The sequence below is a fragment of the Geodermatophilus sp. SYSU D00697 genome (assembly GCF_054050175.1).
This window is the reverse complement of record NZ_JBJGYV010000013.1, coordinates 57,672-150,085: the sequence shown is the minus strand read 5'-3', so window position 1 is coordinate 150,085 and position 92,414 is coordinate 57,672. Positions and strand designations below refer to the sequence as shown.

At 73.6% G+C, this 92,414-nt stretch carries 83 protein-coding genes, 1 tRNA gene, 1 pseudogene and 1 riboswitch (1 of these 86 only partly in view); of the genes and pseudogenes, 48 read left to right on the top strand and 37 right to left on the bottom strand.

Features of this window, described 5'->3' with window-relative positions; translation table 11 throughout:
- Positions 1-116: 116 nt before the first annotated feature.
- Positions 117-938 carry an HAD hydrolase family protein gene (locus ACI79C_RS13500; RefSeq protein WP_456946170.1) on the bottom strand — a complete coding sequence of 274 codons (822 nt, stop codon included), beginning with the start codon at positions 936-938 and terminating at the stop codon, positions 117-119.
- Positions 939-997: 59 nt separating this feature from the next.
- Positions 998-1,126, top strand: a riboswitch (SAM riboswitch).
- A 12-nt stretch (positions 1,127-1,138) separates the two neighbouring features.
- On the opposite strand from ACI79C_RS13500, the gene thrC reads away from it, so the two are divergent.
- From thrC to groL, 3 genes are all read left to right on the top strand, one after another.
- A complete protein-coding gene (gene thrC, locus ACI79C_RS13495; protein ID WP_456946169.1) occupies positions 1,139-2,440 on the top strand; it encodes a threonine synthase in 1,302 nt (433 codons plus the stop codon).
- A 206-nt stretch (positions 2,441-2,646) separates the two neighbouring features.
- Entirely contained in the window at positions 2,647-2,847 is a 201-nt protein-coding gene (locus ACI79C_RS13490) for a cold-shock protein (RefSeq protein WP_091218572.1), read from the top strand.
- 420 nt (positions 2,848-3,267) lie between these two features.
- On the top strand, positions 3,268-4,896 hold the full coding sequence (groL, locus tag ACI79C_RS13485) for a chaperonin GroEL (protein ID WP_456946168.1): 1,629 nt from the start codon (positions 3,268-3,270) through the stop codon (positions 4,894-4,896).
- Between the two features lie 312 nt (positions 4,897-5,208).
- Here groL and ACI79C_RS13480 read toward each other — a convergent pair whose 3' ends face one another.
- Positions 5,209-7,221, bottom strand: a complete 2,013-nt coding sequence (locus ACI79C_RS13480; RefSeq protein ID WP_456946167.1) for a fibronectin type III domain-containing protein — start codon at positions 7,219-7,221, stop codon at positions 5,209-5,211.
- Between the two features lie 339 nt (positions 7,222-7,560).
- Positions 7,561-8,982: a glucose-6-phosphate dehydrogenase gene (locus ACI79C_RS13475; RefSeq protein ID WP_456946166.1), complete on the bottom strand. Its 1,422-nt coding sequence runs from the start codon at positions 8,980-8,982 to the stop codon at positions 7,561-7,563.
- Positions 8,983-9,061: 79 nt separating this feature from the next.
- On the opposite strand from ACI79C_RS13475, the gene ACI79C_RS13470 reads away from it, so the two are divergent.
- Positions 9,062-9,904 carry a DUF72 domain-containing protein gene (locus ACI79C_RS13470; RefSeq protein ID WP_456946165.1) on the top strand — a complete coding sequence of 281 codons (843 nt, stop codon included), beginning with the start codon at positions 9,062-9,064 and terminating at the stop codon, positions 9,902-9,904.
- A 9-nt stretch (positions 9,905-9,913) separates the two neighbouring features.
- On the opposite strand, the gene ACI79C_RS13465 is transcribed toward ACI79C_RS13470, so the two are convergent.
- Complete coding sequence (locus ACI79C_RS13465) at positions 9,914-10,912, bottom strand: Gfo/Idh/MocA family protein (RefSeq protein WP_456946164.1); 999 nt, start codon at positions 10,910-10,912, stop codon at positions 9,914-9,916.
- 36 nt (positions 10,913-10,948) lie between these two features.
- Here ACI79C_RS13465 and ACI79C_RS13460 point away from each other — a divergent pair, with 36 nt between their 5' ends.
- Positions 10,949-11,230 carry a DUF4031 domain-containing protein gene (locus tag ACI79C_RS13460; RefSeq protein WP_456946163.1) on the top strand — a complete coding sequence of 94 codons (282 nt, stop codon included), beginning with the start codon at positions 10,949-10,951 and terminating at the stop codon, positions 11,228-11,230.
- Here ACI79C_RS13460 and ACI79C_RS13455 read toward each other — a convergent pair.
- Both ACI79C_RS13455 and ACI79C_RS13450 read right to left on the bottom strand, forming a co-directional pair.
- On the bottom strand, positions 11,196-11,828 hold the full coding sequence (locus ACI79C_RS13455; RefSeq protein WP_456946162.1) for an HD domain-containing protein: 633 nt from the start codon (positions 11,826-11,828) through the stop codon (positions 11,196-11,198). The genes ACI79C_RS13460 and ACI79C_RS13455 overlap by 35 nt on opposite strands.
- The gene (locus tag ACI79C_RS13450) at positions 11,825-13,099 is read right to left on the bottom strand and encodes an ArgE/DapE family deacylase (protein WP_456946161.1); all 1,275 of its coding nucleotides are present in this window, start codon (positions 13,097-13,099) and stop codon (positions 11,825-11,827) included. The genes ACI79C_RS13455 and ACI79C_RS13450 overlap by 4 nt, the downstream gene beginning before the upstream one ends.
- A 62-nt stretch (positions 13,100-13,161) precedes the next feature.
- On the opposite strand from ACI79C_RS13450, the gene ACI79C_RS13445 reads away from it, so the two are divergent.
- The 4 genes from ACI79C_RS13445 to ACI79C_RS13430 all read left to right on the top strand — a co-directional run bounded on the left by ACI79C_RS13445 (position 13,162) and on the right by ACI79C_RS13430 (position 18,854).
- The gene (locus ACI79C_RS13445; protein ID WP_456946160.1) at positions 13,162-13,974 is read left to right on the top strand and encodes an LURP-one-related/scramblase family protein; all 813 of its coding nucleotides are present in this window, start codon (positions 13,162-13,164) and stop codon (positions 13,972-13,974) included.
- Between the two features lie 262 nt (positions 13,975-14,236).
- Positions 14,237-15,541 carry an MFS transporter gene (locus ACI79C_RS13440; protein WP_456946159.1) on the top strand — a complete coding sequence of 435 codons (1,305 nt, stop codon included), beginning with the start codon at positions 14,237-14,239 and terminating at the stop codon, positions 15,539-15,541.
- Between the two features lie 134 nt (positions 15,542-15,675).
- Positions 15,676-15,807 carry a hypothetical protein gene (locus tag ACI79C_RS13435; protein ID WP_456946158.1) on the top strand — a complete coding sequence of 44 codons (132 nt, stop codon included), beginning with the start codon at positions 15,676-15,678 and terminating at the stop codon, positions 15,805-15,807.
- 59 nt (positions 15,808-15,866) lie between these two features.
- On the top strand, positions 15,867-18,854 hold the full coding sequence (locus ACI79C_RS13430; protein WP_456946157.1) for an ATP-binding protein: 2,988 nt from the start codon (positions 15,867-15,869) through the stop codon (positions 18,852-18,854).
- A 123-nt stretch (positions 18,855-18,977) separates the two neighbouring features.
- On the opposite strand, the gene ACI79C_RS13425 is transcribed toward ACI79C_RS13430, so the two are convergent.
- From ACI79C_RS13425 to ACI79C_RS13410, 4 genes are all read right to left on the bottom strand, one after another.
- Positions 18,978-20,780: a DEAD/DEAH box helicase gene (locus ACI79C_RS13425; RefSeq protein WP_456946156.1), complete on the bottom strand. Its 1,803-nt coding sequence runs from the start codon at positions 20,778-20,780 to the stop codon at positions 18,978-18,980.
- A 278-nt stretch (positions 20,781-21,058) separates the two neighbouring features.
- The gene (locus ACI79C_RS13420) at positions 21,059-22,744 is read right to left on the bottom strand and encodes a DNA repair helicase XPB (RefSeq protein ID WP_456946155.1); all 1,686 of its coding nucleotides are present in this window, start codon (positions 22,742-22,744) and stop codon (positions 21,059-21,061) included.
- A gap of 124 nt (positions 22,745-22,868) precedes the next feature.
- On the bottom strand, positions 22,869-24,149 hold the full coding sequence (locus ACI79C_RS13415) for a class I SAM-dependent methyltransferase (RefSeq protein WP_456946154.1): 1,281 nt from the start codon (positions 24,147-24,149) through the stop codon (positions 22,869-22,871).
- A gap of 53 nt (positions 24,150-24,202) precedes the next feature.
- On the bottom strand, positions 24,203-26,461 hold the full coding sequence (locus ACI79C_RS13410; protein WP_456946153.1) for a helicase-associated domain-containing protein: 2,259 nt from the start codon (positions 26,459-26,461) through the stop codon (positions 24,203-24,205).
- 76 nt (positions 26,462-26,537) lie between these two features.
- On the opposite strand from ACI79C_RS13410, the gene ACI79C_RS13405 reads away from it, so the two are divergent.
- The 3 genes from ACI79C_RS13405 to ACI79C_RS13395 all read left to right on the top strand — a co-directional run bounded on the left by ACI79C_RS13405 (position 26,538) and on the right by ACI79C_RS13395 (position 29,071).
- Positions 26,538-27,110: a hypothetical protein gene (locus ACI79C_RS13405; RefSeq protein ID WP_456946152.1), complete on the top strand. Its 573-nt coding sequence runs from the start codon at positions 26,538-26,540 to the stop codon at positions 27,108-27,110.
- A gap of 90 nt (positions 27,111-27,200) precedes the next feature.
- Entirely contained in the window at positions 27,201-27,419 is a 219-nt protein-coding gene (locus ACI79C_RS13400) for a hypothetical protein (RefSeq protein WP_456946151.1), read from the top strand.
- Entirely contained in the window at positions 27,416-29,071 is a 1,656-nt protein-coding gene (locus tag ACI79C_RS13395) for an AMP-binding protein (RefSeq protein WP_456946150.1), read from the top strand. Before ACI79C_RS13400 ends, ACI79C_RS13395 begins: the two co-directional genes overlap by 4 nt.
- A gap of 41 nt (positions 29,072-29,112) precedes the next feature.
- Here ACI79C_RS13395 and ACI79C_RS13390 read toward each other — a convergent pair whose 3' ends face one another.
- Positions 29,113-29,880 carry an endonuclease/exonuclease/phosphatase family protein gene (locus ACI79C_RS13390; RefSeq protein WP_456946149.1) on the bottom strand — a complete coding sequence of 256 codons (768 nt, stop codon included), beginning with the start codon at positions 29,878-29,880 and terminating at the stop codon, positions 29,113-29,115.
- A 76-nt stretch (positions 29,881-29,956) separates the two neighbouring features.
- Between ACI79C_RS13390 and ACI79C_RS13385 the strand changes: the two genes are divergently transcribed.
- On the top strand, positions 29,957-30,526 hold the full coding sequence (locus tag ACI79C_RS13385; RefSeq protein WP_456946148.1) for a nucleotidyltransferase family protein: 570 nt from the start codon (positions 29,957-29,959) through the stop codon (positions 30,524-30,526).
- 154 nt (positions 30,527-30,680) lie between these two features.
- The gene (locus ACI79C_RS13380) at positions 30,681-31,076 is read left to right on the top strand and encodes a cold-shock protein (RefSeq protein WP_456946147.1); all 396 of its coding nucleotides are present in this window, start codon (positions 30,681-30,683) and stop codon (positions 31,074-31,076) included.
- A gap of 185 nt (positions 31,077-31,261) precedes the next feature.
- On the opposite strand, the gene ACI79C_RS13375 is transcribed toward ACI79C_RS13380, so the two are convergent.
- Both ACI79C_RS13375 and ACI79C_RS13370 read right to left on the bottom strand, forming a co-directional pair.
- Entirely contained in the window at positions 31,262-31,762 is a 501-nt protein-coding gene (locus tag ACI79C_RS13375; protein ID WP_456946146.1) for a DUF2771 family protein, read from the bottom strand.
- Positions 31,759-33,363: an MFS transporter gene (locus tag ACI79C_RS13370; protein ID WP_456946145.1), complete on the bottom strand. Its 1,605-nt coding sequence runs from the start codon at positions 33,361-33,363 to the stop codon at positions 31,759-31,761. The genes ACI79C_RS13375 and ACI79C_RS13370 overlap by 4 nt, the downstream gene beginning before the upstream one ends.
- 90 nt (positions 33,364-33,453) lie before the next feature.
- Between ACI79C_RS13370 and ACI79C_RS13365 the strand changes: the two genes are divergently transcribed.
- The gene (locus ACI79C_RS13365; protein WP_456946144.1) at positions 33,454-34,263 is read left to right on the top strand and encodes a DUF3027 domain-containing protein; all 810 of its coding nucleotides are present in this window, start codon (positions 33,454-33,456) and stop codon (positions 34,261-34,263) included.
- Between the two features lie 75 nt (positions 34,264-34,338).
- Here the strand turns inward: ACI79C_RS13365 and ACI79C_RS13360 are convergent, their stop codons facing one another.
- Positions 34,339-34,560: a DUF2530 domain-containing protein gene (locus ACI79C_RS13360; protein ID WP_456946143.1), complete on the bottom strand. Its 222-nt coding sequence runs from the start codon at positions 34,558-34,560 to the stop codon at positions 34,339-34,341.
- A 153-nt stretch (positions 34,561-34,713) separates the two neighbouring features.
- Between ACI79C_RS13360 and ACI79C_RS13355 the strand changes: the two genes are divergently transcribed.
- From ACI79C_RS13355 to ACI79C_RS13325, 7 genes are all read left to right on the top strand, one after another.
- The gene (locus ACI79C_RS13355) at positions 34,714-36,240 is read left to right on the top strand and encodes an NCS2 family permease (protein WP_456946142.1); all 1,527 of its coding nucleotides are present in this window, start codon (positions 34,714-34,716) and stop codon (positions 36,238-36,240) included.
- Positions 36,241-36,277: 37 nt separating this feature from the next.
- Positions 36,278-36,712, top strand: coding sequence for a MarR family winged helix-turn-helix transcriptional regulator (locus ACI79C_RS13350; RefSeq protein ID WP_456946141.1), 435 nt, complete (start codon positions 36,278-36,280; stop codon positions 36,710-36,712).
- Positions 36,713-36,735: 23 nt separating this feature from the next.
- Entirely contained in the window at positions 36,736-38,073 is a 1,338-nt protein-coding gene (locus ACI79C_RS13345) for an MFS transporter (protein ID WP_456946140.1), read from the top strand.
- A gap of 70 nt (positions 38,074-38,143) precedes the next feature.
- The gene (locus ACI79C_RS13340; protein ID WP_456946139.1) at positions 38,144-38,536 is read left to right on the top strand and encodes a hypothetical protein; all 393 of its coding nucleotides are present in this window, start codon (positions 38,144-38,146) and stop codon (positions 38,534-38,536) included.
- On the top strand, positions 38,533-39,111 hold the full coding sequence (thpR, locus tag ACI79C_RS13335) for an RNA 2',3'-cyclic phosphodiesterase (RefSeq protein ID WP_456946174.1): 579 nt from the start codon (positions 38,533-38,535) through the stop codon (positions 39,109-39,111). Before ACI79C_RS13340 ends, thpR begins: the two co-directional genes overlap by 4 nt.
- A gap of 54 nt (positions 39,112-39,165) precedes the next feature.
- A complete protein-coding gene (locus ACI79C_RS13330; protein WP_456946138.1) occupies positions 39,166-39,990 on the top strand; it encodes a thioesterase family protein in 825 nt (274 codons plus the stop codon).
- Positions 39,991-40,066: 76 nt separating this feature from the next.
- The gene (locus tag ACI79C_RS13325) at positions 40,067-40,876 is read left to right on the top strand and encodes a TrmH family RNA methyltransferase (RefSeq protein ID WP_456946137.1); all 810 of its coding nucleotides are present in this window, start codon (positions 40,067-40,069) and stop codon (positions 40,874-40,876) included.
- A gap of 24 nt (positions 40,877-40,900) precedes the next feature.
- On the opposite strand, the gene ACI79C_RS13320 is transcribed toward ACI79C_RS13325, so the two are convergent.
- The 4 genes from ACI79C_RS13320 to ACI79C_RS13305 form a co-directional block, all read right to left on the bottom strand.
- Positions 40,901-41,374: a general stress protein gene (locus ACI79C_RS13320; RefSeq protein ID WP_456946136.1), complete on the bottom strand. Its 474-nt coding sequence runs from the start codon at positions 41,372-41,374 to the stop codon at positions 40,901-40,903.
- Positions 41,375-41,431: 57 nt separating this feature from the next.
- Entirely contained in the window at positions 41,432-42,352 is a 921-nt protein-coding gene (gene sepH, locus ACI79C_RS13315; protein ID WP_456946135.1) for a septation protein SepH, read from the bottom strand.
- A gap of 195 nt (positions 42,353-42,547) precedes the next feature.
- The gene (gene serC / locus ACI79C_RS13310) at positions 42,548-43,660 is read right to left on the bottom strand and encodes a phosphoserine transaminase (protein ID WP_456946134.1); all 1,113 of its coding nucleotides are present in this window, start codon (positions 43,658-43,660) and stop codon (positions 42,548-42,550) included.
- 35 nt (positions 43,661-43,695) lie between these two features.
- Positions 43,696-44,826: a citrate synthase 2 gene (locus ACI79C_RS13305; RefSeq protein WP_456946133.1), complete on the bottom strand. Its 1,131-nt coding sequence runs from the start codon at positions 44,824-44,826 to the stop codon at positions 43,696-43,698.
- 155 nt (positions 44,827-44,981) lie between these two features.
- Between ACI79C_RS13305 and pdxH the strand changes: the two genes are divergently transcribed.
- Positions 44,982-45,629 (top strand): pyridoxamine 5'-phosphate oxidase, encoded by a 648-nt coding sequence (pdxH, locus tag ACI79C_RS13300; RefSeq protein ID WP_456946132.1) that lies wholly within the window; start codon positions 44,982-44,984, stop codon positions 45,627-45,629.
- The gene (locus ACI79C_RS13295) at positions 45,626-47,041 is read left to right on the top strand and encodes an MFS transporter (protein WP_456946131.1); all 1,416 of its coding nucleotides are present in this window, start codon (positions 45,626-45,628) and stop codon (positions 47,039-47,041) included. Before pdxH ends, ACI79C_RS13295 begins: the two co-directional genes overlap by 4 nt.
- 30 nt (positions 47,042-47,071) lie before the next feature.
- Here the strand turns inward: ACI79C_RS13295 and ACI79C_RS13290 are convergent, their stop codons facing one another.
- On the bottom strand, positions 47,072-47,749 hold the full coding sequence (locus tag ACI79C_RS13290; protein WP_456946130.1) for a UdgX family uracil-DNA binding protein: 678 nt from the start codon (positions 47,747-47,749) through the stop codon (positions 47,072-47,074).
- Between the two features lie 127 nt (positions 47,750-47,876).
- Between ACI79C_RS13290 and ACI79C_RS13285 the strand changes: the two genes are divergently transcribed.
- The 4 genes from ACI79C_RS13285 (at position 47,877) to ACI79C_RS13270 (ending at position 51,299) form a co-directional block, all read left to right on the top strand.
- A complete protein-coding gene (locus ACI79C_RS13285) occupies positions 47,877-48,059 on the top strand; it encodes a hypothetical protein (protein WP_456946129.1) in 183 nt (60 codons plus the stop codon).
- 73 nt (positions 48,060-48,132) lie between these two features.
- Positions 48,133-49,053, top strand: coding sequence for an ABC transporter ATP-binding protein (locus ACI79C_RS13280; RefSeq protein WP_456946128.1), 921 nt, complete (start codon positions 48,133-48,135; stop codon positions 49,051-49,053).
- Positions 49,050-50,234 carry an ABC transporter permease gene (locus ACI79C_RS13275; protein WP_456946127.1) on the top strand — a complete coding sequence of 395 codons (1,185 nt, stop codon included), beginning with the start codon at positions 49,050-49,052 and terminating at the stop codon, positions 50,232-50,234. Before ACI79C_RS13280 ends, ACI79C_RS13275 begins: the two co-directional genes overlap by 4 nt.
- A gap of 150 nt (positions 50,235-50,384) precedes the next feature.
- Entirely contained in the window at positions 50,385-51,299 is a 915-nt protein-coding gene (locus tag ACI79C_RS13270) for a tetratricopeptide repeat protein (protein WP_456946126.1), read from the top strand.
- Positions 51,300-51,396: 97 nt separating this feature from the next.
- On the opposite strand, the gene ACI79C_RS13265 is transcribed toward ACI79C_RS13270, so the two are convergent.
- Complete coding sequence (locus tag ACI79C_RS13265) at positions 51,397-52,326, bottom strand: SMP-30/gluconolactonase/LRE family protein (protein ID WP_456946125.1); 930 nt, start codon at positions 52,324-52,326, stop codon at positions 51,397-51,399.
- A gap of 55 nt (positions 52,327-52,381) precedes the next feature.
- Here ACI79C_RS13265 and ppc point away from each other — a divergent pair, with 55 nt between their 5' ends.
- On the top strand, positions 52,382-55,180 hold the full coding sequence (gene ppc / locus ACI79C_RS13260; protein ID WP_456946124.1) for a phosphoenolpyruvate carboxylase: 2,799 nt from the start codon (positions 52,382-52,384) through the stop codon (positions 55,178-55,180).
- Positions 55,173-56,285: an inositol monophosphatase family protein gene (locus tag ACI79C_RS13255; RefSeq protein WP_456946123.1), complete on the top strand. Its 1,113-nt coding sequence runs from the start codon at positions 55,173-55,175 to the stop codon at positions 56,283-56,285. The genes ppc and ACI79C_RS13255 overlap by 8 nt, the downstream gene beginning before the upstream one ends.
- Before the next feature lie 44 nt (positions 56,286-56,329).
- Here ACI79C_RS13255 and ACI79C_RS13250 read toward each other — a convergent pair whose 3' ends face one another.
- Entirely contained in the window at positions 56,330-57,739 is a 1,410-nt protein-coding gene (locus ACI79C_RS13250; protein ID WP_456946122.1) for an FAD-dependent oxidoreductase, read from the bottom strand.
- Between the two features lie 73 nt (positions 57,740-57,812).
- Here ACI79C_RS13250 and ACI79C_RS13245 point away from each other — a divergent pair, with 73 nt between their 5' ends.
- Positions 57,813-58,124, top strand: coding sequence for a putative quinol monooxygenase (locus ACI79C_RS13245; protein ID WP_456946121.1), 312 nt, complete (start codon positions 57,813-57,815; stop codon positions 58,122-58,124).
- A gap of 3 nt (positions 58,125-58,127) precedes the next feature.
- Here ACI79C_RS13245 and ACI79C_RS13240 read toward each other — a convergent pair whose 3' ends face one another.
- The 4 genes from ACI79C_RS13240 to ACI79C_RS13225 all read right to left on the bottom strand — a co-directional run bounded on the left by ACI79C_RS13240 (position 58,128) and on the right by ACI79C_RS13225 (position 61,756).
- Positions 58,128-58,949, bottom strand: coding sequence for a hypothetical protein (locus ACI79C_RS13240; protein WP_456946120.1), 822 nt, complete (start codon positions 58,947-58,949; stop codon positions 58,128-58,130).
- 61 nt (positions 58,950-59,010) lie between these two features.
- Positions 59,011-59,820, bottom strand: a complete 810-nt coding sequence (locus ACI79C_RS13235) for an Fpg/Nei family DNA glycosylase (protein ID WP_456946119.1) — start codon at positions 59,818-59,820, stop codon at positions 59,011-59,013.
- Between the two features lie 84 nt (positions 59,821-59,904).
- A complete protein-coding gene (locus tag ACI79C_RS13230) occupies positions 59,905-61,269 on the bottom strand; it encodes a cryptochrome/photolyase family protein (protein WP_456946118.1) in 1,365 nt (454 codons plus the stop codon).
- A gap of 37 nt (positions 61,270-61,306) precedes the next feature.
- Entirely contained in the window at positions 61,307-61,756 is a 450-nt protein-coding gene (locus ACI79C_RS13225; protein WP_456946173.1) for a GNAT family N-acetyltransferase, read from the bottom strand.
- Between the two features lie 88 nt (positions 61,757-61,844).
- On the opposite strand from ACI79C_RS13225, the gene ACI79C_RS13220 reads away from it, so the two are divergent.
- Positions 61,845-61,917 (top strand) — tRNA-Arg (locus ACI79C_RS13220).
- A 31-nt stretch (positions 61,918-61,948) separates the two neighbouring features.
- Here ACI79C_RS13220 and ACI79C_RS13215 read toward each other — a convergent pair.
- Together ACI79C_RS13215 and ACI79C_RS13210 are read right to left on the bottom strand one after the other, a co-directional pair.
- Entirely contained in the window at positions 61,949-63,079 is a 1,131-nt protein-coding gene (locus ACI79C_RS13215; protein WP_456946117.1) for a tyrosine-type recombinase/integrase, read from the bottom strand.
- Positions 63,072-63,647 (bottom strand): helix-turn-helix domain-containing protein, encoded by a 576-nt coding sequence (locus ACI79C_RS13210; protein ID WP_456946116.1) that lies wholly within the window; start codon positions 63,645-63,647, stop codon positions 63,072-63,074. Before ACI79C_RS13210 ends, ACI79C_RS13215 begins: the two co-directional genes overlap by 8 nt.
- Positions 63,648-63,806: 159 nt before the next feature.
- On the opposite strand from ACI79C_RS13210, the gene ACI79C_RS13205 reads away from it, so the two are divergent.
- The 8 genes from ACI79C_RS13205 to ACI79C_RS13170 all read left to right on the top strand — a co-directional run bounded on the left by ACI79C_RS13205 (position 63,807) and on the right by ACI79C_RS13170 (position 77,069).
- Positions 63,807-63,986, top strand: a complete 180-nt coding sequence (locus ACI79C_RS13205) for a helix-turn-helix transcriptional regulator (RefSeq protein ID WP_456946115.1) — start codon at positions 63,807-63,809, stop codon at positions 63,984-63,986.
- Between the two features lie 4 nt (positions 63,987-63,990).
- Positions 63,991-65,046 (top strand): AAA family ATPase, encoded by a 1,056-nt coding sequence (locus tag ACI79C_RS13200; RefSeq protein WP_456946114.1) that lies wholly within the window; start codon positions 63,991-63,993, stop codon positions 65,044-65,046.
- A gap of 381 nt (positions 65,047-65,427) precedes the next feature.
- A complete protein-coding gene (locus ACI79C_RS13195) occupies positions 65,428-66,795 on the top strand; it encodes a helicase-related protein (protein WP_456946113.1) in 1,368 nt (455 codons plus the stop codon).
- Between the two features lie 376 nt (positions 66,796-67,171).
- The gene (locus ACI79C_RS13190) at positions 67,172-67,465 is read left to right on the top strand and encodes a hypothetical protein (RefSeq protein ID WP_456946112.1); all 294 of its coding nucleotides are present in this window, start codon (positions 67,172-67,174) and stop codon (positions 67,463-67,465) included.
- Between the two features lie 160 nt (positions 67,466-67,625).
- Positions 67,626-69,464: a Druantia anti-phage system protein DruA gene (locus ACI79C_RS13185; protein WP_456946111.1), complete on the top strand. Its 1,839-nt coding sequence runs from the start codon at positions 67,626-67,628 to the stop codon at positions 69,462-69,464.
- A gap of 71 nt (positions 69,465-69,535) precedes the next feature.
- Positions 69,536-71,134, top strand: a complete 1,599-nt coding sequence (locus ACI79C_RS13180) for a hypothetical protein (RefSeq protein WP_456946110.1) — start codon at positions 69,536-69,538, stop codon at positions 71,132-71,134.
- Positions 71,131-72,585, top strand: a complete 1,455-nt coding sequence (locus ACI79C_RS13175; RefSeq protein WP_456946109.1) for a hypothetical protein — start codon at positions 71,131-71,133, stop codon at positions 72,583-72,585. The genes ACI79C_RS13180 and ACI79C_RS13175 overlap by 4 nt, the downstream gene beginning before the upstream one ends.
- Positions 72,582-77,069, top strand: coding sequence for a DNA translocase FtsK (locus tag ACI79C_RS13170; protein ID WP_456946108.1), 4,488 nt, complete (start codon positions 72,582-72,584; stop codon positions 77,067-77,069). The genes ACI79C_RS13175 and ACI79C_RS13170 overlap by 4 nt, the downstream gene beginning before the upstream one ends.
- Positions 77,070-77,702: 633 nt before the next feature.
- Here the strand turns inward: ACI79C_RS13170 and ACI79C_RS13165 are convergent.
- A complete protein-coding gene (locus tag ACI79C_RS13165; RefSeq protein WP_456946107.1) occupies positions 77,703-78,329 on the bottom strand; it encodes a hypothetical protein in 627 nt (208 codons plus the stop codon).
- A 581-nt stretch (positions 78,330-78,910) separates the two neighbouring features.
- Between ACI79C_RS13165 and ACI79C_RS13160 the strand changes: the two genes are divergently transcribed.
- The 3 genes from ACI79C_RS13160 (at position 78,911) to ACI79C_RS13150 (ending at position 80,838) form a co-directional block, all read left to right on the top strand.
- A complete protein-coding gene (locus ACI79C_RS13160; protein WP_456946106.1) occupies positions 78,911-79,189 on the top strand; it encodes a hypothetical protein in 279 nt (92 codons plus the stop codon).
- 971 nt (positions 79,190-80,160) lie between these two features.
- The gene (locus tag ACI79C_RS13155) at positions 80,161-80,331 is read left to right on the top strand and encodes a hypothetical protein (protein WP_456946105.1); all 171 of its coding nucleotides are present in this window, start codon (positions 80,161-80,163) and stop codon (positions 80,329-80,331) included.
- A gap of 66 nt (positions 80,332-80,397) precedes the next feature.
- Positions 80,398-80,838: a hypothetical protein gene (locus ACI79C_RS13150; protein WP_456946104.1), complete on the top strand. Its 441-nt coding sequence runs from the start codon at positions 80,398-80,400 to the stop codon at positions 80,836-80,838.
- A 108-nt stretch (positions 80,839-80,946) separates the two neighbouring features.
- Here ACI79C_RS13150 and ACI79C_RS13145 read toward each other — a convergent pair whose 3' ends face one another.
- Positions 80,947-81,903, bottom strand: a complete 957-nt coding sequence (locus ACI79C_RS13145; RefSeq protein WP_456946103.1) for a phospholipase D-like domain-containing protein — start codon at positions 81,901-81,903, stop codon at positions 80,947-80,949.
- 128 nt (positions 81,904-82,031) lie between these two features.
- On the opposite strand from ACI79C_RS13145, the gene ACI79C_RS13140 reads away from it, so the two are divergent.
- The 3 genes from ACI79C_RS13140 to ACI79C_RS13130 all read left to right on the top strand — a co-directional run bounded on the left by ACI79C_RS13140 (position 82,032) and on the right by ACI79C_RS13130 (position 84,624).
- A complete protein-coding gene (locus ACI79C_RS13140; RefSeq protein ID WP_456946102.1) occupies positions 82,032-82,358 on the top strand; it encodes a hypothetical protein in 327 nt (108 codons plus the stop codon).
- 86 nt (positions 82,359-82,444) lie between these two features.
- Positions 82,445-82,909, top strand: a complete 465-nt coding sequence (locus ACI79C_RS13135) for a hypothetical protein (protein ID WP_456946101.1) — start codon at positions 82,445-82,447, stop codon at positions 82,907-82,909.
- An 812-nt stretch (positions 82,910-83,721) separates the two neighbouring features.
- Positions 83,722-84,624: an anti-sigma factor RsbA family regulatory protein gene (locus ACI79C_RS13130; RefSeq protein WP_456946100.1), complete on the top strand. Its 903-nt coding sequence runs from the start codon at positions 83,722-83,724 to the stop codon at positions 84,622-84,624.
- Between the two features lie 22 nt (positions 84,625-84,646).
- On the opposite strand, the gene ACI79C_RS13125 is transcribed toward ACI79C_RS13130, so the two are convergent.
- The 5 genes from ACI79C_RS13125 to ACI79C_RS13105 all read right to left on the bottom strand — a co-directional run bounded on the left by ACI79C_RS13125 (position 84,647) and on the right by ACI79C_RS13105 (position 88,697).
- Entirely contained in the window at positions 84,647-85,486 is an 840-nt protein-coding gene (locus ACI79C_RS13125) for an ABC transporter permease (protein WP_456946099.1), read from the bottom strand.
- A complete protein-coding gene (locus tag ACI79C_RS13120) occupies positions 85,483-86,454 on the bottom strand; it encodes an ABC transporter ATP-binding protein (protein ID WP_456946098.1) in 972 nt (323 codons plus the stop codon). The genes ACI79C_RS13125 and ACI79C_RS13120 overlap by 4 nt, the downstream gene beginning before the upstream one ends.
- Positions 86,455-86,456: 2 nt before the next feature.
- Positions 86,457-87,533, bottom strand: a complete 1,077-nt coding sequence (locus tag ACI79C_RS13115) for a hypothetical protein (RefSeq protein ID WP_456946097.1) — start codon at positions 87,531-87,533, stop codon at positions 86,457-86,459.
- Positions 87,517-88,095: a sigma-70 family RNA polymerase sigma factor gene (locus ACI79C_RS13110; RefSeq protein WP_456946096.1), complete on the bottom strand. Its 579-nt coding sequence runs from the start codon at positions 88,093-88,095 to the stop codon at positions 87,517-87,519. The genes ACI79C_RS13115 and ACI79C_RS13110 overlap by 17 nt, the downstream gene beginning before the upstream one ends.
- Before the next feature lie 137 nt (positions 88,096-88,232).
- Positions 88,233-88,697, bottom strand: a complete 465-nt coding sequence (locus ACI79C_RS13105) for a hypothetical protein (RefSeq protein WP_456946095.1) — start codon at positions 88,695-88,697, stop codon at positions 88,233-88,235.
- Between the two features lie 192 nt (positions 88,698-88,889).
- Here ACI79C_RS13105 and ACI79C_RS13100 point away from each other — a divergent pair, with 192 nt between their 5' ends.
- Positions 88,890-89,279 (top strand): hypothetical protein, encoded by a 390-nt coding sequence (locus tag ACI79C_RS13100; RefSeq protein ID WP_456946094.1) that lies wholly within the window; start codon positions 88,890-88,892, stop codon positions 89,277-89,279.
- Here the strand turns inward: ACI79C_RS13100 and ACI79C_RS13095 are convergent.
- From ACI79C_RS13095 to ACI79C_RS13085, 3 genes are all read right to left on the bottom strand, one after another.
- On the bottom strand, positions 89,276-90,094 hold the full coding sequence (locus tag ACI79C_RS13095; protein ID WP_456946093.1) for an alpha/beta fold hydrolase: 819 nt from the start codon (positions 90,092-90,094) through the stop codon (positions 89,276-89,278). The two genes, ACI79C_RS13100 and ACI79C_RS13095, sit on opposite strands and share 4 nt — an antisense overlap.
- Before the next feature lie 92 nt (positions 90,095-90,186).
- Positions 90,187-91,500, bottom strand: coding sequence for a cytosine permease (gene codB, locus ACI79C_RS13090; RefSeq protein WP_456946092.1), 1,314 nt, complete (start codon positions 91,498-91,500; stop codon positions 90,187-90,189).
- The gene (locus ACI79C_RS13085) at positions 91,497-91,994 is read right to left on the bottom strand and encodes a nucleoside deaminase (RefSeq protein ID WP_456946091.1); all 498 of its coding nucleotides are present in this window, start codon (positions 91,992-91,994) and stop codon (positions 91,497-91,499) included. Before ACI79C_RS13085 ends, codB begins: the two co-directional genes overlap by 4 nt.
- A gap of 141 nt (positions 91,995-92,135) precedes the next feature.
- On the opposite strand from ACI79C_RS13085, the pseudogene ACI79C_RS13080 reads away from it, so the two are divergent.
- Positions 92,136-92,414: pseudogene (locus ACI79C_RS13080) on the top strand (PucR family transcriptional regulator ligand-binding domain-containing protein) (its annotated part continues 87 nt past the right edge of the window); the annotation flags it as partial.

Genomic DNA, 92,414 nt, shown 5'->3' with positions numbered 1-92,414 from the left:
TGGGGTGGTGTTGGGTGTTTTTTTCGGGGGGGGGGGTAACCCCCCATGCCCCGCCGGGGGGGTACGGGGGGGGGGGGGGGGGGGGGGGGGCGCCCCCCCCCCCCCCCCCCCTCCGCTCACAGGCTCGCGCGGACGGCCTGGGCCCAGCCCTCGCCCATGGGGGCGTCGGTGACGGTCGCGTTGGGGACGGCGTCGAGCAGGTCGGCCATGCCGTCGACGGTGGCCCCGTTCGCGGTCACCCAGAGCCGTCCGACGGCGGGGGCCATCTCCAGGTCGCTCACGCTGTCGCCGATGGCCACCGCGTCGTCGGGCGTGAGGCCGCGGCGCTCGAGGTCCCAGGCGATCGCCGCGCCCTTGGAGATCCCGCGCGGCATGAGGTGGTAGACCCGCGGCGGCAGCGCCTCCGGGGCCAGCGTCATGCGCGAGGTCGTCGGGATGGCGCCGTTGTCCTTCAGCGTCAGCCAGCCGGTGCCGCGGTCGGCCAGGTCGGCGTCCACGGCGAGCGGGTCGACGCGGCCGCGCAGCAGCGCGTCGGTCTCGTGCGTGGCGTGCCAGGGCGCGTGCCACTCCAGGCGGCCGGGGTGGCGCGCCAGCAGGTCCTCGACGATGCCGAGCTCGGCCATCACCTCCATCGGCGTCCGCCCGGCGTACTCGGCCGGCAGTTGTCCGGTCAGCCGGTGCACCCCGCGGCCGACGTCCCAGCTGACCACCGAGCCGAGCTCGGCGATCGCGCCGTCCGCCGCGAAGATCCGTGCCGCCTCCACGACCTGCTCGTACGTGCGGCCGCTGACCAGGACCAGCAGAGCGCCGGCCCGGTGCAGGTCGAGCAGCGCACTGGCCGGGGCGGCGGTCAGGTCCCGGGCGGCGGTGTGCCAGAAGGAGCCCCGCGGGCCGACCATCGTGCCGTCGAGATCGGTGTAGACGATGCGCGCTGCCACGCCCACATCGTGGCCGGGCCGGTGCGGCCCGGGTCACGTGGGTACAGTCGCAGGCGTTCCACTCATCCAGAGGGGCAGAGGGACACGGCCCGACGAAGCCCCGGCAACCGCCGCCTGCGCGTCCGCGCAGCGAGAGGTGCCAATTCCGTCCCGCGCGGCTCGACGGCCCGCCGCGGGGAAGATGAGGAGGTAGTCGTCGCATGACCCTGACCGCTCCCGGCTCCGTCCAGGCCGACTCCAGCGCCGGCGGCCCGATCCCGCCGTGTCCGGCCCGCGGGCTGGTCTGCCGCAACTGCGGTGCCACCTTCGGCCTCATCGCCGAGCACGCCTGCGCGGAGTGCTTCGGCCCGCTCGAGGTCGACTACGACAAGGACCTGCTCAAGGCCGTCACCCGCGAGCAGATCGAGGCCGGCCCGCAGAACATCTGGCGCTACGTCGCCCTGCTGCCGGTGGGTCAGGACCCGGCCGACCGCGTCTCGCTCGACCCGGGCCTGACCCCGCTGGTCCGCGCCGACCGGCTGGCCGCGGAGCTGGGGCTCACCGGTGGGCTGTGGGTCAAGGACGACTCGGCCAACCCCACGCACTCGTTCAAGGACCGCGTGGTCAGCCTCGCGGCCACCGCCGCCAAGGGACTGGGCTACAAGAAGATCGCCGCGGCCTCCACCGGCAACCTGGCCAACTCCGTCGCCGCGCACGCCGCCCGCGTCGGCCTGCCCTCGTTCGTGTTCATCCCGGCCGACCTGGAGCCGGGCAAGGTCGTGCAGTCGGCGGTGTACGGGCAGACGCTGGTCGCCGTCCAGGGCTCCTACGACGACGTCAACCGGCTGACCAGCGAGCTCGCCGAGACCGACGAGTTCGAGGACACCGCGTTCGTCAACCAGAACGTGCGGCCCTACTACGCCGAGGGCTCCAAGACGATGGGCTACGAGCTCGCCGAGCAGCTCGGCTGGCGGATCCCGGCGCAGGTCGTCATCCCGATGGCGTCGGGCTCCCTGCTGACCAAGGTGGACAAGGCCTTCCGCGAGCTCACCGCCGCCGGGATCGTCGAGGCCACCGAGTGGACGATCTTCGGCGCCCAGTCCGCCGGCTGCGACCCGATCGCCACCGCGTTCGACAACGGCTGGGACGTCGTGAAGCCGGTCAAGCCCACCGGTATCGCCAAGTCGCTCAACATCGGCAACCCCGCCGACGGTCCCTACGCGCTCGACGCCATCCGGCGCACCGGGGGTGCGGTCGGCCGGGTGGGCGACGAGGAGATCGTGCGGGGCATCCGCGACCTCGCCCGCACCACCGGCGTCTTCGCCGAGACCGCCGGTGGCGTGACCGTGGCGGTGCTGCGGCAGCTCGTCGAGGACGGCCGGCTCGACCCGGCCAAGGAGACCGTCATCCTCAACACCGGCGAGGGGCTGAAGACCCTCGACCCGCTGGAGCCGGTCGTCGGGCCCACGCACGTGGTCGACCCGTCGCTGTCCTCGGTCCGGGCCGCGGGCCTCATCGGGTGACGGGGTAGGGTCGGGTGCGTCCGGGTGTGTGGGGCGGTGTCCCCCCATCCGGTGTGGCGCGTGCGTGAGGTTGCTCTCACCACGGCTTTCGTGTTGTACCTTCTCCCGCGGTTCCAGTTCCACGTTCGTGTTCGACGGGCGGAAGAGCTAGACCCGGCCCCCTGGTTGGCGGGGGTCGTCCGCAACGCACGAACGTGGGAGCACACGTGGCACAGGGCACCGTGAAGTGGTTCAACGCCGAGAAGGGCTTCGGCTTCATCGCCGTCGACGGCGGCCAGGACGTCTTCGTCCACTACTCGGCCATCCAGATGGACGGCTACAAGAGCCTCGACGAGGGCCAGCGGGTCACCTTCGAGGTCGTCCAGGGCGAGAAGGGGCCGCAGGCGGACGCCGTCCGCGTCGCCTGAGCTCGCGAAGGCGAGCAAGGGCTCAGCGCCTGAGCTCCACAGCTCGTTCCCGAGGCCCGGTCCCCGTGCGGGGGCCGGGCCTCGGTCGTGTCCCGGGTGGTGGTGGCCGCGAGGAGCGGGGCCCGGCGGGTCCCCGACCAGCGGCCGGGTGAGCTCCGCTCAGCAGGGGGACGGCACGTGGTGCGGTGTCGTCCGGGGGACGACGGGGCGTGGAACAGTCGCCGGTCACACCCCGTTCTTGCACTCGGCAGGGTCGAGTGCCAGACTCGGGATTGGCACTCGACAGTGCCGAGTGCCAATCAGGTCGGAACGGTGAGGCACTGGTGTACGGGCCGACGGAGTGCCCGTGACCGCCGGTGTCGTCCGTCGCGGGCGCCGAACCCGGCCGTGCAGCGATCCATGCATGGAGGACATCACCACATGGCCAAGATGATCGCCTTCGAGGAAGAGGCGCGCCGCGGCCTCGAGCGGGGCATGAACACCCTCGCCGACGCCGTCAAGGTGACCCTCGGCCCGAAGGGCCGCAACGTCGTCCTCGAGAAGAAGTGGGGCGCCCCCACCATCACCAACGATGGTGTGAGCATCGCCAAGGAGATCGAGCTCGAGGACCCGTGGGAGAAGATCGGCGCCGAGCTCGTCAAGGAGGTCGCGAAGAAGACCGACGACGTCGCTGGTGACGGCACCACCACCGCCACCGTGCTCGCCCAGGCGCTCGTCCGCGAGGGTCTGCGCAACGTCGCCGCCGGCGCCAACCCGATGGCCCTGAAGAAGGGCATCGAGAAGGCCGTCGAGTCGGTCACCGAGTACCTCCTCTCGACGGCCAAGGACGTCGAGACCAAGGAGCAGATCGCCGCCACCGCGTCGATCTCCGCCGCCGACTCCGCCATCGGTGAGCTCATCGCCGAGGCGATGGACAAGGTCGGCAAGGAAGGCGTCATCACCGTCGAGGAGAGCAACACCTTCGGCCTCGAGCTCGAGCTCACCGAGGGCATGCGCTTCGACAAGGGCTACATCTCGCCCTACTTCGTCACCGACGCCGAGCGCATGGAGGCCGTCCTCGACGACCCGTACGTGCTCGTGGTCAACAGCAAGATCAGTTCGGTCAAGGACCTGCTCCCGCTGCTGGAGAAGGTCATGCAGTCGGGCAAGCCGCTGGCGATCATCGCCGAGGACGTCGAGGGTGAGGCCCTGGCGACCCTGGTGGTCAACAAGATCCGTGGCACCTTCAAGTCCGTCGCCGTCAAGGCCCCGGGCTTCGGTGACCGCCGCAAGGCCATGCTGACCGACATCGCCATCCTCACCGGTGGCCAGGTCATCAGCGAGGAGGTCGGCCTCAAGCTGGAGAACGCCGGCCTCGAGCTGCTGGGCCGCGCCCGCAAGGTCGTCGTCACCAAGGACGAGACGACGATCGTCGAGGGTGCCGGTGACAGCGACCAGATCGCCGGCCGGGTGAACCAGATCCGCGCCGAGATCGAGAAGTCGGACTCCGACTACGACCGCGAGAAGCTGCAGGAGCGCCTGGCCAAGCTGGCCGGTGGCGTCGCCGTCATCAAGGCCGGCGCCGCGACCGAGGTCGAGCTCAAGGAGCGCAAGCACCGCATCGAGGACGCGGTGCGCAACGCCAAGGCCGCCGTCGAGGAGGGCATCGTCGCCGGTGGTGGCGTCGCCCTGGCGCAGGCCACCGCCGTCGCGTTCGACAAGCTCGAGCTCGAGGGTGACGAGGCGACCGGTGCCAACATCGTGCGCGTCGCGCTCGAGGCGCCGCTGAAGCAGATCGCCGTCAACGCCGGCCTCGAGGGCGGCGTCGTCGCGGAGAAGGTGCGCAACTCCGACACCGGCTGGGGCCTCAACGCCGCCTCCGGCGAGTACGTGGACCTCGTCGCCAGCGGGATCATCGACCCCGCCAAGGTGACCCGCTCTGCGCTGCAGAACGCCGCCTCCATCGCGGCGCTCTTCCTCACCACCGAGGCCGTCATCGCCGACAAGCCGGAGAAGGCCGCCCCGGCCATGCCGGGCGCCGACGGTGGCATGGGCGGCATGGACTTCTGAGTCCCGCCCCCTCGTAACACCAGCACTGCCCGGCAGGGGCGGTCCCGCACCACGCGGGGCCGCCCCTGTCGGCGTTCCCGGGAACTGTCCCCGCGGCGAGATCTGCACAGTGGTCGCCATCAGCGGCTGATCGCGACCACTGTGCAGATCTCGTGGGTGCCGGTCGGGAGCGGAGCAGCAGGACTCGTCGACCGGCACACGGGCAGGCCGAGGGCCCGCCACCGGGATGGTGACGGGCCCTCGGGTGTTCAGTCGTGGCGCCTCCCGGGCGGGCTCACCCCTGGCTGGGGCGGGGACCCGGCCGGGCCGGAGTCACCGGACCTCGACGGTGAACGGACCGGCGATGCCACCCAGGCTGGACTTGATCCAGATGGTGGTCGGCGCGGTCGCCGGTGCGGGGTCGAGGACGATCTGCCACGGACCGGTGTTCTCCGGGGCCTCCAGCGCGCCCACCGTCCCCGAGGGGTACCCGGCGATCGGCGTGGCGGCCGGACCGGTGCCGGCGGTGTTCGGGCGGTGGACGGTGATGGTCGCACCCGGCACGGTGCCCGAGCCGCTGATGCGGAACTCGTCACCGGTCCGGAACTGCGCCAGGTCCAGCCCGACGCTGTCACCGGGGAGGACGACGTTCACCCCGGGGTTGGACAGCGTGGAGAACTGCGCCCCGGCCGCCGTCTTCGACTGGACCCGGAAGACCCACCGCGTCCCCGGCTCGGACCTCGGCAGACCGGTCACCTCAGCGGTGGTGCCGGTGACGACGACGTCGCGCTCGGCCTGCAGCGCGTTGGTGTTCGTCGCGTCCGTCCTCAGGTACGCCCGGACCCGGTACTCGGTGGCGTCGGGCACCGGGTTCCAGGCCAGGCTGACCCGGCCGGCGTCGTTGTTCGGCCCGGAACCGGCGATGCTGGTGATCGCCAGCCCGGTCGGGGCGACGGCGGCGGCCGCGGGCTTCGGTGACACGACGCCCGTGGCGTGCGCGACGGCGCCCGTGGCGTCGATGACCGCGACGTTGACCCGCGTGTTGTCGGCCGCGATCGGGACCGGCGCCGTGTAGATCTTCGCGGTCGGCGACGGGACGTTGCCGTTCGGCTCCGTGGTGACCGCGCTGCCGTCGACGGTGTAGTAGATCGTCCCGGCGTTGGCCGACAGGGTCAGCTGACGGTCCTCCGCGATGACCGCCGTGTCGCCGTTGAAGGCCGGCGTCGTGGTCAGCTGCAGCGCCGTGCCCTCCGGAGGCGTGGGCTCCGCGGTGCCTGCGAGGGCGAACGGTGCGCCGATCTCGCCGGCGACCATCGAGCGCACCTCGATGTCGTACAACGAGCCGGCGTCCAGCCCGTCCAGCACGACCTGGGTGGCGTCCGCACCGACTCGGGCGCCCTGCAGCTGCTGGGCGCCGTTCTCGCCGGCCGTCTGGTCGATGGCCTCGACGCTGTAGCCGGTGACGGGCGCGCCGCCGGCGACGGGTGCGGCCGACGCCCAGGTGACCGTGGCCTGGCTCTGGTTGTTCCACACCACCGAGAACTCGCCCGCGGGGGGCCGTGCGCCGTCCGGTCCCGGCGCGCAGCCGGGGGCGCCGCCGCCGACGAGTCCGTACTCCGACAGCGTCAGGCCGAGCTGGGCCTCGACCGTCGTGGCGTCGGCCATCCAGCTCAGCGCGACCTTCTCGCCGTCGAAGACCAGCTGCTGGTCGGACGGCGAGAGGCCCCCGAACGTCACCGAGAACTCGCCGTTGGCCGCGGTGCCCTGCACGGTGTAGCCCTGCGTGGCCGCGGGCGGCTCGTTCGGGCCCCAGCCGATGGCCCGCTCGCCGATGGCGCTGCCGGCTTCCCGCATCTCCGGGTTGACCACCTCGACGGCGAACCGGTTCAGGTCGACGTCCGCGCCGTAGGTGCCGGTGATCGTGACCGTGTTGACGTTGCCCTCGGCCGGCGTGCTGGCGGTCACCCCGGTGACCTCGGCCGAGCTGACCTTCATCCCGTCGACCAGGGGCGAGCCGCTGAAGCGGACCGACACGTCGTCACCCGGCTGGATGTCGGGGGTGACGTCGGTGAAGCACCCGTCGAACCCGCCACCGGGTCGCGGGGTCGCCTCGTGGTTCCACTCCATGAAGCCGGTCGCGTCGACGACGCCCGTGGCGGTGCCGACGGTCTGGCCGCCGCGGGTGACCGTCAGGGTCGCGGTCTGCCCCGCCTGGGCGGTGTAGCCCTCGATGGCCACCATGTCGCGGGAGGGGAACACCTCGATGTTCCCCGGCCCCGTCGGCGGGGTGCCGGCCGAGGCGCTGGTCGCGAAGCCGATGAGCCCGCCGGTGGCCGTGGCGGCCACCAGGCCGGCAGTGGCGAGGCGGGTCCGCGTGCTGTGGGGCGACAGTCGCGAGGGGGAGGGAGCCGCATCTGCAGTCCCGCCCCCGCGACCGCCGTGGTTGGTCGGTCGTGTCCTGGTCATGGCCTCTCTCCGCAGTCCGAGCCGTCCTGGCTCCCTCCGGACACCGGAGGGTCGGTCAGACGGTCGTCGCACGGACGGGTGCGCGGGGAGCCGCGACGAGGGGGGAGGCGTTCCCCCAATGCGTGGGGCGACGGACGTCGTACGACCACGGCGGTGCCGCCCCCGCCGGGTCCCCGTCACCCACTGACCTGCACCGACGCCGGGAGGACGAGGCGGGGGTCAGCCCCCGCTCGGGCCCAGCAGCCACCCGGCCGGCTCGGCCAGGGCGTCGGCCTCGGCCGGCCCCCAGGAGCCCGGTGCGTACCGGTGCGGCCTCGGCGGGTGCTCCTGCAGCGGGGCGAAGGCCCGCCACGCGCAGGCCAGCCCGGCGCTGCTGGTGAACAGGGAGCGGTCGCCGACCAGGACGTCGTGCAGCAGCGAGACGTAGGGCGGCAGCGGCGTCCCGCCCGGGACGTCGGCCAGCTGGAGGGTCGCGGTCGCCCGGGCCAGGGCGAGGTCCGGGCCGGGCTCCTTGGCGACCAGCGTCAGGTCGACCGCGCCGGACCCGCTCAGGGACAGCGAGAGCACGTTGCCGTGCCCGGGCACGCCGGTCACCGGCCCCTCCGGCCTGCGCAGCAGGAGGCTGACCCGCTGCTCGCTGGCCGCCATCCGCTTGCCGGTGCGCAGCACGAACGGGACGCCGCGCCAGCGGTCGGTGTCGACCCACAGCCGGGCCGCGACGAAGGTGTCGGTCGTCGAGTCGTCGGCCACGCCCTCGATGTCGGTGTAGCCGTCGAACTGCCCGAGCACCACCTCGTCGGGGTCCAGCGGGCGGAATGCGGCGAGCACGGACTCCCGCGCCTCCAGCAGGTCGGCGGGGGAGAAGCTGGCCGGCGGCTCCATGGCCACCTCGGCGGCGAGCTGGAACAGGTGGGTGACCAGCATGTCCAGCGCCGCGCCCGTGGCGTCGTAGAACTCCGCGCGCTGGGCGACGTCGAGGTCCTCCGGGACGTCGATCTGCACCTGGCGGACGTGCTCCCGGCTCCACAGCTGCTCGAACAGCCCGTTGGCGAACCGCAGCACGTGCAGGTCCTGGGTGCCCTCCTTGCCCAGGAAGTGGTCGATCCGGAACACCTGGTCCTCGTCGAGGACGGACAGCACCAGCTCGTCGAGCTCGCGGAAGGTCTCCGGCGAGGTGCCGTAGGGCTTCTCGTAGACCACCCGCGCACCCTCGGCCAGCCCGTGCTCCTGCAGGCCCCGGGTCAGCTTCTCGAACGCCGACGGCGGGACGGCGAGGTAGTGGACCAGCTGCGCGTCCCCGCCCAGCTCGCCCCGGGCCTCCTCGAGCACGTCGAGCAGGCTGCCGGGGTCGGACTCCTCGAAGCCGCCCCCGGCGAACCGCAGCCGGGTGGCGAACTCCTCCCAGGGCCCCTCGGCGTCGTCCCCCTGCCCACCCAGGGGCCCGAACTCCTCGAGCGCCTCCCGGACGCGGCCGGCGAAGTCCTCGTGCGAGACGTCCCCCCGTCCGTTGCCGACCAGCCGCCAGTCCGGGGGCAGCAGGTCCTGCTGGGCGAGCTGGAAGAAGGCGGGCAGCACCATCCGGCGGGCGAGGTCCCCGGTGGCGCCGAAGAGCACGAAGACGGTGGGCGGCAGGTCGGTCACGCCGCTCCTGTGCCCCGTCCGCGCCGCGGTCACCCGTACGGGGGCGTGCGGCGGGGGCCCGGCCGGGTAGGGGCAGGCCGTGGTCGTGGTCATCGGGACGTCGGGCTGGCAGTACCGCGACTGGCGCGGCCGCTTCTACCCGCAGCGCCTGCCACAGCGGCTCTGGCTGGAGCACCTCGCCGAGCACTTCGCCACGGTGGAGAGCAACAACGCCTTCTACCGGCTGCCGGAGCGGGCCACGTTCGAGGCCTGGCGGGCGCGCACCCCGGCCGACTTCCGGTGGGCGGTGAAGGCCAGCCGGTTCCTCACCCACGTCAAGCGGCTGCGCGAGCCCGAGGAGCCGGTGGGCCGGCTGATGGAGCGCGCCGCGGGGCTGGGGGAGCGGCTCGACGTCGTCCTCCTGCAGCTGCCGCCCACGCTCAAGGCCGACCCGGAGCTGCTGCGGACCTGCCTGGCGCAGTTCCCGGCAGGCACCCGGGTGGCCGTCGAGCCCCGGCACGACAGCTGGTGGACCGACGAGGTCCGGGCGTTGCTGGAGCGCTACGGCGCGGCGCTGTGCTGGGCCGACCGCGATGAGCAGCCGGTCGCCCCGCTGTGGCGCACTGCCGGGTGGGGCTACCTCCGGATGCACACCGGCGCCGCGTCCCCGTGGCCCCACTACCGGCCGGAGACCCTGCAGCTGTGGGCCGACCGGCTGGCGGCCACGTGGGGACCGGAGGAGGACGTGCTCGTCTACTTCAACAACGACCCCGGATGCGCCGCGGTCGTCGACGCGGTGCTCTTCGCCGAGGCCGTGCGCCGCACCGGCCGGACGCCGACCCGCGTGCCGACCCTCGACCAGGCGACGGGGGCGGCCTGGGCGGCGACGGAGGCGGCGTCCTCCCCGCCGTCCCCGCAGCGGTCCTCCCGCAGCGGGACGTGAGGGTCGCCCTCACCGGAGGACGGCGGGGTCCTCCGCGTGCCGGATGCCCAGCGCCTCGGCGGCCTGCCCCAGCACCGTCTGCACCGTCAGGGTGTCGGCCAGCGGCATGACCGCGCTCTCGGTCCGGCCGGCCCGCAGGCACTCGGTCACCTCGGCGATCTCGTGTGCGTAGCCGATGCCCAGCGGTTCCCGGGTGATCGTCTCGGGCTCTGCGCCGGCCCGGTGCAGCACGATGGTCCGCGGGTGGTGGAAGCGGGGCAGGACGTCGATCCAGCCCGCCGTCCCGAAGACGCGGGCCTGCCCGGGCGTCGGGTACCGCAGCGAGGTGGTCAGCGTCGCCGAGCGCCCGTCGGCGTAGCCCAGCAGGAGGGCGGCCTCGGCGTCGGCGCCGGTGGGGAACACCGAGCCCGTCGTCGTGACGGTGTCCGGGGTGCCCAGCAGCATCTGCGCGAACGAGACGACGTAGACCCCGAGGTCCAGCAGCGCACCGCCGCCGAGCTCCAGGGCGAACAGCCGGTCGGCCGGGTCGTACTCGCGGGCGACGCCGAGGTCGGCCTGCACCGACCGGACCTCGCCGATCGCGCCGTCGGCCACCAGCTCCCGCAGCGCCACGACGGCCGGCTGGAAGCGGGTCCACATCGCCTCCATGACGAAGACCCCGCGCTCGCGCGCCCGGTCGACCACCTCGGCCGCGCCGGCGGGGGTGGCGGTGAAGGACTTCTCCACCAGCAGCGCCTTGCCCGCGTCGATGGCGCCCAGCGCGACCGCGTGGTGCTGCGGGTGGGGCGTCGCGAGGTACAGGACGTCGACCTCAGGGTCGGCCAGGACGTCGGCGTAGGACCCGTGCGCGCGGTCCAGGCCGTGCCGCTGCGCGAACGCGGTAGCGCGCTCGGCCGACCGGGAGGCGACCGCCACCGGCCGGGCGCCGGGGACGTGCGCGAAGTCGCCCATGACGCTCTCGGCGATGCGGCCCGGCCCGACGATGCCCCAGCGGATCTCAGCGGTCACCGGCACGACGCTAACGGTGCGGGGAGACTGTCGCCCGTGACGCTGCTGATCGACCCCCCGGTGTGGCCCTGGCGGGGGCGGCGCTGGTCGCACCTGGTCAGCGACGTGTCCTACGACGAGCTGCACGCCTTCGTCGCGGCGGAGCTGGGCATCCCGCGCCGGGCGTTCCAGGGCGACCACTACGACGTCCCCGAGGAGCTGCACGAGGTCGCCGTGGCGGCCGGGGCACTGCCGGTCGGCTCCCGCGAGCTGCTGTCCCGTCTGATGGGCGCCGGCCTGCGGCTCAAGAAGACCCGGCGCGCTCCCTCAGCAGGCTGAGCTCGGCGGCCATGTTCGCCCGGGCGCGGGGGGTCCACTCCGGAGCGACCGCCGGCAGCCGGTACAGCTGCGGCAGCGCCAGCAGGTGCTCGAGGACGGCGGTGCGCCCGGAGGTGAACTCCGCGTCGGAGAGGTGCGCGTACTCCTCGCGCACCGCCGAGGCGTAGGCGGCGTAGGCAGCCGGGGGCCCGGCCAGGACGGCGAGGTCCGCGTCGCACAGCACCGCACCGTTGGCGTCGCCGGGCGCCGGGTCGTGGCCGGCGGTCAGCAGCACCAGCCGCACGACCTCCTCGACCCGCTCCTCGGGGACCAGCCCGCGCAGCCCGGCCCGCGCCCGCTGCGCGCTGACCTGCTCGTTGTCGGCGCGGCGCGGGTCGTAGACGACGTCGTGGTACCAGGCGGCCAGCCGGACGGCGTCGGGGTCGGCCGCCGCGTCCGCCAGCTCCCCGACGAGCCCCAGCACGGCCGCCAGGTGGGCGAGGTCGTGGTACCGGCGGTGCGGCTCGCTCCACGCCGCGACGAGCGCCGCCCACTCGGTGCGCGCGGTGGGGGAGTCGCCCGTCAGGTCCGCCCAGGCCTCGAACCCGACGAGGCTCATGCCACCCCGCAGGTGCGCAGGGTCAGCAGCGCGAACGCCCGCGCCGCGGTGACCACCTCGGCGACCGGCACCCGCTCCAGCGGCCCGTGCGCCAGCTGCAGGTCGCCCGGTCCGTGGTGCAGCGTCGGGATGCCGGCGGCGGCGTACAGGCGCAGGTCGCTGCCGGCGGGGATCGCCCGCTCCGGCGGGACCCTGCCGGTGCCGGCGTCCGCGACCGCCCTCTGGACGGCGGGGAGCAGCGGGGCACCCGCGGGCAGCGAGCCGCTGGCGAACGCGCCACCGGTCCAGGTGAGCCGGACGGGGTGCTCGGCCAGCCACGGGTGGGCCGCGCACGTGGCCGCCAGCCGCGCCTCGAACGCCGCGCGGGCCTCCGCCACCGGCTCGCCCAGCCGGACGCCGTAGCGCCCCTCGGCGACCAGCCGGTCGGGCACCGAGCTGGCCCAGTCGCCGGCCTGCACCCGCCCGATGTTGATCCCGTAGGGGAAGCGGGCCCCGCCGAACCGGGGGTCGGCGTCCCGCTGCCGCTCGGCCTCGAACGCGCGCAGCTCGCCGTGCACCACCTCGAACAGCTCCAGCGCGCTCACGCCCTGGTCCCGGTGGGCGGCGTGCGCGGCCAGCCCCGCGACCTCCAACCGGAAGGTCAGCGCCCCGGCGTTGGCCGTGACGACGGCGCCGGCGGTCGGCTCGGGGATGACGCACAGGTCGCCGCGGTGGCCCCGTCGCAGCGTGGCCCAGGCGCCGAGGCCGCCGTCCTCCTCCCCGACGACGGCGTGCACCGCCAGGGGCCGGGCCAGCCGCACCCCCGCCGTCCGCACGGCGGCGAGCGCGGCGAGGGAGGCGACCACGCCGGCCTTCATGTCGCAGGCGCCGCGGCCGTGGACGGCGCCCCCGGCGACGCGCGGCTCGAACGGCGGGGCGGGCCACAGGGACCGGTCCCCGGGCGGGACGACGTCGGTGTGGCCGGAGAAGACCAGGGCGGGGACACCGTCGTCGGCGGCCGGCGTGGTCCCGACCACGCCGGACGCCTCGGTGCGCGCCACCTCCTGGCCGGGCGCGTCCGGTGCGGCGGCGGCCTCGGCGAGGTCGATGGGCCACCGGTCGACGCGGCAGCCGAGTTCGTCGAGCCAGTCCCCGACGAGGTGCTGCACCTCGCTCTCGGCCGCGGTGCCACCGACCGACGGGACGGCGACCAGGGTCCGCAGCCGGTCGACGACCTCCCGCTCGTCGACGGCGGCCAGGACGCGGGCCTCGGCGGAGGTCAGGTCGGGCACGGCCGGAGTCTGGCACGCGGCCTGCCCGGTGACGGACGCCGCGGACGCTGGCGTGGCCCGCCGTGACCCTCCCGCCCCCGCCGCCCGGCTGGTACCCCGACCCCGCCGGGAGCGGTGGCACCCGCTGGTGGGACGGCCAGGGCTGGACCGCGCACGTCCAGGCACCCGCACCTCCTCCGCCCGTGCCGACGGTCGCCCAGCTCCCGCCGGTGCACCCGCGCAGCGGTTCCCCCGGTGGGGTACCGGCCCCGGCGCAGCGGGCCCCCGCCCGGTACGGGCCCTCGCTGTGCGACCAGCCGGTCCTGCTGGTGGAGCAGAAGACCAAGCTGGTCGAGCTGACCACCGAGTACGCGGTGCTCGACGGCGACGGCACCCGGGTCGGCGCGGTCGTCGAGGTCGGCCAGAGCGGGCTGAGGAAGGCCGTGCGGTTCCTGTCGGACCTCGACCAGTTCCTCACCCACCGACTGGAGGTCCGCGACGCCACCGGGGTCGTCCTCGTCCTGACCCGCCCGGCCAAGCTGGTCCGGTCCCGGGTGGTCGTCGAGCGGCCGACCGGGGAGGTGCTGGGCGAGATCGTCCAGGCCACCGTCTTCGGGCGGATCCGGTTCGACCTGGTCGTGGGCGGCCAGGTGGTCGGGGCGATCCAGGCGGAGAACTGGCGGGCCTGGGACTTCGCGATCACCGACGCCGCCGGCACCGAGGTGGCCCGGATCACGAAGACGTGGGAGGGGCTGGCGCGGACGCTGTTCACCACGGCCGACCGGTACGTCGTCCGCGTCCACTTCCGGCTGCCCGAGCCCCTGGCCAGCATGGTCATCGCCTCGGCCCTGACCGTGGACACCGCGCTGGAGCAGGACGACCGCGGCCTCAACTGACCGGCCCTCGCCCGTGTGAGCGGCCGCGACCAGGGGTAGCCTCGAAGACGTCCGGGCCGGGTGCATCGTGCCCCCGGGTGCCAATTGGTTATCGCCTTCGCGGACCACCGCCCCGACTCCGGTCGGGGGTCTGGAGCCGCGTTGTGCTTCTCGCCGCGAGGCGGCCGTCATCCGGTCCGGACCCACACTCCGACGTGCCGTCGCCGCAGCTCCCGCCTACCGTCGTCCCACAGGTGTGACCGAGGCGACATCGGGAGTTCCCATGGCAGGCGCGGTGCAGCAGGGCCACGGCCGGACCGTCGACGAACGACACCGGCTGCCGGTCAAGACCCTGGTCTCGGCGAGCATCGGCAACGCCGTCGAGTGGTTCGACTGGACGGTCTACGCCACCTTCGTCGTCTTCTTCGCCGGCCAGTTCTTCCCGGCCGAGAACGAGGCGCTGGCGCTGATCGGGGCGACGTCGACCTACGCCCTGGCGTTCTTCTTCCGCCCGCTGGGCGGCATCCTGCTCGGCCGGTTCGCCGACCTGCGCGGCCGCAAGGCGGGGATGCTGCTGACCATCCTGCTGATGGCGGGTGGCTCGATGGTGATCGCGATCCTGCCCACCTACGAGCAGGTGGGCTGGCTGGCGCCCATCCTGCTGCTGCTCGCGCGGATCGCGCAGGGCATGTCGCTGGGCGGCGAGGTGTCCAACGCCTCGGCCTACCTCGGCGAGATCGCCCCGCCGGCCCACCGCGGCCGCTACTCGTCGTTCTTCTACATCTCCACGGGGTCGGCGCTGCTGGCCGCCTCGCTGCTCGGTGTGCTGCTCACCGGGGTCCTCGACGACAACCAGCTCGAGTCCTACGGGTGGCGGATCGCGTTCTTCATCGGTGGCCTGCTCGGCCTGATCGGCATGTGGCTGCGCCGGTCCCTGGTCGAGACCGAACAGTTCGAGGAGAACGCGGAGAAGGCCCGCGCGACCAAGCACCCGCTGCTGCAGACCATCCGCCACCACCCGAAGGCCGTGGTGCAGCTGTGCGCGTTCACGCTGCTGTCGACCCTGTCGTACTACACCTTCTTCAGCGCGCTGACGCCGTTCGCGATCACGTTCCGGGACGCCGACGAGACCGACGTCTTCATCGCGCTGTCCCTCGGCACGGCGCTGTTCGTGGCCCTCTGCTACCCGTTCGGGAAGCTGTCGGACCACATCGGGCGCAAGCCGCAGCTGCTGATCTGGTCGGGCGCGATGGCGGTGCTGATCGTGCCGTTGTCGTTCCTCGTGCGGGACAACCTGTTCTCGCTGATCGTGGTCTTCTGCACGGGGCTGGGGCTCTACGCCCTCATGGCGTCGATCGCGCCGGCGATCATGAGCGAGCTGTTCCCCACCGAGCTGCGGGCCACCGGCATCGGCGCCTGGTACAACCTGACGGTCGCCACGTTCGGTGGCACGGCCCCGCTGGTCATCACCGCGCTCTCCGAGGCCGGCCACCCGCTGTGGTTCTTCTGGTACGTGGCGATCGCCGCCGCGCTCGCCTTCGCCGTCATCCTCACCCTCCGGGAGACGAAGGGCTCCGAGCTGCTCTGAGGGGTCGCCGGGGTCTCTGAGGGGCCTCAGACGCCGGGCGGCGGGGCAGGACTGCCCGACCGCCCGATGCCCGAGCCCCACCCTCAGCACGACCGTCGACGTCGTCGGAACGGACGCGACGACGGGAGACGACCATGGCGACCTACCCGAACCCCGGCCTCGAGGCCGAGCTGGCCTACCGGCGGGAACTGCTGCAGCAGATCGGCCGCCGCACCCGCACCCGCCGTGGCCCGTGGTCCACCCGCCGCTGGTGGCGGGCGAGCTGAGCAGCGCGGGGACGCTCCTGGTCCCGGCCCCGTCGGAGGGCTCTGCCACGATCGGCCTCGTGCCGCAGTGGGACGACCGACCGTTGGTGGGGCGAGGCGAGGAGCTCGCCCGCCTGCTCGCGTCGGTCGACCGCGCCCTCGAGGGGCGGGCCGGCGCGGTGCTCCTCTCCGGGGACGCCGGGGTCGGCAAGACCCGCCTGCTCGACGAGCTCGCCGCCCGGGCCGCCGAGCGGGGCGTGCGCGTGCTCACCGGCCACTGCGTGGACCTCGGTGACGTCGGGCTGCCCTACCTGCCGTTCGTGGACCTGCTCCGTCCGGTGGCCGCCGACCCGGCCGCCGCGGGTCAGCCGGCCCTGACCGGGCTGTTCACCGGTCGGGGGGCGGCCGGGGCGCCCGAGCTCCCCGCGGGGGACGCCGCCGACCTCGGCCGCCCGCTGCCGCGGCTGGCCCGCCCGGCCCTGGACGACGGCCGGCTGCAGCTGTTCGAGTCGGTGGCCGCGCTGCTGGTCGAGCTGGCCGCGACCACCCCGCTGCTCCTCGTGCTGGAGGACGCGCACTGGGCCGACCGCTCCAGTCGGGACCTGCTGCGCTACCTGCTCGCGCGGCTGGCCGACGAGCCGATCGCCCTGGTCGTCTCCTACCGCGCCGACGACCTGCACCGGCGCCACCCTCTGCGGCCGCTGCTGGCCGAGCTGGTGCGGCTCCCCGGGGTCGAGCGGCTCGAGCTCGGCCCGCTGCCCGACGCGGCGGTCGGCGAGCTGGTCCGCGGGCTGGCCGCCGGCGTCCCGGAGCGGACCGTCGAGGACGTCGTGGCCCGCGCCGAGGGCAACGCCTTCTACGCCGAGGAGCTGCTCGTGGCGGGCCTGGCGGGGGAGTCGCTGCCGCTGGCCCTGACCGACGTGCTGCTGGCCCGCGTCGAGCAGCTGGGCGAGGCGGCCCAGCGCGTGCTGCGGGTCGCCGCGGTCGCGGGCCGGCGGGTGCGGCACGACCTGGTCGCCGCCGTCGCCGGCCTGGCCCCGGCGGAGCTGGAGGCGGCGCTGGCCGAGGCGGTGCACCACCACCTGCTCGTCGTCTCCGCCGACGGCCGCTACCGCTTCCGGCACGCGCTGCTGCGCGAGGCCGTGCTGGCCGACCTGCTGCCCGGCGAGCGGGTCCGCCTGCACGCGGCGATCGCCGCCCACCTCGCCGCCACGCCGGGCGCCGGCACCGCCGCCGAGCTCGCCCACCACGCCCGCGCCAGCAACGACCTCGCAGGCGCCTTCTCGGCGTCGCTGGAGGCGGCCGCCGAGGCCGCCGCGGTCGGCGCCCCCGCGGAACAGCTGCAGCACCTCGAGGCGGCGCTCGCGCTCTGGCCCGCGGTCCCCGACGCCGCCGAGCGGGCCGGGCGGGACCAGGCGGGCCTCATCCTCGACACCGCGGCCGCGGCGCGGCGGGGCGGCGAGCTGCACCGTGCGATCGCGCTGCTGCGCTCGGCGCTGGACCTGCTCGGCGAGGACGGCGACCCGGTCGCCCGGGCGCGGGTGCACTACACGCTCGCGCAGGCACTCGGCCGCGGCGAGCACCAGGCCACGGCGCACCGGGAGAGCGCCCGGGCGATGGCGCTCGTGCCGGCCGAGCCGCCGTCGGTCGTGCGCACCTGGGCCGCGGCCACGCACGCGCGGACCAGCTACGACCTGGGCCTGTGGGCGGAGGGCGACGCGGCCGCCGAGGAGGCCCTGGCCGCGGCCGACGCCCTGGGCCTCGACAGCGCCTGGGCCGACACCGCCGTCTCGCTGGCCCGGGTCCGCGGGGTGGGCGACCCCGCGGCGGTGCGTGCGCGGCTGCAGGAGGCCCTGGCCCGCGCCCGCCGCTCGGGCGACACCGACGTCGAGATGCGGGTGCTGTTCAACCTGGCGATCGTCCCGTACGAGGCCGGCGGGGTGACCGAGGCGCTGGAGTGGATCGACCTGGGCCTGGAGCGGGCGCGGGCGCTCGGAGCGGAGTGGGCGTTCTACCCCGCCGAGCTGCGTCACCTCGGCGTGGTGGCCCGGTACGTCTCCGGCGACTGGGACGGCAGCCTGGCGCTGGCCGACCAGCTGGCACGGGTGCCGGAGATGTCGGCGCACGTGCGCGCGGCGGGCCTGCTCGTGCAGGTGGGCCGCGGGGACCCGGCCGCGGCGGAGCGGGTGGCGTGGGCCCGGGGGCTGGTCTCGCGACTGGACGCACACGTCCTGTTGCTCCTGACCACGGCAGGTGCCGAGATCGACCTCGCCGCGTGGGCGGGGGACGCGGGAACTGCGGCCGACCGGGCGCGCACGGCCGCCGAGCAGGTGGAGTCCTACTGGGGCAGCGACCGGCTGGCCGTGGTCCGCCTGGCCGCGCTCGCGCTGGCGCCGGTCGCCGACGCGGCCGCCGCCGCCCGCCGGGCCGGGGACCCCGCCGTCGAGCACTGGGTGTCGACCGGCGAGGAGCTGGCCGGCCTGGCGCGCGCGGCCGTCGAGGACCACCTGCGGACCGTCGGTGAGTTCGGCGTCGAGGCCGCCGCCTGGCGTGCCCGCGTCGAGGCGGAGGTGGCAGGCCTGGCCGGCGATGACGCGGTCGCGCGGTGGCGGGAGGCCGTCGACGTCTTCGGCTACGGCGACGTCTACGAGCAGGCCCGCAGCCGGTGGCGGCTGGCCGGAGCGCTGCTCGCGGCCGACGACCGCACCGCGGCCGCCGAGCAGCTGGCGCAGGCCGCGGCGGTCGCCGACCGTCTGGGAGCCGCGCCGCTGCGGGCGGCGGTGCTCGCCCTGGCCCGCCGGGCCCGGATCCCGCTCGACCTGCCCGGCGCCGGGCGGCTGCCCGACCCGGCGGCCGTCTTCACCCCGCGGGAGACCGAGGTGCTGCGGTTGCTGGCCCAGGGCCGCACCAACCGGCAGATCGGCGCCGAGCTCTACATCAGCGAGAAGACCGCGAGCGTGCACGTCAGCAACATCCTGGCCAAGCTGGGCGCCGGCGGGCGGACCGAGGCCGTGGCGATCGCCGCCGCTCGCGGGCTGCTGCCCGCTCCCGACACCGCGACGGGGTGACCGCCGGCCCATCCCGCCGCGCGCCCGTGCCCGCGTCCGCCCCGATGTCGCCGAGTCATGCGAACTCGTGGCGATCGGCCGCCGATGGCCACGAGTTCGCATGGCTCGACGACCCGGACGGTGTCAGAGCATCGTGCGCAGGCGCTCGCGGCGGGCGCGGAGCACGTCGACCGACGCCGAGGCCGACGGCGGCCCGGGCACCGACTTGCGCAGCTGGGTGTGCACCACCGCGTGCGGCGTGGACGTCTTGGCCGACACCCGGCTGACCAGCCGGTTGATCTCCCGGCGCAGCTCGGCGGCGTCGCGCCAGGAGCGGCCGGCGTCGTCCTCCTCCGGGTGGTCCTCGACCGGGAAGAGGCCGCCGTCCTCGTCGTCGTCGTGGTGCGCGCGCTCGGCGATCCGGGCCCGCAGCTCGTCGTCCCGCTTGGCCAGCAGCGAGGCGGTCTGCTCGGCGGTGAGCAGACCCGGGATGCCGAGGAACTCCTCCTCCTCGGCGCCCAGCGACACGGTGGCCGGCCGGCCCTCGCCGGTGTGCGCCGTGCCGCCGTGCAGCACGTGCGCGAAGCGGGCGTCGGCCTCCAGCGCCTCGAACTGCCTGACGCCGTCGGGGGTCTCCCGCTCCTTGGGCGGCAGCGGGTCGAGGTCGAGCGCCTCCGGGTCCTGCGCCTTGGGCGGCGGCATGACGTGGTTGCGTTCCTTCTCCAGCGACGCGGCCAGGCCCAGCAGCGGCCGGACGGCGGGGAGGAACACGGTGGCCGACTCGTGCGCGGCCCGCGAGCGGACGACGCGGCCGACGGCCTGGGCGAAGAACAGCGGCGTCCGGTACGAGGTCATCCACGCGAGGACGGCGGCCCGCGGGACGTCGACCCCCTCGGAGATCATCCGCACGCAGACGGCGATCCGCGCCGACCCGGCCGCGAAGCGCTCGATCTTCTTCGAGGCCTTGGGGTCGTCGGACAGGATCAGCTCGGGCGCCTTGCCGGTCACCCGCTTGACGATGCGGGCGTAGGCGCGGGCGTCGTCCTGGTCGCTGGCGAGGATCAGCCCCGCGGCGTCGGGCATGCCGCCCTCCTCCCGCAGGTGCGTGATCCGGTCGTCCATGGCGGCGATCACGTGCGGCACCCACTGGCCCTTGGGGTCCAGCGCCGTCCGCCAGGCCTGCATCTCGACCGACCGGGTGCCGGCCTCCGACAGGGACGCCGCGACCACCTCTCCGGCGGAGTTCCGCCAGCGCGACGTCCCGGTGTACGCGGCGAAGACGACCGGGCGGACGACGTTGTCGGCCAGCGCCTCCTTGTAGCCGTAGGTGTAGTCGGCGCGGCTGACCAGGCCCATGCCGCCCTCGCCGTCGTCCCCCTCGAACCCGTCCTCCTCGTAGCGGACGAAGGGGATGCGCTCGTCGGCCTTGGTGCGGAACGGCGTGCCGGTGAGGCAGAGCCGGCGCGCGGCGAAGCCGTAGGCCTCCTCGATCGCCTCGCCCCACGAGAGGCCGTCCCCGGCGTGGTGCACCTCGTCGAGGATGACCAGCGTCTTCACCGCGGTGGCCCGGGCGGCGTGCAGCATCGGCTTGCCGGCGACCTGGGCGTAGGTGGTCACGTAGCCCTGGGTGCCGGCGCGCACCGGCCCGACGGCGTTGGTCAGCCCGGGGTCGAGGACGATGCCCATCCGGTCGGCCGCGTCGGCCCACTGCAGCCGCAGGTGGTCGGTCGGGCAGACGACGATGACGCGGGCGACCTCGCGGCGCTGCAGCAGCCGCGCGGCGAGGGTGAGGGCGAAGGTCGTCTTGCCCGCGCCCGGGGTGGCGGTGACGAGGAAGTCCTTCGGGGACTCCTGCTCGTACTCCTCCAGAGCGGCCTGCTGCCAGGCCCGGAGCGGTCGGCTGGTCCTCTGCGGGGCGACCGCCTCCGCACGTGCTGCACTCCCCATGTCGTGGGTCATCCTGCCTGCGCCGGAGGCAACACGCCCAACCGGCCACCTCCCGCGCGCCACCCGTCCGGCGTCGTATGGGGTCACGCGACGCCACCCTGACCTGCACGGACACCCGTGAGCGGTCGGGAGTGTGGCGATCGTCTCGAGTGGTGGGACGAGCCGTTCCGTCTCGCAGGCCCCAGGCGCCCCGCTCAGAGGTCAGCCGAGCGCGTCGTGTGCGCGCATCGCGGTCTCCGACGGTGCGAGACCACGATGCGCGCACACGACGCTCTGTCTCAGTCGGCGGGCTCGTCCACCCAGTCGGGGCCGTTGACCTCGCCGGGGCCGGCCAGGTCGGCGGCGTCGACGATCGTGTACGCGTAGCCCTGCTCGGCGAGGAACCGCTGCCGGTGGGCGGCGTACTCGCTGTCGAGGGTGTCCCGGCTGACGACCGTGTAGAAGTGCGCCTGCCGACCGTCGGCCTTGGGCCGCAGCACCCGGCCGAGGCGCTGAGCCTCCTCCTGCCGGGAGCCGAAGGTGCCCGACACCTGGACGGCGACGGCGGCCTCGGGCAGGTCGATCGAGAAGTTGGCGACCTTGGAGACCACCAGCGTGCGGATCTCCCCGGCCCGGAAGGCGTCGAAGAGCTTCTCCCGCTCGCGGTTGGTCGTCGACCCCTGGATGACCGGCGCGTCCAGGGCCTGGCCGAGCTCCTCGAGCTGGTCGAGGTAGGCGCCGATGACCAGCTTCTGCTCGTCGGGGTGGCGCTCCAGCACGCGGCGGATCACCGGCAGCTTGGACGACGCCGTGGCCGCGATCCGGTACCGCTCCTCGGGCTCGGCGACCGCGTAGGTCATCCGCTCCTCGTCGTCGAGGGACACCCGCACCTCGATGCACTCGGCCGGCGCGATGTAGCCCTGGGCCTCGATGTCCCGCCACGGGGCGTCGTAGCGCTTCGGGCCGATGAGGGAGAACACGTCGTCCTCCCGGCCGTCCTCGCGCACCAGGGTGGCGGTGAGGCCGAGCCGCCGGCGGGACTGCAGGTCGGCGGTCAGCCGGAAGATCGGCGCGGGGAGCAGGTGCACCTCGTCGTAGACGATCAGGCCCCAGTCCTGCGCGTCGAACAGGTCCAGGTGCCGGTACTCGCCCTTCCGGCGCGTGGTGATCACCTGGTAGGTGGCGATGGTGACCGGGCGGATCTCCTTGCGCTCGCCGGAGTACTCGCCGATCTCGTCCTCGGTCAGCGACGTGCGCGCGATGAGCTCGCGCTTCCACTGCCGCCCCGCGACGGTGTTGGTCACCAGGATCAGCGTGGTCGCCTTGGCCTCGGCCATCGCCGCCGCACCGACCAGCGTCTTGCCGGCGCCGCAGGGCAGGACGACGACGCCCGACCCGCCGGACCAGAAGCCCTCGACGGCCTCCTGCTGGTAGTCGCGCAGGTGCCAGCCGCTCTGGTCGAGCTCGATGGGGTGGGCCTGTCCGTCGACGTAGCCGGCGAGGTCCTCCGCCGGCCAGCCGACCTTGAGCAGCGCCTGCTTGAGCCGCCCGCGCTCCGACGGGTGGACGACGACGGTGTCCTCGTCGATCCGGGCGCCCAGCATCGGGGCCACCCGCTTGCTGCGGATGACCTCCTCGAGCACCGCGCGGTCGGAGGTGGTGAGCACGAGGCCGTGCACGGGGTTGTTGGCCAGCGTCAGCCGGCCGAAGCGGTCCATCGTGTCGGCGACGTCGACCAGCAGCGCGTGCGGCACGGGGTAGCGGGAGTACCGCACCAGCGCGTCGACGACCTGCTCGGCGTCGTGGCCCGCGGCGCGGGCGTTCCACAGCGCCAGCGGGGTGATCCGGTAGGTGTGCACGTGCTCCGGCGAGCGCTCCAGCTCGGCGAACGGCGCGATCGCCGCGCGGCAGTCGCGGGCCAGCGGGTGGTCGACCTCGAGCAGCAGGGTCTTGTCCGACTGGACGATGAGGGGTCCGTCGCTCACGGGAACCTTTCGGCAGCGGGCGTCCTGCCGGCACGGACGGCGTCGGCAGGGGGAGAGGGCGGCCGCGGGAGGGCCACCGTCACGGTAACGACGGGGACCGACAGGGCCTTCCCGGCGGCAGGCGTCAGATCCACTCCCGCAGCCGCAGCGGCGGTGGGTCCCCGCCCGGCCGCTGCAGCAGGACCTGGTCGACCCCCATCCGCCCGGCCTCGAAGGCCAGCGCGCTCGCGGCCATGTAGAGCCGCCACACCCGTGCCCGGCCCGGTCCGGTCAGCGCGACCGCGGCGTCCCAGTGCTTCTCCAGCCGCTCCACCCACGCCCGGAGGGTGAACCCGTAGTGCCTGCGGAGGGCCTCGACGTCGAGCACCTCGAGCCCCTGGCCCTCGAGGGCGGCCACCGTGCCGGCCAGGCTGAGCAGTTCGCCGTCGGGGAAGACGAACCGGGTGATGAACGTGTCGGGGTCGAAGTCGGGTACCCCCGCGTTCCAGGCGATGGCGTGGTTGAGCAGCCGGCCACCGGGGCGCAGCAGGTCGTGCAGCGCCCGCGCGTACCCGGGCATCCCGGCGGCGCCGACGTGCTCGGCCATGCCGATCGAGCTGATCGCGTCGAAGGGGCCGTCGGCCACGTCCCGGAAGTCCTGGACCCGGATCTCCACCCGGTCGGCCAGCCCGGCCTCGGCCACCCGGGACCGGGCCAGCCCGGCCTGCGCGGTGGAGAGCGTGACCCCGACGACCCGCGCCCCGTACCGCTGCGCCGCGTGCAGCGCCAGGCTGCCCCAGCCGCAGCCCACGTCCAGCAGCCGCGCCCCCGGCCCCAGGGCCAGCTTGCGGCAGACGAGGTCGAGCTTGGCCTCCTGGGCGGCGTCCAGTCCGGTGGCCGGGGACTCCCAGACGGCGCACGAGTAGACCATCGACGGGCCGAGGACCAGCGCGTAGAAGTCGTTGCTGAGGTCGTAGTGGTGGGAGATCGCGGCGGCGTCCCGCGCCCTCGAGTGCCGCCGGCCGAACCGCCGCAGCCGGACCTCCTCCGGCGGCGGGGCTGGTTCGGGCCCGAGGGCGCCGAGCGAGGCCGCGGTGCGCAGCAGGCCCGCCCGGTCCCGCAGCGACAACGGCGGCGCGTCGTCGGAAGCCAGCCGCCCGGTCGAGGACAGTGCCGAGAGCGTGTCGAAGACGTCGCCCTCCAGGTCGAGTTCCCCGGCCACGTAGGCGCGGCCCAGCCCCAGCTCGCCGGGCGACCACACCAGCCGGCGCACCGCGCGGCGGGAGCGCACGGCGATCACCGGGGCGCCGTCCGGACCGGCCAGGGACCCGTCCCACGCGCGCAACCGGACGGGCAACTCGTCGACGCCCAGGACCCCCTGCACGGCCGCGCCCAGGCGGGCCGCGACGGTCTGCTCGATCCCCATGACCGGGCAGCGTCGTGCGATCCGTTGCGCGAGGCAAGCGGTTGCGCCACCGGTCAGGACGAGGCGGCCTGCTCCCCGTCCTCGACCAGGGCCACCGAGGTGATGCGGTGGACGGCGAAGGTGCGGCTCTCCCCGCGGCGCTCGTCGTACCCCTGGAGGTACCCGCCGGCCAGCGACACCGGCTGCACGACCCGCTGGCTGCCGCTGCCCTGGGCGTCGACGTAGCCCAGCCACACCGGCACGCCCTCGCGGACGGCGCGGGAGAGCAGCTCCAGCGTGCCGGCGGTGGTCACGCCGGGCACCTGGCGCACCGCCTCGCCGCGGCGGGCGGCGAGGGCGGCGTCGCCGGCGCGGATCTCGCGGACCGTGGCGTCCACCTCCTCGCTGCTCAGCGGCCGCGGCGCCTGCGGGGCGGAGCTGCCAGGCCGGCGCCCGGCGGCGCGCGGCCGGGCCGGGGGCCGGGTGAGGACGGCGCCGCCGGGGGACTCGCCGGCCGGGGCGTAGCCCGCCGCGCGCAGCACGGTGAGCACCTCGTCGGCGCCGAGCACGCTGACCAGCACCCCCGGCGCCAGGCGGCGGAGCTCGGCCTCCGCCGTCCGCCGGTCGTTGAGCACCTGCGAGAGCAGCCCGTGGTCGTCGGAGCGCACGTAGCTCTCGATCGCGCCCACCCGCAGCCGGCCGTGCTGGCGGGCGACGTCGTCGACGAGGTAGTCCAGCGCCTGGGGGACCGGCGTCCGGGAGGCGCGGGCGAGGAACTCGTGCAGGTCGGTGGCCGACCACCCGGAGTCCAGCGCCCGCCGCACGCTGGACTCCGACACCCGGAACACCGTCGCCCCGCCGGAGGACTCGACGTCGGCGACGACGGCGAGGGTGTCGGCGAGCTCGGCCACCAGCGGCCCGGGAGCGATCAGGGACAGGTCGGGCTGGGCGAGCACGTGGTCGACCGGCTCCGGCAGCAGACCGCGCATCCCGTCGGCCGCCCCGTCCTCCCCACCCGTCAGCAGCCCGCGACCACCCGTGGAGAGCACCCCGCCGACCAGCACCCCCAACCGGGTGGCCTCGGTGAGGACGTCGGGCACCGGGGCCAGCCGGTCGGCGCGGCGCGGGGTCCGCCAGCGCAGCAGGGCCACCAGGTCGTCGGCGGCCAGGCCGGTGCCGGGCGGGTACTCGGCGAGGGTGGCCAGTGCCGACCGGCGGATCGCCGGCGCGGTGTGCCGCACCAGGTCGGGGGAGAGGGCGTTGACCGCCTTGCCCGAGACGTCGCGCTGACCGGCCAGCGCGGGCAGTCGGACGGCGTCCAGCCAGCCGGCGGCCAGCGTCGCCCACCGGTCGTGGAGGTCCTGCTCCCGCCACAGGTCGTAGGCCCGCGTGGGCAGCCACTCGTCGCGGTGCGGCCCGCCGACGTCGAGCAGCCCGGAGACGTGCGCGAGCTCCAGCAGCCAGCCGGCCTCCGGTTCGGTGACGTGCAGTGCCCGGGCCAGCCGCTTCTGGTCGCGGACCCCGATCCCGCCGCTGCGCAGGAGCCCGGCGGGCTCCTCCTCGAGCAGGACCAGGAGCTCGCCGACGCGGCCGATCGTCTCCAGCGCCGCGCCGGCCGACTGCCGGTCCACGACGGCCGGGTCGCGTTCCACGACCCCGGGCTCCGGACGCAGCCGGGGCGGGCCGAAGGGACGGCCGCCACGCAGCACCAGCCCGACCTCGCGTGGCAGTTCCACGTTGAGGGCGTCGATCCGGACGAGCAGGCCGCGCTGGAGCAGCCGCCGGGCGGGGGAGGGGCCGTTGCCGGGGGTGTCGGGCAGGTGGCCGACCGGACGGTCCCCCGCCAGCCGCTCGAGGACCTCGCGCTCCTCGGCCGACAGCTCACCGAGCGCTGCGGGCAGGTCGGCCGGCAGGGTCAGCCGCAGCTCGGCCGCCCGCCGGCCCAGCCCAGCGGGATACCGGACGGCGCGGCGCACCGGGTCGGGCGCGTGCAGGACCTCGTCGCCCCACAGCAGCGCGCGGGTCGCCAGCCGGTCGAGGCCGGTCTCCAGGACGTCGTCGGGGACCTCCGGGAGGGCGGCGGGCAGCTCCGCGGCCTCCACGCCGTCGGTGTCGGCCAGCAGCACCACGTCGAGCACCTGCAGCGTCGCGGCGTCCAGCTCGTCGAGGGCGCGGTCGACCGACACCGGCACCGCCAGCCGGCTGGCCAGGGCGACGACGTCGGAGGGAGCCGGCCGGGCGACGTCGGGGCGGGCCGCCAGGAGCGCGGCCAGCTGCTCGTCGCTGCGGGTGCGCAGCCACGCCGAGAGCGTGGCGGGGCGTTCGGCAGGCATCCGGTCCACGCTACGACGTCGCGGCCGGGTCCCGCCGACGTCGTCCGGACAGCCCCTCCCCGCCAGGTGGGTCGCGGTGCGCCAGCATGACCGGGTGCACCCGGCGGCCGAGGACCCCCAGACGCAGGCGGCGCTCACCGGCTACCAGGCCGGCGGGTGGCGGTGGCTGGCCGGCGGGGTGATCGCCGTGGTCCTGGGGGTGCTGCTCGGCGCGGCAGCGGTCGGCATCGCCGAGGACTCCGGCCGGCGGGTCCCGGGTGCCGGGCTGCTGGTCGTCGTGCTGGTCGTCGCGGGGACGGTCGCGGCCGTCGCGGGCGCCGGTGCGCTGCTCCGCCACCGGCGGTGGCAGCGGGCGCTGCGGCGGGTGCCCTGGCAGACCGGGGTGCTGCGGGTCGCCGGCCCGGCGGTGCTCGCGTTCGAGCCCGAGGGCTACGACGAGACCGACCCGTACGCCGCCCCGGTGCGGCTGCGGCTGGCCAGCACCGCGGTGTGGCGGACCCGCGCGGTGCAGCAGCTGCACGACGCGGTGGTCCGTGCCGCGCCCGTCGGACCGCGCGAGTGGGTGCTCACCGCCGACGGGCTGCCGACCGTCTACGGCGCCCGCGTGACCGGCCGGCGTCCGGCGCCCGGCTCCCCCTGCGAGGCGTAGTGCGTGCGTTCGGGGTATCGCTTCCGCGAAGATGTCCCCGACGCAGGCACCGCGCGGTGTCCGCACCAGAACGACGAGAGGCACGGCGAGATGGCCAAGCGGAAGACCAAGCACGCGCACCTGGTGGAGCCCACCTGGGGTCAGTCGGTGGACGGCGGCCCGCCGCTGACGGAGTTCACCGCCGAGCCGGCCGGTCCGCTCTCGCCCTTCGGTGAGGACCACGGGTTCCCGCTGCCGCCGAGCAAGATCCGGTACGCGCACCCGACCGACAAGCCCAACCGCGCGGGCGTGCAGGCGGTCGAGAGGTGAGCGCCCCCGCGCTGCCGTCCTACAGCAGCGGGACCTCCACGGTCCCCCTGCTCGGCGACACCATCGGGGCCAACCTCGACCGGACGGCAGCGCGGGTGGGCGACCACGAGGCGCTGGTCGAGTGCGCCACGGGTCGCCGGTTCAGCTACCCGCAGTTCGTCGCGGAGGTCGACGCGGTCGCCCTCGGGCTGGACGCGCTGGGCGTCGCCAAGGGCGACCGGGTCGGGATCTGGGCGCCGAACTGCGCGGAGTGGGCCTTCGTCCAGTACGCGACGGCCAAGCTCGGCGCGATCCTGGTCAACATCAACCCGGCCTACCGCACCCACGAGCTGGCCTACGTCCTGCAGCAGGCCGGCATCTCGGTCCTGGTCAGCGCACCGGAGTTCAAGACCAGCGACTACCGGGCGATGGTCACCGAGGTGCGGGACTCCTGCGCCGACCTGCGCGAGGTCGTCTTCCTCGGCTCCCCGGAGTGGGACCGGCTGGTGGCCACCGGGCGGGACGGCGACCGCGGGCTGCTCGCCGAGCGGGAGGCCCAGCTCTCGGCGGACGACCCGATCAACATCCAGTACACGTCGGGCACCACCGGCTTCCCGAAGGGCGCCACGCTCACCCACCACAACCTGCTCAACAACGGGTTCTTCGTGGGGGAGGGCTGCGGCTACACCGAGGCCGACCGGATCTGCATCCCGGTGCCCTACTACCACTGCTTCGGCATGGGCATGGGCAACCTGGCGGCCACCAGCCACGGCGCGACGATGGTGATCCCCGCACCCGGCTTCGACCCCGCGGCCACGTTGCAGGCGGTCCAGGAAGAGCGGTGCACGTCGCTGTACGGCGTCCCGACGATGTTCATCGCCGAGCTCGCGCTGCCCGACTTCGCTTCCTACGACCTGTCGAGCCTGCGGACCGGGATCATGGCCGGCTCCCCGTGCCCGGTCGAGGTGATGAAGCGGGTGGTCGCCGAGATGGGCATGACCGAGGTGACCATCTGCTACGGGATGACCGAGACCTCACCGGTCTCCACCCAGACCGGGGCCGACGACGACCTCGACCGGCGCACCTCCACCGTGGGCCGGGTGCACCCGCACCTCGAGGTGAAGGTCATCGACCCCGAGACCGGGCTCACCGTCCCGCGCGGCACCCCCGGCGAGTTCTGCACCCGCGGGTACTCGGTGATGCTCGGCTACTGGAACGAGCCGGAGAAGACCGCCGAGGTCATCGACGCCGCCCGCTGGATGCACACCGGGGACCTCGCGGTGATGGACGGCGAGGGCTACCTCAACATCGTCGGCCGGATCAAGGACATGGTGATCCGCGGCGGCGAGAACGTGTACCCGCGGGAGGTGGAGGAGTTCCTCTTCACCCACCCCGACATCATCGAGGCCCAGGTCATCGGGGTCCCCGACGAGCGCTTCGGCGAGGAGCTCATGGCCTGGGTGCGGCTGCGCGAGGGCGCCGCGGAGGTGACCGTGGAGTCGCTGCGGGAGTTCTGCGCCGGCAAGCTCGCCCACTACAAGATCCCGCGCTACGTGAAGGTCGTCGACGGCTTCCCGATGACGGTCACCGGCAAGGTGCGCAAGGTCGAGATGCGCGAGGTCTCCATCGAGGAGCTCGGCCTGCAGTCGGCCGCCGCCGTCCGCAACGCGTAGCCGAGTGCAGGAGTGCAGGGATCCTCCACTCCTGCCCTCCGCTAGACCGTCGCGGACACGACGAGGGCGCGGTGATCGGACAGCGGCAGGCGCACCGCCTCCGCCGGGCCGCTCCCGGCGATCGGGCCGCGGGCGAGCACGTGGTCGAGCTGGCGGGTCGGCGCGTCCACCGGGAAGGTCGGCGAGCCGGCGGCCAGGGGCTGCAACCCGCTGACCCGCACCGCCTGGGGCGCCTGCATGTTCAGGTCGCCCATGAGGACCAGCGGCTCGCGGGTCCCGGTCAGCGAGCGCACCAGCTTCGACAGCTGCAGCGCGCCCCACCCGGGGACGAACGACAGGTGGGTGTTGCAGACGGTGAGCTGGCCCGACGGGCCCTCGATGACGGCGGCGACGGCGACCCGCGGCTCGTCGCCGACCAGCTTCGGCCGGGGTGCCCCGCGGAACCACACCGGCACCCGGCTGCGCAGCGCCGGCAGCCGCACCACCCGCCACGACACCACCGGGTACCGGGACAGCAGCGCGATCCCGTAGGTCGCCGAGCCGGGCTGCTCGTCGCCGGTCGCCGCCATCCAGGTGCCGCCCGGCGTGCCGTGCAGCGCCGCCACGAACTGGGAGTCCACCGCACCCATCGCCTCCGCGGCGACCGCGGTGAGGTCCGCGCCCATCGAGCGCGGCTGGTCGCGGTCGACCTCCTGCAGGCCCAGGACGTCGGCGTCGAGGCTCTTCACCGCGGCGGCGAGCCGCTCGACGTCGACCCGGTCGTCGACGGGGGAGCGGCCGTGGAGGATGTTGAACGTCGCGATCCGCACGCTGGCTCCTGTGCCCCGGGAGCCGCCGTCCACACCGTCACGTTCCGACGACGCACGGTCGGGTAGCAGGGACCGCGTGCAGCCCTCGGACCGGGACGAGATCCGTGACCTCCTCAAGCGCGTCGCCGTCGCACTGAAACAGGGCGACGTCCCCTTCGCCCTCTGCGGGGGGTACGCGGCATGGGTCCGCGGCGCCCCCGAGCCCGACCACGACGCCGACTTCCTCGTCCCGGCCGCGGAGGCCGAGCGGGCGGCGAAGGTCATGGCCGAGGCCGGCCTGGAGGTCGTCGACCCGGCCGAGGACTGGCTGACCAAGGTGGTGCAGGGCAACTCGTTCGTCGACGTCCTGTGGCGCACCTGCGGGAGCCCGGTCGAGCTGGACCTCATCGAGCGGGCCGAGGAGCTGCCCGTGCTGTCGGTGCACATGCCCGTCCTCGAGGCGACCGACATCCTCGTCACCAAGCTGATGGCCCTCGACGAGCACTACTGCGACTACTCGCGGCTGCTGCCGGTGGCCCGCGCGCTGCGCGAGCAGGTGGACTGGGACCGCGTGCGCCGGGACGTGCAGGCCAACGACTTCGCCGCGGTCTTCCTCGTCCTGCTCGACCGGCTCGGGGTCGTGGAGCAGTCGGCCGGCGGGGACTGAGCGCGGCGACCTGCGCGGCAGCGTCATCGGACTGCCGCCGAAAGGGGGGCGTGGACGCCGACCGCGGCGACTAACCTGGGGGCAGCGGCGTCCGTGCCGCGCCCGTCCTCCCGGCCCGGTGCCGGGCCCGTCCGCGACCGACTGAGGGATCAACGTGCCCACCGGTAGAGTCAAGTGGTTCAACCCGGAGAAGGGGTTCGGCTTCCTCTCCCGCGAGGACGGTCCCGACGTCTTTGTGCACAAGGACGCCCTGCCGGCCGGCACGAGCGAGCTCAAGCCCGGCCAGCGGGTGGAGTTCGGCATCGTCGCCGGCCGCCGGGGTGACCAGGCGCTGCAGGTGCGGGTGCTCGACCCGCTGCCCTCGGTCGCGGCGGCGCACGCCGAGCGGACCCGCAAGAAGCCCGACGAGCTGGTCCCGATCATCGAGGACCTGATCAAGCTGCTCGACGACGTCTCCAACGGCCTGCGCCGGGGGCGCCACCCCGACCGGCAGGTGGCCCGCAAGGTCGCCTCGGTGCTGCGCGCCGTCGCGACCGACCTGGAGCACTGAACGGACCACCCTTCCCCCCACGCCTCGCATGCTCGGCGTGGGTCCCTGGAGGGTGGCCGTCCCAGTGCGTCACCAGGCGACCGGGACGATGCCGTTCCAGGACGTCACCGGGCTCGGCGCGGGTCCCTGAAGGGGAGCCGTTCCCTCACGTCACGGGGCTGGGGCGGGCCCTGCAGGGTCCCGCCTCAGCCGCCGGGGGGCGACTGCTCGGGCGTTGCGGTCGCCGTCCCGCCGCCGGAGCCGCCGCTGCGGAAGAACCCCACCGGCCACGCCCCGCTGAAGCCGTCGCACTCCTCGCCGGCGTCCTCGACGACCACCAGGTAGAACCCCGGCGGGACGACGTCGGAGGAGTTGATCTCGTCGAGGACGGTCGCGCCTGCGTCGGGATCCACCGTCCCGAGCTGCTCCTCGAGTCGGTCGTCGAAGACCTGCACGCTCCAGCCCCGCTCGGCCACCACCTGCGGCACGGTGATCCGGATCGTGGTGTCCTCTGGGACCTCGATCCGCGGCGGCTCGCGGTCGTAGCGCTGACCCTCGCCGTCCAGGCAGTACTGCGTCGGTGCGACGTCGACCTGCTGCGTCCCGGCCTGGACGACGACGTCCACCGGGCTCGCCGGCTCGTCGGAGCCGCAGCCCGCCACCCCGGCCACGAGCAGCAGCGCCGCCGGGGCGACGGCGCGCCTCACGCCGGCCACCGGTCGGCCGGCGCGGGCACCACCGGGTCGGCGACCGCGGGGGGCGAGGGCGCGGGCCGGCGGCGGGGCCCCCACAGGACCAGGCCCATGGCCAGCACGAGCAGGCCGGCGGCCACGGTGAAACCGAGCCAGCCGGTCGGTGGCAGGGCGATGCCGAGCGCGCCGCCGACCACCCAGGCCAGCTGCAGCATCGTCTCGGAGCGGGCGAACGCCGACGCCCGCAGGCTCTCGGGCACCTCGCGCTGGATGATCGCGTCGAGGGCCACCTTGCCGAGGGCGTTGGCCACCGCCGCGACGCCGGCGACCAGCGCCGCCATGGGGAGGCTGAAGAACACCGCCGCGACGACGGTCACCGCCGCCGCGGCGCCGGCCGACCACAGCACGATCGGGTCCGGGGCGACGCGGTGCAGCCGCGACCCGACCGCGGTGCCCACCACGCTGCCAACCCCCGCGGCGGCGGCGACCGCGCCGAGGGCGAGGGTGGCCTGCCAGCCGCCGTCGACGGTGGCCTGGACCAGGAACGCGGAGAAGATCGTGAGGAAGCCGCCGAGGCCGCGCAGGGCGGCGTTGGCCCGCAGCGCCAGCACCACCCGGGGGTTGACCGGCCGGCGCCGTCGGCCGGGGACCACCACCGGCACCGGCGCGGTCGTGAACACGTCGGCGGGCAGCTCCCCGGTCGGGACGTCGACGTGGCCCGGCAGCCGCACCGCGAGGACCGCTCCGACCGTGAACACCACCGCGGTCACCCACAGCTCCGGCGGGAACCCGAAGGCCCAGGCCAGCCCGCCGCCGAGCGCGCCGAACACCCCCGCGGTGAGCAGCCCGAAGACCGACGTCCGGGAGTTGGCCGAGGTCAGTGACATCGCGCTCGGCAGCACCCGCGGGACGACGGCGGCGCGCAGCACGTTGTGCGCCTTCGACAGCACCAGCACGCCGAGCGCCGCCGGGTAGAGCACCAGGTCGTCGTAGTGCGCGGCCATGACGAGGGCGAGCACCGCCCGGCCCAGCAGGCTGGCCGCCATCGCCCAGCGGCGGCCGCGCTGCAGCTTGTCCAGCAGCGGCCCGATGACCGGCGCGACGACGGCGAAGGGCGCCATGGTCACCAGGAGGTAGAGCGCCACGTTGCTGCGCTGGGCATCGGTCGTGGCGGCGAAGAACAGCGTCCCGGCCAGGGACACGGCGATCATCGCGTCGCCGGCCATGTGGAGGGCGTTGACCCACAGCAGGTGGGTCAGCCCGCTCTCCCCGGCTCCGTCGGCGCGGCTGGCCGTGTGCACCCGGCGCACGGCCGCACCGGTCAGCTGCCGCGTGCGGGCGGCGGCGACCCGGGTGACGGTCAGCTTCCGGGGCATCGGGGGCGGCGGCGGGGGAGTGGCGGCCGGCTGCTCGTACCCACCGGGCAGGACGGCGGTCGGCGGCTGGGACTCGCCGGCCGGGGGACCGCCGGTCCAGGGCGGCGGCGCGGCAGGCTGTGGCCGGGTGTCCGGCCGGCCGGCCCTGAGCGGTGTGGTGTCCATGCCCTCCGCGCCCGGTGGCAGCGGGTGCCGGCGCGGGGTGCCGCGACGGGCACCGAAGGGGCGTGAGCTGGGCACCTCCCCATCGTGCCGCACCTCCCTGGGCGCGCGGTCGAGCGTCCGCCCCCGTGCCGTCGGCGTCGCCGTCGCGTCAGGGACAATGGTGCCGTGGCCGACTACCCCCACCCCGCCGGCGCGGGGCGCGACGTGCTGTCCGCGGCGGTCGAACAGGCCCGGGCCGCGGCGGTCGAGACCGCCGGTTCCCCCGACCTGGTCGGCGAGCACCTGGGGGTCTCCCTCGAGCCGCTGGCCGACGGTGCCGCGCACCCGGTCGACCCCGCGGCGCTCGGCGAGGTCGTCACCCACTCCTTCGCCAGCGAGGTGCCCGGGTACGTCGGCTGGCACTGGGCGGTCACGCTGGCCCGGGTGCCCGGCGAGGACGTCGTCACCGTCGACGAGGTGGTCCTGCTGCCCGGCGAGCAGGCGCTGCTGGCCCCCGCCTGGGTGCCGTGGCACGAGCGCCTGCGGCCCGGCGACCTGTCGGTCGGCGACGTGCTGCCCTCGACCGAGGACGACCCGCGGCTGGTGCCCGCCTACACGACCGACGACGACGCCGACGACGACCCCGAGGGCGCGGTCGTCGCCCGGGAGGTCGGGCTCGGCCGCGAGCGGGTGATGTCGCAGCAGGGACGCAGTGAGGCGGCGGCCCGGTGGAGCGCCGGGGAGTACGGCCCGCGCTCGGCGATGGCCCGGCACGCGCCCGGACCGTGCGGTACCTGCGGGTTCTTCCTCCCGCTGGCCGGCTCGCTGCGGCACGGCTTCGGCGCCTGCGGCAACGTCTACTCCCCGGCCGACGGGCACGTGGTCACCGTCGACCACGGCTGCGGAGCGCACAGCCAGGCGACGCTGGTGGCCGAGGACGCGACCGAGGTCGTGACGTCGGCGCGGTACGACACGGGCGCCTTCGACGTGCTGTGACACGGCGGCCCTCCGGACCGCACCAGGGCTGTCACGAGCCATCCCCGGCCGGCACTGAGCCCCGGCGCCGGAGTGTCAGTCCTTGCGGCCGAGCTGGCCCTGCAGGCGCATGACGGTCAGCCCGACGCCGGCCAGGGCGATGCCCGCGACGCAGGTCCAGGTCCACACCCGGTCGACGCGGTCGCCGAGCAGCAGGAGGACGACGAGGGCGACGACCCACAGCGCCGTGCAGGCGAGGACCACGCGGACCGTGTCCACCTGCAGCGGTGGTGGGGCCGGTTTCGTCGGAGCGGGCACGTCCCGACCCTAGGCCCCGGCTGACCGCCCGGCGTGCACGTGCCCGGAACGTGCGTGTGGCACGCTGTCGCCGCTCGTTGCAGTCCGCACTGGTCGGCCGGCGCGCGCTTCCCCCGCCGCCCGCCCGCCCGCCACCCGCCTGTGGAGTCCCTCATGCCCGACAAGTCCCGCCCCTCCGGGGCCAGCAACGCCACCGCGGGGAACGGCGGCACCCCGGCCGACGTCGCCGCGTCGCGGACGCCCCGCCGCAGCGACGGGCCGCGGGTGAAGCCGAAGAACGGCCTGGACCGCTACTTCGCCATCAGCGCCCGCCGGTCCACGGTGGCCCGCGAGATGCGCGGCGGCCTGACCACGTTCTTCACGATGGCCTACATCGTGGTGCTCAACCCGATCATCCTGTCCGGCGCCGACGTCACCGGTGCGTCGCTGCCCTTCGCCTCCGTCGCCGCGGTCACCGCGCTCATCGCCGGGGTCATGACCATCGTCATGGGCGTCGTCGGCCGGTACCCCTTTGCGCTGGCCACCGGGCTGGGCATCAACGCGATCGTCGCCGTCTACGCGGCCACCCAGCTGTCCTGGCCAGAGATCATGGGTCTGGTCGTCCTCGAGGGCCTGCTGATCACCGTCCTGGTGCTCACCGGCTTCCGGCGGGCGGTGTTCGAGGCGATCCCGCCGCAGCTGAAGACGGCGATCGCGGTGGGCATCGGCTTCTTCCTCACGATCATCGGGCTGGCCGACGCCGGCGTCATCCGCCCCGGCAACCCGCTGATCAGCTTCGGCGTCGGCGGCCAGCTGGCCGGCTGGCCGCTGCTGGTCTTCGTCGTCGGCCTGCTGCTGACCAGCGTCCTGGTGGTGCGCAAGGTGAAGGGCGCGCTGCTCATCGGCATCGTCGTCGCCACCGTGCTGGCGATCGTCATCGAGGCCGTCGCCGACATCGGCCCCCGCTTCGGTGCCGACGGCGCGGAGAACGCGCGCGGCTGGGCGCTCCAGGTGCCGACGCTCCCCGAGGAGGTGGTCAGCGCGCCCGACCTGTCCCTGGTCGGCAACTTCTCGCTGTTCGGCGGCTTCGAGCGGATCGGCGTCATCGCCGCGCTCCTCATCGTCTTCTCGATCATGATCGCCGACTTCTTCGACACCGTCGGCACCGTGACGGCCGTCGGCGCCGAGGGCGACCTGCTCGACGAGAAGCGCAACCTGCCCGGGTCGCAGCCGGTCCTGCTCGTCGACTCCCTGGCAGCCGCGGCCGGTGGGGCGGGGAGCGTCTCGTCGAACACCACCTACATCGAGAGCGCCTCCGGTGTCGCAGACGGCGCGCGCACGGGCCTGGCCAGCGTGGCCACCGGCGTCCTGTTCCTGCTGGCGATGTTCTTCACGCCCCTGGTCCAGATCGTCCCGTCGGAGGCGGCGGCGCCGGCGCTGGTGATCGTCGGCGCGCTGATGATCAGCCAGATCCGCCACCTGGAGTGGGACGACATGTCCCTGGTGATCCCGGCCTTCCTCACCATCGCCCTGATGCCGTTCACCTACTCGATCACCAACGGCATCGGCGCCGGCGTGGTCAGCTACGTGCTGCTGCGCGCGGTGACCGGCCGGGCGCGACAGGTGCACCCGCTGATGTGGGTCATCACGGTGCTCTTCCTCGTCTACTTCGCCCTGGAGCCGCTGCAGCAGCTGTTCTGAGCCGCGCGGCCCAGGATCATTAGCTAGGCTGAGGATCGTGAGCCGGACGACGCTGGACACCGCGGCGCTGGCCCACGACCTGCGGCTCGCGGTGATGCGGTTCTCCCGCAGGCTGCGCAACCAGCGGGTCGACGAGTCGGTCACCCTCACCCACCTGGCGGCGCTGTCCACGCTGAAGCGGCACGGCCGGATGAGCCCGGGGGAGCTCGCGGCCCACGAGCGGGTGCAGCCGCCGTCGATGACCCGGGTCGTCGTCGCGCTGGAGGGGATGGGCCTGGTCACCCGGAGCCCGCACCCCACCGACGGCCGGCAGGTGGTCATCGAGCTCACCCCGGCGGCCGAGGAGCTGCTGACCGTCGAGGCGCGGGCACGGGAGGCGTGGCTGGCCGGGCGGCTGCACGAGCTGACGGCGGAGGAGCGGGCGGTGCTGCGCGAGGCGTCGGCGATCATGGACAAGCTGGCGAGTGGGTGAGCGGACGACCCGACCGTGGAGGCATGTTCCGGTCACTGCGGGTGCGCAACTACCGGATCTACGCCTCGGCCAACCTGGTCAGCCTCACCGGCACGTGGATGCAGCGGATCGGCCAGGACTGGCTGGTGCTCCAGCTCTCCGGCGACAGCGGCGTCGCCCTGGGCCTGATCACCGCGCTGCAGTTCGGGCCCACCCTCCTGCTGAGCATGTACGGCGGCGTGCTGGCCGACCGGTACGCCAAGCGCCGGGTGCTGGTCCTCACCCAGGCCCTCATGGGGCTGCTGGCGCTGGTCCTCGGGGTCCTGGTGGCCGCGGACGGCATCGCTCTCTGGCACGTGTTCGTCCTCGCCGGGGCGCTGGGCGCGGTGTCCGCGATCGACGCGCCGGTGCGGCAGGCCTTCGTCTCGGAGATGGTCGGGCCCGAGTACCTGGCCAACGCCGTCAGCCTCAACTCGACCATCTTCAACGGGGCACGGCTGGTCGGCCCGTCGGTCGCGGGGCTGGTCATCGGCGCGGCCTCCGGTGACACCGCGCCGGCGTTCCTGGTCAACGCGGCCAGCTTCGCCTCCACCATCGGGGCGCTGCTGGCCATGCGGGCCGACGAGCTGCACCCGAGCCCGCCGGTGGCGCGGGGGAAGGGGCAGCTACGGGAGGGGCTGACCTACACCTGGGCGCACCCGGACCTCGTGCTGGCGATGGGCCTGGCCTTCGTCCTGGGCACCTTCGCCTTCAACTACCAGGTCACCATCGCGCTGATGGCCCGTGAGGTCTTCGACCTGGGGGCGGAGGCCTTCGGGCTGCTCTCCACCTGCTTCGCCGTCGGGTCGCTGTCCGGCGCCCTGCTGTCCACCCGCCGCAGCGCGCGGCCGCGGCAGCGCTTCCTGGTCGGAGCGGCGATCGTCTTCGGCCTGCTCACCATCGCCTGCGGTCTGGTGCCCGGGTACTGGTCCTTCGCGGTCCTGCTGGTGCCGACCGGGGCGGCCGGCCTGGTCTTCAGCGTGGCCAACAACAGCTTCGTGCAGCTCGGGGTCGACCCCCAGGTGCGCGGCCGGGTGATGGCGCTGTACTTCATGTGCTTCATGGGCGGCACGCCGCTGGGTGCGCCGCTGATCGGCTGGGTCTCCGAGCACCTGGGCGCCCCCTGGGGCCTGATCCTCGGTGGGGCGGTCGCGGTCGTCGCCGGCATCGGGGCGGCCGCCTGGCTGGCGCGTGGGCGGCGGGTGCGCCTGGAGGCCCGGGTGTCCCCGCCGCGGCTGCAGCTGCACGTGGGTCCTCGGCCCGGCGTGCCCCGGGTGCCGGTGCGCCCGGCCGCGGAGGCCACCGCGGGGCAGGCAGCCGACCGGCCCGCGGCCAGGGGCTGACCCCGTGACCGCCCCCGCTCGCGGACGTACGGTGTCGCCACGCGCCCGTCGAGTCGTCCGCGGAGGCGGCATGGCTGCTTCGTTGCTCACCCTGGGGTCCATCGTCGCCGGGGTGGTCGGTGCCGTGGGGCTGCTGGGCTGGCTCGCCCGCCTGGTGTTCGGGGGTGCCCGGCTGCCGGTGCGGCGCCAACGGGCCGCGCCGGCGCCCCAGCACCGGCCGATCGAGGTCGTCGCCGCCGACCTGCGCCGGCTCGCCGCCCAGCTGGCCCGGGTGCCCGCCGGTGCGCCGATGGCCCGGCGCCGCGGCCTGCAGGCCGCCTACGACGACGTCCTGGAAGAGGCCGCGCTGATCCTCGAGGTGCCACACACCCTGGCCGGCCGGCCTCCCGGGTCGGCGCGCGACACGGAACGGCTGCGCCTGCAGACGGCCCTGACCGACGCGGGACTGGTGGTGCGCGACTGAGCGCCGCCGAGGCCGGCCCGCGGGGATCCCGGCTGTTCTTCGCCGTCACGCCGCCGGCTGCGGCACGCGAGGACCTCGACCGCGCGCTCGAGCCGCTGCGCACCGCCCCGGGCGGACCCCGGTGGACCGCACCCGAGCGCTGGCACCTCACCCTGCTGTTCCTGGGCCGGGTCCCCGACGAGACCGTGCCGCCACTGGTCGAGGGGGCCGGCCCCGCGGTGGCGGCCACGCCGCCGCTCACGCTCCGGCTGGCCGGGGGCGGCCGGTTCGGCTCGCGGCGCCGCCCCTCGGTGTGCTGGGTCGGCGTCGCCGGGGACGGCGACGTACTGGGTGCCCTGGCCGCGCGGCTGGCCCGCGTGGCCCACTCGCTCCGGCTGCCGGTCGAGGACCGGCCGTTCCGCGCGCACCTCACCCTCGGCCGCTGGCGGCCCGGACGCCCCGGCGACGGCGACCTGCCCGACCGGCTGGCCGGCTACCGCGGCCCGAGCTGGCCGGTGACCGAGGTGGAGCTGCTGGAGAGCCACCTCGGCCCCGCACCACGCTACGAGCGCCGGGCGGCCTGGCCGGTCGGCTGACCGCGGTCGAGGCTGCGCCGACGACCCGGAAAGCGCCCTGGCAGTCTCGGGGCCGTGCCGCAGCCCCGTCCCGAGCCGTCCGAGTTCGACGCCGCCACCGCGGTCTCCCGCACCGAGGGCGGTGGGCTGACCGCCGAGCTCGACCCGGGGTGGGACGTCGGGCCCGGCATCCTCAACGGCGGTTACCTGCTCGCGGTGGTCGCCCGCGCGGCGCTGACCGCGAGCCAGCACGAGCACCCGGTGGCGCTGTCCGCGAGCTTCCTGCGGGCCACCCCGGCCGGCCGCGCCTCCCTGACGGTCACCCCGGGCCCGGCGGGCCGGACGCTGGCGCACGCCGCCGTGCTCCTCACCGGCGCCGACGGCCCCACGCTGTCGGTGCAGACGACGACGGCGACGCTCACCGACGAGCCGCCCGCGTACTCCGCCGCCCCGCCGCCGGAGGCCACCCCCGTGCAGGACTGCCTCCCCGCCGTGGACGACGGCACGTCGGCCCACCCCCTGCCACAGGTGGGCCTGCGGACGCGGGTGCACACCCGGCTGGACCCGACGACCGCCGGCTGGGCGACGGGCCGGCCCGGGGAGGAGCCGGTCGTGCGGGGCTGGGTGCGGCTGGCCGACGGCCGGGACCCCGACCCGCTCGCGCTCCTGCTCTTCGCCGACGTCCTCCCGCCGACCAGCTGGGCGGTCGGCCGGTTCGGGTGGGCGCCGACCGTGCAGCTGCAGGTGCTGGTCCGCGCGCTGCCGGCGCCGGGGTGGTGCCTGGTCGAGGCGCGGGCCGGCGAGGTCGCCGGCGGCTGGCTCGACGAGGACTACCGCATCTGGGACTCCACCGGCCGGCTGGTCGCGCAGAGCCGCCAGCTGGCGCGCCTGCCGCGCTGACCGTGCTCGGCGGTTCCCCCGCCACGGTCCCGACGCCCTGATCGCGGACGGGCCGTGCCTTGGCAGGATCGACCGCGTGCCCGCCGCGCCTGAGCTCATCACCGACCCGGACGACGAGCGGGTGGCCGACTTCCGCGACCTCAAGGCCGGCGACCGCCGGCCGGGCACCGAGCGGGGGACCGGACCGGTGATCGTGGAGGGGGTCCCGGCGGTGGAGCGGCTGCTGGCCTCCCCGTACCGCGTCCGGGCGGTCTTCGGCGTGCCCGGCCGGGTCGCCGCGCTGGGCCTGCCCGAGGGCGTCCCGGCCTACGAGGCGGACAAGTGGGTGCTGTCGGAGGTGATCGGCTTCCGGCTGACCCGTGGCGTGCTGGCCTCGGCCGACCGCCGCCCCCCGGCCGACCTCGAGGCGCTGCTGTCGGGTCCGGACCCGGCCGCGCCGCGCCGGCTGGCGGTCCTCGAGGCGCTCAACGACGCGGAGAACCTGGGCTCGATCGCCCGGTCCGCCGTCGCCCTCGGGGTCGACGGTCTGTTGCTGGACCCGCGCTGTGCCGATCCGCTCTACCGGCGCTCGGTGCGGGTCTCGATGGGGCACGTCCTCGCGCTGCCGTTCGCCGTCCTGCCCGACTGGCCGGCCGGGCTCGAGCGGCTGCACGAGGCGGGTTACCTCACCGTCGCGCTCACCCCTGCGCCGGACGCCGTGGACCTCGCCGAGGTCGACCCGCGCGCCCACCCGCGCACCGCCGTGCTCCTGGGCGCGGAGGGGCCGGGGCTCAGCCCGGAGGCGCAGCAGGCCGCGCGGGTCCGGGCGCGGATCCCGATGCGGGCCGGCGTCGACTCCCTCGGCGTGGCCGCGGCGGCCGCGGTCGCCTTCGCCAGCCTCCGCTGAACGAGGACCCCCGTGCAGCGGCCGTCAGCCGCGCAGGCTGAAGCGGGCCAGCAGGGCGCGGGCGTCCTCGGCGCGGGCCGGGTTGCACATCACGTCGTACCGGCCGGCGATGATGGTGCTGGTGCTGGTGAAGTCGCGCCGTCCGCGGGTGGCGGCGTAGCCCATCGCGCCGAACAGCGCGCCGAAGACCAGGCCGATGAGCAGGCCGGACAGCACCGAGCCGATCCAGTTGCTGCCGTCTTCGGCGAAGATGCCCAGCAGCAGGCCGACGAACAGGCCCCACCACGCGCCGGCCGCCGCGCCGGCCCCGATAGCCCGGCCCCAGGTCAGCCGCCCCGTCACCCGCTCGACCTGCTTGAGGTCCGAGCCGATGATCGTGACGTTCTCGACCGGGAACTTCTCGTCGGCCAGGTAGTCGACGGCGGCCTGGGCCTGCTCGTAGCTGTCGTAGGACCCGACCTGCACGCCGCCCAGCGGCATGGACACCGACGCTGACATGGGCACCTCCTACCCCTGGGGCAACGGCGGACACGTCCGCCCTGTTCCGGAGCGGGGTCAGCGGTGGCGGCGGACCCCGAAGACGATGTCCTCCCAGGCCGGGATGCGGGCGCGCGGGTCCTCGTCCTCGTCCCCGCCCGGTCGGCCCAGGACGACCGTGTCGTGCTCGGCGATGTCGTCGTCGAACTCCGGGTCGGTGCGCCGCTCGCCGGTGCGCGAGTCCTGCGGCAGGACCGGGCGCACGTGCTCGTCGTCGGCGTCCTCGTCCGACGCCAGCCGCGAGGAGGCCGGGGCGGCGACCCCGTCGTCGTCGGGGACGACGGCGACCGGCCGGCTCCGGTGCCCCGGGGCAGTCCGCTCGGCCGGCACGTCCGGGACGACGCGGACGAGGCGGGTGCCCTCGGCGAAGTCCGTGGTGGCCGCATCGACGGGGGTGACGGTGCGGGCGGCGGTGTCGTAGGCCCAGCGGGTGAGGCCGGACTTGGCGCCGGCCTGCCAGGCGGCCGTGACCTGCCAGGTGCCGTCGGAGGCGCGGAAGGCGTCCCAGCGGACGGCGTCGAGGTCCGCGCCGAGCAGCCGCAGCCGCTCGGACATGAACTGCTGCAGGGGGACCGCCGGCGTGCCGTCGGAGAGCCGGACGCGGGCGTCGCGGGCCTGCTCGGCGACCCGCTCGCGCTCCTGCAGCACCGGGTGGGCGAACCGCATGATCCGCTCGACTCGGATGCCCGAGGCCTGCGCGACCTGCTCGGGGGTCTCGCCGGCGCGGATGCGGGCCTGGATGACCCGCGGGGGCAGGCTGGCGCCGATCTCGACGTCGATCTGGCCCAGCCGGCGGGCGTCGCCGCGGGCGGCGGCGCGGACCCGCTCGTCGATGGGCAGCTCGAACCGCTCGCCCTCCTCCCCGGGCTCGGCGCCGTCGAGGGCCAGCACCAGGCTCTTCCCGTCGTCGGAGAGCGCCACGAGCCGCAGCGTGCGCATGGGCGGCCTCCTGGTCATCTGCACGGGTCGGGCGGGTCGGCCGGCTCGGGAGAGACGGCTCCGGTGCACGAGGCTATCCGCGCGCGCGAGGACCCGTCGGCAGGCTCGCCCGGCGTGGCGCGACTACGCCACTCCCAGCGGAGTGCAGGAGCGCAGGGAACCCGTACCGCTGCACTCCGCTGCGACGGAGTCCCCTCAGAGCTCCCCGACGACGAAGTCGATGCAGGCGGTCAGCGCGCTGACGTCGTCCGGGTCGACGGCCGGGAACATCCCCACCCGCAACTGGTTGCGGCCCAGCTTCCGGTAGGGCTCGACGTCGACGACGCCGTTGGCCCGCAGCACCTTCGCGACCTGTGCGGCGTCGACGGACTCGGCGAAGTCGATCGTCCCGACGACGAAGGAGCGCTCGTCGGGGTTGGCGACGAACGGCGTCGCGAACTCCGACTGCTCGGCCCACCCGTACAGCCGGCGCGAGGACTCCTGCGTGCGGGCCACGGCGCCGGAGAGGCCGCCGAGGGACAGCAGCCAGCGGATCTGATCGGCCAGCAGGAACAGCGTCGCGACGGCGGGGGTGTTGTAGGTCTGGTCCTTGCCGGAGTTGTCGATGGCGATCGACAGGTCGAGGAACCCGGGGACCCAGCGGCCCGAGGCCTTGATCTCGGCCACCCGCGCCAGGGCGTCGGCGGACATCAGCGCGACCCACAGCCCGCCGTCCCCGCCGAAGTTCTTCTGCGGGGCGAAGTAGTAGACGTCGGTCTGCGAGACGTCGACCGGCAGCCCCCCGGCGGCGCTGGTGGCGTCGATGAGCACCAGCGCGTCGTCGGCGCCCGCGGGCCGCTGCACCGGGGCCATCACGCCGGTCGAGGTCTCGTTGTGCGCCCACGCGTAGACGTCGACGCCGTCGGCGGCCTTCGGCAGCGCCAGCGACCCGGGGTCGGCCTTCGCGATCACCGGGTCGGCGAGGAAGGGCGCCTCGGCCACCCCGGAGGCGAACTTGGCCGAGAACTCGCCGTAGGTGCCGTGCGCGCTGCGCTCCCGGATGAGCCCGATGATCGCCGCGTCCCAAAACGCCGTCGTCCCGCCGTTGCCCAGCACGACCTCGTAGCCGTCGGGCAGGTCGAACAGCTGGGTCAGCCCCTCGCGCACCTGGCGGACCAGGCCCTTGACCGGCGCCTGGCGGTGGGAGGTCCCCATGAGGGTGGCGCCGCTGTCGGCGAGTGCCTGGAGCGCCTCGGGACGGACCTTCGACGGACCGCAGCCGAACCGGCCGTCGGCCGGCAGCAGGTCGGCGGGGATGGTGATGCTCATCCGGGGGGAGTGCCTCTCGGGGTCGGGGTCCTCTGTCAGGCCGGTGCGGCCTGGTCGACGGCCTTGGTGCGGATGGTGTCCCAGCCCTCGACCTCGTCGGGACGGCGCGGGGCCGGGCCGACGTAGCGCGCCGAGGGGCGCACCAGACGGCCGGTGTTCTTCTGCTCGAGGATGTGCGCGCACCAGCCGGCGGTGCGGGCACAGGTGAACATCGAGGTGAACATGTGGCTGGGCACCTCGGCGAAGTCCAGGACGATGGCCGCCCAGAACTCCACGTTGGTCTCGATCGGCCGGTCGGGACGGCGCTCGCGCAGCTCCTTGAGCGCGGCCTGCTCCAGCGCGAGGGCGGCGTCGAACCGGGGGGCGCCCAGCTCCTGGGCTGCCCGGCGCAGCACGCGGGCGCGCGGGTCCTCGGCGCGGTAGACGCGGTGGCCGAACCCCATGAGCCGCTCGTGGCGGTCGAGGAGGTCCTTGACGTAGCGCTCGGCGTCGCCGCTCTCCTCCACGCCGTCGAGCATGTGCAGCACGCGGGAGGGGGCGCCCCCGTGCAGCGGGCCGGACATGGCCCCGATCGCGCCGGAGAGGGCGGCGGCGACGTCGGCGCCGGTCGAGGCGATGACCCGGGCGGTGAAGGTGGAGGCGTTCATGCCGTGCTCGGCGGCCGACGTCCAGTAGGCGTCGACGGCGGCGACGTGGCGGGGGTCGGGCTCCCCGCGCCAGCGGACCATGAACCGCTCGACGATCGTCGAGGCCTCGTCGATGCGCTTCTGCGGGACGGCGGGGACGCCGATGCCGCGCGCGGACTGCGCGACGTAGGACAGCGCCATGACCGCGGCACGGGCCAGCTCGTCGCGCGCCTCCTCGGCGCTGATGTCCAGCAGCGGCTTGTAGCCCCAGATCGGGGTCAGCATGGCCAGTGCAGCCTGCACGTCGACCCGGACGTCACCGGTGTGCACCGGGATCGGGAACGGCTCGGCCGGCGGCAGGCCGGGGCCGAACTTGCCGTCGACCAGCAGCGCCCACACGTTGCCGAAGGTGACCTTGCCGACGAGGTCCTCGATGTCGACGCCGCGGTAGCGGAGTGCGCCGCCGTCCTTGTCCGGTTCGGCGATCTCGGTCTCGAAGGCGATGACGCCCTCGAGCCCCGGCTTGAAGTCGTCGGCCATCTCGCATGCTCCTCTGCGCGCGGGACTCGTGACCCATCGGGATGGGCGCACGACTACGGGCAGACCCTAGGCCGTGCTGACAGGCCCAGGACAGCCGGGGCGGGGGTCCTCGCGGTGTGCGCGCCGGTGGGGACGGCCAGTGACAGCATGGGCCCGTGCCCGACCTCTCCCGCATGCGCAGGGACTACGAAACCCGGGGACTGCGCGAGTCCGACCTCGCCCCGACGTGGGTGGAGCAGTTCGACCGCTGGTTCGCCGACGCCGTCGCCGCCGAGCTGCCCGAGCCCAACGCCGTCGTGGTGGCGACCGCGGACGCCGACGGCGCCCCCGACGCGCGCATCGTGCTGGTCAAGGGCTACGACGAGTACGGCTTCGTCTTCGGCACCAGCTACGCGTCGGCGAAGGGCGCCCAGATCGCGGTGAACCCGCGGGCGGCGCTGGTCTTCCCGTGGCACGCCCTGCAGCGCCAGGTGCGGGTGACCGGCCGGGTGGAGCGCATCGGGAGCACCGCCTCCGACGACCTGTGGGACCCGCGGCCGCGCGGCGCCCAGCTGGCGGCGGTCGCCTCGATCCAGTCGACCATCGTCGACTCCCGCGAGGAGCTGGAGGAGCGGCTGCACCGGCTGGACGCCGAGAGCGCGGAGGGTGGGCTGCCGCGGCCGGAGGTCTGGGGCGGGTACCGGGTGGTGCCCGAGCGGGTGGAGTTCTGGCAGGGCGGGGCCGACCGGCTGCACGACCGGCTCCGCTTCGTGCGCGACGACGAGGAGGGGGGCGGCTGGGTGGTCCAGCGGCTCGCCCCGTGAGCGGTTCCGGGAGCGGCCCGTCGCCGGTCGACCCCGTGGAGGGCGGCGGCCCGGTCGAGGAGCCGGTGCCGGTCGAGCCGAGGAGCCGTCGCGGCTGGGCGATCGACACCACCCCCCTGCGCAACGCGCACTACCGGCGGCTGTTCTGGGGCGTCGCGGCGACGATGATGGGCCAGCAGATGACGCTGGTCGCCGTCCCGTACCAGGTCTACGACCTCACCGGCTCCTCCCTGCTGGTGGGCGTGACGTCGATGGTGGCCCTGGTGCCGCTGATCGCCTTCGGCCTGCTCGGCGGCGCGATCGCCGACACGATGGACCGCCGCCGGCTGATGCTCATCACCGGCGCGGGGTCGGCGGTGACCAGCGCGCTGCTCGCCGTCCAGGCCCTGCTGCCCGGCGGGGGCAACCTCTGGCTGCTGTGGGTGCTCACCGCCTGCGTGTCCGGGTTCACCGCCGTCAACCAGCCGGCCCGCAGCGCGGTCATCCCGGCGCTGGTGGGGCCCGCGGGGGTGCCCGCGGCCAACGCGCTGGCGATGACGGTGCGCCAGGTCGGGGTCATCGCCGGGCCGCTGCTGGCCGGTGTGCTGATCGGCTTCGGGGAGCTGTTCCTGACCTACGCCGTCGACGCCCTGGGCTTCCTGGTCGCCGTCCTCCTCCTGCGCGGGCTGCCGCACCTGCCCCCGGGGAGGGACGCCGGTCCGCTGCGGCTGGGCGCGGCCGTGCGCGGGGTGGGGGAGGGGTTCGCCTTCCTCCGGACGCAGCCGGTGCTGCTCATGACCTTCGTCGTCGACGTCATCGCGATGCTGTTCGCCTGGCCGCAGGCGGTGTTCCCGGAGCTGTCGGAGGGCCGCTACGCCGGCTCGCCCAACAGCCTGGGCTGGCTGTTCGCCGGTGTCTCCATCGGTGCGCTGGTCATGGGGCTGACCTCGGGGTGGGTGACGCGGGTCGACCGGCAGGGCGCGGTGGTGCTCGGGGCGGTCGCCGTCTGGGGCGTGGCGATCATCGGCTTCGGGTTCGCGCCGACGCTGTGGCTCGCGGTGCTCTGCCTCGCGGTCGCCGGCGCGGGCGACATGGTCAGCGCCGTCCTGCGCTCGTCGATGTTGCAGCTGGCCGCGCCCGACCACATGCGCGGCCGGATGCAGGGCGTCTTCATCGTCGTCGTCACCGGCGGCCCCCGCCTGGGCGACCTCCGCGCCGGGGCGATCGCGAGCGCGGCCGGTGTGAGCGCCGCGATGGTCTCCGGCGGCGTCGTGGTCGTCGTCGCGATGCTGCTCGTGGCCCTGGTCGTGCCCTCGTTCTGGCACTTCCGGGCCTCGCGGTCGACGTACGCGACGGTGCCGGCGGGCGGAGCCCGGCCGGCCTCGCCCGCCCCCGAGAGTGGCGAGGACCGGCCGGGACCGGCTACTTCATAACCGGTCCCGTCCGGTTCCGCAGGGCAGGGTTCAGGCGAGCGCGCCGGCGACCACCCGGAGGTCGGCGACGAGGGCCTCGTAGGCGGCGTCCCGGGCCTCGTCGGGTGTCCGCAGGACCGCCGAGGGGTGCGTCGTGGCCAGCATCCAGGTCTGGTGCGGGGCGTCCTCGTCGTCGTCGGCCGGCTCTCCCTCGGCGGCGGCCACGCCGGGTGCCGTCCAGGGGAGGAGCTGGCCGCGGTCCTTGGTGATGCGGAAGGACGGCGAGATCAGCGCCTTGGCCGCCGTCGCGCCGAGGCAGACGACCACCTCCGGCTGGAGGACGGCGAACTCGGCCTCCAGCCACGGGCGGCAGGCGCGCAGGTGCTCCGGGCCCGGGGTCTGGTGGATCCGCCGCTTGCCCTTCTGCGTGAACCGGAAGTGCTTGACGGCGTTGGTGACGTAGGCGTCGCGGCGGTCGATGCCGGCCTCGGCGAGCGCCTTGTCCAGGAGCCGACCGGCCGGGCCGACGAACGGCTCGCCCTTCCGGTCCTCCTGGTCGCCGGGCTGCTCGCCGACGAACACGATGCGCGCGGTCTCCGGCCCCTCCCCGAAGACCGTCTGTGTGGTGCCCTGCCACAGCTCGCACGCCGTGCACCCGGCGGCGGCCGAGCGCAGGCCCTCCAGCCCGACCCCGGTCGGCGGCTGCGCGGGGACGTTCTCCTGGCTCATGGCCCGATTCCACAGCAGTCGGGCCCCAACCGCAGGGCCCGGGCGCACGACAGCCCCGTGACAGCGGCCCGCGGACGGTGACCCTCGCCGGCGCCCGACCGGACGCCCTGCTGGAGAGGACCTCCCCGTGACCATCCGCACCGACCCCGTCCGACGGGCGCTCACCGCCGGGACCTGGTCCCTGCCCGTGTCCACCGCGCTGCTCGCCGTGGGCACCCTCACCCACCAGCCCGCCCTCGCCACCGCCGACGCCGACACCGGCCGGCAGGCCACCCACGCCGAGGCCCGCGAACTGGCGAAGGTCCCCTGAGCCGCCTCCAGGTCTGCCGGGGTCCGGCCGATAGTTTCGGTGACCACCGGTAGACGACGTCCTGGGGAGTGCGGTGCTGGAGTTCGACGGCCTGGTCAAGACCTACGGGTCCCACCGGGTGCTCGAGGGGGTGTCGTTCACCGTCGCACCGGGCTCGATGTTCGGGTTCTGCGGGGCCAACGGCGCGGGCAAGACGACCACGATGCGGATCGCCATGGGCCTGGCCCGCGCCGACGCCGGTGAGGTCCGGTGGCGGGGCCGCCCGCTGGACCAGGCGGTGCGCCGGCGGATCGGCTACATGCCGGAGGAGCGTGGGCTCTACCCGAAGATGCGGGTCGGCGAGCAGCTGGCCTACTTCGCCCGGCTGCACGGGCTGGACGCCGCGGCGGCCGGCCGCGCCGCCGAGCACTGGGCCGAGCGGCTGGGGCTGGGCGCCCGGCGCCGCGACCAGGTGGAGAAGCTGTCGCTGGGCAACCAGCAGCGGGTCCAGCTGGCCGCGGCGCTGGTCAGCCGGCCCGAGGTGCTCATCCTCGACGAGCCCTTCTCCGGCCTGGACCCGGTCGGCGTCGACGCCCTCGCCGAGGCGCTGCTCGAGCAGGTCCGCGACGGCGTCCCGGTCGTCTTCTCCAGCCACCAGCTCGACCTGGTGGAGCGCCTGTGCGACGCGGTCGGGATCCTCGCCCGCGGGCACATCGTCGCCGCGGGCACGGTCGCCGAGCTGCGCCGGCGGGAGGCCGGCCGCCTGCTCCGGGTGGTCGTGCCCGACGCGCCGCAGGGCTGGGCGGCCGTGCTGCCGGGGGTGCGCGTGGTCTCCCAGCAGGCCGGGGACACGCTGCTCGAACTGGACGGCGGCACCGACGACCAGGCCGTGCTCGCCGCCGCGCTGCGCACCGGCCGGGTCACCCACTTCGCCTGGCGGGAGCCCACCCTGGTCGAGCTCTTCCGCGAGGCCGTGGCCGATCCGGCCCCCGAGCGTGAGGAGGTGGCGGCGTGACCGAGCCACGCACGCCGTCGAGCGCCGCCCTGGTGCGGCTGGTCGCCGGCCGCGAGATCAGCAGCCGCATCCGCGACAAGAACTTCATCATCAGCTCGATCGTCATCATCGTCCTGCTGCTGGGTGCCATCGCCTTCAACGTCGCCGTCAGCTCGGGCGGCAACGAGGGGCGGCTGGGCATCGTCGGCGACGGCGGCCGGCTCGGCCCCGCCGTCCAGGCCCAGGGCGAGGCGGTCGGCGTGGACGTCGAGATCGTCGAGTACGCCGACGAGGCCACGGCCCGGGCCGCGGTCGAGGACGACGAGGTCGACGGCGCCCTCGTCGAGGGCGCCGGCGCCGACCCGCGACTGCTCGTGCGCGAGCGCGACGCGACGATGGAGGCCGTCGTCACCAGCGCGGTCAACAGCGTGGCCATCTCCGACCGGCTGCTCGAGGCCGGCGTCGACCTGGAGACGTTGCCCCAGGTCGCCGTCACCCCGCTCGAGGGCAGCGAGGACGACGGCCAGGCGGTGGTCGTCGCGATCGTCGGCGTCGGGGTCCTCTACGGCCTGCTGATCCTGTTCGGGCAGTTCGTCGCCCAGGGCGTGGTCGAGGAGAAGTCCAGCCGGGTGGTGGAGCTGCTGCTGGCCACCATGCGCCCCTGGCAGCTGCTGGCGGGCAAGATCCTGGGCCTGGGCGTGCTGGGGCTCGGCCAGATCGTCGTCATCGGCGTCGTCGGTGTGGCCGCGGCGCTGGCCTTCGACATCGTCACGGTCCCCGGCGACCTGATCAGCACCGTGGTCACCGTCGTGGCCTGGTTCGTCCTCGGGTACGCCTTCTACGCCTCGGTCTTCGCCGTGGCGGCGTCCCTGGTCAGCCGGCAGGAGGACCTCGGCAGCGTGCTCACGCCGACGACGATCCTGCTGGTGGTCGGGTTCATCGTCGCCATCCAGGCCGCCGGCGACCCCAGCAGCACGCTGGCCACCGTGACCTCCTACGTGCCGGGCCTCTCGCCGACGGTGATGCCGGTGCGGCAGGCGGCGGGCGAGGTCGCGGCCTGGGAGGTCGCGCTGGCCGTCGTCCTCATGCTGGTGGCGATCGCGCTGATCGTCCGGCTCGGCGGCCGGGTGTACGCCGGGGCGCTGCTGCGCACGAGCGGCAAGACCAAGATCCGGGAGGCCCTGCGGGCCGAGGGCGCGTGACGAAGGGCCCCGTCCGGGGCCGGGGCCCTTCGCGGGTCGGTCGGGCGCGACCGGGCGGGGGTGGCGCGGCCGCATGGTGGAGCCGGGAGTCGCTGATGCCGGCGTGGCGGGAGGCCTTCGGTGGGTGACCCGGCGCACCGCCTCCGAGGGGTGAGACGCCACCGTCGGGGGACGACGCCGCCGCCGGCCGCCGCCATGATCGCCGGCATGGGGAAGGACCTCGACGGGCGCCTCCGGCGGCTGCGCGCCTGCCGGGACGCCGACGTGATCATCGAGCTGGGCTGCGACCTGGCCGAGGCCGGGCGGGACCGGGACGCCGAACGCTGCTTCCGCCGCGCGGCCGAGCTCGGCGCCCCGCTCGGCTGGTTCAACCTGGGCAACTCGCTGGCCGCGCGGGGCCAGGTCGAGGAGGCCGCGCAGGCCTACGAGCGTGCCCTCGCCGGCGGTGAGCGCGACGCCTGGGTGAACCTCGGGCTGGTGCTCGAGGAGCTCGGCGACCTCGCCGGTGCCATGCGGGCCTACCAGGGTGCCGGCGCGGCCGGGGACCCGCAGGGGGCGCTGCAGCTGGCCTTCCTGCTGCACGAGCAGGGGGAGCGGGTCCAGGCCCTCGAGGTGGCGGTCGAGGTGGCCGTGAGCGGGAACGCGGTGGCCGCCGCGGTCGTCGCCGGCTGGCGGTGGCGCGAGACCCAGGACCCGGCCCTCGAGGCGGACCTGCGCGCCGGGCAGGCGCACTACCCCGGCACCCGCGTGGCCCTCGCCCACCTCCTGCGCGAGACCGGCCGGCCCGCCGAGGCGCGGTTCGTCCTGGAGCGGGGGGCCAAGCTGGGCGAGGCCCAGGCCTGGCTGCCGCTGGGCAACCTCTACGCCGACGAACTGCACGACGAGGAGGCCGCCGAGGAGGCCTACCGGGCGGGCATCGCGGCCGGCGACACCTACTGCCACCACAACCTGGCGGTGCTGCTGGCCGAGCGCGGCGACCTCGACGGGGCCGTCGAGCACCTGCGGCTGGGCGCCGCCGACGGGGACGACCTCGCGGCGCAGGCGCTGCGCGACCTCGACGGCTGAACGGGGCCAGCGAGATCTGCGCAGTGGAGGCCATCAGGGCCGCGACGAGCGCCACTGTGCAGATCTCGCGGGTGGGGGCGAGTGCCGCGGGTGGACCTCAGACGACCTGGCGCAGGCCGCCGAGCGGGCCGCGGTAGGGGAACGCCGGGGGGCCGGTGACCCCGGGGCGAGCCGTGAACAGCCGGCCGGCGTCCGGCTCGGCCGCCCGCGCGGCGTCGTCCATCCCCTCCGTGGACGTGCTGATCACCAGCAGGTCGCGGCCCGGACCGGCGAACGCGCAGCTGGACGTCTGGCGCACCGGCACGTGGACGACCGCCAGCAGGTCGCCCTCCGGGGACCACCGGCGCACCTGCCCGCCGCCCCACAGCGCCGTCCAGATGCACCCCTCGTCGTCGACGGTCAGGCCGTCGGCCACGCCGTCCTCGCCGGAGAACTCGAGCAGCACCCGGCCGTTGGTGAACTCCCCGGTCGCGGGGTCGTGGTCGAAGGCGTGCACCACGCCGGGCCCGGAGTCGGCGAGGTAGACGGTGCGGTCGTCGGGGGACCAGCCGATGCCGTTGGAGACGGTCAGCCCGTCGAGCACCGTGGTGACCGTCCCGTCGAGGTCCAGGCGGTACAGCGCGCCGGCACCGGGCCGCTGGTCGAAGGCCATGGTCCCGGCGAGGAAGCGCCCGGCCCGGTCGCAGGCCGCGTCGTTCATCCGGGTGCCGCCGTCCTCGGGGCTGCCGCCCTCCCCGGCGAGGGTGATCAGCACCCGTGCGGTGCCGTCCTCGGCCAGGTGCGTGAAGCCGCCGTCCGCGGCCAGCAGCCAGCCGCCGTCCGCCGCAGGGACGACGGCGCCGACGGTGCCTCCCCCGCGGTGCGCGGCCACCTCGGTGAGCGTGCCGTCCTCGGCCACGGTGGCCCGCCGCACCGACCCCGCGGAGATGTCCACCCAGAGCAGCTCACCCCGGTCGTCGTCCCAGGTGGGGCCCTCCCCGTGCTCGGCGGCGGTCGGGGCGGCAGGGGAGGCGGAGAGGCGCTGCACGAGGGTGGTGTCCCCAGGACACGCACCCGTCACACGGCCGGTCGATACTGCAGCGGTGTCGGAAGCCACCGTCGACGTCGCCGATCTGCGCCACCACGGAGCAGCCGAGGAGGACGCCACCGACGCCCCGCTGCGCGAGGACATCCGGCTGCTCGGCCGCGTCCTCGGCGAGGTGATCGGCGAGCAGTCCGGGGACGACGTCCTCGCCCTCGTCGAGTCCACCCGCGTCGAGGCCTTCCGCGTGCGCCGCTCGGAGGTCGACCGGGCCGAGCTGGCCGGGCGGCTGGGCGACCTGGACGTCCGGTCGGCCAACCACGTGATCCGCGCGTTCAGCCACTTCTCCCTGCTGGCGAACCTGGCCGAGGACATCCACCACGAGCGCCGGCGGCGCTTCCACCGGCGGGAGGGCTCGCCGCCGCAGAAGGGCAGCCTGGCCGCCACCTTCGCGCTGCTGGACGCCGAGCGGCTCGACCCCGACGTCGTCGCCCGGGAGCTCGACGGCGCGCTGGTCTGCCCCGTCGTCACCGCGCACCCGACCGAGGTGCGCCGCCGGACGGTGTTCCGCGTGCAGCGGCAGGTCACCGAGCTGATCCGCCGCCGCGACCGCTCGGCGCCCGGGGAGGCCGGGGACCGGGAGTGGGCGGCGGAGCTGCAGCGGGCGGTGCTCACCCTCTGGCAGACGGCGCTGCTGCGGTTGTCCCGGCTGCGGCTGGCCGACGAGATCGACGAGGCGCTGCGCTACTACGAGCTGTCGCTGTTCGAGGTGATCCCGGCGATCAACGCGGAGCTGCGGCGGGCGCTGCGCGAGCGCTGGCCCGGGGCCGACCTGCTGCCCCGGCCGATGCTCCTGCCCGGCTCCTGGATCGGCGGGGACCGCGACGGCAACCCGTTCGTCACCGCCGACGCCGTCCGCCGGGCCAGCACCCGGCAGGCCGAGACGGCGCTGGGCCACCACCTCGCCGAGCTGCTCGTGCTGCACGACGAGCTGTCGATGTCCGACCGGCTGGTGACCCCCACCCCGGCGCTGTACCACCTCGCCGAGGCCTCCCGCGACGACTCGCGCTTCCGCGCGGACGAGCCCTACCGGCGCGCCACCTACGGCATCCACGCCCGCCTGGCCGCCACCGCGCACCGGGTGCTCGGCACCGTTCCGGGGCCGCCCCCGCACGCCCGGCTCGAGCCCTACGAGACCCCTGACGAGCTGCTGGCCGACCTGGCCACCATCGACGCGTCGCTGCGCACCCACGGGGCCGGCGCGCTCGCCGACGACCGGTTGGCGCGGCTGCGCGAGGGCGTGGAGGTCTTCGGCTTCCACCTGTGCGGGCTGGACATGCGGCAGAACTCGGCGGTGCACGAGGAGGTGCTCGCCGAGCTGCTGGCCTGGGCGGGCGTCAGCCCCGACTACGCGGCGCTGGCGGAGGACGAGCGGGTCGCGCTGCTCGTCGGCGAGCTGCGGATGCGCCGTCCGCTGGTCCGGCCGGACGCGGAGCTCTCCGACCTGGCCCGCGGGGAGCTCGACCTGCTCCGCGCCGCCGCTGCGCAGGTGGCGGCGCTGGGCCCGCAGGCCATCCCGAACTACGTGATCAGCATGTGCGAGTCGGTGAGCGACGTCCTCGAGGTCGCCGTCCTGCTCAAGGAGGTCGGCCTGCTCGACCCCGACGGGGAGGACGGGCCCACCTGCCCGGTGGGCATCTCGCCGCTGTTCGAGACGATCGAGGACCTCCAGGGCGCCGCCGGGACGATGCGCGCCGTCCTCGACCAGCCGCTCTACCGGGCGCTGCTGGCCAACCGCGGCGACGTGCAGGAGGTCATGCTCGGCTACTCCGACAGCAACAAGGACGGCGGTTACCTCGCCGCCAACTGGGCGCTGTACCGGGCCGAGCTGGCACTGGTGGAGCTCGCCCGGACCGAGGGCATCCGGCTGCGGCTGTTCCACGGCCGCGGCGGCACCGTGGGCCGGGGCGGTGGCCCGAGCTACGACGCGATCCGGGCGCAGCCGCCCGGGGCGGTCGCGGGGGCGCTGCGCATCACCGAGCAGGGCGAGGTGATCGCCGCCAAGTACGCCGAGCCCGACCGCGCCCGGCGCAACCTCGAGGCGATGGTGGCGGCCACGCTGGAGGCGACCCTGCTCGACGTCGAGGGCCTGGGCGACCTGGCGGAGGACGCGTACACGCTCCTCGACGACCTGGCCGAGCGCGCCCGGGCGGCCTACCGCGCACTGGTGCACGAGACGCCCGGCTTCGTCGAGTGGTTCCGGGCGGCCACGCCGATCGGCGAGCTCGCCGAGCTCAACATCGGCAGCCGGCCGCCCTCGCGCAAGGCCGGCGACTCGATCGCCGACCTGCGGGCGATCCCGTGGGTGTTCAGCTGGTCGCAGGCGCGCATCATGCTGCCCGGCTGGTACGGCACCGGCACCGCGCTCGAGTCGTGGGTGGACGGCGACGACGCCCGACTGGCCCGCCTGCAGGAGCTGCACGAGCGCTGGCCGTTCCTCCGCACGATGCTGTCCAACATGGGCATGGTGCTGGCCAAGACCGACCTGGGGCTGGCCGCCCGCTACGCCGAGCTGGTGCCCGACGAGGAGCTGCGGCACCGGGTGTTCGACCAGGTCGCCGCCGAGCACGAGCGCAGCTGCCGGATGCTGCTGGCGGTCACCGGCGACGACCACCTGCTGGCCGACAACCCGGCGCTGGCCCGCTCGATCCGCAACCGGTTCCCCTACCTGGAGCCGCTGCACCACCTGCAGGTGGAGATGCTGCGGCGGCGCCGGGGCGGGGACGACGACGAGCTGGTCCGCCGCAACATCCAGCTGACCATCAACGGCATCGCCACCGCGCTGCGCAACAGTGGCTGACCTCCTGCCCGCCCGCGCTGCCGCGCCGGCCGACGGACGACCGCGCCCGGCCACCGGCGGCCCGGAGCTCGCGGCGGCGGCGTCGGCCCTCGGGCTCGCGCCCGCCGCCCTGGCCCCCGCGGTCAGCGACCCGGCCTACCGGGTCCTCGCCGACGGTGACGGCGCGGCGGTGCTGCTGCGCCGGCAGTGGACCGTCGAGGGGACGCCGGAGGCCGTGGTGCTGGCCTCCGCCGGCCTGGCGCCCGACGCCCCGGCGGTGCTCGACACCGCGGTCGGCTGGGGCTGCGAGCGGGTGCGCGACCGGCCGGGTGGGCGCGGCGTGGTGCCGGTTCCCGAGCCGCCGTCCACCGCCCCGTTCGCCGAGCGGTTCCTGCACCTGGCGGCGCTGGCCGCCACCCGCGTCGAGACCGCCGTCGCGCTCGCCCGCGGGGAGGGCGGGGACCGCGTCAAGGCCGACGGGAGCCCGTCACTGGCCGCCGACGAGGCCGCGCACGTGGCCGCCGTCGGTGTGCTCGGCGCGCTGGGGCTGCCGCTGCTGAGCGAGGAGCGGCCGGACCGGCCGGTCGACCCGACGATGCCCTGGGTGGTCCTCGACCCGCTGGACGGCACCGGCAACTTCCGGGCGGGCCTGCCGCCGTGGGCGTTCTCGGCGGGGCTGGTCCAGGACGGGCAGCCGGTGGCCGGGGTCGTCGTCGACCTCTCCTCGGGCCGGCGCTGGGCCGGCGCGGCCGGTCAGGGAGCCGTGCGCGACGGGGTGCCGGTGCGGCCGCGGGCCGGGGGCACCGTCGTCGTCCCCAGTGCCCCGCCCGGGTCGGTGGTCACCGTGCCGCCCGGCGCCCGGCGGGTGCGGGTCACCGGTTGCACCGCGGTCGAGCTGTGCCTGGTGGCCGACGGGTCGGCGGGGGCGTGGCACGACCTCGACCGCAGCGGCACCCACGTGCACGACGTGGCCGGCGCGCTGGCGGTGCTCACCGCGGCCGGGGGCGTGGCGCTCACCGCGGACGGCGCGCCGGTCCGCCTCAGCCCGGACACCGACGCCCTCATCCGCTTCGTCGCGGCCGGCACCGCGGAGGACGCCGCGGAGCTGGTCGCGACCATGGGCTGAGCGCGGCCCGATCGGCGAGCGGGTCGGCACGGGCCCGCCCGGCGTCAGTCGACCCGAGCGGCGGCCTCCCGCACCGCGGCCATGAGCGACTCCCACTCGTGCAGCGTGGTGCGGGCCCGCCCGCGGGTGGCGCCGAGCGCGACCTCGGCGGCGTCGATGGCCCGCCAGTCCTCGAGCAGCACCGGGTCGGCGCCGCGGGCCCGCAGCTCCGACACCAGGTCGTCGGTCCCGCCGCCGCCCGGGCGGAGCACACCGGAGGCGACGTCCTCCAGCAGCGCGGCGACGGTCTCGCGGGCGTCGTGCTTGTTGGTGCCGACGACCCCCGTGGGGCCGCGCTTGATCCACCCGGCCACGTACTCGCCGGGGGCGGGCGCCCCGTCACGCAGCACCCGGCCCGCCTCGTTGGGCACGACGCCGCGGCGCTCGTCCAGCGGCAGCTGCGGCAGCCCGCTGCCGCGGTACCCCACCGAGCGGACCACCAGGTCGGCCGGGACCAGGCTGGTCTCGCCGGTCCCCGTGAGGCGGCCGTCGGCGTCGACGACGGTGCGCTCCACCTCGACGGCGGTCACGCGGTCCTCGCCGAGCAGCCGCACCGGCCGGGCGTAGAAGCGCAGCCGGATCGGCGTCCGGCCCAGCTCCAGCGTGTGCTGCGCCCACTCGTGCAGGACGGCGAGGTTGCGGTGCACCACCCGGTCGGCGTCGGCCCGCTCCTGCGCGGCGGGGTCGAGCTCGAGGTCGGCCGGGTCGACCAGCACCGTGGCCCGCGCCAGCTCGTCGAGCTCGCGCAGCTCCTGGGTGGTGAAGGTGGCGTTCGCCGGGCCGCGGCGGCCGAGGATGGTGACCTCCTGCACCGGCGCCGCGGCGAGCGCGTCGAGCACGTGCTGGGGCATGTCGGTCGGCTCGAGCTCGGCCGGGGTGCGGGCGAGCACGCGGGCCACGTCGAGGGCCACGTTGCCCACCCCCACCACGACGGCCGACCGCGCCCGGGCCAGCGCGGCCTCGACCGTCGCCCGGTCGGCGTCGGGGTGGCCGGTGTACCAGGCGACCAGGTCGGTGGCGGCGAGGCTGCCCGGCAGCTCCTCGCCGGGGATGGCCAGGTGACGGTCCAGCGCGGCGCCGTAGGTGTAGATGACCGCGTCCACAGCGCCGGAGAGGTCGGTGCAGGAGATGTCCCGGCCGATCTCGACGTTGCCGACGAAGCGCACCGCGGGGTGGTCCAGCGCGCGGTGCAGGGTGTCACGGATGGCCCGCATCTTCGGGTGGTCCGGCGCGATGCCGTGCCGCACCAGGCCGAACGGGGTGGGCAGCCGGTCGATCAGGTCGACGGCGACCGGCACGTCCGTCTGCCGGGTCAGCGCCTCGGCGGCGTAGATGCCGGCCGGGCCTGCGCCGACGACGGCCACCCGCAGGGGCGGCGCGGGGGACGGGGGACCGGGGTCTTCGTCGACCGACACGACAGGCATCCTGACCCCGCCGGGTGGGAATGCACCAGGCATCCGCCCCCTCCCCGACCCCAGGAGCGCACCCGTGGCCGTCGTCGTCGTCGCGACCATCAGTCCCCAGCACGAGCACCGCGCCGCCGTCCGGGAGGCGGTGCTGGCCGCGATCCCGCAGGTCCACGACGAGCCGGGCTGCCAGCGCTACGCCCTGCACGAGGGGCAGGACGACCGCCTGGTGATGATCGAGCAGTGGGAGAGCCCCGAGGCGCTGGCCGCCCACGGCAAGGGCGAGGCGCTCACCGCGCTCAGCCGGGCGCTGGAGGGCAAGCTCACCGGCGAGCCGGAGCTGCAGGTCCTCACCGCCGTCCCGACCGGGGACGACGCCAAGGGCGCGCTGTAGGGCTCAGCCGCAGGCGACGTCGTGGTCCAGGGCGGAGTCGACGTACTGGGTGAGGACCACCTCCCCGCCCTCGACCAGCGGCGGCCGCCGGCAGTTCGCCTGCGCGCCCTCCCGGGAGGACGCGCCGGCCAGCCAGCTGTCCAGGTCGTGCAACGGGCTGTCCTCGGGGACCTCCCCGGCGATCCGGCCCCACTGCCGGCCGGTGGAGTACAGACCCGCCTCCGCGCCCCGGCCGGTCAGGTACGCCGTCATCCCCTCCAGCGCCGCCCGGTTGCGGGCGAGGGCCTCCGGTGACCCCGACTGCCAGGTGTTCATCGTCTCCACGTCGAGCCACCAGCGGTGGGCGCCCGGGTGGGGGTCGATCCCCGCCTCCTCGGCGGCCGGGGCGAAGAACGCCTCGACGTCGACGTAGGCCCGCAGCCAGCCGTACTGCCACGAGCAGGCCCGGCTGTTGTCGCCCTCGCAGCTGCCGTAGGGCGTGTGGCCGCTGAAGGGCCAGGTGTGCACCTGGTCGAGGACCTCGCCGGGGTTGGCCGTGTTCACGTAGAGCTGCACCGCCGGCTGGCCGCGCACCTCGCCGGTCGCCGTCGCGGCCCACTCCAGCTGCTCGGCCAGGCAGGGGTTGGGGCGGGTGGCCACGCCGCCGTTGACCCCCACGATCGCGAAGGGGGGCTCCTCGGGCAGGTCCCGCCCGCACTGCGGGTGGGAGACGTCGTAGCCGACGCCGGCCTCGTCGTCGGTCGAGGCGGCCGCCGACGGCAGCCCGATCACGAGGGAGGCGCACGCGAGCACGGCTCCCGCGAGGGCGCGCAGCGTGCTCGGCATCCTCCGAACGGTACCGGCGGCGCTGCCGTGGGTCACTCGTCCGCGGATCGGTCCGGACCGCTCAGACGGCCTGGCAGACCGGGCACCAGTGCAGGTTGCGGCCGGCCATCTCCTGGGTGCGCACCTCGGTGCCGCAGATGCGGCAGGGCAGGCCGGTGCGGCGGTACACGTAGTGCGCGTCCTCCCGCACGACCGCGCCCCGCTTGCGGGTGCGGTCCTCCGGCCGGGTGGTCACGATCCGCCCCATCCGGACCCCGGCGCGCATGAGCACCACCAGGTCCGACCACATCCGCGCCCACAGCTCGGCGTCGACCTCCCTGCCGGGACGGAACGGCGACACCCGGTGCCGGAACAGGATCTCGGCGCGGTACACGTTCCCGACGCCGGCCAGCACCGACTGGTCCATGAGCAGCGCACCCAACGCGGTGCGGCTGCCGGCGATCCGCCGGTGGGCCGCCGCTCCGCCGCGGGGCGACCGCAGCGGGTCGGGGCCCAGCCGGGCGAGGATGCCGTCGGCCTCCGCGGTGGTGATCACCTCGCAGGCGGTGGCGCCGCGCAGGTCGGTCCACACGCCGCCGCCGTCGGGCCCGTCGCCGACCCACCGCATCCGCAGCGCGCCCTTCGCCGGTGGCGGCGTGCCGGTGCCGGCGGTGTAGCTGCCGTACAGCCCGAGGTGCACGTGCAGGGTGTCGCCGCCGAAGCAGGCGAACAGGTGCTTGCCGTAGGAGGTCACCTCGTCGAGCACCCGCCCGTCGAGCAGCGCCGCGCCCTGGGCGAAGCGGCCCTGCGGGCTGGTGACGTGCACCGGGCGGCCGGCGAAGGCGAGCGACTGGTCCCGGGCGAGCCGGAACAGGGTGTGGCCCTCAGGCACGGGCGGCTCGGCAGGTCACGCCCTCCAGCTTCCCCCGTGGCCTGCGGCTCCGCCACGACGACGCCGGGGGCGCCGGCGCCGGCGTCAGCGGCCGCGGACCCGCGCGTACCGGTCGAGGGCGACCCGGCGCTCCTCGGCGTGGTCGACGACGGGCAGCGGGTACCCCTCGGGGACGCCGTCCGGGGCCGTCCACGGCTCGTGCACGTAGCGGGCCGGGACGTCGCGCAGCTCGGGCACCCAGCGGCGCACGTAGTCGCCGTCGGGGTCGAACTCCTTGCCCTGCCGGACCGGGTTGAAGACGCGGTGGTAGGGCGAGGCGTCCGTGCCGGTGCCGGCCACCCACTGCCAGCCGTGGTTGTTGCTGGCCAGGTCCCCATCGACCAGGTGCTGCAGGAAGTACCGGGCGCCGCGCCGCCAGTCCACGTGCAGGTCCTTGACCAGGAACGACGCCACGATCATCCGGACCCGGTTGTGCACGTAGGCCTCGCCGGCCAGCTGGCGCATCCCGGCGTCCACGATCGGGTAGCCGGTCCGGCCCTCCGCCCACGCGGCGAACCGCGCGTCGGCGTCCGGGCCGGAGTCGTAGGGCATCGCCCGCATGCTCTCGTCCAGCGGCTCGCGCGCCGACTCGGGGCGGTGCCACAGGACGTCGGCGTAGAAGTCCCGCCAGGCCAGCTCGGTGCGGAACCGGTCGGCGGCCTGCGAGTCCAGGCCCCCGAGGTCGGCCAGCAGCGTGCGCGGGTGCACGCAGCCGTACTTGAGGTACGCCGACAGCCGGCTGGTGCCGTCGGTGCCCGGGGTGTTGCGCGTCCGCTCGTAGTCCTCTAGCCGCTCCGCGCGGAAGCGTCGCCAGGCGTCGCGGGCAGCCGACTCACCGGCCGGGGGCAGCCGGACGCCGTCCAGGGCGGGGGCCTCCGGCGGGGCCTCGGAGGAGACGCCGAGAGCCCACGGGACCGACTGCGGCCGCGGCGCCGGGGCGCGCCACCCGTGCTCGCGCCAGGCCCGGGCGAAGGGGGAGAAGACGCGGAACGGCGTCCCGTCGGACTTCGTGACCCGGCCCGGCGTCACCGCGTAGGGCGAGCCGGTGCGCACCAGCGGGACCCCGCCGAGCGCCCGCTCGACCGCGGCGTCACGCTGCCGGCCGTAGGGGCCGGCGTCGGCGGAGACGTGGACGCTGTCCGCCCCGACCTCACGCACCAGCTGCGGGACGACGCCCGCCGGGTCCCCGGAGCGCAGCACCAGGGCACCGTCGACCGCAGCGCCGAGGTCGGCGAGGCAGTCGAGCAGGAAGCGTCGCCGCGGCTGTCCCGAGGCGCCCCACAGCCGCGGGTCGACGACGAACAGCGGCAGGACGGCGCCGTCGGGACCAGCCGCCTCGATCGCCGCCAGCAGTGCCGGGTGGTCGGCCAGCCTCAGGTCGCGGCGGAACCACAGCAGGGCGGTGGGCACCCGCGCCAGCGTAGGGAGGGAGCGGCCGGCCCGCAGGTCAGCGGTCGGCGGTCTCCAGGCCGAAGTGCGGCCGGTCGGCCTCGGCGACCAGGTCGAGCTCCTCGGGGTGCTGCTGGATGTAGTGCCGGACGAACGAGCAGTAGGGGAGCACGTGCAGGCCGCGCTCGCGCGCGGCGGCGAGGACGCCCTTGACCAGCGCCTTGCCGATGCCCCGGCCGCCGACGGAGGGGTCCACCTCGGTGTGCGGCAGCGCCATGGTGCCGTCCTCGACGTGGTAGCTCGCCAGGCCGACCACCTCGTCGCCGAGCCGCACCTCGAACCGTCCCCGATCGGGGACGTCGACCACGCTCGTCTCCATGCTCGTGTTCCACCTCCGCTCGCCCCGGCGCCGTTGCCGGGGGTCGACATGCGTACTGGAACGGTAACGCCTCGCAGCCCGCCCCTGTTTCGCCTCGCCGGGGGAACCGGTGTGTCCCGGGTGCCGGATCGCGGCCGTCCGGGCGCCCTCCGCGTGCCGGGACGGCGGCGTGCCAGGATGGGTGCGGCGTCCGGGCTCCCTGCTCCGGGTCCGTCACGGCCCCGTAGCTCAGGGGATAGAGCAACGGTTTCCTAAACCGTGTGTCGGAGGTTCGAATCCTCTCGGGGCCACCGGTGGACCTGCAGGTCAGGTGTCTGCGGATCAGCGAGCCAGGGGCACGACGACGTCCTGGGGGCACGACGGGGGCACAACTGTCCGCTGACGAGCCTCGTCGAGGCGGTCGGCGACGGCGTCCAGGGCGTCGTCGAACAGGTGCGAGTACCGGTCCAGGGTCATAGCCGCGCTGGCGTGACCGAGCATCGACTGGACCGCTGTGACGTTCGCCCCGGACGCGATGGCCAGGCTCGCCGCGGTGTGCCGCAGCTCGTGCGGCACCAGGCCCGACAGGCCGACCGCGGTCGCCGCCCGGTCGAAGCACCGCCGCCGAAATCCGTGCACCCGCAGCACCTCGCCGCGGGGTGAGGTGAACAACAGGTCGTCCGGCCCCTTGCCGGCCATCAGGGCGCCGATGCGGTCCTGCAGGAAGCGGGGCACGGCCACCCAACGGTCGGCGTGCGTCTTGGGCGGGCCGAAGACGGCCCGGCCGTTCACCTCAGACATGGCCTCGGCGATGTGCACCCGGCGCGCCCCCGGCGCCACCCGACCCACGCGGACGGCCGCCAGCTCGCCCCACCGGATGCCCGTATAGGCCAGCATCAGCACCACGACGCCCTCGTCCCTGCACTCCTCGGCCAGGCGGCCGACGTGCTCGTGCGTCAGGTACCGCTTGTGCACCCTGGGCAGCCGGGGGAGCTCCACTCCGGACGCGGGGTTGGACGGCAGTCGCCGGCCCTTGACCGCCTCGTCCAACATCGACGTCAGCAGGTGGTAGGCCTGCCGCGTGGTCGACGGGGACACCGTCGTGACCATGTCCGACACCCACGCCGCGACGTCCTCGTAGGTGATCCGATCGAGGCGGACGTCAGCCCACCGGGGCAGCACCCGGTTGTTCAGCAGCGAGCGGTAGGACGCGACCGTCTTGGGCTTGAGCCGGGTGCGGCCGGCCATCCACTGCTCGGCGTAGGCGCCCACCGTGACGCGCGACCGGGAGGGGTCGACGTAGCCGCCGGTGAGCAGGCTCGACTCGATGGACGTCAGGTAGCGGTCGGCGTCCGACTTCTTCCGGAACGTCCGCTTGCGCTGCCGGCCGTCCGGCTCCCGCCACCGCGCCTCGTAGGTGACGAGGTCGGGCTTCCCCTCCCGCGGTCGGACCCGCTTGTAGACGCTAGCCACGGTCCCGCCCCTCGCTCCGGTGCTGGTACTCGGGCGACACCGCCAGGAACCAGTTCAGGGCCTTCACCACCCAGGAGTGGGTGAGACCGCCTGCGATCGCTCGACGGGCGGCAGCGACGACCTCGCCCACGGCTTCCTCGTGACCCTTCACGGAGTTGGGCGTGAAGTTGTAGACCCCGGTGAAGTCGTGCGGCCGGTTGGTCTCGTACCAGTCGATCTCCTCGTCGTCGGTGGTCGGCCGCTGCTCGTCGTCGAGCCACAGGTCTCCGCAGGCCCACTGCCACGCTCGCTGCCAGGGCACGCGGCTGTGGCCGGGCGTGAGCGACACGGTGTCGTCGTCCCTCCCGGACGTCGCCGGCATGAGCAGCTGGTTCGGCGAGACGTTCAGGACGACCGCGAGCGCCACGAGGTCGTCGACGTCGACGCGGCGCTGCCCCAGCTCCAGCTTCGAGAGCTGGCCCAGCTTGATCGGGCGCCCCTCCTCGGCCAGCTTCTCGGAGAGTCCGCGCAGGTCGAGACCCCGTGCGTGACGCAGGTCGCGGATGCGCTGGCCGATCCGCGCGCCCACGGGCTCAGTGACGGGTGTTGCGGTTGATGCTTCTGACACGCGTGGGTTCTCCATACTCGCGAAACGCCGGTATCCGGTTGCGCTTCTTCGCGAACCGTGTTGTTCTTCTTCAGGACGAACGGTAGACCATCCGTTCACCGAAAGCCAGAACGGAGACCAGTGAACGACAACCTGATGACCGTCCAGGACGTGGCCGCCTACCTGGGCGTGCCCGTGGCCACCGTGTACCAGTGGAACTCCCGGGGACAGGGTCCTCGGCGGTACCGCCTGGGCAAGCACGTCCGCTACCGGCGGGCCGACGTCGACGCCTGGATCGACCAGGTCGCCGTTCGGAGCTGAGCTGATGCTGTCGCCCTCCGGGCTGAGCGCCGGTATGGAGTACGCCTCCACCCCGAACCTCAATCCGTCCTCGCCCGCGACGGTGGACTGCTGGTCCGCCTTCTCCGCCATCAAGGTCGAGAGCGTGCACGAGGTCCTCGCAGGAGAGGCCTCCCGACCCACGTTCGTCCTCGACGAGTTGATCCACGGGCGCGCGACCCTGCTGTACGGGGCCGCGAAGTCCGGGAAGACGCACTTCGTGGTGGAGCTGGTGACGGCCGTGAGCCGTGGGGAGGCCTGGTACGGGCGCCGGGTCAACAGCGCCCTGCGCCGCGTCCTCGTGCTCTCTTCCGATCCGGGAGGCCGGGGTGAGTACGCCCGCCGGCTCGGCGAGGTGGTCGGCGACACGGTGCGCCTGGCGCGCCCTCCGCGCGTCGGCGACCGCGACGCCTGGCGCAGGACGGCTGAGGAGGCCTTGGCGTCCCGCGTCGGACTCCTCGTGCTCGACAACCTCTACTCGTGGGCCAGGGTCGCCGACATCAACTCCAGCGCTGACGTGGGCGCCGCCCTCGCCTGCCTGGACGAGGTGACGGAGGTCGGTATCCCGCTGCTGGTGGTGCACCACACCTCCAAGGCCGGGACCGCGCCGGCAGGCGTTCACGCCATCGAGGGCTACTTCCGGCACCTGCTGCACCTGACAGGCGACGGGAAGCTCACGGTGCGGGGGAACGACGTCCCCGGTACCTCGTACCGACTCACCCGGTGGGAGGGGCGCACGGTGGAGGTGCTGGACGCGGGTGCCCGGAGGTCCGTGGAAGGTGGAGGCTCCGGCTCCACCACGACGCCGGGAGTCCGGCCCCCGACCAAGGCGCAGCTCCGGCGCAAGGAAAAGCTGGACCGAGCCGAACGTCTGCTGGCCGAGGCGCCGCCCGGCCTGTCCCTGAGCAAGCAGTACCAATACCTCGTGGCCCACATGGACGGCATCACGACGCTCGACCAGGCCAAGACGCAGGTCCAGAACCTCCGCGCACAGGGCCGCCTGCCGTCGGAGCGCGCCATGCAGGCCCGCGGAGGTGACTGACTCCGTAGGGGAGGTTTTTTCTCCCCAGACCCCTCCTGAAAGAACCCCCGGTTTTCACCCGGTGCGGGCCGCCCCTCAAGGGCGGCCATCGACCGGTCGAACGGGGGCGTCTCATGCGCCCCCGCGCTGATCAGCGCCTCGCCGAGGCAGCGCTGACGGAACCGGCCCGCGCCGTACCTCGGCATTGAGGCCGAGGTTGCGGAAGTGAGCGCCACGCAGGCGCTCGCGGCATACCTGTCAACCGGTCGAGGGCGCTCGCGTACTGCGATCAGGCCCTCCGAGCGGGGCCATGGGGCCCCGCACACCACCACCCACCCGACCGCCAGCAGGCGCTGGCGGCTCATCAGCCATGCCCTCGGTGGAGGGCAGGAAGGAGCCACGATGAACCCCGACAACCTCCAGTACCTCGACTACGGACAGCTCCACGAAGGCCGCCTGCGGCAGCACCAGGCCGAGGGCGTCGCCATCATGGCTGCCACGCCGAAGTCCATGTGCGCCGATCCCGTCGGTGCCGGTAAGACCGTCCAGGCCGCCGGCCTCATCGCCCATCTGGTCGAGGCCGGCGACGTCGACCCGGCCCGCCCCGTGCTGTGGCTGACCTCCGACAACCAGCTCGCCCACCAGACCACCGCCGAGCTGAGGCGCTTCCTGCCCGGGCTGGCCGTCCGCAACCTGGCCGGGCACAGGGACCTCGACTCGCGCGCCACCGAGGACGTCCGCCGGCAGGCGCTCAACACGCTGGCCCACGTCAAGGTCATGACCTTCCCGCAGTGGCTGGCCCGGCACACCCTCTGGGAGGGGCCCCGCCCCGTCGTCATCCTCGACGAGGTGTCACAGCTCAAGGGCGGAGGCAAGCAGCACGCCGCCGTGCTGCAGGCCACTGCGACGGCCGAGCGTGTGCACGCCTTCACCGCCACCCTCTACGAGAACAGCCCGATGGACGTGTGGCACGTCTACGCCCTTCTGCACCTGCCTCACCTGCCCGGCTCGGCGGACTTCGCCCAGCAGTACGTGCAGTGGCAGGTGTTCGACAACGGCCGCCGCCCGACCGGCTGGCGCAACCACACTGCTGCTGCCGCCTTCCGTGACCTCACCGCCGGGCACTTCTTCCGCCGCGAGGACGCCCTGGCCGACCTGGCGCGGCCGGAGTGCATGCGCCACGACGAGTGGGCGCCTCTGTCCAAGACGCAGGCGAGTGCGCTGCGGTGGGTCGACGCCCACATCAAGGACCCGCTCGCCCGCCAGCAGCGGCAGCGCGCCGTCATCACTGGACAGTCGGGCGTCAGCACCCGGGCGCGGCACGCCGCCCATCTCGTCAACCGGCTGGTGATCGGTGACCCCACGGCCAAGGTCCTCCTCATCGCTGAGAGCCTGGACGAGTTGGACGCCATCGCCTGCGAGCTCAGGGAGCTTCGCATCGGCTACGTGGAGCTGCGCGGGAGCACGGGCAAGAGCGACCGCCCCAGCCTGGTCCAGGACTTCCGCGACGACCCCAACCTGCACGTCCTGCTGGGGTCCAAGGTGGTCGAGCGCGGCCTGAACCTGCAGTTCGCCGGACACCTCGTGTCCGTGGGCGTGCCGGACAACCCCGCCCGGCTGCAGCAGCAGATCGGCCGCATCGTCCGCCACGGCTCGCCCTTCGCCGAGGTGCACCACTGGGTGGTCCTCTCCGACTGCGACCTCGACCGCGCCGCGCTGAAGCGCGTCGAGCGCAAGGAAGGGGAGGCTGCACTGCTGACAACGTCCTAGCCGGCCAGGTGCCCTGTGACGCCCGGTCCCATCCCGCTGAGGTGATGGGCCGGGCGTCTGGCGTCTGCGCCCCGCCAGGGCCTGCGGTTCCTCCACCAGCACGTAACCACCTCTGTCACGCACCCCAGCCGTACCGCCGAGGAAGAAGCAAGCTCGCCCCTGAGCGGGCACACGATCGAGCCGACACCTCTAGAGGACCGATATGCCGCTCCCGGTCCCACCGGACGTGCCAAAATGGGCTTCGTCGGATTTCGCCACAGGCAGTCGAGCCTAATACACGGAAATACTTGGTCATATGCCTCGCTCGAAACCAACGCCAGAAAGTTTGCAACCAGCGCTCGTTGGCCGGACGATCGAACTTCTCGAGGTCTACGGGGTGAATTCCCTCAAGACCACCGCGCCGCCGTTATCGAGTGTCGCGGGAACCACGATTGAGTCGGTCGAACTGTCGCTTGACCAGCGGAGCATCTCGATAGTGGCGGGTGCGGTGATGATCAGCATCAACCTCGAGCGGGTCGGTTACTGGAGCCTCGAACCCGGCACGAAGGGCTGGTCCGTTGGAGACGGTCCCGCGCCGACCGCCCGGCTCGTCCTTGACGGCTCCGAGGTGCTCAACTTCGCGGAGCCGAACAAGACCAAGCGCATCACGGTCCGCCTCGAGACGGCCTGACCCTTCATCGTCCCAACGCCGACCCCGGGCGTCGGTGCGCGGACAGGCCGCGCGCCGGCCCGGCTCGTCGACATGACGGCCTCGCACGAGCCGCCGGTATCGACGAGTCGTGACGGAGGGGGGCGTCCGCCCCCCCTCCGTCACGAGCTATGCTGTCGTCGTGCCCGCGACCAAAGAGACCAGCGTCCGAGCGGCTCCCCGGAAGACGGTCACGGCGCGGCGCCCTCGACCGTTCGAGCCGGCGAACCTCGGTCCCTTCCACCAGAAGTTCGTCAGTTTTGTGACTGGGCTGACGGGGAAACGCCAGTCGCAGATTATCGCGGCGATAAACAAGGAACTCGAGAAGTATAACGGCAAGGACTCCCAGTACGCGCTGGCCTACTGTCTCACACTCTCTGTGCTTTCGGATTACGTCTCGTTCGGCAATTACCCGCTCGTTTCCTCTGGGCGGGCCTACTTGGTGAATGCGCTCGAGGTCGACGGTCTCACGGATGAACGTCGCCGAGCCATCACGAAGGGGCTCTTCTGTTCCGCAAGGGACCGGTCGCTCGCGGAACGTGGCCAGACAAAGTGGCTCACGGCCACGACGGCAGCCCTCGAGGCCGACCCTCTCCCTACCGCCTCGGTCATCGCCGACCTGGTGGGGGGACCCCCGCGCCTGCGGCTCGTGGAGGCGCGGACCAACAACCGCGTCCTCGATCAGCGCGGCATGTGGCGGGCCGTGCGCGCCACATGGTCGATGGGCGCCGAGTCATCGGCGCCGGGTCGCGAGGTCGCATTCACCGCGGTCGACGAGCGCAACCCGTCGGTGCCGTTGGGAATTCTTCAGTTTCGGAACGTCGTCCCTGAGATCGTGGCCAGGGATCGTTGGCTCGGGGTGGTCGCGGCCTTCGACCCCAACACCGGCCCCGTCGGCTATCTCCGCTTCCTGCAAAGCGGGGACGCGCGCGACCGCGTGATGGCCACCGGGGACGTTCTGTCGCGGCTGTTCACGCACATCGACACCGGCGATATCGGTGTTGACCCTGGGGAGGACCGGGCTGTGGCCAGGTTCTCTGCGGTCGCCGCAGCCGAGCGCCAGATTTACAAGGACGCGAGACTCGCGGGTGAAGACCGCGCGCGGGGCCATCTAGCCCGGTCGAAGAAGGCCGAGACGGCCTCAGAGGTCCTCCGCGGCCTCAACGCCTTCCGCGTGGCGGCGGACATGCCCAACCCCATCGACGCGCTCGCCCAAGACGCGGCGCTGCTGAAGGACCTCAACGCAGGCCTCAGAAAAATTTGGCACTACCACATGGGGTTCGTCGCGCTGGAGATGTCGGTGTGCGGGGCGGCGCCCCCCTTCGGCCCGATGCGCCTTGGGAAGCTCCTCGCGGCGGTCGCCGGGTCAAGGGAGGTCGCCGACGCGTGGGGGTCAGACCGGCCACTCGGCAGCATCGCCGCGACAACGTATCTGCCGACCGTCCGCGACGCCGTTCCGAACCCCGGTCCGCTGTTCGTGACGACGTCCGGCGTCTACCCGGGTCACAGCGCTCAGTACAACCGGGTCCGTGTCGGGGACCGTCCGTGGCGCAAGATCGGGGACTCTACGGGGTTCGGGAGCTTCCAGGTATCGGTGGCGACGAGCCGGCTCGCCGGCGCGTACACGGCCTCGGTCGACGGGTATCGGCACGTCACCCGCGCGTTCGGCGAAGGCGCGAGCGCGAAGTTCCGCGAGGTCGGGAGGGCACTCGAACGGCTCAACATCCCGGACCTCCTACGGCACGAGATCTCCCGTCCCCTCTACGCGCTTCCGCTCGTCGACGACCCGCAGGGCGTACTGCTCGGCTGGTCGTCACCGACCCGCCGGATCGAGCCGACCCTCGACGAGATCGCGGCCGCGTGGTGGACGAGATGGGTTGCGCCGCAGGCGGTCCGGCTCGGCGAGGTAGCAGCGGCGTCCCAGGACCTGACGAGCACCATCGCCTCGATAGCGCGCGCCACCGAGGCCCTGTCGGACTGACTCTGCGTCACACGCCGGGACCTGGCCTGGTTCGTCGCCTTGTCGTAGCGCGTCTCTAGTCTTACGTCACCATGCCCACCGAGAAGAACGGCGAGCCCGTGCCCGACCTCGCCGACATGTTCGAGCGCGGCGCAGTCTTCGCCGACCGCTGGCCGACCGCCGTGCGCGTACAACTCGACGTGCCGAACCCGTTGTCCGACGCAGTCAGGGAGGCGCTCTCTGCCCGTCGGCACGTCTTCGTCGCGGGCGCGGCCGGAGACGGAAAATCGCACCTCGCGATGACTGTCCTCGACGATTGGGCGCCGTCGGCGTGCCACGAGATTGTCTCGGGCGCCGCCCTCCCCGAGGGTCTCGCACCCGGGACTGTCGTCTTCCTCAGAGACGTGAGCGCGCTGACCGACGACGACGTCATCGGCGCCGTCCGCGACGCCCAGGCCCGCGGTCTCACGCTCTTCATCACGATCAACGAGGGACCTCTCGACAGCCTTGCGCCCAAAGACGGCACCGGCCTGCTCGCCGCCGTGCGCGAGGTCATCCACCGGCGGTCCCGAGGGTTCGACGTCCCGGACCCCGCCGACGCAACGGTCATCAACCTCAACGGGCGGCAACTCACGCGCGGGGACTTCGTCGCCGGCGCCCTCGCGAAGATCCTGCCCGTCGTCCGCCCGTGCCGGACATGCGGGAAGTTGAAGACTTGCCCAAGGGTCGTCGGCGCGAGGGAGCTGAAGCGATCCAGGGAGGCGCAGGCCCGCATAGCGAAGCTCTTGCAGATGCTCACCGACCGGGGACGGCACCTGACCGCGCGGGAGATCTGGACGTTCCTCATCGACCTCTTCTTCGCCTGGACGTGCGGAGACGTTGGCGACGAGGTCGCCAGACAGCACGGCTACTTCTGGACGCGCGTCTTCGAGGCCGACAACGCCATATCCGAGGCCATCCGCCGCGACTTCGACCCACTGCAGGTCGCTCGCGCGAGCGACGACGCGCACGTGTGGATGGGCGACGGCGACGTCACGTTCCCCGACGCGCCGCCCTACATCGTCGCGCGCCGCGACGCTGAAGAGGGCCTCGAGATGTTCGCCAGCGCCAAGCGGCACCTCTTCTTCTTCAACAAGGAGTGGGATGTCGACGCGACACTGGCCGCGTTCGTCCCCGCAAGCCGGTTCGGCCGGCTGCTCGAGCGCGCGACCGATGGCGACCAGATCGCCCCGGAGATCGTTGGCGACATCAACGCGTTCCGCCTGGGGGCCAAGACTCAGGCTGACCTGTGGATCTCGCGGCACCACGCGTTCGCGTCGCACCGCCGTCCTGACGTGCTCGCTGCGTCGGGCAAGGTCCCCTCGAGCTTCCTCACCGTCCGGGTTCCCTACATCGCCGACCGCGAGGCCTATCCGAAGAGCGACTTCTTCCCCGACCACCTCCTGCTCTGCTGGAACGACAAGGACCAGGAGTTCGTCTTGGACTTCCCAACGTGGAAGGAACTGCAGAACGACCGGAACCTGATCAGTGACCGAAACCAGGAGACGCTCGACTTCGCTCTAGACATCTTCCTGTCTCAGGGCGATCCGCCGGACGCCCGCGACCCCGAGGTGCTCGTCTTCGACCACAGGCGCCAACGCGAGACCCAACTCCGGCTGTCGGCCGCGGACCGCCGGATCGAGGTGCTGTGACGCAGCACGCCGCGCCGCTGAACTTGAAGGCCTGGTTCTCGGACAACGTCCGGGGCCTGCTCCAGGTCAATCCGGTCTCTACATCGCCGCAGCCCGTCCACGCCCTCGGGTCGTTCATCGCTCGGGTCGCCGACATCGACGGACCGCCTCGGCGGCTGCCCGACATCGCGAACCTCATCGCCCGCAAGGAAGGTCTGTGGGCCGTCTCCGACGCGAACGTGCGTGCCCTGAGCAAGCTGCACCTGCCGGCCTCTGACCAGGACCTGGAACAGCTGCGCCACGCCCTCGCCGGTCTGCTCGCCGCCGACCGCGCCGTCTTCAAGTCGCCGTACAGCTTCCAGCTAGCGCATGTTGGGCTCGCGAACAGAGATCTGACCGACGGTGGCCTGAGCGAGCTGAGCGCCGGACTGCTCCTGTCCGCTGACGACGGACAGGACCGGGTCTTGCGCATGGTCGACAGGTTGTTCGAGCGGCAACGGAACCCTCACTGGGCCATCAGTTCGGTGCTCGTCCCCACCAAGCGCGAACACGTGACCGTCGCGGATCGCCGGCCCGCTCCCGCCTGGACGGAGGCGCCGCACCTGCGCGGCTTCTCCGAAGAGTGCCGGTCGCTGCTGGAGCGTGCCGTCGACCTCGTCAGCAACGGCCACGACACCCTTCTGGGACTGCGGGTGCTCGCGACGACCGTCACGTGGCTCGGCCTCGCGGTCTATGCCCAGGCGCCGAGCCTTTCAACGAACCACGCCCTCAGCCTCGTCGTCATCGAGGCCGGCGAGCCGGGCCAACTCCCCGGCCTCCGCGACGCGTCCGCCGCGTCGCGGCGTGCCCTCAACGGCGTCTGGGACGAGTGGCTTGCGTCCCTGCTCGCGTCCACCGTCGAGGACAGGTTCGCCGGGAACCCGCCGCCTGAGACGACCATGCGCCGTTTCCTCCGCGACAGCGAGCCCTACTCCATCTCCGGCGGGTCCACGTTCAGCCATGCCCAGATCGACGGCATCTATGGGACATGGCGTGCGAACCAGGACCCGTTCACGGCGGCCGGGCAGACGCTCCGCGATGTTCTCTCTGCGAGTATGGGCAACAAGCCGCAACGATGGTTTGACGCCGTCGGACGGCACTGCGGGTTCCTAGGGCCGAGACGCGGGTACCCCCCGCGATTCAGAGCCGAGGTGTCACTCCTGCCGACTCTCGTACTCGCCGGCCTGTCCGATGACGACCCGCCTGCCATTCCCATGGCGGTGTGGCTCGACCGGCTCGTGGCGAGGTTCGGGCTCGTGTTCGGCCCGCACGCCCTCGCCCGGAGCATGCCGGACCGCGCGCCCGAGAACGACCTCGAGCGCAACCGCGACCTGCTCTCCGGGCTCATGTCCGCAGTCGGTCTCGCGCGCCGGTACAACGACGGCGTCACTGAGGTCCTCAACATCACCCACACTTGGAGGAGGGGACAGTGAGCACGAGCCCAAGGCTCGCGAGGGCCATCGCGGCGGTGGTCGAAACTCGACTCTCCGACGGCGTCGGGTTCCTGCGCGTCCCCGAGATGGTGAGTCCCTTCCCACTTGCCGGCGTCCTCGCCGCACTCGAGGGGTCCCCGAACACCCGCTATGCGGTCTTCCTCAACGACCCGGATATCGCTCCCGGCCCGAAGCTGACGCTCGAGGTACACGAGGCGATCCTCTGGAGGAACGACCAGCGGATGAACGACAACCTCGTCGTCATCGGGGACCTCGAGCGCGACCGGGCAGCGGGACTGTCGAGCCTTCCCACTGTGACGCCTCGTGAAGTGCGGCAGGCGCTGCTGCGGCAGGTGATGACCGTGGCGCGGCGGACAAGCACGAGCGCGAAGACGACGAAAATCCTCGAAGCGCTGCAGAACGACCGGCTCAGCCTCGACCTGCAGTACCTCGCCGACTACTGCGATCACCTCGAGCCGCACCTCGGAACCGATGACCTCGAGCAGGCATGCTCAGGACTCTGGTACCTGAGACTGCTCCCAGACCGTGTCTCCGCGGACGTCGACTTGAAGCGTCTCCGCGACAACCAGGCGCGGGTTACCGAACTTCGCCAGGCCGACGCCACGTACGTGCAGCGGCTCATCGGGGCACTGTCGACGACCGGTCCCGGCCGGTACGAGTCGCTGCGCCGCTTCGCGTCCACCGGCAGGCGCGAACACCTCCGGGACCTGCAACTCGACGCCGTCCGGGAAGCCGTCCGCACGACCCGGGGCGCCGAGACCGACGAGGACGACAGCGCGGGCACCGCGAGCGACGGGAACTCCCAACGGACCGACTTCCTCGACGCCGTCCGCAAGAACGCCATCGACGAGAAGGACTTCCTGGAGCGGATCGTCGCGGACCGGGAGGACGACGGCGCTGCCGGCAAGATCAACGCGGGCGGCGCGCGGATCGATTGGGACTCCGTCCCCGTGGCGCAGCTACGCCCGTTGATGGAGCAGGACGGGGAGACGCTGCCCTACGCGGCCGCCGCCGGGTCGCTGGAGCACATGCCTGTCGACGAGCCCGCGCCGCTGCCGGGTAAGGGCAAGGTCGAGTGGGGGGACCTCCGCGACATCATCAAGGAACTCCGGCTCCTCGAGGAGGCGGCCGACGATGTGCCCGAGCCCCGTCCTTCCGTGATTCTCGAAAAGATTGTCGAGCTGCGGGCGACGCTCGGCGCGTGGGTGACGGACATCCCCCGCGAAGGCCTTCGGCTTTTCCTCGCCGCGGGGAGCGTGGAAACGACGGCGCGCGACCTCATCGGCGCGTGGGTCGACCTGTGGAAGGCGATGGACGACCTCCGGGCCGGCCTCGACGACGAGGTGGGCGAGCTCATCGCGCTGGGGAACCGGCTGGTCGTCACCGACACCCGCATCGTGGAACAGGGCACGGCCGTCACCGCCTACTTGCTCCCGCTCCACCCGATGGTTCTTGAGCCAAGGGTCCGCGCGGCGTCGATGTTCCGAGAGCACCCCGAACTCGACCAGGACTTCTTCCAGATCGTCGAATCTGCGCTCGACCCGGCTGTCCCGTCGGTCAAGCTTCCCGTCGGCGACACGTCCTTCGATCTCGCCTACAGCGGACAGTTCCGTGGGCTTCCGCAGTACGTCCGCCGGTCGACCCAGTTCCACTCCGCCGACGTCGCGCGCGCCATCCAGGACGCCGTGGACAGGTTCGTCAACGTCCATCCTTACGCGAAGCTCAGCCTCCGCGTCGCGCTCGTCGACCCGACGGCCGAGACCGCCAAGCAAATGCTGAAGTGGCTCGCGCACGTCGACCCGTCCCGACGGAAACGCGTCGCCCTAGACCTGTACGCCATCAAGGAGAGCGTCGACGAGCTCCAGGCGAAGATCGCGGAGGCGCAGGAGGACCTCGTCAGCGCAGAGGTGTCGAGTTCGCGCTTCGACTACACCCTCGCCAAGCTCAACAAGCTCGACGAGCTCCCGGACGCACTGCGCCAGAGCGACCGGTCGCCGCACGTCCTGTGCCTGTTCGACCCTGCCGTAGTCCGGAACACGCCGGTGCCCGTGTCGAGCCTTACACCCGTCCTGGGGGCGCTCGTCAACGAGTGGGAGTTCGGGGCGCGGACCCGCAAGGACGCCACCCCGTACATCCGCCCAAAGACCGGCTCAACGGCCCTCAACGACTTCCTCACCGCCCAGTCGCGGCTGCTCGGCAACGACACGCACAGCACCACGGAGCGCAACCCGCTGCTCCAGCCTGACGTCCTCGAGGTGCTCGACCGCGTGTCCGCCGAGACCTCGTGGGTCGTCGTCGCCCAAGGGGCGTCCGCGCTCGTCGCTCCGCCGAGCATCGGCGAGGCCCATCTCCTCGGCCGCACGAGCTCCGGATCGCACACCGCATACGTCTACAGCCGGACGCCGGAACTCGTCCTCGAACCTGTGCTCAGCTACCTGCAGCAGTACCAGTACATCCAGTCCGACCCGCAACAGATCATGCGGTTCGTGCTGGAGACGATTCGTCTCGCACTCCCCGAGGGACTCCTGGGCTTCTACAAGCGCCTTGGAACGTTGTCGAAGGAGAGCGTCCTCGGCAGGCTCGGCCTCGCTGCTGTCGTCGCCTACCTGCAGCAGGACGAGGACAACGACGCAGACCTCATCGTCAGCCTTGACACCGAGGGCGCCCGCCGGTGGCTCGGACTCCGCGACGGAGCGAATCGGCGCGCTGACCTCATCCGGATCACCTTTGGCCCCAGCGGATGTGCCGTCGAGGCGATAGAAATCAAGGCCAGAACCGGAAACCTGACCTGGGCCGGGCAGACGCCCGACGTCGTCGTCGAGGCGATCGAGCAGGTTGAGGTTATGCATGCGCTCCTGACCGCGATCTTCTCCGATGACCGCGGCCTGCTCGTTGCGTCCCGCCGGGAGATCCTCAAGCGGCAGGTCTTCCTGGAGGCGCTGCACCAATGGGAGCCGACTCGCAAGAGCGACCCCGACCGGTACCGCGAGCAGATCGCTGAGCTCAACCGCGTGTTCGCCGCGCCCGGGCCGGACCGGCAGGTCCGGCCGACGATCTCCAAGCGCGTGTTCCTGGCCACGCCGGGCGACGACAGCGACGCCACCGGCGGGGCGACAACCCGCCAGGTCGGTGATGTCGACGTCACGCAACTGGGCCTCCACTGGTTCCGCTCACTCCTGTCCGACCAGCCGGGGACGGGTGTCGAGATTGACACCGCTCTCCTCGACCTGCTCGCGCCCGAGGAATCTCCCGACCCCGAGCCGGCCCCGCCGGCGGCAGAGCCGCCCACGCGCTCAGACTCGGCGTCCGGCCCAGCGGCCGAGCCGGATGGGACTGCGACAGACGCCGGCCCCGACGTGCCCTGCCGCCGTGCTGAGTCCAACGAGGACATCGACGGCCTGCTTACGAAGCTCCAGCAGTCATTCAAGGCGCGCGGCGTCCCCTACGTATCCATCTCCGCCGACGGCGTCGAGGTGGGGCCGTCCGTCGTGCGCGTGCCCGTCCGCCTCGAGCTCGGCGCTAGGGCCGGGCAGTTGGACTCCCAAGCCGACGACATCGCCCGCGACCTCGGCGTCCAATCCTTCCGTATCAGCAACCTCAGCGGACAGCCCGGCTTCGTCGTCGCGGAGGTGCCGCGCAGCCGGAGGGAGATCCCCGACGTGACATCGCTGACGCGTCCTGAGCTCCCTTACCCGGCGCTCGCGATCGGTGCCGGCATCGACTTCGCCCCCTACTGGCACTGCCTAGATGACATACCGCACCTCCTGATCGCGGGCAAGACCGGCTCGGGCAAGAGCGTCCTCATCCGCAGCCTCCTCTGGCAGCTCACCCGCCTGTACGAGCCAAGCGAACTCGAACTCGTCCTCATCGGGCCGAAGGCCGCCGACTTCATGGACTTCGCCGACGCCCCGCACTTCCGGTCACCGAGCGACGTTCATCTGCGCGCCGACGGGGCCATCGACCTCCTCCGAGAGATCGTCGAGGTCCGGTACCCCGAGAGGCAGGCGCTCTTCGACGAGCACGCGTCCCGGGCCATGCGGGCCGGCAACCGCGTGTCCAACCTCCGGGAGCTGATGCGCCATAGTGAGAGCCAGGGCGAGCCGGCTCCGCTAACGCCGTTCGTCGTCATCGTGGACGAGTTCGTCGAGTTGCTCGATGCCTCGCCGGGCGCCCGCAAGGAGTTCGAGGGGCTCATCGCGAGGTTCAGCCGGCTGTTCCGCTACATCGGCGGGTCGATGATCGTCGCGACGCAGCGGCCATCGGTTAAGTCGATCACCGGCGACATCAAGGCCAACTTCCGGCCCCTCGCGCTCCGGGTTGAACGCTCCGTCGACTCCCGAGTCATTCTTGACGCCGGCGGCGCCGAAACCCTCGTCGGGATGGGCGACTGCCTATACAAGGCGGACGAGGGGATGCTGCGCCTGCAGGGCTACGCAGCGCTCGGCACCTACCTGTCCCGCTGAGAGGCGAGTGTTGACCGTCGTCCCAGAGGTGTCATGGCGGGTGGCCAGTCCACGCCACTGTCTGAGCAGGGCGAAGGAGCCCTTCGACGACGTGCGCTGCTTGTAGGGCCCGCGTTCGTAAGAGACCGGTCGGCCGCCCTTGACCAGGTCGGCGGGTGCGGGGGCCTGCTGGTCGTGCGGCTCGGGAATGACGCGACGCCGCGGGAGCCCGAGTGGCCTCCGATGACCTTGGAGCAGGAGGACCGGCCGCCCGTACCGCTGTGGGCGTGTGCGGGGTCAAGCCGTCCCGGCCCGGGCCACCTTGATTCCTGCCAGCAGCCCCGACGTGCGCACCGAACTCGCCCAGTACGTCGAGAACCCCAGTGGAAGAGCATGGTGGATGCCTACGTCGACGAGGTCCTGCAGCGGCTCTCAGCAGGTGGCGCTCGCTTAGAGGTGCGGCAGGAGAACCTCGCCATGAAGGCCGACGGGTGTTCAGCGACGACGTCGTTCGTGCGGTGCCAGGAATCGCCAGCACATTGCGATTAGAGCAATCTGACCCGAGACAGGCTCGCGCCCGGGTCGACGATTCGATACGTGCACACACTGCGAAAGAGTCGATGCCGCCGGAGGCCACTGGCCTGGATATCCACGTCAGGCCGCCGCGCGCCTTTCGCGCACACTCTCCTCGCATTGCAGGGGCGCGCGAATAGTCGTCAAGTCTGCAAAGCGCAACATTGACGAGGCTTTGCCCCTTATGCTTTCGTCCGGCTCATGGAGTCGAACGCAGAAGCCACGAAGGTTTGCGCCAAATGCAAGACCCGGAAGCCGCGCGAAGCATTCGGGGTGAACAACGCCACTAGGGATGGCCTCCAATACAACTGCCGACCCTGCGTGGCGCTTGTGCGCGCCGCCTGGGTCGCGAGAAATCCAGGCAAGCCAGCCGAATATGCCCGTCGCCATCGAGAGCGCGACCGGAAAGCGTACAACCGGAAAATGCGCGAATGGGCGCAGGTCAACAAGGATCGGGTGCGCGCGTTCGACCAAGCGATCGTCGCCCGGAATATGGCCCACGTTAACGCCATCAAGCTGGAACGCGGATGCACGGACCGCGGCCTTCACGGGTACGACTGCGGCGCGATAACTAACCCCAGCCTGCTCGAATTCGATCACGTCCAGGGCGAAAAGCGCGCCAGCGTCTCGCGGCTCGCTCTCGGTGGATACAGCGTTGCCACCATCGACGCTGAGGTCGCCAAGTGCGAGGTCGTCTGTCAGTCCCACCACCGGATTCGTACGCTCTCGCGGGGCCGGTGACTGTCCGCAACCGTGACGTCGAGGGATGCCCCCGACCAGCCTTCGCCCGTGGATGAGAAGACCGCAGCAGGCTGCCCTCGACGCCATCCAGCCAGCAGATCGAGCTGCTTTTATGGTCACTAGGAACTCCCCGAGGGCCTAGTGGGTGGGCGGAACATGCTGAATGACGGGTGCATCCCCGACCGCGGGAGCCACGTCTCGTGAATCCATAGGACCTCATTAGCGTCGAACGCTGCTCCGATGCCGCGTATCCGGTCGTCCTCTGGTGCCGGTGCGCCAGCTCCAGGTGCTGGAGACTGCGCATTCACCGGCGAGGGGTTTTCCGCGACGCGGCGGTGGACAGCCTGCGCAGTTAAGTACTGGCTAGCTGCATTCACGAGTGGACCAAGGCAGGCGTTGTCCAGGCGAGCCTGCTTCTCATCGGGCCAAAAGGGTTCCCGATGACAAACGAAGACGTCGATGTCGCTGGCGTAGCCCGGCGCCGGCGGCGGGATGAGGGCCCCCACGTCCCTCGGCTTCGGTGGGGATGGCAGTGGAACTAGCGGGGCGTGGTCGTCGAACAGGTCGTGGGTGAACCGGAGCCGCAGGACGAGGTCGACACCCGCGTGTACCTCCTTGCCATGGAAGATGCGCTGCTCGGGCCAGTTAATGCGTTGCGTCAGGACGCCGCCAGCAGCCTCCACCACGCCGTCGGCGGACCGGTCCAGGGTGACGTGGTAACGGCTTCCGGAGCCGTGCCGTGGATCAGGTCCGTGCAGACTGATCTTGATGCCCTGCAGCGCAGGTTGCAGCGGCTTGATGTAGAAGGACGTCCTGCTCGAACCTAGCCGCCATGCGTAGCTCCACCGCCCGCCCTGCCGGTGCCCGACGAGGAACTTGATGGCCGACGGCAGCGGCGCAGCTATCACGGAGCCAGACTGCCCCCGGATCGTCGCCCCCCGCTCTCGTAGTCGTATGACCTCGCAACTGGGGGTGCTGACGTGATTACCGGCGTTGGCACAGTCCGGAGTGCGCGGGCCGCCTGCCTCCCCCGCGGTCGGCTGGCCCGCGGATCCCGGCGGCCGACGGCAGTGCTGGCAGAGAGGACGAACTCGATGGCCTGGTGGGATGTGGCCGCTTCTGGCCTGGCTGCCGCTGTCGGCGCTGCTGCTTAAGTTGTGGTGCTGGGCGATCGCGCTCGCGCGGCCGGACCGATCGGCGCACGTCGAGGACGGCGGTCAGGGATATGGGCCTACATCCGAAGAGGACGGATGGCGTCCCGACTGACCGACGCTCTTCAGCCGCCTTCTACGGCCGCCTGAGGGGGTCTGACGGGGCGATCCGGCGGGCGCAGCGGCTTACGGATCTTGTCCACGATGACGAGTTTGCCCCCGTGGACACCGAGGAACGCCGGGTCCTCTCCAGACTGGTGCGCAAGTAGGCACCGCTGCGGGAGATCAAGCCCAAGGAGCGGGCCGAGCGGATCGCGAACTTCCAAGGAGCACATCAGCGGCCTGCCGATCGACAGCACCGGCGCAAGTAGGCCCTGTGTGAGCAAGTTCGCACGAAGGCACGGGGGCCGTTTCCTCATGCGCATACGTACCGGGGACGTGCATCGGTACGAGGGACGCGCATGCGTTCAGGCGCGCCCCCTCGGCGGTGTTCACGAAGATGCCTCGCGCCTGGAGCTGATATTGCGAACGGCGGGCTGCTCGGCCCAACGTTCCTAGTGGAATGGGGCGCGCCGACCGACCGCACGGCTCCGATCGCCGAGGCCGTCGCGCTCCCTCCGGCATAGGAACCGAGACGGGGAGCCACAGTGACCGACGCAGGACGTTCGCCCCTACCCGACAGCCAGACGCCCCAAGGGGGCGGCTGGAAGCCGGTGGTGAAGTACGCCATCACAGCGGCGGCGGTGACGTTGACCGCCATCTTCACGGACTCACTCGACCTGGCCGCCCTGGTCGGGACGGTGCTGCATGGGCGGTGACTTGGCCACCAGGCTCATCAGCGCGTGGACTCGTGAGTGGGGTCAGCCCGTGGCTACGTTGCGGCCGTGGATCCCCTGACGTTGGCCGGGGTCATCACTGCCCTTGTCGGCCTCATCGTCTCCTTCTTCGCACGGCGAACCTCAGCGGCAGCGCAGCAACAAGTTCACGAAGCGCTCATCTCCACCCCTGAGGCGACGCTTGAGAATCGCCTTGAGGACCTGGCTCGAACGATGCGCACGTCGGCCAGGTTGCTGGCTCAGGTCAGTGCCGAGATGGAGGCCCGCAGTGCTCGGGCGGCTGAACTGAAGTCACAGGTCGAGGAGGCGGAACGGCTAGCGCAGCTGAGTCAAGAGGACCGAGAAGCGGTCGCCCGGCTCTTCCGGGCCGAGCTGGCTGGCGAGACCAAGATTGTGTCAGCGGCGCAGTGGAGAGCCAACTGGCTGTTCTTCCTGGGAGGCGTCCTCGTCTCTGTCCGTATCCAGCTGTTCGTAACACCTATCGGCTGAGTTCCCCGGCTAGCCCGTTGTCCTCGTCACGGTCAGCAGCCTCGCCGACCGGTGTCCCTAGGGACAGTCGACTCCGGCCTTGACATCGTCCATCCGCGCTGCACCGATCTACTTGCGCTTCCAGTCGAGGGCGGCAATCGCAGCACGCACTTGGGGCGACACGGCGGTCCGTACGCCGCGCCGCCGCCACCCCGGCTGCGCCGCGATGATCGCGGCGTCTACGTGCTTGGTCCGGAGCTGCTTGAGGTCTCCCCTCATCCGGTAGACGATCCCGGCGCGCTGGTGATGGGCTGGGGCGAGCTTGTCGATGAGCACCGCCGGCGGGTACGTCCAGTCGTCCTCGCGGTTCGAGAAGAGCAGGATGTCCCCGATCCGCATCGGTCGCAGTGCACCAGGGTCCGCGAAGCGGAAGTCCTCGAGGTAGTCGGCGCGGTGCAGCTCGTCGGCATGCTGCTGCTGTACGGCTGCAAACTGAGTGATCTCGCGCTTGGTTCGGCTGCCCTCCGCCCACTCGATCACCCACAAACGTCCCTTGTCCGGGACGGGGGGCTCTACGGGGGCTGCGCTGGGCCAACGCGGCTTGCGCACCGGGATCTTCGCCAGCTGTAGTAGGGCCGCGTCGTTCAGCGCGAGGCTCGGCGAGTTCATCAGAGACCGGACGTAGACCCGCAGGGCCGTGACGACCCCAGGATCGGAGGTGACCACGGTCGCCTCATGGCGGTCGCTGGCTGAGCGTTGGCTGAGGTTGGCGGAGCCAATGAACGCACGCCGACCGATGACGCCCGCCTTCGCGTGCAACCCTTGCCGACTGAACAGGCGTACCCCAGTCGTGTGCCATCGCTGCAGCTGCGCGACGCTCGTCAGGCCGAGCTGGACTGCCTCCTCCGAGGCATCGCAGATCAGCACGTCGCCCTCGCGCAATGGCAGCCACGTGTCGGCGGTCGATCCGATGTAGGCAACGGCGACATACGCCGGCGACGACCCAGTTCGGCCCGCGCCCGTTAGCGTCGCCGCGAGCTGCGGCCAGACCCCGATCCCGTGCAGCAGCTGCTGCCCTGTCGGCATGCGAGCACGGTACCGATCGGCCGGTCAGGGCCGCGCAGACAGACACCACTTGCTTCGTCGCCGGGTGTCTCAGAGCGGTCCATTTAGGGACAGTTCCCTGAGACTGCTCGGTCCAGGATCATCCCCTCATGGACAAGGTCACAGCGCCGCACCTGCGTGGACTCAGACCTGATGACGCGAGGCTTGTGTGTTACGAGCGCGACCTCGCCTTGAGCATCATCGTCGATGACATGGTCGAGGTACGTGGCCTTGACTCGTCGCGCGTACGCATCACCAAGCAGCAGCCGAGCCCCGGCAGCCGCATGAGTTCCAACAGTGTCGTCGCCTGGATCGGCCTTGTGGACGATGGGCCTGAGGTGGGGGTCCGAGAGCCGCGACGGCTGCCCCCCTCGCTGCGCGCACCGGGAATGGCACGCGACGCTGAGTCAGTGTCCGGCAACGACAGCGACTGGTAGCACCTGTCCCAGCGTCGCTATAGCCGTCCTCAGTCGCGAGCCGGCGCGAGTGTCTCTGAGCGGCCCACCTTGGGCGAGCGGGCGGCGTGAGTGGTGCACTCGACATCGCCGTGAAGGGGCAGCAGCAACCAGGCAGACGTCGAGAGGTGGGGATGAAGCGTTCGGGTTCCCGGTTCGGACTGACCGACGAGGAGTGGAACGACGCGGTCACTGAGGTCCAAAGCGCAATCCTTGATGCCGCGTACGACCGACGCATGACTTGGTATGGGGAAGTGGCCAGCAAAGTCTCAGCCATACAGCTAGACCCGTACTCCGCCCTTATGAATCATCTACTCGGTGCCGTGTTCGAGGAGGAATGTGAGGCGCACCGTCCGGCTCTGACCTCGATCGTCACCCACAAGTACGGAGATAAGGAGCCGGGAGCAGGCTTCTACGACATGGCGCGCAGCTTGGGTTACCGCTTCTCCGAGCCGTACGTTTTCTGGGCACAGCAGGTCCAAGAGGTCTTTAAGCTGCACGGGAAGCCGGATCGGACGCGACCGGCCCGTTAGACCTCCATGGCTCTGGGCAACTTGATGAGTGCCGGTACGTCGTCCGCGGTCGGCTGGGCCTGCGCTGGATCGAGCCCAGGCCGTCTGTCCCTGAGGCCGCCTTCAGGGACGGGGGGTTGTGCCACGCAAGATCTGCAGGACAGGCCCTAGGTGCCCCTGTGACACCCGGCCCCTCGCCCCCAAGGTGAGGAGGCCGGGCGCCTCTGTTGCTGCCCTCTGAAGGGCGTACAGGGCGTAGGCGACCGGTCGCCCCCCGCCTACCCCGGTTCCCTGACCGGATGGAAGCGAGGTACGTACACAGGAATCCCAACCACTCGTTAGCAACCCCGGGTCGGCGCGCGGCGCACGGCGGACCGTGGGGGCACACGGGGGCACAACGGGGGCACAGGACGACCACCGACCGCGACGAACATCGACAAGCGACCCCGACGAACCCGCAGGTCAAGCGGCTAGGCCGCCGCCCCCTTGCAGGTGGGGACGACGGCCGCAACCGATTCCTAAACCGTGTGTCGGAGGTTCGAATCCTCTCGGGGCCACCAACAGGTGCGGGCCGGGCTGCGCTCCCGCACGGATCGCCGGCTCCCCACGGGGGCGACCCCTCGTCGTCCGCGAGGACGCCGTGCAGCGGCATGGATCGCCGGGATGGGGTACACCGGAGAGTGCGGGGGCACCGGGACCGACGTCGGCCCGCATCGCAGACGACCGGCAGCACGGGGGGCGGAGCAGTGGATCGCAGGGACCCTGCGCGATCCGGACCCGGCCACGGCGCCGGTGCAGGAGGCGCGACACCCGGGTTCCGGCACGACGGCCTGGTGTACTCCTCGGCCGAGGAGCTCACCGCGCTGGCCGCGCCGTTCCTCCTCGACGGCCTGGCCGCCGGGGACGCCGCGGTGATCGCGACCGGTCCCCGGACCGCCGGCCTCCTGCGTGAGGCGGTCGGCGCCGACCCGCGGGTGCTCGTGGTCGACCGGCACGCCCTCTACCGGGCCCGGACCCCCACGGCCATCACGACCTTCCGCAGGTTCGCCGCCGAGCACGCCGCTCCCGGCCGGCGGGTCCGGGTGGTCGGCGAGACCGACTTCGGCACGACCGCCGCCGACCGACGGGAGTGGCAGGCCTACGAGGCGGTCGTCAACGTCGCCTTCGCGCCGTACCCGCTGTGGGGCCTGTGCGTGTTCGACGCCGCCCTGCCCGAGCCGGTCCTGGCCTCCGTCCGGCACACCCACCCCCATCTGGTGACCGCCGGTGGTCGCGTGGCCAACCCCGACGTCGTCGCCCCGGCGTCCTACCTGCGCGCCCTGCCGGTGCCCGAGGAGCCGCTGGAGAGCACGGCGCCGGCCCTGGCCGACGACGACATCACCGACTACACCGGGCTCCGCCACGCCGTCCGGGACCGCCTCGACACCGTCGACGGGCCCCCGGACCTGCTCGAGGACTTCCTCATGGCCGTCGACGAGATGGCCTCCAACGCCGTCCGGCACGGCTCCCGGCCCGCGGGCCTGCGGCTGTGGACCGCCCCCGGCCGGCTGGTGTGCACCATCCGCGACTCCGGCCGCAGCTGGGACGACCCGTTCGCCGGCTACGGGCCCGCGCACGGCGAGGACCTCTCCCACGGCGGCATGGGCCTGTGGCTCGCCCGGCAGCTGTGCGACCACGTGGCCATCCGCCGAGCCGACGACGGCGTCAGCGTGCGGCTGTCCACCTCCTGGTCCTGACCGGCGGGCCGCCGCCGGCGCGTCAGACGTCGCGGCGGGAGAACACCAGGGCGGTCAGCCCCCACACCATGGCCACCCAGAACGCCGCCCACAGCAGGTACGGGACGGTGAGTGGGCCCTCGCTGAGGAACGGTGAGCCGGCGAAGTCGAGCCCGAGCGGGGTCGGGTCCTGGAACGCGTGCATCGCCCCCCGCCACAGCCCGTCGGTCGGCAGCAGGACCCGGGACACCGTGCCCACCCGGGTCACGCCCTCGTTGCCGACGACCTGCCCGACGCTGCCGACGACGCCGGCCACCCAGGTGGCGCCGAACAACCCGACCGCGACCACCCCGGAGGCCATCGGCGAGACGACGGTGGACAGCAGCAGCCCGAGGGTGAGCAGCACGACCGTCTGGCCGGCCAGCAGCGCGAGCCCCTGCACCGGCTGCGGCGGCCAGTAGCCCACCGTCCACCGGACGACGAGGAACAGGGCCAGCCCGGCCACGGCCACGTACCCGCAGCCGACGACGACCAGGCCGAGCCACTTGCCGAACAGGACCGCGGTGCGCCGCACCGGCCGGGCCAGCACCGCCAGCGCCATGCCGGACTCGACCTCGCCGGCGACGGTGGGGCCGGCCAGGAACGCGGTGCCCAGCGCGGCGATCAGGCTCAGCCCGAACACCACCAGGTTGACCAGCTGCGAGGCGAACAGCCGGGCCTGTCCGGAGGTGAGCTCGCCGAACTCGGTGTCCAGGCCGGCGAGCCGGGAGAAGCCCCAGCCGCTGAGCGTCAGCAGCGCGACGGTGAGGACCGCGAGCGCCCACAGCACCCGCCGGCGGGCGGCCTCGCGCAGGGTCAGCCCCGCGATGGTCAGCACACTCACGCCGCACCGTCCCCGTGCCCGGCCCGGAGGATGCCCAGCAGCCGCTCCTCCAGGCTGATCCGCGCCGGCTCGACCGCGTGGACCGAGACGCCGAGTGCCACCAGGTCGGCCACGAGACCGGGCACGGCGCCGCCGTCGTCGTCCGGGGGCAGGACCACGGTGAACCGGTCGCCGGTGCCGGAGACCTCCCCGGCCGCCCGCAGCCGCGCCTCGGCGCGGCCGTCCACCCCGGTGAGGTGCAGCCGGACCTCCCGCCGGCCGAGCAGCTCGGCCAGCGTGCCCGACGCCGCCACCCGCCCGGCATCGAGGATGACCACCCGGTCGCAGACCCGCTCCACCTCGCCGATCAGGTGCGAGTTGAGCAGCACCGCCACGCCCCGCGCCTTCAGGGACAGCACCACGTCGCGCACGTCGGCGCGCCCGATCGGGTCCAGGGCGCTGGTCGGCTCGTCGAGGACGACCAGCTCCGGCCGCCCGGCCAGCGCGACGGCGAGACCGAGCCGCTGCTGCATGCCCTTGGAGAACCCGCCCACCCGGTCCCCGCCCCGCCCGTCCAGGCCGACCGCGGCCAGCCGGTCGCGCACCTCGGACTCCGCCGCCGGTGCGTGCACCAGGCGGGCGTGCAGGGTCAGCACCTCGGCGGCGGTGAGCCACGGCTGGTAGCGGAACAGCTCGGGCAGGTAGCCGACCCGTTGCCGGGACTGCGGGTCGCGCCCCGGCCGGCCGAGGAGCAGGACCTCCCCGGCGTCGGGACGGACCAGGCCGAGGAGCATCTTGATCACACTGGTCTTGCCCGCCCCGTTGGGCCCGAGCAGGCCGACCACCTCGCCGCGGCCGACGGTGAACGAGACCCCGTCGACCGCGGTCCGGCGGCCGTACCGCTTGCGCAGCCCGGAGCACCACACCGCCGGGGAGGCCGGCAGCTCGGCGACGAGCTGGGCCGCGCTGCGGGTGTCCTCGGCGGTCACGGTCAGCGCAGGCCGTTCGCCACGGCGAGGACCTCGTCGGTGCTCACGGCACCGGCCACCCCGGTGACGACGCCGTCCTCCACCCACACCACGCCGGCCATGGTGCCGTCGCGGGAGGCGAGCACGGTCGCCGGCTGCCCGGCGACCTCGGCCGTGCTGGTGGTGACCAGGTCGGCCGGCACCGGCAGCGGCAGCGTCGTCGGGTCCTCGGTGAAGTCGCGCAGCTGGTCGGCGACCCCGGCGGGGAGCCCGGGCAGGGACAGCAGGTAGTCGCGCACCGTCTCGAACGGGACGCCGTCGGAGAACGCCGTCGGCGCGACCGCGCGCCCGACCGCCAGGACCGGCAGGCCCGAGGGCTGCGTCCAGACGGCGGCCGCGGCCGGCCCGGCCTGCAACCGCACGCTGGAGCCGTCCAGCCCGGGCGGCGGGGCCGGGAGGGACTCCCCGGTCGCGGCCGCGGCCTGCGCGGCCTTCTCGGCCGAGAAGGTGAACACCGCGCTGAGCTGGTCCACCACCTGGTAGGTGGGGTCGCCGGTCACGCCGGTCGGCAGCTCGCCCACCTCGGGGACCGCCAGCCCGGTGCGCTCCTCCGCGGCGGCCGCGTCGGGCACCTGCGCGGGCTCGCTCCCGCCCGTGACCTGCACGTCCCCGAACGCGGAGAGGTCGGGCAGCGCCACCAGGTCGGTCGCGGGGACGGCGACCGGTGCGACCCGCTCGGTGTGGAAGATCGGCAGCCAGTCGTTGGCCGCGGCCACGCCCGCGCCCGACAGGACCAGGACGACCCCGAGCGCCGCGACCGCGGGCCGGCGGACGGCGGTCGTCCACCGGCCGCGGCGGGCCGGGGCGGCCGCCCGTCCCGCGGGGCCGGCGAGCGCCAGGCGGGTCCACGCGCGGTCGACGTCGACCGCGGCCGGTGCCGCGCCCCCCAGCGCGGCGCCGGCCGTCCGGGCGTCGGCACGGGCCGCCTCCAGGCCGGCCAGACAGGTCGGGCAGGTCGCGACGTGTGCGCGATCGGTGTCGGCGACGCCGTGCGGCTCGTCGAGCAACCGGCGCAGCACGCCCTCAGTCGGATGACGCATCGGGGATCAGCTCCTTGCGCAGGGCGGACTCGGCGCGCCGGACGGTGGTCCCGACGCTGCCGACGGACATGTCGAGTGCGGCTGCCACGTCGGCGTAGGCGAGGCCGCTGTGCCGGAGCACCAGGACCACCGCCTGCTTCCGTGGCAGCCGGGCGAGGGCGGCGCGCACGCGGCTGTGCTCGTCGCGGGAGACCACCGTGTCGGCGATGTCGGGGACGACGGCGGGCTCCCGGCCGGCGACCTCCTCGCGGGCGGTGCGGCGCCGGCCGGAGCGCAGCAGGTTCAGCGCGGTGTGGGCGGCGGCCACGGTCAGCCAGCCGCTGGCCTCCCGCGCCGGCACCGAGGAGCGGCCGAAGGCGAGGAACACCTCCTGGGCGACGTCCTCGGCCTGGTCCTGCGACCCCAGCACCCGGGCGGCCACGCCGACCACCCGCGGGTACTCGGCCCGGAAGACCTGCTCGAGGTCGTCCCGGACCCCGGCCGGCCGGTGCGCCCGCTCGGCCGCGCCGCCCCGCACCGCAGGTGCGGCCAGGGCGGGCGCCGTCCAGGGCTCGTGCCGCACCAGGTCCACATCGGGAGAGCACCGCCGGGGCTCCGGATGTGACACCCGCCGAGGATGCACCGGGACCCCGGCCCGGCGGGGCCGGCCGGGTTCGGGTCACCGTCCTCCGGGAGCCCGATCGTCGGAGCGCGGGCCGTTCATGCGGATCGCGCGCTCGGGTCCGGTCCGCCGGTGCCACCCGACGACGGCCGCGGCTCCCCAGCCGGCCACGGAGACCCAGTTGACGTCGCCCCAGCGCCCCAGCGCCCCTGCGCCACGGCGAACGCGACGGAGCCCGCGATCACGGCACCCCAGACGACCACCAGGACGACGAGCCACGGTGCGGGCGCTGCCCGCCGGCCGGCGGCCTCCACCCTCTGGGCGGCCAGGTCGACGACGGCGGCCCGCAGGCGGTCGTCGGACACCTCCCGGCCCCAGGTCGCGGCGCGGTCCACCAGCGCGTACTCGGCCGGCGCCAGCCCGTGGCGGGCGATCAGCTCCCGGGAGACGTGCGGCTCGAGCGGGGCGGACTGCCGTGACCAGAACCGGCGGCGGGCCACCCACCAGGCCAGCAGCGGGACGCCGACGAGGAGCAGCACCGCGACCCCGATGGCGACGACCACGCCGTGGTGGTGGCCGGAGCCGCGGCGGGTGAAACCCCAGGTGGGGGGGCGGTCCAGCGGGTCGGCGTCCCGGCGCCGGCGAGGACGGCCGGCCGGAGCCGGGCACCGGTCGGAGGTCCCCCGCCCGCCGGACCCCCGGCGCTCCGGCTCCGGGGAGTCCCCGTGCGGCGGGCGGCGCACTACCGTCGGGGCATGGTGGTCGCGGTGGCCGAGCTGCTGCTCCTGCTGCTGCTCGCCGGCCTGCTGCTCTACGCACTCGGCGTGTGGTCGACCCGCCCGGCGCTGCGGACCGGGGCGGGTCCTGCCCGGCTGCCCGCCCGCGCGCGGGCGGAGGTCGCCGCGGCGGTCGCGCAGGCCCGCTGGACGGCAGCCCACGACGAGGTCGACGGGGAGACGCGGGTCCTGCTGCGCCGCTCCTACACCGGCCTCGACGGGTTGCCGGTGGTGCTCGAGGAGCGGGTGTTCGACACCTTCCCGGCCGCTGACCCCGCGTGGGAGGCCCGCTTCACCGAGGCGATGTCCCGCGCGCGGTTCCGCTGCGCCTACCTCAACGCCGAGGAGTCGCCGGGGGAGCGGGGCTAGGCGACGGCGCGCAGGGTCGGCGTCCGGGCCGCCGCGCGCTCGGCCGTCTGCTCCACCAGGCGCACGATGGTCGCCGGCCGGTCGGACTGCGGTGCGTGGCCGGCCATCAGCAGGGGGGTGAAGCGGGAGCCGGGGACGAACGGCAGGTAGCGCACCGTCTGGCCGGAGGCGACCCAGTCGGCCACGCCCTGCACGAGCGTGACCGGGCAGTCGATGCGGTCCACCCCGCGGGGGACGTCGAGCAGCAGCGCCCAGAGGACGGTGCGCCAGAAGTCGCGTGACTCGCCGAAACCCTCACGTGCACCGATCGCCTCCTCCGGCGAGGTGCTCCACGGGCGCGCCTTCAGCGGGGCCAGGAGCGCGGCCCGCCCGACCGCCGATCGCGACACGGTGGCGATCAGCGGCTCGACCGTCCGCATCACGACCCTGGCCATCCCCATGCCGACGCCCTGGACGACCCGCTCCTGCGGGACGTTGAGGCCGGACGGCGCGATGGCCACCACCGACCGCGCCCGGCCCCGGACGGCGAGCTCGAGGGCGACGCGCGCGCCCAGCGAGTTCCCGAGCACGTGCACCCGCCCGACACCTTCCGCGTCGAGGGTGCGCTCGACGGCGTCGGTGATGGCGGCGACGGTGGGGCGCTGCTCGAGGGACGGCGACCCCCCGATGCCGGGCAGGTCGACGTTGAGCACGTCGAAGCGCTCGCGCAGCGCGGGGAGGACGGCGGTGAAGTCACGGCGGGAGCTGCCCATGCCGTGCAGCAGGAGGAGGGGCTCGCCGGCGCCCGTGCGGGTCCGGGACAGCGGGGGAGTCACCCTTCCGTGGTACCCGGCGCAGGCGCGGGTCGGAGCGTGAGTCCTGTCACGCCCCGGCCGTGGGGTGCGGGGTGCACCCCACGGCCGAGGGGTCAGCGACCGGCGCCGACCGGGTCGGCCGACCGGGTGCCGGCCCGCGAGAGCCCCATCGACAGGGCGACGGCCACGACGATCCCGATCACCGGGGGGATGCCGATGCCGAGCTCGCCGCTGAGCCAGGCGAGGAACGCCGCCACCGCGTAGGCGAGCAGGTTGGGCCACCGCACCGCGGGCGGGGTGCTGCCGGCGGGGATGCCCCGCCGCCGCCAGCGGGCGAGGAAGTCCCCGATGATGACGCCGCCCAGCGGGGGGATGAACGTGCCGAGCAGCCCCAGGTACTCGACCAGGTGGTTCTGCACCCCCGTGAGCGCCAGCACGGTGCCGATCACCGCGCCGCCGATCACGAACGGGCCCTTGCTCGGGCGGTCGAACAGCTCCGCGCCGGCCACCCCGAAGGCGTAGGCGGTGTCGGCGTTGCTCTTCCACAGGTTGCCGAACAGCAGCACCAGGCCCCAGCCGACCAGGCCCAGCTGGTACAGGACGAGGACGAAGTCGCCCTCCCCGAACGTCAGCGCCCCGATCGCGCCGAAGAACACCATCAGCCCGTTGCCGACGAGGAAGCCGATGACGCAGGCCCACACCGCGTGCGAGCCGCGGCGGGCGAACCGGGTCCAGTTGGGCGCCTGGGTGCCGGCGGACACGAACGTGCCGACGACGGTGGTGATCGCCACGGCCACCGCCATGGACGCCGTCGGCTGCACGCCGGTGAGCCCCTCGAGACCGCCGACCTCCTGCACCGACCTCCAGACCACCCAGAACGCCAGGACCAGGATCAGCGGCGTGGACACCAGCGACACCCAGTACATGCCGCGGTAGCCCCAGTAGGCGGTGGCGCACATCAGCGCGCTCGTGACCACCATGACCGCGGCCCGGGCACCGTAGGAGCGCCAGTCCAGCGCCTCGGCGGTCAGGTCGCCGATGGTGCCGACGACGACGCCGTACCAGCCGATCTGCGTGCCGCCCAGCAGGATCGAGGCCAGCTTGGCCCCGCGCGTGCCCAACGTGTAGCGGGACATCACCACGGTGGTGAGGCCGGTCCGCGCGCCCACCCAGCCCATGACGGCCACGTAGGTGCCGAGGATCAGCGAGCCGGCGAGGATGACCAGGACCAGCTCGCCGAAGCCGAACGCCGGCCCCAGCGTCGCCCCGGCCAGCATCGTCGGGGTGAAGACGGTGAACCCGAGCAGCACCACCGCGATCGAGAAGAACGACTTGCGGGCGTGCGCGGGGACCGGCGTGACCGGGTAGTCCGGGTCGACGACGTCGGCCTCGACCGGGGTCGCGGCCGCCCGGTCCGGCGCGGTCACGACTCCTCCCCGATGTCCTCGAGCCACAACTCCGGCCGCTCGGCGAGCATCCGCTCCATGAGCGCGATGCAGTCCGGGTCGTCCAGGACGTCGACCTGGACCCCGTGCGACCGGAGCAACTCCTCCGAGGCCTGGAAGTTGCGGTTCTCGCCGATGACGACGCGCGGGATGTCGTAGAGCAGCGCGGTCCCGGCGCACATGAAGCAGGGGGAGAGCGTCGTGTAGAGGACGCTGCGCCGGTAGACCGCCGCCGGCAGCCGGCCGGCCCGCTCGATGCAGTCGGTCTCCCCGTGCCGGATGGCGCTGCCCATCTGCACGCGCCGGTTGCGGCCGACGGCCAGCACGCGGTCGCCGTCCACCAGCGCCGCGCCGATCGGGACCCCGCCCTCCTCCCAGCCGATCCGGGCCTGCTCGACGGCGAGGCCGAGGAAGAACCGGTCGCGTTCGGCGGGGGAGAGGTCGGGCGGGACGGTGGGCAGGTCCGCTGTGGTCACGGGTCCTCCTGGCGAGGGCGGGGGGGCGGGGACGGGAGGTCAGCGAACTCGGGGGCGACGGTGCGCGACAAGGGGCGCTGTGTCCGGTCTCGTCGTCCCGCGGCTTGACGTGGTGTCCCCTGCTGCCCACGCTGCATCCCCGTGCTGCCCACCGTCTCGGAGGTCCTCCAGCTGCCGGCGGTCCGCGCCGCCGACCCCGTGGTGCTGGCGGGGGACCCGGACGCCGCCGTCGTCCGCTGGGTGCACTCCTCCGAGGTGTACGAGATGGGCGGCCTGCTGGCCGGGGGCGAGCTGCTGCTGACCACCGGCCTGGGCCTCCACGGCCGGTCGGCGCAGCAGGTCGTGGACTACGTCGAGCGGCTGGCCGACGCGGGGTGCGCGGCGCTGGCGCTGGAGGTGGGGCGCACCTTCTCCGTCGTC

Coding starts and splice junctions, on each gene's coding strand:
- ACI79C_RS13290 (WP_456946130.1), bottom strand. CDS start 47,749: ATGAGCCAGGAGAACGTCCCCGCGCAGCCGCCGACCGGGGTCGGGCTG.
- thrC (WP_456946169.1), top strand. CDS start 1,139: ATGACCCTGACCGCTCCCGGCTCCGTCCAGGCCGACTCCAGCGCCGGC.
- ACI79C_RS13455 (WP_456946162.1), bottom strand. CDS start 11,828: ATGAGCCTCGTCGGGTTCGAGGCCTGGGCGGACCTGACGGGCGACTCC.
- ACI79C_RS13195 (WP_456946113.1), top strand. CDS start 65,428: ATGAACCCCGACAACCTCCAGTACCTCGACTACGGACAGCTCCACGAA.
- ACI79C_RS13140 (WP_456946102.1), top strand. CDS start 82,032: ATGGACAAGGTCACAGCGCCGCACCTGCGTGGACTCAGACCTGATGAC.
- ACI79C_RS13415 (WP_456946154.1), bottom strand. CDS start 24,149: ATGGGGATCGAGCAGACCGTCGCGGCCCGCCTGGGCGCGGCCGTGCAG.
- ACI79C_RS13425 (WP_456946156.1), bottom strand. CDS start 20,780: ATGGGGAGTGCAGCACGTGCGGAGGCGGTCGCCCCGCAGAGGACCAGC.
- ACI79C_RS13410 (WP_456946153.1), bottom strand. CDS start 26,461: ATGCCTGCCGAACGCCCCGCCACGCTCTCGGCGTGGCTGCGCACCCGC.
- ACI79C_RS13340 (WP_456946139.1), top strand. CDS start 38,144: ATGGCTGCTTCGTTGCTCACCCTGGGGTCCATCGTCGCCGGGGTGGTC.
- ACI79C_RS13100 (WP_456946094.1), top strand. CDS start 88,890: ATGGTGGTCGCGGTGGCCGAGCTGCTGCTCCTGCTGCTGCTCGCCGGC.
- ACI79C_RS13320 (WP_456946136.1), bottom strand. CDS start 41,374: ATGTCAGCGTCGGTGTCCATGCCGCTGGGCGGCGTGCAGGTCGGGTCC.
- ACI79C_RS13355 (WP_456946142.1), top strand. CDS start 34,714: ATGCCCGACAAGTCCCGCCCCTCCGGGGCCAGCAACGCCACCGCGGGG.
- ACI79C_RS13240 (WP_456946120.1), bottom strand. CDS start 58,949: ATGCCGAGCACGCTGCGCGCCCTCGCGGGAGCCGTGCTCGCGTGCGCC.
- ACI79C_RS13440 (WP_456946159.1), top strand. CDS start 14,237: ATGGCAGGCGCGGTGCAGCAGGGCCACGGCCGGACCGTCGACGAACGA.
- ACI79C_RS13345 (WP_456946140.1), top strand. CDS start 36,736: ATGTTCCGGTCACTGCGGGTGCGCAACTACCGGATCTACGCCTCGGCC.
- ACI79C_RS13145 (WP_456946103.1), bottom strand. CDS start 81,903: ATGCCGACAGGGCAGCAGCTGCTGCACGGGATCGGGGTCTGGCCGCAG.
- ACI79C_RS13435 (WP_456946158.1), top strand. CDS start 15,676: ATGGCGACCTACCCGAACCCCGGCCTCGAGGCCGAGCTGGCCTACCGG.
- ACI79C_RS13400 (WP_456946151.1), top strand. CDS start 27,201: ATGGCCAAGCGGAAGACCAAGCACGCGCACCTGGTGGAGCCCACCTGG.
- ACI79C_RS13305 (WP_456946133.1), bottom strand. CDS start 44,826: ATGGCCGACGACTTCAAGCCGGGGCTCGAGGGCGTCATCGCCTTCGAG.
- sepH (WP_456946135.1), bottom strand. CDS start 42,352: ATGCGCACGCTGCGGCTCGTGGCGCTCTCCGACGACGGGAAGAGCCTG.
- groL (WP_456946168.1), top strand. CDS start 3,268: ATGGCCAAGATGATCGCCTTCGAGGAAGAGGCGCGCCGCGGCCTCGAG.
- serC (WP_456946134.1), bottom strand. CDS start 43,660: ATGAGCATCACCATCCCCGCCGACCTGCTGCCGGCCGACGGCCGGTTC.
- ACI79C_RS13115 (WP_456946097.1), bottom strand. CDS start 87,533: ATGCGTCATCCGACTGAGGGCGTGCTGCGCCGGTTGCTCGACGAGCCG.
- ACI79C_RS13180 (WP_456946110.1), top strand. CDS start 69,536: ATGCCCACCGAGAAGAACGGCGAGCCCGTGCCCGACCTCGCCGACATG.
- ACI79C_RS13200 (WP_456946114.1), top strand. CDS start 63,991: ATGCTGTCGCCCTCCGGGCTGAGCGCCGGTATGGAGTACGCCTCCACC.